Annotated in this window: 116 protein-coding genes, 3 pseudogenes and 3 other annotated features; of the genes and pseudogenes, 89 read left to right on the top strand and 30 right to left on the bottom strand. The window is 36.5% G+C overall.

Going from position 1 to position 110,833, the window contains the following annotated elements:
* The 7 genes from CQZ94_RS20780 to CQZ94_RS20745 all read left to right on the top strand — a co-directional run.
* Nucleotides 1–1,630: DNA translocase FtsK (locus tag CQZ94_RS20780; RefSeq protein WP_142395887.1), on the top strand; the 1,630-nt coding region annotated here is incomplete at its 5' end.
* A 61-nt stretch (nucleotides 1,631–1,691) separates the two neighbouring features.
* Nucleotides 1,692–2,810: a nicotinate phosphoribosyltransferase gene (locus tag CQZ94_RS20775; protein ID WP_105586877.1), complete on the top strand. Its 1,119-nt coding sequence runs from the start codon at nucleotides 1,692–1,694 to the stop codon at nucleotides 2,808–2,810.
* A 251-nt stretch (nucleotides 2,811–3,061) separates the two neighbouring features.
* A complete protein-coding gene (gene murC / locus CQZ94_RS20770; RefSeq protein ID WP_105586876.1) occupies nucleotides 3,062–4,372 on the top strand; it encodes a UDP-N-acetylmuramate--L-alanine ligase in 1,311 nt (436 codons plus the stop codon).
* A 169-nt stretch (nucleotides 4,373–4,541) separates the two neighbouring features.
* On the top strand, nucleotides 4,542–5,090 hold the full coding sequence (locus CQZ94_RS20765) for a GNAT family N-acetyltransferase (protein WP_105586875.1): 549 nt from the start codon (nucleotides 4,542–4,544) through the stop codon (nucleotides 5,088–5,090).
* On the top strand, nucleotides 5,087–5,578 hold the full coding sequence (locus CQZ94_RS20760) for a GNAT family N-acetyltransferase (protein WP_105586874.1): 492 nt from the start codon (nucleotides 5,087–5,089) through the stop codon (nucleotides 5,576–5,578). The genes CQZ94_RS20765 and CQZ94_RS20760 overlap by 4 nt, the downstream gene beginning before the upstream one ends.
* A 76-nt stretch (nucleotides 5,579–5,654) precedes the next feature.
* Nucleotides 5,655–6,056 carry a PH domain-containing protein gene (locus CQZ94_RS20755; RefSeq protein WP_105586873.1) on the top strand — a complete coding sequence of 134 codons (402 nt, stop codon included), beginning with the start codon at nucleotides 5,655–5,657 and terminating at the stop codon, nucleotides 6,054–6,056.
* A gap of 351 nt (nucleotides 6,057–6,407) precedes the next feature.
* Nucleotides 6,408–6,854 carry a hypothetical protein gene (locus tag CQZ94_RS20745; RefSeq protein WP_105586871.1) on the top strand — a complete coding sequence of 149 codons (447 nt, stop codon included), beginning with the start codon at nucleotides 6,408–6,410 and terminating at the stop codon, nucleotides 6,852–6,854.
* A gap of 39 nt (nucleotides 6,855–6,893) precedes the next feature.
* Here CQZ94_RS20745 and CQZ94_RS20740 read toward each other — a convergent pair whose 3' ends face one another.
* A complete protein-coding gene (locus CQZ94_RS20740) occupies nucleotides 6,894–8,009 on the bottom strand; it encodes an aminopeptidase (RefSeq protein ID WP_002034367.1) in 1,116 nt (371 codons plus the stop codon).
* 187 nt (nucleotides 8,010–8,196) lie between these two features.
* On the opposite strand from CQZ94_RS20740, the gene CQZ94_RS20735 reads away from it, so the two are divergent.
* From CQZ94_RS20735 to ccpA, 5 genes and pseudogenes are all read left to right on the top strand, one after another.
* The gene (locus CQZ94_RS20735; RefSeq protein WP_105586870.1) at nucleotides 8,197–8,706 is read left to right on the top strand and encodes a DUF948 domain-containing protein; all 510 of its coding nucleotides are present in this window, start codon (nucleotides 8,197–8,199) and stop codon (nucleotides 8,704–8,706) included.
* A gap of 2 nt (nucleotides 8,707–8,708) precedes the next feature.
* A complete protein-coding gene (gene ytxJ / locus CQZ94_RS20730; RefSeq protein WP_142395885.1) occupies nucleotides 8,709–9,035 on the top strand; it encodes a bacillithiol system redox-active protein YtxJ in 327 nt (108 codons plus the stop codon).
* A gap of 111 nt (nucleotides 9,036–9,146) precedes the next feature.
* Nucleotides 9,147–10,163 (top strand): CamS family sex pheromone protein, encoded by a 1,017-nt coding sequence (locus CQZ94_RS20725; RefSeq protein WP_105586868.1) that lies wholly within the window; start codon nucleotides 9,147–9,149, stop codon nucleotides 10,161–10,163.
* 234 nt (nucleotides 10,164–10,397) lie between these two features.
* A pseudogene (locus CQZ94_RS31255) lies at nucleotides 10,398–11,010 on the top strand (chorismate mutase).
* A gap of 269 nt (nucleotides 11,011–11,279) precedes the next feature.
* Nucleotides 11,280–12,278: a catabolite control protein A gene (ccpA, locus tag CQZ94_RS20710; RefSeq protein WP_105586867.1), complete on the top strand. Its 999-nt coding sequence runs from the start codon at nucleotides 11,280–11,282 to the stop codon at nucleotides 12,276–12,278.
* Between the two features lie 34 nt (nucleotides 12,279–12,312).
* On the opposite strand, the gene CQZ94_RS20705 is transcribed toward ccpA, so the two are convergent.
* Nucleotides 12,313–12,675, bottom strand: coding sequence for a DUF4288 domain-containing protein (locus tag CQZ94_RS20705; protein ID WP_105586866.1), 363 nt, complete (start codon nucleotides 12,673–12,675; stop codon nucleotides 12,313–12,315).
* A 15-nt stretch (nucleotides 12,676–12,690) separates the two neighbouring features.
* Nucleotides 12,691–12,798: pseudogene (locus CQZ94_RS20700) on the bottom strand (DUF3949 domain-containing protein); the annotation flags it as partial.
* Nucleotides 12,799–12,910: 112 nt separating this feature from the next.
* Between CQZ94_RS20700 and CQZ94_RS20695 the strand changes: the two are divergent.
* A complete protein-coding gene (locus CQZ94_RS20695; RefSeq protein WP_002112306.1) occupies nucleotides 12,911–13,183 on the top strand; it encodes a DUF3917 domain-containing protein in 273 nt (90 codons plus the stop codon).
* A 50-nt stretch (nucleotides 13,184–13,233) separates the two neighbouring features.
* On the opposite strand, the gene mscL is transcribed toward CQZ94_RS20695, so the two are convergent.
* Complete coding sequence (mscL, locus tag CQZ94_RS20690) at nucleotides 13,234–13,635, bottom strand: large-conductance mechanosensitive channel protein MscL (RefSeq protein WP_105586864.1); 402 nt, start codon at nucleotides 13,633–13,635, stop codon at nucleotides 13,234–13,236.
* A gap of 128 nt (nucleotides 13,636–13,763) precedes the next feature.
* Nucleotides 13,764–14,690, bottom strand: a complete 927-nt coding sequence (locus tag CQZ94_RS20685) for a Gfo/Idh/MocA family protein (protein WP_105586863.1) — start codon at nucleotides 14,688–14,690, stop codon at nucleotides 13,764–13,766.
* Between the two features lie 263 nt (nucleotides 14,691–14,953).
* Between CQZ94_RS20685 and CQZ94_RS20680 the strand changes: the two genes are divergently transcribed.
* Nucleotides 14,954–15,244 carry a hypothetical protein gene (locus tag CQZ94_RS20680; protein WP_105586862.1) on the top strand — a complete coding sequence of 97 codons (291 nt, stop codon included), beginning with the start codon at nucleotides 14,954–14,956 and terminating at the stop codon, nucleotides 15,242–15,244.
* Nucleotides 15,245–15,359: 115 nt separating this feature from the next.
* On the opposite strand, the gene CQZ94_RS20675 is transcribed toward CQZ94_RS20680, so the two are convergent.
* The 5 genes from CQZ94_RS20675 to acuA all read right to left on the bottom strand — a co-directional run bounded on the left by CQZ94_RS20675 (nucleotide 15,360) and on the right by acuA (nucleotide 19,280).
* A complete protein-coding gene (locus tag CQZ94_RS20675) occupies nucleotides 15,360–15,779 on the bottom strand; it encodes a VOC family protein (RefSeq protein WP_105586861.1) in 420 nt (139 codons plus the stop codon).
* 85 nt (nucleotides 15,780–15,864) lie between these two features.
* On the bottom strand, nucleotides 15,865–16,698 hold the full coding sequence (locus tag CQZ94_RS20670) for an alpha/beta fold hydrolase (RefSeq protein ID WP_105586860.1): 834 nt from the start codon (nucleotides 16,696–16,698) through the stop codon (nucleotides 15,865–15,867).
* 124 nt (nucleotides 16,699–16,822) lie between these two features.
* Nucleotides 16,823–17,989, bottom strand: a complete 1,167-nt coding sequence (gene acuC / locus CQZ94_RS20665) for an acetoin utilization protein AcuC (RefSeq protein WP_105586859.1) — start codon at nucleotides 17,987–17,989, stop codon at nucleotides 16,823–16,825.
* Nucleotides 17,986–18,630, bottom strand: coding sequence for an acetoin utilization AcuB family protein (locus tag CQZ94_RS20660; protein ID WP_002123078.1), 645 nt, complete (start codon nucleotides 18,628–18,630; stop codon nucleotides 17,986–17,988). Before CQZ94_RS20660 ends, acuC begins: the two co-directional genes overlap by 4 nt.
* A 17-nt stretch (nucleotides 18,631–18,647) precedes the next feature.
* Entirely contained in the window at nucleotides 18,648–19,280 is a 633-nt protein-coding gene (acuA, locus tag CQZ94_RS20655; protein WP_105586858.1) for an acetoin utilization protein acetyltransferase AcuA, read from the bottom strand.
* 176 nt (nucleotides 19,281–19,456) lie between these two features.
* Between acuA and acsA the strand changes: the two genes are divergently transcribed.
* From acsA to tyrS, 7 genes are all read left to right on the top strand, one after another.
* Nucleotides 19,457–21,175, top strand: coding sequence for an acetate--CoA ligase (gene acsA, locus CQZ94_RS20650; protein ID WP_105586857.1), 1,719 nt, complete (start codon nucleotides 19,457–19,459; stop codon nucleotides 21,173–21,175).
* 88 nt (nucleotides 21,176–21,263) lie between these two features.
* Nucleotides 21,264–21,821 carry a maltose acetyltransferase domain-containing protein gene (locus tag CQZ94_RS20645; protein WP_105586856.1) on the top strand — a complete coding sequence of 186 codons (558 nt, stop codon included), beginning with the start codon at nucleotides 21,264–21,266 and terminating at the stop codon, nucleotides 21,819–21,821.
* Between the two features lie 67 nt (nucleotides 21,822–21,888).
* Entirely contained in the window at nucleotides 21,889–22,344 is a 456-nt protein-coding gene (locus tag CQZ94_RS20640; protein WP_105586855.1) for a hypothetical protein, read from the top strand.
* Nucleotides 22,325–22,870 (top strand): RNA polymerase sigma factor, encoded by a 546-nt coding sequence (locus tag CQZ94_RS20635; protein WP_105586854.1) that lies wholly within the window; start codon nucleotides 22,325–22,327, stop codon nucleotides 22,868–22,870. The genes CQZ94_RS20640 and CQZ94_RS20635 overlap by 20 nt, the downstream gene beginning before the upstream one ends.
* Nucleotides 22,851–23,093, top strand: coding sequence for a hypothetical protein (locus CQZ94_RS20630; RefSeq protein ID WP_105586853.1), 243 nt, complete (start codon nucleotides 22,851–22,853; stop codon nucleotides 23,091–23,093). Before CQZ94_RS20635 ends, CQZ94_RS20630 begins: the two co-directional genes overlap by 20 nt.
* 110 nt (nucleotides 23,094–23,203) lie before the next feature.
* Complete coding sequence (locus CQZ94_RS20625; protein WP_181149525.1) at nucleotides 23,204–23,791, top strand: zinc ribbon domain-containing protein; 588 nt, start codon at nucleotides 23,204–23,206, stop codon at nucleotides 23,789–23,791.
* A gap of 64 nt (nucleotides 23,792–23,855) precedes the next feature.
* Nucleotides 23,856–24,083, top strand: a binding site (T-box leader).
* 69 nt (nucleotides 24,084–24,152) lie between these two features.
* On the top strand, nucleotides 24,153–25,409 hold the full coding sequence (gene tyrS / locus CQZ94_RS20620) for a tyrosine--tRNA ligase (RefSeq protein WP_016120897.1): 1,257 nt from the start codon (nucleotides 24,153–24,155) through the stop codon (nucleotides 25,407–25,409).
* A 232-nt stretch (nucleotides 25,410–25,641) separates the two neighbouring features.
* Here tyrS and CQZ94_RS20615 read toward each other — a convergent pair whose 3' ends face one another.
* Nucleotides 25,642–25,962, bottom strand: coding sequence for a YjdJ family protein (locus CQZ94_RS20615; protein ID WP_105586851.1), 321 nt, complete (start codon nucleotides 25,960–25,962; stop codon nucleotides 25,642–25,644).
* 170 nt (nucleotides 25,963–26,132) lie between these two features.
* Here CQZ94_RS20615 and CQZ94_RS20610 point away from each other — a divergent pair, with 170 nt between their 5' ends.
* The gene (locus CQZ94_RS20610) at nucleotides 26,133–26,261 is read left to right on the top strand and encodes a hypothetical protein (protein WP_044737572.1); all 129 of its coding nucleotides are present in this window, start codon (nucleotides 26,133–26,135) and stop codon (nucleotides 26,259–26,261) included.
* 379 nt (nucleotides 26,262–26,640) lie between these two features.
* Here CQZ94_RS20610 and rpsD read toward each other — a convergent pair whose 3' ends face one another.
* Nucleotides 26,641–27,243, bottom strand: coding sequence for a 30S ribosomal protein S4 (gene rpsD, locus CQZ94_RS20605; RefSeq protein WP_105586850.1), 603 nt, complete (start codon nucleotides 27,241–27,243; stop codon nucleotides 26,641–26,643).
* 398 nt (nucleotides 27,244–27,641) lie between these two features.
* Between rpsD and megL the strand changes: the two genes are divergently transcribed.
* Complete coding sequence (gene megL, locus CQZ94_RS20595) at nucleotides 27,642–28,820, top strand: methionine gamma-lyase (protein WP_105586849.1); 1,179 nt, start codon at nucleotides 27,642–27,644, stop codon at nucleotides 28,818–28,820.
* A gap of 63 nt (nucleotides 28,821–28,883) precedes the next feature.
* Here the strand turns inward: megL and CQZ94_RS20590 are convergent, their stop codons facing one another.
* Nucleotides 28,884–29,363: a GAF domain-containing protein gene (locus tag CQZ94_RS20590; protein WP_105586848.1), complete on the bottom strand. Its 480-nt coding sequence runs from the start codon at nucleotides 29,361–29,363 to the stop codon at nucleotides 28,884–28,886.
* A 147-nt stretch (nucleotides 29,364–29,510) separates the two neighbouring features.
* Here CQZ94_RS20590 and refZ point away from each other — a divergent pair, with 147 nt between their 5' ends.
* Nucleotides 29,511–30,149: a forespore capture DNA-binding protein RefZ gene (gene refZ / locus CQZ94_RS20585; RefSeq protein ID WP_105586847.1), complete on the top strand. Its 639-nt coding sequence runs from the start codon at nucleotides 29,511–29,513 to the stop codon at nucleotides 30,147–30,149.
* Nucleotides 30,150–30,160: 11 nt separating this feature from the next.
* Here the strand turns inward: refZ and CQZ94_RS20580 are convergent, their stop codons facing one another.
* The gene (locus tag CQZ94_RS20580) at nucleotides 30,161–31,105 is read right to left on the bottom strand and encodes a DMT family transporter (protein WP_105586846.1); all 945 of its coding nucleotides are present in this window, start codon (nucleotides 31,103–31,105) and stop codon (nucleotides 30,161–30,163) included.
* Between the two features lie 124 nt (nucleotides 31,106–31,229).
* On the opposite strand from CQZ94_RS20580, the gene CQZ94_RS20575 reads away from it, so the two are divergent.
* From CQZ94_RS20575 to CQZ94_RS20540, 8 genes are all read left to right on the top strand, one after another.
* The gene (locus CQZ94_RS20575) at nucleotides 31,230–32,072 is read left to right on the top strand and encodes a LysR family transcriptional regulator (RefSeq protein ID WP_105586845.1); all 843 of its coding nucleotides are present in this window, start codon (nucleotides 31,230–31,232) and stop codon (nucleotides 32,070–32,072) included.
* A gap of 206 nt (nucleotides 32,073–32,278) precedes the next feature.
* Entirely contained in the window at nucleotides 32,279–33,988 is a 1,710-nt protein-coding gene (gene ezrA / locus CQZ94_RS20570) for a septation ring formation regulator EzrA (RefSeq protein WP_105586844.1), read from the top strand.
* Nucleotides 33,989–34,262: 274 nt separating this feature from the next.
* Entirely contained in the window at nucleotides 34,263–35,405 is a 1,143-nt protein-coding gene (locus CQZ94_RS20565) for a cysteine desulfurase family protein (RefSeq protein ID WP_105586843.1), read from the top strand.
* 6 nt (nucleotides 35,406–35,411) lie between these two features.
* Nucleotides 35,412–36,626: a tRNA uracil 4-sulfurtransferase ThiI gene (gene thiI, locus CQZ94_RS20560; RefSeq protein ID WP_105586842.1), complete on the top strand. Its 1,215-nt coding sequence runs from the start codon at nucleotides 35,412–35,414 to the stop codon at nucleotides 36,624–36,626.
* A gap of 79 nt (nucleotides 36,627–36,705) precedes the next feature.
* On the top strand, nucleotides 36,706–36,900 hold the full coding sequence (locus CQZ94_RS20555; RefSeq protein ID WP_000168891.1) for an alpha/beta-type small acid-soluble spore protein: 195 nt from the start codon (nucleotides 36,706–36,708) through the stop codon (nucleotides 36,898–36,900).
* A gap of 176 nt (nucleotides 36,901–37,076) precedes the next feature.
* The gene (gene mbcS, locus CQZ94_RS20550) at nucleotides 37,077–38,663 is read left to right on the top strand and encodes an acyl-CoA synthetase MbcS (RefSeq protein ID WP_105586841.1); all 1,587 of its coding nucleotides are present in this window, start codon (nucleotides 37,077–37,079) and stop codon (nucleotides 38,661–38,663) included.
* A gap of 103 nt (nucleotides 38,664–38,766) precedes the next feature.
* Nucleotides 38,767–39,198: a VOC family protein gene (locus CQZ94_RS20545; protein WP_105586840.1), complete on the top strand. Its 432-nt coding sequence runs from the start codon at nucleotides 38,767–38,769 to the stop codon at nucleotides 39,196–39,198.
* An 87-nt stretch (nucleotides 39,199–39,285) separates the two neighbouring features.
* Nucleotides 39,286–40,854 (top strand): amidohydrolase, encoded by a 1,569-nt coding sequence (locus CQZ94_RS20540; RefSeq protein WP_105586839.1) that lies wholly within the window; start codon nucleotides 39,286–39,288, stop codon nucleotides 40,852–40,854.
* Nucleotides 40,855–41,129: 275 nt separating this feature from the next.
* Here the strand turns inward: CQZ94_RS20540 and CQZ94_RS20535 are convergent, their stop codons facing one another.
* Nucleotides 41,130–41,933, bottom strand: coding sequence for an NAD kinase (locus CQZ94_RS20535; protein ID WP_105586838.1), 804 nt, complete (start codon nucleotides 41,931–41,933; stop codon nucleotides 41,130–41,132).
* A gap of 204 nt (nucleotides 41,934–42,137) precedes the next feature.
* Between CQZ94_RS20535 and CQZ94_RS20530 the strand changes: the two genes are divergently transcribed.
* From CQZ94_RS20530 to ackA, 5 genes are all read left to right on the top strand, one after another.
* Entirely contained in the window at nucleotides 42,138–42,776 is a 639-nt protein-coding gene (locus tag CQZ94_RS20530; RefSeq protein ID WP_105586837.1) for a DUF2953 domain-containing protein, read from the top strand.
* A 12-nt stretch (nucleotides 42,777–42,788) separates the two neighbouring features.
* Nucleotides 42,789–43,184: a GerW family sporulation protein gene (gene ytfJ, locus CQZ94_RS20525; RefSeq protein WP_000350005.1), complete on the top strand. Its 396-nt coding sequence runs from the start codon at nucleotides 42,789–42,791 to the stop codon at nucleotides 43,182–43,184.
* 133 nt (nucleotides 43,185–43,317) lie between these two features.
* Complete coding sequence (gene tpx, locus CQZ94_RS20520; RefSeq protein ID WP_105586836.1) at nucleotides 43,318–43,818, top strand: thiol peroxidase; 501 nt, start codon at nucleotides 43,318–43,320, stop codon at nucleotides 43,816–43,818.
* 211 nt (nucleotides 43,819–44,029) lie between these two features.
* The gene (locus tag CQZ94_RS20515) at nucleotides 44,030–45,016 is read left to right on the top strand and encodes a class I SAM-dependent methyltransferase (protein WP_142395883.1); all 987 of its coding nucleotides are present in this window, start codon (nucleotides 44,030–44,032) and stop codon (nucleotides 45,014–45,016) included.
* Between the two features lie 299 nt (nucleotides 45,017–45,315).
* Nucleotides 45,316–46,509 carry an acetate kinase gene (gene ackA / locus CQZ94_RS20510; RefSeq protein ID WP_105586834.1) on the top strand — a complete coding sequence of 398 codons (1,194 nt, stop codon included), beginning with the start codon at nucleotides 45,316–45,318 and terminating at the stop codon, nucleotides 46,507–46,509.
* Nucleotides 46,510–46,557: 48 nt separating this feature from the next.
* On the opposite strand, the gene CQZ94_RS20505 is transcribed toward ackA, so the two are convergent.
* Nucleotides 46,558–46,968, bottom strand: coding sequence for an NUDIX hydrolase (locus CQZ94_RS20505; RefSeq protein ID WP_105586833.1), 411 nt, complete (start codon nucleotides 46,966–46,968; stop codon nucleotides 46,558–46,560).
* Between the two features lie 73 nt (nucleotides 46,969–47,041).
* Nucleotides 47,042–47,680, bottom strand: coding sequence for a DUF1796 family putative cysteine peptidase (locus tag CQZ94_RS20500; RefSeq protein WP_105586832.1), 639 nt, complete (start codon nucleotides 47,678–47,680; stop codon nucleotides 47,042–47,044).
* Nucleotides 47,681–47,817: 137 nt separating this feature from the next.
* Between CQZ94_RS20500 and CQZ94_RS20495 the strand changes: the two genes are divergently transcribed.
* Nucleotides 47,818–48,651, top strand: coding sequence for an EcsC family protein (locus tag CQZ94_RS20495; RefSeq protein ID WP_105586831.1), 834 nt, complete (start codon nucleotides 47,818–47,820; stop codon nucleotides 48,649–48,651).
* A gap of 31 nt (nucleotides 48,652–48,682) precedes the next feature.
* On the opposite strand, the gene CQZ94_RS20490 is transcribed toward CQZ94_RS20495, so the two are convergent.
* Nucleotides 48,683–49,345 (bottom strand): YitT family protein, encoded by a 663-nt coding sequence (locus CQZ94_RS20490; protein WP_002112250.1) that lies wholly within the window; start codon nucleotides 49,343–49,345, stop codon nucleotides 48,683–48,685.
* An 853-nt stretch (nucleotides 49,346–50,198) separates the two neighbouring features.
* Here CQZ94_RS20490 and CQZ94_RS20485 point away from each other — a divergent pair.
* Complete coding sequence (locus CQZ94_RS20485; RefSeq protein ID WP_105586830.1) at nucleotides 50,199–50,393, top strand: hypothetical protein; 195 nt, start codon at nucleotides 50,199–50,201, stop codon at nucleotides 50,391–50,393.
* 28 nt (nucleotides 50,394–50,421) lie between these two features.
* On the opposite strand, the gene CQZ94_RS20480 is transcribed toward CQZ94_RS20485, so the two are convergent.
* Nucleotides 50,422–50,739, bottom strand: coding sequence for a radical SAM protein (locus CQZ94_RS20480; protein ID WP_105586829.1), 318 nt, complete (start codon nucleotides 50,737–50,739; stop codon nucleotides 50,422–50,424).
* A 167-nt stretch (nucleotides 50,740–50,906) separates the two neighbouring features.
* Between CQZ94_RS20480 and CQZ94_RS20475 the strand changes: the two genes are divergently transcribed.
* Both CQZ94_RS20475 and argH read left to right on the top strand, forming a co-directional pair.
* A complete protein-coding gene (locus CQZ94_RS20475) occupies nucleotides 50,907–52,112 on the top strand; it encodes an argininosuccinate synthase (RefSeq protein WP_105586828.1) in 1,206 nt (401 codons plus the stop codon).
* A complete protein-coding gene (gene argH / locus CQZ94_RS20470; protein ID WP_105586827.1) occupies nucleotides 52,109–53,497 on the top strand; it encodes an argininosuccinate lyase in 1,389 nt (462 codons plus the stop codon). The genes CQZ94_RS20475 and argH overlap by 4 nt, the downstream gene beginning before the upstream one ends.
* Nucleotides 53,498–53,556: 59 nt before the next feature.
* Here argH and CQZ94_RS20465 read toward each other — a convergent pair whose 3' ends face one another.
* Nucleotides 53,557–54,108, bottom strand: a complete 552-nt coding sequence (locus CQZ94_RS20465) for a DinB family protein (RefSeq protein WP_242236197.1) — start codon at nucleotides 54,106–54,108, stop codon at nucleotides 53,557–53,559.
* Between the two features lie 112 nt (nucleotides 54,109–54,220).
* Nucleotides 54,221–54,400, bottom strand: coding sequence for a ProA domain protein (locus tag CQZ94_RS20460; protein WP_142395882.1), 180 nt, complete (start codon nucleotides 54,398–54,400; stop codon nucleotides 54,221–54,223).
* A 95-nt stretch (nucleotides 54,401–54,495) separates the two neighbouring features.
* Between CQZ94_RS20460 and CQZ94_RS20455 the strand changes: the two are divergent.
* A pseudogene (locus tag CQZ94_RS20455) lies at nucleotides 54,496–54,699 on the top strand (hypothetical protein); the annotation flags it as partial.
* Between the two features lie 41 nt (nucleotides 54,700–54,740).
* On the opposite strand, the gene CQZ94_RS20450 reads toward CQZ94_RS20455, so the two are convergent.
* Nucleotides 54,741–55,199, bottom strand: coding sequence for a universal stress protein (locus tag CQZ94_RS20450; protein ID WP_105586825.1), 459 nt, complete (start codon nucleotides 55,197–55,199; stop codon nucleotides 54,741–54,743).
* 147 nt (nucleotides 55,200–55,346) lie between these two features.
* On the opposite strand from CQZ94_RS20450, the gene CQZ94_RS20445 reads away from it, so the two are divergent.
* Together CQZ94_RS20445 and ald are read left to right on the top strand one after the other, a co-directional pair.
* Entirely contained in the window at nucleotides 55,347–56,138 is a 792-nt protein-coding gene (locus CQZ94_RS20445; RefSeq protein WP_105586880.1) for an SDR family oxidoreductase, read from the top strand.
* 213 nt (nucleotides 56,139–56,351) lie between these two features.
* Nucleotides 56,352–57,485, top strand: coding sequence for an alanine dehydrogenase (gene ald / locus CQZ94_RS20440; protein ID WP_105586824.1), 1,134 nt, complete (start codon nucleotides 56,352–56,354; stop codon nucleotides 57,483–57,485).
* A 51-nt stretch (nucleotides 57,486–57,536) separates the two neighbouring features.
* On the opposite strand, the gene CQZ94_RS20435 is transcribed toward ald, so the two are convergent.
* Together CQZ94_RS20435 and CQZ94_RS20430 are read right to left on the bottom strand one after the other, a co-directional pair.
* Nucleotides 57,537–57,962, bottom strand: a complete 426-nt coding sequence (locus CQZ94_RS20435) for a hypothetical protein (protein WP_105586823.1) — start codon at nucleotides 57,960–57,962, stop codon at nucleotides 57,537–57,539.
* The gene (locus tag CQZ94_RS20430; protein ID WP_033713772.1) at nucleotides 57,959–58,222 is read right to left on the bottom strand and encodes a helix-turn-helix transcriptional regulator; all 264 of its coding nucleotides are present in this window, start codon (nucleotides 58,220–58,222) and stop codon (nucleotides 57,959–57,961) included. Before CQZ94_RS20430 ends, CQZ94_RS20435 begins: the two co-directional genes overlap by 4 nt.
* Before the next feature lie 131 nt (nucleotides 58,223–58,353).
* On the opposite strand from CQZ94_RS20430, the gene CQZ94_RS20425 reads away from it, so the two are divergent.
* From CQZ94_RS20425 to CQZ94_RS20395, 7 genes are all read left to right on the top strand, one after another.
* Entirely contained in the window at nucleotides 58,354–58,782 is a 429-nt protein-coding gene (locus CQZ94_RS20425; RefSeq protein WP_105586821.1) for a hypothetical protein, read from the top strand.
* A 65-nt stretch (nucleotides 58,783–58,847) separates the two neighbouring features.
* Complete coding sequence (locus CQZ94_RS20420) at nucleotides 58,848–59,180, top strand: cupin domain-containing protein (protein WP_105586820.1); 333 nt, start codon at nucleotides 58,848–58,850, stop codon at nucleotides 59,178–59,180.
* Nucleotides 59,177–59,971 carry a GNAT family N-acetyltransferase gene (locus CQZ94_RS20415; RefSeq protein ID WP_105586819.1) on the top strand — a complete coding sequence of 265 codons (795 nt, stop codon included), beginning with the start codon at nucleotides 59,177–59,179 and terminating at the stop codon, nucleotides 59,969–59,971. Before CQZ94_RS20420 ends, CQZ94_RS20415 begins: the two co-directional genes overlap by 4 nt.
* Nucleotides 59,972–59,973: 2 nt before the next feature.
* Complete coding sequence (locus tag CQZ94_RS20410) at nucleotides 59,974–60,318, top strand: DUF6176 family protein (RefSeq protein ID WP_105586818.1); 345 nt, start codon at nucleotides 59,974–59,976, stop codon at nucleotides 60,316–60,318.
* A gap of 122 nt (nucleotides 60,319–60,440) precedes the next feature.
* Nucleotides 60,441–60,950, top strand: a complete 510-nt coding sequence (locus tag CQZ94_RS20405; RefSeq protein ID WP_105586817.1) for an RNA polymerase sigma factor — start codon at nucleotides 60,441–60,443, stop codon at nucleotides 60,948–60,950.
* Nucleotides 60,931–61,944 carry an anti sigma factor C-terminal domain-containing protein gene (locus tag CQZ94_RS20400; RefSeq protein WP_105586816.1) on the top strand — a complete coding sequence of 338 codons (1,014 nt, stop codon included), beginning with the start codon at nucleotides 60,931–60,933 and terminating at the stop codon, nucleotides 61,942–61,944. Before CQZ94_RS20405 ends, CQZ94_RS20400 begins: the two co-directional genes overlap by 20 nt.
* Nucleotides 61,945–62,006: 62 nt before the next feature.
* Complete coding sequence (locus tag CQZ94_RS20395) at nucleotides 62,007–62,213, top strand: hypothetical protein (RefSeq protein ID WP_002088956.1); 207 nt, start codon at nucleotides 62,007–62,009, stop codon at nucleotides 62,211–62,213.
* Nucleotides 62,214–62,258: 45 nt separating this feature from the next.
* On the opposite strand, the gene pepQ is transcribed toward CQZ94_RS20395, so the two are convergent.
* Nucleotides 62,259–63,356 carry a Xaa-Pro dipeptidase gene (pepQ, locus tag CQZ94_RS20390; protein WP_105586815.1) on the bottom strand — a complete coding sequence of 366 codons (1,098 nt, stop codon included), beginning with the start codon at nucleotides 63,354–63,356 and terminating at the stop codon, nucleotides 62,259–62,261.
* Between the two features lie 149 nt (nucleotides 63,357–63,505).
* On the opposite strand from pepQ, the gene CQZ94_RS20385 reads away from it, so the two are divergent.
* From CQZ94_RS20385 to CQZ94_RS20370, 3 genes are all read left to right on the top strand, one after another.
* A complete protein-coding gene (locus CQZ94_RS20385) occupies nucleotides 63,506–64,189 on the top strand; it encodes a metal-dependent hydrolase (protein ID WP_105586879.1) in 684 nt (227 codons plus the stop codon).
* 445 nt (nucleotides 64,190–64,634) lie between these two features.
* Nucleotides 64,635–65,948 carry a CBS domain-containing protein gene (locus CQZ94_RS20375; RefSeq protein WP_105586813.1) on the top strand — a complete coding sequence of 438 codons (1,314 nt, stop codon included), beginning with the start codon at nucleotides 64,635–64,637 and terminating at the stop codon, nucleotides 65,946–65,948.
* A 230-nt stretch (nucleotides 65,949–66,178) separates the two neighbouring features.
* A complete protein-coding gene (locus tag CQZ94_RS20370) occupies nucleotides 66,179–66,442 on the top strand; it encodes a DUF3949 domain-containing protein (protein ID WP_105586812.1) in 264 nt (87 codons plus the stop codon).
* A gap of 7 nt (nucleotides 66,443–66,449) precedes the next feature.
* On the opposite strand, the gene CQZ94_RS20365 is transcribed toward CQZ94_RS20370, so the two are convergent.
* Entirely contained in the window at nucleotides 66,450–66,755 is a 306-nt protein-coding gene (locus tag CQZ94_RS20365; protein ID WP_105586811.1) for a YtpI family protein, read from the bottom strand.
* Nucleotides 66,756–67,070: 315 nt separating this feature from the next.
* On the opposite strand from CQZ94_RS20365, the gene CQZ94_RS20355 reads away from it, so the two are divergent.
* Nucleotides 67,071–68,003: a DHH family phosphoesterase gene (locus tag CQZ94_RS20355; RefSeq protein ID WP_060752089.1), complete on the top strand. Its 933-nt coding sequence runs from the start codon at nucleotides 67,071–67,073 to the stop codon at nucleotides 68,001–68,003.
* Between the two features lie 52 nt (nucleotides 68,004–68,055).
* Here the strand turns inward: CQZ94_RS20355 and ytrI are convergent, their stop codons facing one another.
* Both ytrI and CQZ94_RS20345 read right to left on the bottom strand, forming a co-directional pair.
* Entirely contained in the window at nucleotides 68,056–68,559 is a 504-nt protein-coding gene (gene ytrI / locus CQZ94_RS20350; protein ID WP_105586809.1) for a sporulation membrane protein YtrI, read from the bottom strand.
* A complete protein-coding gene (locus CQZ94_RS20345) occupies nucleotides 68,556–68,969 on the bottom strand; it encodes a YtrH family sporulation protein (RefSeq protein ID WP_002034291.1) in 414 nt (137 codons plus the stop codon). The genes ytrI and CQZ94_RS20345 overlap by 4 nt, the downstream gene beginning before the upstream one ends.
* Nucleotides 68,970–69,011: 42 nt before the next feature.
* On the opposite strand from CQZ94_RS20345, the gene dnaE reads away from it, so the two are divergent.
* The 8 genes from dnaE to CQZ94_RS20305 all read left to right on the top strand — a co-directional run bounded on the left by dnaE (nucleotide 69,012) and on the right by CQZ94_RS20305 (nucleotide 79,886).
* Complete coding sequence (gene dnaE, locus CQZ94_RS20340; protein WP_105586808.1) at nucleotides 69,012–72,344, top strand: DNA polymerase III subunit alpha; 3,333 nt, start codon at nucleotides 69,012–69,014, stop codon at nucleotides 72,342–72,344.
* Between the two features lie 133 nt (nucleotides 72,345–72,477).
* Nucleotides 72,478–73,686: an NADP-dependent malic enzyme gene (gene ystJ, locus CQZ94_RS20335; protein WP_165763976.1), complete on the top strand. Its 1,209-nt coding sequence runs from the start codon at nucleotides 72,478–72,480 to the stop codon at nucleotides 73,684–73,686.
* Between the two features lie 14 nt (nucleotides 73,687–73,700).
* The gene (locus CQZ94_RS20330; protein WP_105586807.1) at nucleotides 73,701–74,345 is read left to right on the top strand and encodes a FadR/GntR family transcriptional regulator; all 645 of its coding nucleotides are present in this window, start codon (nucleotides 73,701–73,703) and stop codon (nucleotides 74,343–74,345) included.
* Between the two features lie 185 nt (nucleotides 74,346–74,530).
* Nucleotides 74,531–75,400, top strand: coding sequence for an acetyl-CoA carboxylase, carboxyltransferase subunit beta (accD, locus tag CQZ94_RS20325; protein ID WP_002173724.1), 870 nt, complete (start codon nucleotides 74,531–74,533; stop codon nucleotides 75,398–75,400).
* A complete protein-coding gene (accA, locus tag CQZ94_RS20320; RefSeq protein ID WP_000818787.1) occupies nucleotides 75,388–76,362 on the top strand; it encodes an acetyl-CoA carboxylase carboxyl transferase subunit alpha in 975 nt (324 codons plus the stop codon). The genes accD and accA overlap by 13 nt, the downstream gene beginning before the upstream one ends.
* A 128-nt stretch (nucleotides 76,363–76,490) precedes the next feature.
* The gene (gene pfkA / locus CQZ94_RS20315) at nucleotides 76,491–77,450 is read left to right on the top strand and encodes a 6-phosphofructokinase (protein ID WP_002034288.1); all 960 of its coding nucleotides are present in this window, start codon (nucleotides 76,491–76,493) and stop codon (nucleotides 77,448–77,450) included.
* Nucleotides 77,451–77,503: 53 nt separating this feature from the next.
* Nucleotides 77,504–79,261 carry a pyruvate kinase gene (gene pyk / locus CQZ94_RS20310; protein ID WP_105586806.1) on the top strand — a complete coding sequence of 586 codons (1,758 nt, stop codon included), beginning with the start codon at nucleotides 77,504–77,506 and terminating at the stop codon, nucleotides 79,259–79,261.
* Between the two features lie 235 nt (nucleotides 79,262–79,496).
* Entirely contained in the window at nucleotides 79,497–79,886 is a 390-nt protein-coding gene (locus tag CQZ94_RS20305) for an FxsA family protein (RefSeq protein WP_105586878.1), read from the top strand.
* Nucleotides 79,887–80,359: 473 nt separating this feature from the next.
* Here the strand turns inward: CQZ94_RS20305 and ytvI are convergent, their stop codons facing one another.
* Nucleotides 80,360–81,478, bottom strand: a complete 1,119-nt coding sequence (gene ytvI, locus CQZ94_RS20300) for a sporulation integral membrane protein YtvI (protein WP_002088938.1) — start codon at nucleotides 81,476–81,478, stop codon at nucleotides 80,360–80,362.
* A 431-nt stretch (nucleotides 81,479–81,909) separates the two neighbouring features.
* Here ytvI and CQZ94_RS20295 point away from each other — a divergent pair, with 431 nt between their 5' ends.
* The 24 genes from CQZ94_RS20295 (at nucleotide 81,910) to CQZ94_RS20170 (ending at nucleotide 107,369) form a co-directional block, all read left to right on the top strand.
* Nucleotides 81,910–82,371: a DUF441 domain-containing protein gene (locus CQZ94_RS20295; protein ID WP_002112200.1), complete on the top strand. Its 462-nt coding sequence runs from the start codon at nucleotides 81,910–81,912 to the stop codon at nucleotides 82,369–82,371.
* Nucleotides 82,372–82,756: 385 nt separating this feature from the next.
* Nucleotides 82,757–83,905, top strand: a complete 1,149-nt coding sequence (citZ, locus tag CQZ94_RS20285) for a citrate synthase (RefSeq protein ID WP_002112199.1) — start codon at nucleotides 82,757–82,759, stop codon at nucleotides 83,903–83,905.
* A 160-nt stretch (nucleotides 83,906–84,065) separates the two neighbouring features.
* Nucleotides 84,066–85,358 carry an NADP-dependent isocitrate dehydrogenase gene (icd, locus tag CQZ94_RS20280; RefSeq protein WP_142395881.1) on the top strand — a complete coding sequence of 431 codons (1,293 nt, stop codon included), beginning with the start codon at nucleotides 84,066–84,068 and terminating at the stop codon, nucleotides 85,356–85,358.
* Between the two features lie 19 nt (nucleotides 85,359–85,377).
* Nucleotides 85,378–86,316 carry a malate dehydrogenase gene (mdh, locus tag CQZ94_RS20275; RefSeq protein ID WP_105586804.1) on the top strand — a complete coding sequence of 313 codons (939 nt, stop codon included), beginning with the start codon at nucleotides 85,378–85,380 and terminating at the stop codon, nucleotides 86,314–86,316.
* Between the two features lie 216 nt (nucleotides 86,317–86,532).
* Nucleotides 86,533–87,006 (top strand): MaoC/PaaZ C-terminal domain-containing protein, encoded by a 474-nt coding sequence (locus CQZ94_RS20270; RefSeq protein ID WP_098778157.1) that lies wholly within the window; start codon nucleotides 86,533–86,535, stop codon nucleotides 87,004–87,006.
* 95 nt (nucleotides 87,007–87,101) lie between these two features.
* The gene (locus CQZ94_RS20265) at nucleotides 87,102–87,338 is read left to right on the top strand and encodes a hypothetical protein (RefSeq protein WP_105586803.1); all 237 of its coding nucleotides are present in this window, start codon (nucleotides 87,102–87,104) and stop codon (nucleotides 87,336–87,338) included.
* Between the two features lie 162 nt (nucleotides 87,339–87,500).
* Nucleotides 87,501–88,220: a two-component system response regulator PhoP gene (phoP, locus tag CQZ94_RS20260; RefSeq protein WP_105586802.1), complete on the top strand. Its 720-nt coding sequence runs from the start codon at nucleotides 87,501–87,503 to the stop codon at nucleotides 88,218–88,220.
* Nucleotides 88,213–89,976: a sensory box histidine kinase PhoR gene (gene phoR / locus CQZ94_RS20255; protein WP_105586801.1), complete on the top strand. Its 1,764-nt coding sequence runs from the start codon at nucleotides 88,213–88,215 to the stop codon at nucleotides 89,974–89,976. The genes phoP and phoR overlap by 8 nt, the downstream gene beginning before the upstream one ends.
* A gap of 283 nt (nucleotides 89,977–90,259) precedes the next feature.
* Complete coding sequence (polA, locus tag CQZ94_RS20250; RefSeq protein WP_105586800.1) at nucleotides 90,260–92,893, top strand: DNA polymerase I; 2,634 nt, start codon at nucleotides 90,260–90,262, stop codon at nucleotides 92,891–92,893.
* A gap of 12 nt (nucleotides 92,894–92,905) precedes the next feature.
* Nucleotides 92,906–93,736 (top strand): DNA-formamidopyrimidine glycosylase, encoded by an 831-nt coding sequence (gene mutM / locus CQZ94_RS20245; protein WP_105586799.1) that lies wholly within the window; start codon nucleotides 92,906–92,908, stop codon nucleotides 93,734–93,736.
* Between the two features lie 72 nt (nucleotides 93,737–93,808).
* Complete coding sequence (gene ytaF / locus CQZ94_RS20240) at nucleotides 93,809–94,441, top strand: sporulation membrane protein YtaF (protein WP_078172713.1); 633 nt, start codon at nucleotides 93,809–93,811, stop codon at nucleotides 94,439–94,441.
* Nucleotides 94,442–94,492: 51 nt separating this feature from the next.
* Nucleotides 94,493–95,095, top strand: coding sequence for a dephospho-CoA kinase (gene coaE, locus CQZ94_RS20235; RefSeq protein WP_105586798.1), 603 nt, complete (start codon nucleotides 94,493–94,495; stop codon nucleotides 95,093–95,095).
* Nucleotides 95,096–95,204: 109 nt separating this feature from the next.
* Entirely contained in the window at nucleotides 95,205–96,233 is a 1,029-nt protein-coding gene (locus CQZ94_RS20230) for a glyceraldehyde-3-phosphate dehydrogenase (protein ID WP_016096022.1), read from the top strand.
* 386 nt (nucleotides 96,234–96,619) lie between these two features.
* On the top strand, nucleotides 96,620–97,003 hold the full coding sequence (gene speD, locus CQZ94_RS20220) for an adenosylmethionine decarboxylase (RefSeq protein WP_002003660.1): 384 nt from the start codon (nucleotides 96,620–96,622) through the stop codon (nucleotides 97,001–97,003).
* 196 nt (nucleotides 97,004–97,199) lie between these two features.
* A complete protein-coding gene (gene nrdR / locus CQZ94_RS20215) occupies nucleotides 97,200–97,661 on the top strand; it encodes a transcriptional regulator NrdR (protein WP_001203686.1) in 462 nt (153 codons plus the stop codon).
* A gap of 293 nt (nucleotides 97,662–97,954) precedes the next feature.
* Nucleotides 97,955–99,361 (top strand): replication initiation and membrane attachment family protein, encoded by a 1,407-nt coding sequence (locus CQZ94_RS20210; RefSeq protein WP_105586797.1) that lies wholly within the window; start codon nucleotides 97,955–97,957, stop codon nucleotides 99,359–99,361.
* A 33-nt stretch (nucleotides 99,362–99,394) separates the two neighbouring features.
* Nucleotides 99,395–100,333 (top strand): primosomal protein DnaI, encoded by a 939-nt coding sequence (dnaI, locus tag CQZ94_RS20205; RefSeq protein ID WP_105586796.1) that lies wholly within the window; start codon nucleotides 99,395–99,397, stop codon nucleotides 100,331–100,333.
* A 225-nt stretch (nucleotides 100,334–100,558) separates the two neighbouring features.
* The gene (ytxC, locus tag CQZ94_RS20200; RefSeq protein WP_105586795.1) at nucleotides 100,559–101,440 is read left to right on the top strand and encodes a putative sporulation protein YtxC; all 882 of its coding nucleotides are present in this window, start codon (nucleotides 100,559–100,561) and stop codon (nucleotides 101,438–101,440) included.
* A 31-nt stretch (nucleotides 101,441–101,471) separates the two neighbouring features.
* Nucleotides 101,472–101,699, top strand: a binding site (T-box leader).
* A 48-nt stretch (nucleotides 101,700–101,747) separates the two neighbouring features.
* Nucleotides 101,748–103,679, top strand: a complete 1,932-nt coding sequence (gene thrS / locus CQZ94_RS20195; RefSeq protein WP_105586794.1) for a threonine--tRNA ligase — start codon at nucleotides 101,748–101,750, stop codon at nucleotides 103,677–103,679.
* Nucleotides 103,680–103,885: 206 nt separating this feature from the next.
* Nucleotides 103,886–104,006: a sequence feature (ribosomal protein L20 leader region), on the top strand.
* A gap of 63 nt (nucleotides 104,007–104,069) precedes the next feature.
* Entirely contained in the window at nucleotides 104,070–104,573 is a 504-nt protein-coding gene (gene infC, locus CQZ94_RS20190; protein WP_002015470.1) for a translation initiation factor IF-3, read from the top strand.
* Between the two features lie 21 nt (nucleotides 104,574–104,594).
* The gene (rpmI, locus tag CQZ94_RS20185) at nucleotides 104,595–104,795 is read left to right on the top strand and encodes a 50S ribosomal protein L35 (protein ID WP_001125945.1); all 201 of its coding nucleotides are present in this window, start codon (nucleotides 104,595–104,597) and stop codon (nucleotides 104,793–104,795) included.
* 38 nt (nucleotides 104,796–104,833) lie between these two features.
* The gene (gene rplT, locus CQZ94_RS20180; protein WP_001138364.1) at nucleotides 104,834–105,190 is read left to right on the top strand and encodes a 50S ribosomal protein L20; all 357 of its coding nucleotides are present in this window, start codon (nucleotides 104,834–104,836) and stop codon (nucleotides 105,188–105,190) included.
* 532 nt (nucleotides 105,191–105,722) lie between these two features.
* A complete protein-coding gene (locus CQZ94_RS20175; RefSeq protein ID WP_000365057.1) occupies nucleotides 105,723–106,214 on the top strand; it encodes a dUTP diphosphatase in 492 nt (163 codons plus the stop codon).
* Nucleotides 106,215–106,283: 69 nt separating this feature from the next.
* Nucleotides 106,284–107,369: a M42 family metallopeptidase gene (locus CQZ94_RS20170; RefSeq protein ID WP_105586793.1), complete on the top strand. Its 1,086-nt coding sequence runs from the start codon at nucleotides 106,284–106,286 to the stop codon at nucleotides 107,367–107,369.
* A gap of 41 nt (nucleotides 107,370–107,410) precedes the next feature.
* Here the strand turns inward: CQZ94_RS20170 and CQZ94_RS20165 are convergent, their stop codons facing one another.
* Nucleotides 107,411–108,028, bottom strand: coding sequence for a TetR/AcrR family transcriptional regulator (locus CQZ94_RS20165; protein WP_002067422.1), 618 nt, complete (start codon nucleotides 108,026–108,028; stop codon nucleotides 107,411–107,413).
* Between the two features lie 296 nt (nucleotides 108,029–108,324).
* Here CQZ94_RS20165 and CQZ94_RS20160 point away from each other — a divergent pair, with 296 nt between their 5' ends.
* Both CQZ94_RS20160 and CQZ94_RS20155 read left to right on the top strand, forming a co-directional pair.
* The gene (locus CQZ94_RS20160) at nucleotides 108,325–108,978 is read left to right on the top strand and encodes an HlyD family secretion protein (RefSeq protein ID WP_105586792.1); all 654 of its coding nucleotides are present in this window, start codon (nucleotides 108,325–108,327) and stop codon (nucleotides 108,976–108,978) included.
* A gap of 12 nt (nucleotides 108,979–108,990) precedes the next feature.
* Nucleotides 108,991–110,778: a DHA2 family efflux MFS transporter permease subunit gene (locus tag CQZ94_RS20155; RefSeq protein WP_105586791.1), complete on the top strand. Its 1,788-nt coding sequence runs from the start codon at nucleotides 108,991–108,993 to the stop codon at nucleotides 110,776–110,778.
* Nucleotides 110,779–110,833 lie beyond the last annotated feature (55 nt).

Below are 110,833 nucleotides of genomic sequence, written 5' to 3'. Positions count from 1 at the left end.
GGTAGAAACCCAAATGGAAGAAAAACCGATGCAGCAAGTAGCGGTAGAAACCCAAATGGAAGAAAAACTGATGCAGCAAGTAGTGTTAGAAACCCAAGCGGAAGAAAAACCAATGCAACAAGTAGTGGTGGCTGAACAAGTACAAGAGAGAGCATATGTTGTAAATCAAAAAGAGAACGATATGCGCAACGTACTACAAACGCCACCGAAGTATGAACTTCCGCCATTAACGTTGTTGTCGATTCCACAGCAGGCAGCATTAGATAATACGGAATGGCTAGAAGAACAGGAAGAATTATTAAATACGACATTTAATAATTTCCATGTTGGAGCACATGTTATTAATGTGTCACAAGGGCCGGCGGTAACTCGTTTTGAAGTACAACCAGACCCAGGTGTGAAAGTAAATAAAATTACAAATTTAAGTGATGATATTAAGTTAAGTTTAGCTGCGAAAGATATTCGAATTGAAGCGCCAATTCCAGGGAAGAGTGCAATTGGAATTGAAGTTCCAAACAAGGAAAGTAAGCCAGTATTCCTGCGTGAAATTTTAAGAAGTCCTGTATTTACAAAGAGTGAATCACCGCTTACAGTTGCGCTGGGGCTTGATATTTCAGGTGATCCAATTGTAACGGATATTCGAAAAATGCCACATGGACTTATTGCGGGTGCAACTGGTTCAGGGAAAAGTGTGTGCATTAACGCGATTTTAACGAGCATTTTATATAAAGCGAAGCCGCATGAAGTGAAGTTGATACTAATTGATCCGAAGATGGTTGAGCTGGCACCATACAATTCTGTTCCACATCTTGTAGCACCTGTTATTACTGACGTAAAAGCAGCTACAGCTGCGTTAAAGTGGGCGGTTGAAGAGATGGAACGCCGTTATGAATTGTTTGCTCATGCTGGTGCTCGTGATTTAACTCGTTACAATACGATTGTAAGTGGGAGAGAAATCCCAGGTGAGACATTACCTTATATTGTAATCGTCATTGATGAGTTAGCGGACTTAATGATGGTTGCTCCTGGTGATGTTGAGGAAGCGATTTGTCGTATTGCACAAAAAGCTCGTGCTTGTGGTATTCACTTATTAGTTGCGACGCAGCGTCCATCTGTAGACGTTATTACAGGTTTAATTAAATCAAACATTCCAACGCGTATTGCGTTTACGGTATCATCTCAAGTTGATTCGCGTACGATTATCGATATTGGGGGCGCGGAGAAATTACTTGGCCGTGGTGATATGCTATTTTTAGGAAACGGCACGTCTAAACCAGTTCGTGTACAAGGTGTATACGTATCAGATGATGAGATTGAAAGAACAGTTGATCATGTGAAAAAGCAAATGAAGCCAAATTACTTATTTAAGCAAGAGGATTTATTAGCAAAATCAGAGCAGAGTGAGTCTGAAGATGAACTATTTTTTGATGCATGTCAATTTGTTGTAGATCAAGGGGGAGCGTCCACATCTTCTGTACAGAGAAAATTCCGCATTGGTTATAATCGCGCGGCACGTCTAATTGAAGAGATGGAATCGCAAGGGATTATTTCTGAAGCAAGAGGAACGAAACCGAGAGATGTCCTTATTTCCGAGGGTGAATTTGCCGCTATGCAGGAAACGAATGTATAGGAAACGGTTTTGCTGTATACTAAGAGAAAATGTTGGATAGTAAAGTAGGGAGTAAAGCGACATGAAAGAAATTGAATTAAAATTAAAAGGTGAAATAAATCGACTAACAAATAAAACATTTAAATTTGATGAACGTGTTGGAGAAGGCTGGTTCTCTGCCGTTTACTTTTTAAAAACTAGAGAAATCATTGAAGAATTTCGCCCGAAAAGTGTTGTAACAATGCAGTTTTTCCAAAAAGAACATGCAGTTCTTTGCGGAGCAGATGAGGTAATCGCATTGCTACAAACATTCGCCAAAAATCCTGAGGAATTAGAAATTCATTCCTTAAAGGATGGCGATAATATTAGTCCGTTTGAAACAGTTTTAACAATTCATGGTCCTTATGAATACTTCGGCTTTTTAGAAGGTGTAATTGATGGGATTTTAGCTCGTCGTACATCAGTTGCGACAAACGTATATAACGTTGTCCAAGCTGCACGTAGTGTAGATAAAGAAAAACCGGTTATTTTCATGGGAGATCGTGACGATCATTATACTCAACAAGCTGGTGACGGTTATGCGGCATACATCGGAGGTATGAGCGCGCAAGCGACGCATGCAATGAATGAATGGTGGGGCAGAAGTGGTATGGGGACGATGCCTCATGCTTTAATTCAAATGTTTAATGGTGATGTTGTTGAAGCAGCAAAAGCATATCATAAAAAATTCCCAGAAGATGAATTAGTCGTACTAATTGATTATAACAATGATGTCATTACAGATGCACTTCGCGTAGCGCGTGAATTTGGATCAACATTAAAAGGTGTACGTGTCGATACGTCTCGTACAATGATTGATCAATACTTCATTCGTCACCCAGAAGTACTTGGAACATTCGATCCACGTGGTGTAAATCCATCACTTGTATTTGCACTTCGTAAGGCTCTTGATGAGGAAGGGTTCCAACATGTAGATATCGTTGTAACTGGTGGGTTTGATGAGAAGCGTATTCGTGAATTTGAAGCTCAAAATGTTCCTGTTGATATATACGGAGTAGGAAGTAGCTTATTAAAAATGAATATTGGTTTTACTGGTGATAACGTAGAATTAAATGGAAAACCAGAAGCGAAAGCTGGTCGTAAATACCGTCCAAATCCACGTCTAGAGCGTGTTCAATTAGAAGCAAAAGAAGATATGTAAAAGCGAGAAAAACTGATAGGTGATTGACCCTATCAGTTTTTCTGTTATCATAGTATAGCGGCTTGTTTTTTGCTATAATAAATGTGTTATGGACATAAAAGAAGTACGTACGAGTTTATCACTGATAAGTGAATATAAAAAGAAATTCACTGCATCAGAAATGTATGATGATTACCAAAATAAGAAAAGATTCATATACTGTCTTATAGATAGGCCGTTGTATTAGTTCGAAATGTTGGAGGTTCTTTAAGATGACAGTTTACCATTTTGTAGGAATTAAAGGAACAGGAATGAGTTCATTAGCACAAATTCTTCATGACATGAAGCATACTGTTCAAGGGTCTGATTATGAAAAGCGTTTCTTTACACAAACAGCATTGGAAAAGCGTGGTATTTCCATCCTTCCTTTTGATAAAAATAATATTAAAGAAGGACAAGTGATTATCGCGGGAAACGCATTTCCTGATACGCATGAAGAAATCGTAGCAGCAAAAGAATTAAATATCCCAGTACATCGTTATCATCACTTCTTAGGTGACCTTATGAATCAGTACACAAGTGTTGCAGTAACTGGTGCACATGGAAAAACATCAACTACAGGTTTGTTAGCCCATGTAATGCAAGGTGCACACCCAACATCTTACCTTATTGGAGATGGAACTGGGCATGGGGTAGAAAATAGTAAGTATTTTGTCTTTGAAGCTTGTGAGTATCGTCGTCATTTCTTGTCTTACTATCCAGACTATGCAATTATGACAAATATCGATTTCGATCATCCAGATTATTTTGCAGACATCAATGATGTATTTAATGCATTCCAAGAGATGGCATTGCAAGTGAAAAAAGGTATTATTGCATGTGGTGATGATGAAGAACTTCAAAAAATTCAAGCGAAAGTACCTGTTATTTTCTATGGATTTGGAGAAGATAATGATTTCCAAGCACGTAACATCCAAAAGAGAACTGATGGTACTATATTCGATGTATTCGTTCGTAATACGTATTATGACACGTTCAAAATTACAGGATACGGCGATCACAGCGTATTAAATGCATTAGCAGTTATTGCGCTTTGCCATTACGAAAACGTTGATGTAGAAGCGGTTAAACATCAACTAACGACATTTGAAGGTGTTAAACGTCGCTTTAATGAAAAGCCGATGGGAGAACAAGTTATCATTGATGACTATGCACACCATCCGACAGAAATTAATGCAACGATTGAAGCAGCTCGTCAAAAACATCCAGAGCGTGAAGTTGTCGCTGTATTCCAGCCGCATACATTCTCACGTACAGAGAAGTTCTTAGATGAGTTCGCAGAAAGCCTAAGTAAAGCTGACCAAGTATACTTATGTGATATTTTCGGATCAGCACGTGAAAACAAAGGTGAATTAACAATTGAGGATCTGCAAAAGCGTATTGACGGTGCAGAACTAATTACAGATACAACAACAGAGGTATTAAAGAAACATAAAAACGGCGTTCTTATTTTCATGGGCGCAGGTGACATCCAAAAATTCGAAGCAGCTTACGTAAAAGAAGTTCAAGTTGCAGAGAAGTAAGAAGAAAGACGCATAGCTATGGCTGTGCGTCTTTTTTTGCTGTGGCTGGCGTGTGAGATGGTGTCGAATTTAGTTGGTAATTCGATAAATTTTAAAGATCGTTGATATATTGTGGTGCATTTCTTCAGTTTAAAATGTTAGAATAATAAGAAAAAAGGGGCTAAAAAACATGTTCACACTCCGAGTAGATGATGAAATCGAATTACAACTATTAGAAAAACATCATAAAGAGGGACTATATGAATTAATAGATCAAAATCGTAATCATTTAAGAAGATGGCTTCCGTGGGTAGATGGGACGAAATCAGCTGCTGCTTATGATGATATTTTTCCGATGTGGTTAAAGAAATTTGCAGAGGGAGATGGATTTGAAGCTGGCATACGTTATAAAGGAAAGCTCGTTGGGATGGTGGGGATTCATCCGGTGAGCTGGGGGAAGAAAGCTACGAGTCTTGGATATTATCTTGCAGAAGATGCTGGTGGGAAAGGTATTATGACGCGAAGTGTGAAGACTGTGCTTCATTATGCATTTGATAATTTAAAGCTGAATAAAATTGAAATTCGTTGCGGTGTCGAAAATGCGAAAAGTCGTGCAATCCCAGAACGTTTAGGGTTTAAGTTAGATGGAATTTTACGAGATGAAGAATGGGTGTACGATCATTTTCAGGATATTGCTGTTTATAGTTTACTAGCTTCAGAATGGAAGGATATTCGATGAGCGAGAAGATTTGTATTATTCCATATGAAAGTAAGTTCCAAGATGAAGTAGTAAATCTCATTGTTCATATTCAGCGAAAAGAGTACAATGTCCCAATTACGAAAGAAGAGCAGCCTGACTTACTTGAAATAGAAACGTTCTATCAAAGGAATCACGGAAACTTTTGGGTAGCAACGTACGGTGGAAAAGTAGTTGGAACTGTAGCTTTATTAGATATAGGGAATCATCAAGTAGCGTTAAGGAAAATGTTTGTGAAGAAAGAGTTTCGGGGGAAAGAATGGGGAGTATCAAGTATGCTGCTTCAAAAAGCGATTTCGTGGGCGAAGGAAAAGAACTTGGAAGACATTTATTTAGGAACAACAGTTAAATTTCTAGCAGCACACCGTTTCTATGAAAAGAATGGTTTTCAAAGCGTGAGTATAGAAGAGTTGCCAAAAAGTTTTCCAGTGCTAGAGGTAGATAAGAAATTTTATAGATATATTATTTAAAAAGGTCATTTATAAATGATCTTTTTTTATAAACTAAAATGGAAATTATGGTATAATTTGGATTAGGGGGTGTGGTATGAACTTTCCAATTCAGAGAAGTAAGTTAGGAATAATTTTCGTTAGTATAACGTTAGCTTTTATGGTGGTATATCCAATAGTTATGTTCTTTACAAGAAAAGGGGATTGGGCTTCAGCTCTAATTGGGATGGGATTATGTTTTATTGTAAATGTCCCTCTCAATTGGGAAATATTCATTAAAAAACATAAAGTAGAAAATGGTATTTTAAAATACGGAATTTTAAATGACGACGTTGTATTAAAAGATATAAGAGTTGTTCGTCAAGTTGGAAAATCATTTGAGATTACAACGAATGCATATAAAGTACATATGATTACGATGCCGCAAGATAAGGATGGACTTTTGGCGCTTATCGAGAAAGAAAATCCATATGTAAAAATAGAGATGGTAGGTAAGTAATGAAATATGTAAGACCTTTGTCCCGCATTAACGGGCAGTAAGACTCCTACCTCAAAATTCGGCTGGAGCAAAGAAGTAAGGTGGGAGATCAACTGCCCGTAAACGCCCGATTGGTTCAACTAATAATCAGTGGGGGATGAACAAAACCAACCACTGATTAAAGTTTCACTTTATTTTGTTTGGAAATTTTGTTTGTGCTTGTTGGTTGCATTAGAGTATATATTAAATGGGATTTGCCCTTATATGTTCCGATATTAATAGGTACTATCGCAGTGGCACTTTTATTTTATTTTCATTTTCAGCAAACAAAAAGCGAGAAAAATAGCTCTATATAGTGCGGGGGGATTAGAAATGAAAAAAATCTGTATGTTATTTTTGTTTTTGCTAACCACATCTATTCTTTTAATAGGATGTAGTGCGAAGAAAGAGAAGTCTGATGTTAGTTTAGAAAAGGCACAAAAAATTGAAATTGAATCGCTTACTGATTCGAGTGATAAAAAAACAATTACCGATAAGAAAGAAATCACAAAGTTGTTTGAATCAATAAAAATGGATAAGTGGGAAATGGAATCGACTCCTGTGAATACTCCGCAAGGGAAAACGTTTAAAATGTATCAAGAGGATACACCGAAATTATTGGATTCGAGTAAAGATAAAAAAGAGTTACATGAAATTGGTACTATGACAGTATATAAAGATGTCCCTTATGTTGAGGTTGAATTGAAAATTAATAAAATAAAAAATAAAAATAGTTTTAAAGTACCAGAAGATGTGGCTAAAAAATTATTAGAGTATTAATGAAAAAGCGCTCGGATAGAATTCCGAGCGTTTTTCATATTATTTTAAGTTCTCTGGGTTTAAAGCTTCTAGTTCAGTTACAACGAATCGTCCGTCTTTACGGATTAATACGTCGTCGAAGTAAATTTCACCGCCGCCGTATTCAGGGCGCTGAATGCATACTAAATCCCAGTGGATGTTAGAGTTGTTGCCGTTCCATGCATCGTCATAAGCTTGTCCAGGTGTGAAGTGGAAGCTGCCATCGATTTTTTCATCGAATAGAATGTCTCCCATTGGATGTAAGATGTATGGATTTACGCCGATTGCGAACTCACCAACGTAGCGTGCGCCTTCGTCTGTATCGAAGATTTTGTTAATGCGCTCTGAATCGTTTGCAGTTGCGTCAACGATTTGGCCATTTTCAAATTTAAGTTGTACATTTTCAAACGTATAGCCGTTGTAAGGTGATGGCGTGTTATAAGAAACTGTACCGTTAACAGAATCGCGAACTGGTGCAGAGTATACTTCACCATCTGGAATGTTTAAATGACCTGAGCATTTAATAGCTGGAATGTCTTTAATAGAGAATGTTAAGTCAGTTCCAGGACCAGTTAAGCGAACCTTATCTGTTTTATTCATTAATGTAACAAGGCTATCCATTGCCTTATCCATTTTACCGTAATCTAAGTTACATACCTCGAAGTAGAAGTCTTCGAAAGCTTCTGTGCTCATTTTAGCAAGCTGTGCCATAGAAGCATTTGGGTAGCGAAGAACAACCCAGCGTGTTTTCGGAACACGGATGTCTCTATGAACCTTTTTACCAACTGTTTGGCCGTGAACTTTCATACGTTCACTTGGAACGTCGGCTTGTTCGTTAATGTTATCACCAGAGCGAAGGCCAATGTAAGCATCCATATCTTTCATTACACTAGCCTCATATGCAGCGATTTGTTCGAAATGTTCTTCAGTAGCACCCATTAATAAAGAGCGATCTACTTGATGATCTTTTAAAGAAACGAATGGGAAACCACCAGCTGCATATGCTTCTTTTACAAGTGCTGTTACAAGTTCTTTTTGTAAGCCAAAGTTTTCAATTAATACTTTCTCACCTTTTTGTAAGCGGATAGAGTAGTTAATTAAATTGTATGCTAACTTTTCAATACGTGGATCTTTCATATGTAAAGCCTCCCTACTAATTATGTATCCTCTCCTATTGTAACCTACTTAGTGGAATTTGTTGAATGATTTATGTTACAGTTAACGAATAAGTATGAAAATTCTAATGATAAGATAGGGATTAGAACGAAACGGAAAATGATTGTATAATAAGAGAAAGTATGAAAAAGATAAAGGAAGTGATGAAATGCAAGTTCTTTTATATGTAAGTGCGGCTATTATTGCGGTTGCTTTCGCTGTATTAGTAGTGTATGTATGCAGAACGTTGTTATCGGTTCAGAAGACGTTAGAAAATGTTGCAAGTACGTTAGAAGGTTTAGAAAAGCAAATGCAAGGAATAAGCGTAGAGACGGAGCAATTATTACATAAGACAAATGCGTTAGCTGATGATATTCAACAGAAGTCACAGTCGCTAAATAAAGTAGTAGAAGGTGTAGATGGAATCGGAACGACGATTCACTCTTTAAATACGAAGCTTCGCAATGTTTCAGAGTCTGTTACGGATGAAATTGAAAATAATGCAGATAAAGTAGCACAAGTTGTACAGTGGAGCAGCGCAGCAATTGAAGTATACAATCATTACCGTGCTACGAGACAAGAGAAAAAGATTGAAAAAGAAGAGCGTAAACTTGAGAAAGTTGAGCAGAAGGCTGAAAAGAGAGAGAAGCGCTCTAGACTTCGCATGAGAGGTGAGTAATGATGAGTATGATAAAAATTGAAACGATTGAAGAATTTACAGAGTTAGTAGAAAAGAACGAGCCTTATGTTCTTTTTAAACATAGTACGACATGCCCAATTAGTCACGGTGCATATACAGAGTTTCAAGCGTATTGCGGTGAAGAAAGAGAAGTGCCAGCATATTACTTATACGTACAAGATGCGAGAGATGTTTCGAACCATGTTGCAGAGCAGTACGGTATTAAGCATGAATCTCCGCAAGTGTTATACATAAAAGACGGAATGGTAGTATGGCATACATCTCATTGGAATATAAAAAAAGAAGCTTTGGAAGAGAATGTAAAGTAGAGAGGTGAGCGAGAGGCTTGCTTCTTTTTTATTTTGTTGCAATATATTTAGTGGTACACTATAGATACATTAAAACTAAGTAAATTGACTTTTGAAAGTGGGTTTTAAGCAATGAAGAAAATGGCGTTATTCATCGCAAGCTTAAGTTTATTACTGGGGGCTTGCAGTAATAATACTATTGAGAAGAAAGATGAAGTTGTACAGAAAGATACGAAAGAAAAAAGTATGATTCCAAGAACTGCTGTTTCTAAGGATTACTATAGAACTGTTATTCCTTTAAAAGAACAAAAGGTAATTAATACAGTTAATGTTAAAACTAATTCTAAACTAGATTTAGCAGAATATGAAAGTGGCTTAATGAATATTGCTTCAAAACAATTTGATACAGAAAATTACGTATTACAATTAAATCAGTATATTCCAGAGAAAACAATTGATGAATTAGTTACGAAACAAGAAGTACCAGTTTTGACTAATATTATAGAACAGGACTACTTCGGCAAACAGAATTCAAATGAACTAAGCTTATCTGGTGTTGTTATTGGTTTATCTATGTCTTCAAGTGTATCTAATGAGGAAGCTATTTCTAAAGGTACTGAAGTTGCTAAGCAACTTATAGAAGCTATTAATAAAAATGATAAATATAACAAATCTCCAATTACGTTTGCTATATTTAAGCAAGAAAGTACAAGTTCTTTAAAGAATGGTACTTATATTTCTAGCGCTTCTGTTCAAAAGAACGAGACAAACCTTGGAAATTGGGATGCTATTGATGAAAAATCGTATTCGTATCCTTCTCAAGAATTTGAGGGAGCACATGGAGAAGATAATAAAAAGTTAAATGATTTTGCTAAAGCAATAAAGGAATTTTCTCCAGGAGATTATATCCCTGTTAATGCTAAGATTTCTTATAAGCAAAATAAGATGGATAAATTAAATATGGATATTGTCGTTAAATATAATGGTAAGTCAGAATTAATGGCACTCTCTCAAATGGCTGCTCAAAGTATGTTAGAGAAATTCCCTAAAGATGCTAAAGTTCAATTACAGATAAAGTCCGAGAATAAAATCGAGGCTGTTATTATAAAAGAGAAAAACAGCGATAAACCGTTTGTTTCTTTCCTATAATAAAAAAAGACAGTTTTTAAGCTGTCTTTTTTATTATATAAATTTTCCGGAATATAGTGATTTAAATTTACACTACGGATTTTCTGCTTTCTTGTCATGGTATTTCCACGTCTTTTTTCTATCTGTTTAATACATTATTCTATGTTGTATATCGTGTGGTAACCTCGTATGTATGAGCTATAATAAGTTATCTTAAAAAAGTTAATGAAGAAATTTAAAAGAGGTGGCTTTCTTATGGCATCGCAAGAATTAGATCGGTTACGTTCTAATATCGATCAAATCAATCTACAAGTATTAGAGTTATTGAACGAAAGAGGCCGTCTCGTACAAGGGGTTGGGAACTTACAAGAAGTACAAGGTGTGAAACGTTTTGATCCTGTACGTGAAAGAGAAATGCTGAATTTAATTGCGGAGAATAATAATGGTCCATTTGAAACATCGACCTTACAACATATTATTAAAGCGTGGTTTATAAGCAACAATTGAAGAATTTATTAATGCAGCAGAATATATTATGGCAGAGGGGAATGGTAATATCATTTTATGTGAGTGCGGTATTCGCACATATGAAAGAGCAACGCGTAACACGCTTCATATTTCCGCTGTGCCGATTTTAAAGAAAGCAACCCATTTACCTGTCGTTGTCGATGTAACGCATTCTACAGGGAGACGTGACCTTCTATTGCCGGCTGCAAAAGTGGTGATGGCAATTGGTGCTGATGCTATTATGGCTGAAGTACACCCAGATCCTGCTGTTGCTTTATCAGATGCAGCGCAGCAAATGGATATCCCGGAATTCAATGAGTTTATGAAAGAAGTAAAAGTGTTTGGGGATAAATTACAATAGGTTTTTTAGTCTATATAGCCTTTGTTGCATAGATTTTTACAAAAATGTCCTTTTTTGCATAAAAAATACGAAAATACAAGAAAAGAAGCGAATTTTTTCGAAACTTTTGCGGGAAAATATTGTATGAGCCTGCGTTTTTATCGTATCATTAGTAAAAGGAAGAACTCGGGACGATTGTTGGCATCTGCAAATAGAGTTGATGTCTTTTTTTCATTCAAGTGAACCGATACATAAAATAGATAACATAAATAGAAGGAGTGTGCGAAGAGATGAACGTAACAATCTATGATGTAGCGCGTGAAGCAAACGTTTCAATGGCTACCGTATCACGTGTTGTGAACGGTAACCCAAACGTAAAGCCTACAACAAGAAAGAAAGTATTAGAAGCAATTGATCTTTTAGGATACCGCCCAAACGCGGTAGCACGTGGACTAGCAAGTAAGAAGACAACTACAGTGGGTGTTATTATCCCCGATATCTCAAATACGTTTTATGCAGAACTTGCTCGTGGAATTGAAGATATCGCAACAATGTACAAATATAACATCATTTTAAGTAACTCTGACCAGAACAAAGAGAAAGAGTTCCACTTATTAAATACGATGCTTGGGAAACAAGTGGACGGAATTGTTTTCATGGGTGAAGATATTACAGATATTCACGTTGAAGAATTTAAAAAATCTCCAGTACCAATTGTATTAGCAGCGTCATTTGATGAGCAAAATGAAACGTCATCAGTAAATATTGATTATACACAAGCCGCTTATGATGCAATGAAGCATTTTATTGAGCAAGGACATAAACGTATCGGTTTCGTCTCTGGTCCTTTCATTGATAAAGCAGGAAGCGCGAAGAAGTTACAAGGTTATAAAAAAGCTTTAGAAGAAGCAGGTATTTCATATGATGAAAATCTTATAATTGATGGAGATTACACATATGATTCAGGTATAGAAGCGTTTGAAAGACTTTGGAGCATTAATGAAAAACCAACAGCAATCTTCGTATCTTCTGATGAAATGGCACTAGGTGTAATCCACGCAGCACAAGACGCGGGATTAAACGTACCAACTGATATCGAAGTGCTTGGTTTTGACAACACACGTCTTGCATTAATGGTACGCCCACAGCTTTCGACAGTTGTACAACCAATGTATGATATCGGTGCAGTAGCAATGCGTCTACTAACGAAATATATGAACAAAGAAAAAGTAGAAGATCACTCAGTTATCTTACCTCACCGTATCCAATTTAGAGATTCAACGAAGTAAGAATAAGAGAGCTCGCAGCGATAGCTGTGAGCTCTTATTCATATTCAGGATAATAGTGTTTAACTACTGTATTTACACTTTCAGTTTTCTTAACATGTAAAAAGCGTGCATATAATTCTTTTCCTGTCTCAAATGGTGTGTCATCTAATTCGAAAACATGCAACACTTTTCGAAACGTCCATGTTGCTTGCTCACCGTACATATTATCGTATGTATCTTCAGACTGTATAGCTATCTTTTCACCTAGCTCGTGAGCTTCCTCTAAACTGTTCGCCTTAACGAGAATAATACTTTCTTCAAAAAGTGTATCGTGATTCTCTTCATAATGTTCATCAATTTTACTAGGATTAAGTTCACCTGAATGAACAGATTCCAATAATAATTTTACAGCGTACATATGAGATCGGTCTCCTTATGCTTGATGCTTTACTCTATAAACAATACTTGCTACAAGTGAAGCGGGTATTGTAAATACGTTGCTTTGATAATGATAATGTGATTGGGAGTCTTCATAAGACATTCGCTACGGTTGGGGTTATTCCTTGTTATATGTCACACAAGTGCAAATTTAACTATTATAGGGCAATGTCATGTATAATAGAAAGAAAAGGCTTGTGAGGGGGGGAGAAGAGATGATCGTTCTTTGGATAATTACGCTTTGCATGACCGCTATTTTTGCATATATGACGTTAAAACAAAATGGCTTAAAGCGATTTGTTCCAGGAAGTATTCTTGCAGGAATCGCCCTTATCACGTATGTAATTTCAATTTTTACTGAAAGTATTTCGATAGATTTAAGTACGAGTTTAATGTTTATCGGTATTACACTATTTGCAGGTAGCATTATGGTACTTATGGTTGCAGGTATTATTGCATTTATTCATATGAATTCGGAAACGTTATAGCATATAAAAAAGGCATGTCCCGAGAGGGGCATGCCTTTTTATCCGTTCAATTATGCTCTATCTTTAGAAGAGTTTTGTTGTTTTAGTAAGTCGCGAATTTCGCCAAGAATTTCTTCTTCTTTTGTTGGTTCTGGAAGTTCTTCTTTCTTTTCTTCTTCTTCTCTTTTAGATGTTAGTTTGTTGAAAACTTTAACAAACATAAAGATAGCAGCTGCAATAATTAAGAAATCAAAAATAGTTTGGATGAAGTTACCGTACATAATAGATGATTTACCGAATGTAAGTTTTAAATCTGTAAAGTCAACGCCGCCCAGTATCATACCAAGTAATGGTGTAATGATGTCTTTTACTAAAGAACTAACGATTTTACCGAATGCAGCACCGATTACAACACCGACAGCTAAATCAATTACATTCCCTTTGAACGCGAATTTTTTAAACTCGTTCCACATGTGTCAATCCCATCCTTTCCACGATTCATTATGAAATTTATAATTCCTATCAACATATTCTATAGAAATTTATGATAGAAATAAAGAGGAAATGGGAATGAAAGTAAATTCTGAAAAATGTATCCGTTTTAATTTTTGTTTACAGCTTGTAGTAGAGATTGGAGCATTTGTTGAGATTTTAATCCTTCTAATCCATCTACAATAGGCTTTGTATCACCTTGTACACATTCGATAAAATGATGAACAGCATCTTCAAATCCGCGCTGCTTTAACGTTGTCTCCCATGATGGTGAACCACTTTGTGAAACGGAGTTTTCCTCTTCAATTTCAAATGTGTTCATATTTTTTACGCGAATGATTTTACCTGTCGTTACAAGTTCAATTTGTTCTAAATTTGTACCTGCATGGCGGTGCATCGCCGTAGAAAGTAAAAGTCCATTTGCAGTTGTATATGTATGATGTCCGTAAAGAAGTTCATTCTTTTCATTTATTTGCATCATATTGTGAACGACGTTAAGGTCATCATTAGCTAGCCAACGAGCAGTATCTACAATATGTAAGTAATCATCTAGCATAGTAAAGTCGTACGTATATGGCCCCACTTTATTTGTGCGGTGCTTTTCAATTCGAATCCATGAAGTATCATTAGCCTGCTCTTTTGCAGCGACGTACATAGGAACGAAGCGACGATTAAATCCCACCATTAACTTTCGATTATACTTTTCACTCATTTCAACTAGCTTCTCTGCTTGTTCGGTAGTAGCAGCTAGCGGCTTATCAACATAAACATCGATTCCCTTTTTAAGAAGTTCAGAAACGATTTCATAATGTGTAGCAGTTGAACTATGAACGAAGATTGCATCACATTCCGAAGCTAATGTTTCAATAGAATGAAAATCTTGAATACGATATTGCTGGCAAATTTGTTTTCTCTTCTCCGAATTAGGTGTAAACGCTCCCACAAAAGTCCAATCGGTTTCCTTTGTCAGTGTTGGAAGGTAAGCCTTTTGTGCAATACTACCTAATCCAATCATCCCAATACGAGGTTTTCTCATGTTTTTTTCCCACCTTATTATGAATATATAAGTTGTCTAGCTGTATAGCTATGTGACGAAATAACTGTAGCATAGGCTGGGGAGAATGGCAAAAAATAGATTTGAAAATGATACGTTTTTTTATATGTAAAGGTTTATTTTGGTTGTCATTCGAGGTGTTAAAAACGTAATGGTAATATTAGGTGATTTTTATTAAAATATAAAGAGAAGCAAAACTAATATAGTTTTGCTAAAAAGCAGGATAGTTTAAGAGGGAGTGTTGAATTGGGGATTATACATTGAAAAATAATAAAGCAAATAGGGCTCTAAGGGTTGGAACTAATGTCGTACTTATTTTATTAATATTAGGTGCAATACAAATGTTTTATGATGAAGATTATACAAATGACCATTTAGGTTGGTTATTTTTGGTCGTATTTTGGATGGTTAAAAGTATTTCTGGTTTTACGATAAGTTTAAAAGAGGGAGATAAAAAGTCGATATTAATTGATTTAGGTTTAGTGCTCTGTTCCTTTTATCTTTTCTTTGTTTATAGTATGAAATATTTCTTCTGAGAATTAACTCACTAACGAGGCTTTAATGGAATAAGCCTCGTCTCTTTTTATCTATGTTATTCAATATTTTCGCCAATTGTAAAAGTTAACTCCATATTAGAACGATCGATATATTTTATTGTGATAGTAGGTATTTTTCTTTGAAAATAGGACTCAATTCACTCCAAACATCAAATTTATTACCATCTAAATCGTAAAAAATAAAATTTTTCCCAGCATGTCCTCTGTTTTCAATCTCTCCAATCATAATATCTTTTTTAATAAAATCTCTATGAATTGATTCTAGTGCATGTAAGCCATTAACTTCAAATGTTAAAGAAAAGCGTTCTTCACCGTGAAAATCGACAAAATTTAAGCTTTGATTATCTTGAGATTTAATCAGAAAAAAGCTTTGGTTTGCAAAGTTAATAATAGCCTTGTCTTCGTCTTTAAAGCTCAACTCTGCTCCCAATTTGTTTACATACCAGTTTGAAGAAAGTTCTACATCGGTAACTGGAATATAAGTCGTTCCAACTCTTAATAATTTCTCTCTCACTCTATTCTCCTCCTTTAGTAAAATAACATTAATAAACTTGTTCTCTCCTTCCGGGCTTATGCCTTTGTGAGTCCGTAATTTTCTTTTAAATCCACAAAAATTTTTGAGTAGTAGAAGTAAACTGAGCAGCTTCTTCTAAAAAAGGATAATGATTACTATACTCAAAGGGGACAAATATAGAATTGCGTATGCCCTCATGCATCTCAATGGAATATTGAATCGGGCACTGTACATCGTGTCTTCCACACATAATGAGTGTCTTTGTTTGGATAGAAGAAAGGGAATCTCTTAGATTGAAGTGTGGGTATTCTTTATTGAAAGCATTCATCCGATTGGCAGACAGTGATTTATGAATTGGTTTATGAAAGTAAGATTCATAGTTTTCTGGTATATATAAAGATAATTTCGCTCGCTTGGTAGATAGTTCTTTTCGTTCTTCATTTGTAAGGTGAGGGCTTTTTAAGTTCTCGATAAGTTCTTGCATATAATGGAACAGCGGATGTTCAGGATGATAAATACAGTTTGGTGTTTTCGTATAGTCACTGGCTGCAGCTCCAACAACGACTAATGATTGTAAGGAGTTTGGATATGTAATCGCGTATAAAAGACCAAGCATACCGCCTGTTGAATGGCCGGCGAAATGCCATGTAGAAAATTGCAAAGCCTCTTTAATTGCTTCTAAGTCGTGAATCGTTTCAATCATACTTAATTCGTTTTCTGACTGGGCTTTTACAGAGTTACCAGCATCTCGTAAATTAATGAGGAATACACGATGCGTAGAAGTGAAAACATCTGCAAAGTAATCGCCAGTTTCATTAAATTGCGAATAGTGATGTGTAATACAAAGCGGTTCACCATTGCCTTTTGCAAAAAGTTCGAATGTGCCACGATTTGTATTGATGATTTGTTGTTTCCACATAATATCACTCCTTTTCTTATTAGAGCCATGGATAGTCTGTTAGCAATTCAAAATATATCGATTTCCCGACAGAAGCCGAAACTAAAATAAAAGGAGACCGTTCAAAAACGAGCCTCCTTTCTGTTTAATACAAAGATTTTTTCATATTATTCCGAATAATTTCAAGGGATTTCGCTACAGTTAATGCATTTTTTTCTTCGATTTCTGGTTTTCTAGGGATAGGTTGATACATGTTGTCTGGATCTTCCCATGTGAGGGGAAGTTCTGTTTCTGCTTGTCCTTTCCAAGCATCAATCCATTCTGGAGGGAGATAACCTGAGATGTTTTGGATGTTGTTCATTTCGAGCCAAATGAGTGCCCAAGCTCTTGGTACGACGCGCCAGTGATCATAGCCACCACCGCCGACAGCAATCCAGCGACCGTCGCAATATTCATTAGCAATTTCACGAGCGAGCTTCGGTATTTCACGGTAAATATTCATCGTTGCGCAAAGGTGTGTAAGTGGATCGTAATAATGTGCATCAGCACCATTTTGCGTTAAAATAATATCCGGTTTAAAGTATGCTGCAACCTCTTTTACAACTGTTCGATATGAATCTAAAAACGATTCGTCTTCTGTAAAAGCGTCGAGTGGAACGTTAAAAGAATAACTATATCCATTACCTTGTCCACGTTCATTTACTGCGCCAGTTCCAGGAAATAAATAACGTCCAGTTTCGTGTAATGAAATGGTGCACACGTTAGGATCGTCGTAAAAAGACCATTGTACCCCGTCACCGTGATGAGCATCTGTATCAATATATAAAACGCGTAAACCGTATTTCTTCTGAATATATTTCATTGCGATAGAGCTATCGTTATAAATACAAAAGCCAGATGCTTTACCGCGAAAGCCATGATGTAAGCCGCCGCCTAAATTAAGTGCATGTTTCACTTTCCCGGAAAGAACAGCATCGACAGCTGTTAGCGTACCGCCAACGAGTAATGCACTTGCTTCGTGCATATTTGGAAACATCGGTGTATCTTCTGTTCCGAGTCCATATGTCATCGCAATTGATTTTTCTAACTTTCCTTCTCCAGCAAGTTTTACCGCATTTATGTACTCCTCTGTATGAATGAATGCAATTTCCTCATCTGTAGCCATTCTTGGCGAGATGACTTGAGAAGGGGAGATAAAACCACTCTTTTGTAATAAATCATACGTAAGTGTGACGCGTAGTTGGTTAAAAGGATGATCAGGGCTAAAAGAATAGCCCCGAAAGTCATCCGAATAAATGAAGGCGCTACTCATGCTTGCATCCCCATTATGTTTGGCCATAATACGCGGTAGCCCTCTGCTTCAAGTGCATCAATCACTTTTAGAGGATTCATCGTTTGAATGCGGAAAACGAGTACTTTATCATTCTCATCTTTTGCTGGATAGACGAGAACGCTCACAATATTTATTTGTAAATCACTAAAAATAGCAACGACTTTTCCAAGAATACCAGGTTCATTTTTTACTTGAATTTCAATTTGTGAACTTGGTTGATGCGCACCTGTTAATTTTACTAACGTGTGCAGTACTGTAGATTCGGAAATGATACCTACGAGTTTTCCAGCTTTCGTAACAGGAAGACAGCCTATTTTATTTTCGAAAAATAAAGTCGCAATTTCCTCAACGAAATCGAGAGGGTGACAAGTCATAACAGGGTGTTTCATTATGAGTTCGAGCGGTTGCTTCAGCATATCGAGTGAAACTTGTTCATCTAAAATAGACGGACTTGCATCTCTTACATCCCGATCAGAAATAATGCCTACAACGTGATTATTTTGATCGACAATTGGAATGTGCCGAATGCCTTTCGTACGTATCGTTCGGATTGCTGTTTCAATTGTATCGTTTGGATGTAGTGTTACTACATTTTGATTCATAATTTCTTCTACAATCATTCCAGTTGCCCCCTTTATTAATACATAAAACGATTGTGAAAACGTAGACGATCAAATGCTTGAATAGAATCCGTATCAACGCGTTTACCGATGCGGACCATTAAACAGTTGGCAGGATGTGAACAAATTTCAGGATCATCTGTAGCCATCCATTGTAAACCACCAGCATTCATCATTTTTTCCATTACTTTTCGGTATTCCCAAACATTTAAGCCTGTTTGTTTTAAATCCCAGTGCCAATAATATTCAGTCGTTAATATAATGTAATCTTCCATATGATCGTCCATCATTGAAACTTCTAATAAGTTTTTTCCGACAGAGCAACCGCGAAAGGCTGGGACAACTTCAATCGCCCCGAGTTCAATTAATTTTTCAATCTTTCCTTCTGACCATCGTTCGAGCGGATCAGGATACAAGTATGTAACATATCCAACGATCGTTTGGTCATGTCTAGCAATAATGAGACGAGCTTCTGGTAATTTAGAAATTTCGACAATTGCTTTATATTGCTGCTCGGCAGGACGAAACGCAATTAAGTCTGGATGAAATTCATACATTTCTAAGTTATGTGTAGAGACAGGACCTTCAATAATTAAAGTGCCTTTCGCTGTTTTTAAGTTTCTGGCATTATATATTTTTTTATGAATCAATGTATTGCTCACCACCTTGAGGGTTTGGGAATCTATTAATATCGTACTTTATAATATATGCGATGTGAATCGAATTTTGTCATTAAAAATTTGTCTAAAAATCAACAAATATACTGAAAATTTTAAATAATATCATTATAATAGATAATAGAATACATATGAGGGGGATGTAAAGTATGAAAGTGGAAACGCTTCCTGTCATTAAAGGAGAAAATAATTTGCCGAATTATGATGAGGCATACGCGAATTTTAACTGGGAAGAGGTTAATAAAAATTTTACTTGGAATGAGACAGGCCGAGTAAATATGGCGTATGAAGCAATTGATAAGCATGCGAAATCCGATCGTAAAAATAAAGTAGCCCTTTATTATCAAGATGGATCGCGAAAAGAGAAATATACATTTAAGGAAATGAAGGATTTTTCTAATAAAGCAGGAAATGTCCTGAAAAACTATGGCGATGTTGAGAAAGGCGATCGCGTTTTTATTTTTATGCCGCGTTCCCCAGAATTATATTTCGCACTTCTTGGTGCAGTGAAATTAGGGGCAATTGTTGGACCATTATTTGAAGCATTTATGGAAGGCGCAGTTCGCGATCGTTTAGAAGATAGCGAAGCAAAGGTGTTAATTACAACTCCTGAATTGTTAGAGCGCATACCATTAAATGATTTACCAGCTTTAAAAACAGTCTTTCTTGTTGGAGACAATGCAGAAGAAGGCGGTAAAACTGTAGCGTTCAATCCTTTATTTGAACAAGCTTCAAAAGAATTACATATCGAATGGTTAGGCCGTGAAGACGGTTTAATTCTTCATTACACATCTGGTTCTACTGGTAAGCCAAAAGGCGTCCTTCATGCGCAAAACGCAATGGTTCAGCACTATCAAACAGCGAAATGGGTATTAGATTTAAAAGAAGATGATGTATATTGGTGTACAGCTGATCCTGGCTGGGTAACTGGAACGGCTTACGGTATTTTCGCACCGTGGTTAGTGGGGGCATCAAATATTATTTTAGGTGGACGCTTTAGTCCGGAAGCGTGGTATGAAGCGTTACAAGATTACGGTGTAACAGTTTGGTATAGTGCACCAACAGCGTTCCGTATGTTAATGGGAGCTGGACAAGAAGCAATTAAAAAATATGATTTATCACAAGTTCGTCACGTATTAAGTGTTGGTGAGCCATTAAATCCAGAAGTAATTCGCTGGGGTATGAGCGCATTTGGACTTCGTATTCATGATACGTGGTGGATGACAGAAACAGGTGGACAAGTTATTTGTAACTATCCTTGTATGGAAATCCGCCCAGGTTCAATGGGGAAACCAATTCCAGGTGTAAAAGCAGCGATTGTTGATAATGAAGGAAATGAAGTGCCTCCATACACAATGGGGAACTTAGCAATTGCAAAAGGTTGGCCATCTATGATGCGTGCAGTTTGGAATAACCCGCAAAAATATGAGTCTTACTTCATGCCGGGAGATTGGTACGTATCAGGAGACTCTGCCTATATGGACGAAGATGGATACTTCTGGTTCCAAGGACGTATTGATGATGTAATTATGACGTCAGGAGAGCGCGTTGGTCCGTTTGAAGTAGAAAGTAAACTAATCGAGCACGCTGCTGTAGCAGAAGCTGGTGTAATTGGCATTCCTGATCCAGTACGCGGTGAAATCATTAAAGCATTTATCGCACTTCGTGCAGGATATGAAGCGTCTGATGAATTAAAAGAAGAGATTCGTCAATTTGTAAAGAAAGGCCTAGCAGCTCATGCGGCGCCAAGACAAATTGAATTTAGAGATAAATTACCGAAAACGAGAAGTGGTAAAATTATGCGCCGCGTATTAAAAGCGTGGGAATTAAACTTACCAACAGGTGATTTATCGACGATGGAAGATTAAGAGGAAAGGTCTGAACGATGATACGTTCAGACCTTTCTTTTTTGTGTTATTATAAACTTATATATACGTGTTGGAAGGGGAGAAGGAAATGAAAACAGAAAAAGAAAAGATGATACAAGGGGAAATGTACATACCAGCTGATCCTGTTTTAGTACAAGACAGAGAGCAAGCGCGCATTTTAACGAGAAAGTTAAATGACACTCCAGAAATAAAATTAAAAGAGCGTAGCGAAATTGTAAAAGAACTATTCGGAACGACAGGAGATAATATTCATCTTGAATCTTCTTTTAGATGTGATTACGGTTATAACATTCACGTTGGTGAAAACTTTTACGCAAACTTTGACTGCACCATTTTAGACGTATGCCGAGTAGAAATCGGAGTGAATTGTATGTTAGCTCCAGGAGTTCACATTTATACAGCGACGCACCCGCTTGATCCAGTAGAGCGCATAAGCGGATCAGAATACGGAAAACCAGTTACAATTGGCGATAACGTATGGATTGGCGGAAGAGCGATTATTAATCCAGGTGTAACAATTGGAGACAATGCGGTTATCGCATCTGGCGCCGTTGTAACGAAAGATGTGCCGGATAATGTAGTAGTTGGCGGGAATCCTGCAAAAATTATTAAAAAAATAAAATAATATTTGAACGAAGTGCCTTCCTCGTCTGTATACATTTATGAAAGAATAGATGAGGGAGGCGTTTTATATGTCTAATAAATTGATGCTTACTTTTGCTTTAATTGGAATTATAGTCGTATTTTCTTGTGGTTTGCTATTACCGATGCCAATTGGATTTAAAATTTCAATGATTACAGTTGGGATTATAATGATTGTTATTTTTTCAATCATTATTCCGTTTGATAAGAAGTATATTGTACGAAAAAATGGAAATAAAATTGATTTTACAAAAACAAAAATATATTTTTGCTGGAATGTATTTGATACAATTTCGGTCTGTCTTGCCGTGTATGCATGCATATGTGTGCTGGCGTTAAATATTTTAGTTTTAAGTGGATTTACGATTCAAAACCCATATGTTCAATTTTTTACGAATCAGTCACAAGCATGGATCATTGTCGCAAGTGCATATTTAATTTCCCGTATTTCATTAACGTTAAAAGGAATAAAGGAGATCAAAAAACATGGCGCAGATTGGGATTGAGGAAGAGCTCATGCTTGCGTATCAAAATGGAGATAAGCAAGCGGGAGAAAAACTATATGTTTTAATCAAGCCAGCGCTATATACATTTTTATATCGATTTAACCGTGATGAGCAATTGAGTATAGACCTCGTACAGGACGCGTTTTTAACGTTAGAACGTAAGAAACATATGTATGAAATTGAAAAGGGGAAAGTTAAAACATATTTATTTCAAATCGGTTATCGTCTTATGATTAATAAATTGAACCGAAGAAAAAAATGGCGCTCTCTTTTACCATTTTTAGTGCCGGTTCAAGAGATGGAATTTTCACAAGAGGATCGACTTACCGTAAGAGAGGCTGTTTTAAAAGTTCCTGAGGATCAGAGAGCGGTCCTTATTCTTTCTTATTATCATGATATGCCGCAAAAGGAAATTGCAGAGGTTTTAGGTATTCCTGTAGGAACGGTGAAATCGAGACTTCATAATGGTATAAAAAAATTGAAAAAATTGCTGGAGGTGGATGAAATTGAGCGGAAATCCCTTTAAGAAAGAGTATAAATTAAAGCAGCATTTAGATAGCGATCATGTAGAAATACCGGATTTTCCGAAAACGGTAAGTCGCTTTGATCGATTACTTGGATTCCTTGCCTCTCCGGCGAAAGATCCTGTGGAAGCGACTATTGGAAATGATTTATCGATTGTGTTTCATGTTTCGTTATTAGTTGGTGTTCCAGTTCTTTCTTTGCTGACAATACTATTATTCGTTTGAGTGAAAAACATACCGTATTTGAAAACGGTATGTTTTTTTGTTAGACCTAAAATTATGCTATTTGTTATGGTGTTTCATGTTAATATATTAATGTTTAATGTGGAATAGAGGTGGAAAAAGTGAGACATTGTTCTAATTGTGGAAGAAAAATTCAAGATTACGATAATTATTGTAACGGTTGTGGTCATTATTTAGAGAAAGTAAGAAAAGATGATTTCGTGACTGAAGTAGACAATAAAGAAAAATTACCTGTAAAGAGTAAGATGGCTATGTTATGGGAGCAAAAATTAGTGAAAAGAGCTTTGCTTGCTTTCTTAATTATCATTAGTAGTATCGTCCTTATTTATATGAATTCATCTCCGTTTAATACGATGAAAGGTTATTGGTATACGGAAAAATATCATAACTATATTCAAATTCGAGAAATAAATGATGAGTATATTGAAATGGTTTTCTATGATAAAAGGAGAAAAGAAAAAGTTATTCAAGGAAATGTCGTAAATCATAAAAGAGATACTGTGAATTTCTATGTGACTGATCGCGGGAAAAATGTAATGACAACATTAGAATTAAAAGATGGAATGTTGTATTATTTTAGTCCAGAAGATACTGCTTCAGGAAGAATGGAATTTACAAAAGGGACGAAAGAGGAATTTAATAATTTTTATAATGTAAAAGACTTTTATAATTCGAATTAAATTTCCTGTTTTCTTCAATTTGACACATACTAGTAAATAATGATATAAAGAAAAGTATATGAATAATTGAGCGTGGAAAGGGAGAAGTAGTGATCATTTCCCTGTTTTAGAGAGCTGATGGTCGGTGAAAATCAGCACATAGATGATCGCGAATTACGCCCCTAGAGCATCTTTTTTCGATTGAATTGTATTCAAAAGGGAAAAGACGGTGCTAAGCCGTTATGTAAATAAGGTGGTAGGCTTTTTTGCCTGCAACTAGGGTGGTAACGCGATGATTAAAATCGTCCCTTATTTGAAGGGGCGATTTTTTTATGTTTTCAACATTCACGCTAGACTTAACTTAAAGGAGAGTATGTAGGATATGGGTATTTTACAAGATCTTGAATTTCGCGGTCTAATTAATCAGCAAACAGATGCTGAGGGCCTTGAGCAATTATTAGAAAAAGAAAGCGTTAAATTATACTGTGGTTTCGATCCGACAGCAGATAGCTTACACATCGGTCATATGTTACCAGTATTAATGTTACGTCGTTTCCAATTAGCTGGTCACCAACCAATCGCACTTGTTGGCGGTGGTACGGGTATGATCGGTGACCCGAGTGGTAAAAAAGCAGAGCGTACATTAAATACGAAAGATACAGTTGCTTACTACACGGAAAGCATTAAAAACCAACTTTCAAACTTCTTAGAGTTTGAAAACGTGGACAACCCAGCAACGATGGCTAACAACTATGACTGGCTTGGTAACTTAGATGTAATTACATTCTTACGCGATATCGGTAAAAACTTCGGTTTAAACTATATGTTAGCAAAAGATACAGTAGCATCTCGTTTAGAAACTGGTATTTCATTCACTGAGTTCAGTTACATGATTTTACAATCATACGACTTCTTAAACTTATACCAACAGCACAATTGCCGTCTTCAAATCGGTGGTAGTGACCAATGGGGTAACATTACAGCTGGTCTTGAATTAATCCGTAAATCAGAAGAAGATGCGAAAGCATTCGGTTTAACAATTCCGCTTGTTACAAAATCTGACGGTACGAAGTTTGGTAAAACAGAGGGCGGCGCAATTTGGTTAGACCCAGAGAAAACAACTCCTTACGAGTTCTACCAATTCTGGATCAATACAGATGACCGTGATGTAGTTAAATACTTAAAATACTTCACATTCTTATCTCATGAAGAAATTCTTGAGCTTGAGAAGCAAGTAACTGAAGCGCCAGAAAAACGTGCAGCACAAAAAGCATTAGGATCTGAAATGACAAAACTTGTTCACGGCGCAGAAGCGTTAGAGCAAGCAATTAAAATTTCAGCTGCATTATTCAGTGGTTCTGTAGCTGAACTTACTGCAAGTGAAATCGAGCAAGGATTCAAAGACGTACCATCTGTAGAACGTACTGCAGAAGATACAGTATTAATCGACTTACTTGTAGAAAGCAAAATTTCACCATCTAAACGTCAAGCACGTGAAGATGTAACAAACGGTGCAATCTACGTAAACGGTGAGCGTACACAAGCGTTAGACTACGTTGTAACAGAAAACGACCGCATCGAAGGTAAATTTACAATCATTCGCCGCGGTAAGAAGAAATATTTCTTAATCCGTTACTAATCAGAAAAGAATTTAAAACAAATTGTACCCCGAATTGTAGGCTGAAAAGTCTATGATTCGGGGTTTTTATGTATGAATTTATCCCGCTATTTGCGGGCAGTAAGACTCCCACCTCAAAATTCAGCTGGAGCAAAGAAGTTAGGTGGGAGTCGGGCTGCCCGTAAACGCCCGATTGGTGAAGACTAATAATCAGTGGGGGATGAACAAAACCCCCACTGATTAAAGTTTCACTTTAGATTGCCTCAGGATTTCTTTTAAATAGAATATGAAGAATTAATACCAACATATAAAGTAAGCTAATTAGCATAACGACAAATGCTACGGGATAAAACTTTGCTGCATATATAAAGAAATCGATTTGATAAATATCTTCATAATTTAAAACTGTCCCTTTGAAATAATTCGTAAACTTTGCGCTATATTTCCATTCATCGGGATAGTCTATTAAATTACTCCCTTGATACCAACTAATCAAAGCTGAAGTAATAAACAGCATAAACGAACTGCCTAGTTGAACCATTTGGTTTATTGTCAAAATGAAGCGCCCTCCCATTTTCTGGTTATTATAACGTAATAATTTGCTTTAATAAATTATTTTTGGGATAGAATGCAGTTAGTAGTCCTGCAACTTTTTTGTTTTAATCTCCTTTTCGAGTTCATACGGAAATCACATGTAAGCGGTATGATAAACGTATAACAAATAGAAAGGAGTGATAAAACAAAATGTCACTAGAAGCGCTCATTATTTTTTCTTTGCTAAATGCGGGTCAGCTTGCAGAGAATACTAAGGTTGATGTACATAAAGAGCAGAAAGATGCTTATGTATATGTTCAAAAAGAGGAAAATAAATAACTTTAATATATAAATAAGGGCTATCAGAGGGAACGTTTTAGTTTCTTTGGTAGCTTTTTCTATTGAGATATGATTTGGAAGTAATGAAAAAAGGAGTAGTCTGAAAACGAAATGATTATATGTTTAAGGGAATAAGTATAACAGCATGTAATGAAGGTGGATTATAAAATTCTGCACAATAAACGGAGCTAGTATTAAAGAGAATCCAATCGTTGAAATGAATAAAAGAGAAGCAAGGACGATTATCCATAACTCATGAAAAAACTTCCTTGAAGTATCTTACTATACATACGACAGTTATATAAATAAAAAAAGCCCAGGCCCCTTGATAAACAAGGTTCCTAAGGCTTTTAATACAACTCTTTGCAGAGTACCGAGATTAACGAGAGTAGAACTCTACGATTAATGCTTCGTTGATTTCAGCTGCTAACTCAGGACGCTCAGCGTGACGAGTGTAAGTAGCTTCTAACTTATCAGCATCGAAAGTTAAGTATTCTGGTACGAAGTTGTTAACTTCGATCGCTTCTTTAACAACAACAAGGCTGTTAGATTTTTCGCGAACGCTGATAGTTTGACCAGGTTTAACGCGGTAAGATGGGATATCTACGCGAGCTCCATCAACCGTGATGTGACCGTGGTTTACTAATTGGCGAGCTGCACGACGAGTGCGAGCTAAGCCCATGCGGTAAACTAGGTTGTCAAGACGAGCTTCAAGAAGGATCATGAAGTTTTCGCCGTGCTTACCAGGCATTTTACCTGCTTGGTCAAATGTGCGACGGAATTGACGCTCAGTCATGCCGTACATGTGACGAAGTTTTTGTTTCTCTTGTAATTGTAAACCGTATTCTGAAAGTTTCTTACGTTGGTTAGGACCGTGAGGACCTGGTGCGTAAGGGCGTTTTTCTAATTCTTTTCCTGTGCCGCTTAGAGAGATTCCAAGACGACGAGACAGTTTCCATGCTGGACCTGTATAACGAGCCATAGTTGACTCCTCCTTTAAAAATGTTTTTATTTTCGTAAAATAAAAACAGACGTAATCGATATTTACGGGTATTTTGTTTTCATGTACCTTCGCTCCAGCAGCAGGGAGTTACGAGATACACCTCCGCAGAGGAACAAAATACAAACGATAAACTCACATTACAAGGCTGCCTTTTTATTTTACACAAACGCTATTATATCTTTTAGCTGTGATTTCGTCAAGCGACTCCCTTTTTGTTTTATGCAGATAAATTTTGGAAATTAGCAAGAAGGAATTTAAAATAATATAAAAGAAGAAATAGAAACAGAAGTGAAACGCTTACATAAAATGTGGTAAAAACGTTCATCAGATTTTTTCTGGTGGATATGTGGCAATAAAGACATAAGGGGGATGTTTTTATGAAAAAGAAACATATGGAGACAGCATTAATTCATCACGGATATGAATCAAATGAAAATAAAGGGAGTTTAACACCACCTTTATTTCAAACTTCTACATTTACGTTTGAGACAGCACAGCAAGGAGAAGCGAGTTTTGCGGGAGAAGATCCATCTTATATTTATTCAAGGCTTGGGAATCCAACTGTGAAATTATTTGAAGAACGTATGGCTGTTTTAGAAGGTGGAGAGGAAGCGCTGGCATTCGGTTCAGGTATGGCAGCCATTTCAGCAACGTTAATCGGTTTTCTAAAGGCTGGAGATCATATTATTTGTTCAAATGGATTATATGGATGTACTTACGGTTTTTTAGAAATATTAGAAGAAAAATTTATGATTACTCACTCGTTTTGTGATATGGAGACAGAGACTGATATTGAAAATAAAATTCGTCCAAATACAAAGCTCATTTTCGTTGAAACACCGATTAATCCAACGATGAAATTAATTGATTTAGAAAAGGTGATCGGGGTAGCGAAGCGAAATGACTTGCTTGTTATTGTCGATAATACGTTTTGTTCACCTTATTTACAAAGACCTCTTGAGCTCGGTTGTGACGCCGTCGTTCACAGTGCGACAAAATATATTGGTGGTCACGGGGATGTTGTAGCGGGTGTAACAATTTGTAAAACGAAAGCGTTAGCTGACAAAATCCGTCCGATGCGAAAAGATATAGGCGGTATTATGGCGCCGTTTGACGCGTGGTTATTGTTACGCGGATTAAAAACATTAGCAGTAAGAATGGATCGTCATTGTGATAATGCGGAAAAAATTGTATCGTTTTTGAAAAATCATGAAGCGGTAGAAGGTGTTTGGTATCCAGAAGGGGAATTAGCATCCCGGCAAATGAAACGAGGCGGGGGCGTTATTTCTTTTTCAATTAAAGGTGGAAAAGAGGAAACACAGTCGTTTATCAATGACCTCCATTTTATTACAATTGCTGTAAGTTTAGGTGATACAGAAACGTTAATTCAGCATCCAGCGACGATGACGCATGCAGCTATTCCAGCTGAACTAAGAAAAGAAATGGGTATTTTCGATAATTTAATACGCCTATCTGTCGGTTTAGAATCATGGGAAGATATCGTTTCTGATTTAGAACAGGCACTAAAGAGGATATCAACTGTTAGTAATCAATAAAAAAGAGTGAGCTATCGGTTTCGTACGTTACGTACTTAATCGATAGCTCACTCTTTTCTTTTTTTAAATATGTTTTAGGAGTGTTTCCACAAACTTTTCTAAATAGTGCTGATCTACTTCATCGAAACGATTTTTTTCAGGGCTATCAATATCGAGTACACCAATGATATTTCCTTCTTTCATAATAGGTACAACGATTTCAGAATTAGAGGCACTATCGCAAGCGATATGTCCTGGGAATTGGTGCACGTCCGCTACAAGTTGCGTTGTTTTTGTTTCAGCTGCAACGCCGCAAACACCGCGTCCGAACGGAATGCGCACGCAAGCTGGCATTCCTTGGAATGGTCCAAGAACAAGCTGATTTCCTTCTGTTACATAAAAGCCAACCCAATTAACGCGATCTAAAAATTGATTTAATAGTGCGGACGCATTTGATAAGTTTGCGACTACGTTCGGTTCGCCAGTTAATAATGCATCCAGTTGTTTAATTAGTGTCTCATATTGCTCTTCACGAGATCCTGCATAACTTTCTTTTGTAAACATGGAAACAACTCCCTTTTTATCGAGATATGTAAAATGATAGCAAAATACGATGTATTTCACATGACTTTGTCGATAGAAAATTAAAGGAATTTGTCTTAAAAGTCAAGAAATTTAAACTATAGCTGTTCATTGAGAGGAAGTGAGCGCATGAAGCAGACGAAACAAAAGGTAATTGATGCGGCAATATCGTTGTTTAATACGAAAGGTTATGACGGGACATCAGTGCGAGACATTGCAAAGCGAGCGGATGTGAATGTAGCGAATATTTCATATTATTTTGCTGGAAAGCAAGGGTTATTAGAACAGCTTATTACTGATTTTTTAGAAGGATATATTCACGTAATTGAAACGTCATTTGAACAGAGAGAATATTTATCGGCTAAAGATGTGATGGTGCAAATGGTGCGCCGGATTTTACGATATCAATTTGATAATAGAGAACTGACACGTTTTTTTTATAGAGAGCTTTCGCTTGATACGACATTAATTCGTGAAGTGATGACCGTTTATTTTTCTAGAGAAAGATATTATATAGAGCAAATCATTAAACAAGGACAAATGAAGCAAGAATTTAAAAAGGTATCTTTTACAATGTTTATGACGCAATTAAAAGGCATGATGAATATGCCATTTTTATATCCACAATATATATCAGAGGTGCTACACTCATTTCCGTCTGAGACGTTTTTCTTAGAAATGTATACGAAGGAAATTGAGCAATGGATGGAACGAACATTATATAAAGCGAGTATGTATTATGAACTGCCAAGAGCTGTTCATATGTGAAAAATCCCCACCTAACGAACTGAGGTGGGGATTTTTATATCTTGTTTTCTTTGCCATAAATTGTTGCATACTAGCGCAATAATTGTTAATGAGGCGCCGGCAATTTCTATATTATCGACAGTATAACCTTGAAACATAGAACCGATAAGTGCAAGTACAGGAACTAAATTCATAAATAATATGCCGTTAATAGATGAAATATATCGATTTCCCGTGTTCCAGCAAAATACAGCGATAACCCCCGCAACGATCGACATATAAAAGAGTTCAAAACGAACGCTCATAACTGTATGCAGTGACGGTACAGAAATTATATTTGTGATTGTTAATGCAGTAACGATTATAACGAGTGAAATAGAACCGAATAAACAAGTTAATGTTGTGTATCTAAGTGGTGACCAAGACTTGAAATTAGCACCGCCATTCGTGTAAATTACCCAGCAAGTAACGCCGCATAACATAAATATATTCGTTGATACGTGACTTGCAGCTCCAAATAATAAGTCAATATTTCCTTTTGAAATGACAAGCATAACACCGAGTAATGCAACGAACATACAGAGAAATGTGTAGTATTGTGGACGGCGATTTTTTGTTATCCATTGTAATAACAGAGCGATAAGTGGCATAAGAGACTGAATCATAGCCGCATGAATCGCTCCGGAAGGCCCAGCAAGTTGTTGTCCATAGAAAATGAGAAATCCATACCCAGCGAAACCGACTGTTCCGTAAAAGAATAAAGAAAGTGTTCTTTTTTCTAAGCGGAGAGAATTTTTCCCTTCGATAATTAAGAGCAGAATAAGGAAAATCATAGCTGCTGATCCGTATCGGATAGTTGTGAAGAAGAACGGATCGATAAATTGCAAGGCATTTGCCATTACAGGAAACATAAATCCCCAAGCCGTTACAGCAAGTAAGCATAGAATGGATCCGAGTAGCATTTGTTTTTTTGCCAAGAGTATCATTCCCCTTTCTATTTCGTTATAGTAAGTTGATAAAATAAGTATAAAGAGTAATTCTTTGTAGAAGGAAATATCGATTTTTTATGGCAGTTATAACTTTTTGTTAGAGGTGTGTAGGATGGATTTGGAGGCAGTACGATCGTTTATTGAAGTAAAGCATACGCGAAGTTTATCAAAAGCAAGTAAGCTTTTACATATTTCACAACCAGCGCTTAGTAAACAAATTCAAAGATTAGAAGCTGACTTAGAGGTTACTTTATTAAAACGTTCCGCTCAAGGGGTAGAATTAACAAAAGCTGGAGAGTTATTTATAAAAAGAATGTTACCGATTTTGGAGCAAATAAATGTAGTGAAAACGGAAATGAAGGAATATCAAGAGAAACGGAAAATTTCAATAGGGATATTACCGAGTTTAGCGGCTCATTACATATCAAAGTGTAAAGACTTATTAGAGGATACATATGAAATAGAATGGCAAATTGAGCATACGAAAGTATTGATGGAGTTATTTAAAGAGCGAAAAATTGAAGCGATGTTCATCGATTCAGTAGTAGAAGGCGCTACGTATATAAAAGAAATACGGGAAGAAAAAATCGTTTGTGCTGTTTCGAATGATCATCCGTATAGAGCGAAAAGGGTAATCAAAATGGAAGAGTTGCAAAATGAAAAGCTAATTGTATACCCAGAAATATGCGATGTAAGGAAAATGATTATGAATGTGTTTCAATGTATGGGCGCGAAGCCAATAATTGCAGTTGAAACATCTTATGCAGAACCGATGATTGCGATGGTAGGAGCTGGACTTGGTATAACGTTGCTTCCAGAAACAGCTGTACAGCAAGCCGTAATGCAAGGTAACGTGCGTGCGATTTCTGTAGAACCACCACTAATGCGAAAGATTTATTTCGTCTCTCATATGAAAGAGAGCTCTTTATTGCATTCATTTGAGGGCGGAGAATAGAATAAGCGGAATTTTAAGAAAGATTACATTTACATTTAAAGAAACATGAAATTTTAAAAAAAACTAGGTCAAAAACACGTCATTACATGGTATGATTAGAACATTGTTAGTTGTTAAATATAGGGGATTCCCTTTTTATACATAATGCCTTCCATTTCATAAACGGAACGGACAAAAAAAGAGATATAACTAGGAGGCTTTTTTGCATGGATTCTATCCTGACGATCGTTATCATTGTAGTAAGCTCTATTCTAGTGCTGCTCATGATAGAGCTTGTGATAAGAAATCGTTCATATAAAGATATTGAAGCACTGGAGCAGTGGAAACAAGAGATAAAAGATAAACCTGTGGCAGATGAACTAAAGCGGGTAAAAGATTTAAATATGACAGGTCAAACAGAAGAACTGTTTGGTAAATGGCGTGAAGAGTGGGATGAAATTGTATCAACAACTCTTCCGAAAGCTGAAAAAGATTTAGGGCAAGCGCGAAAATTCGCCTCGCAATTCTCCTTCCGCAAAGCAAAGCATGCGATGAAAGAATCCATAAGTGGTTTAGATGACGCTGATAATCGTATTACTAATATTTTAAATGAATTACAGCAACTGTTAGAAAGCCATGAGAAAAATAGCTCGGAAATTGAAGGGTTACGTGATACATATCGTAGTATGAAAAAGAGCGTTCTTGCTCATCGACACATGTATGGAGCAGCTGAGCAAAAAATTGAAGAGATGTTAGATGTTGAATCCGAGAAGTTCAAAACTTTTGAAGAGGCAACAGATAATGGTGATTATTTAAAAGCGAGAGAAATTGTTATTAGTTTAGAAGAAGGTTTAGCAAGTTTAGAAATCGTTATTCATCAAATTCCAGATTTATTGGTAGAGTGTCAAGCGACATTACCAGTTCAGCTGGAAGATTTATTACAAGGCCATGATGATATGATAAGACAAGGCTATGTATTAGAGTATTTGGAAATTCCTAAAGAAGTCCGCGATATGACGACACAACTACAAACATGTTTAATGGATATACAGGAGCTTCATATAACGGAAGCAGCAGAAAAAGTAGAGAACTTAAAAACTCGTTTAGACAGTTTTTATGATCAACTTGAACAAGAAGTGCATGCGAAACATTATGTGGAGCAAAAAACACTGTCTGTTTATGAAGATTTAGAAGAAATTCGTACAGAAACAATTGAAACGAAAATAGAAACACAACTTGTGAAACAAAGTTATCAATTACAAGACAAAGACATTGAGTCACAAAAAGTAATTGAAAAGCAAATGCATATTTTAATGAAACGTTTTGAAGTGTTGCAAATACGCGTTGCTGAACAAGATATTGCATTCTCTATTATTCGTGAGGAACTAGAAGAGGTTTATGAGCAATGTGAAACTTTAAAAGTACTTCATGCAGAATATAAAGAAATGCTGCAAACGATGCGCAAAGAAGAATTTGAAGCACGCGAGAAGTTACAAGAAATGCGAAATACAATTTTTGAGACGAAACGTTTTATGCAAAAGTCGAACTTACCAGGTCTTCCAGAGAGTATCATGGAAGATTTACAAAAAGGGCAAATGGCGATGCAAGCTGTATATGAGCAATTAGAAGTAAAGCCGTTAAATATGAATACTGTAAATAGCAGTTTAGAAGAAGCCTACACAGTTGTGAATGGTGTATCTGAAATGACGGAAGAATTAATTGGACAAGCGTATTTAGTTGAAAAACTAATTCAATACGGTAACCGATACCGCAGTCATGATGAGAATCTTGCAGAAAGCTTAAATTATGCGGAGAAATTATTCCGTGAATATCAATACGATGCAGCTTTAGAACAAGCGGCTTCTATATTAGAGCAACTTGAACCTGGTGTTGTTCAAAAAATAGCTGAATATGTAGACAATGAGCAAACCCTTTAATAAAGGGTTTGTTTTTTTGTGTAATTTTGAAGTCGATGTTGCTATAATGAATAGCGGAATACAGTAAGGTTGTTCGTTTCAAAATAAAGTGAAACCATAAGTGATGGGGTTTCATCCACCACTGATTATTAATCTTCACCACTCAGTATGCCTGCAAATGGCGGGGGGAAATGTACACTTTTATACAAAAACGGAACCTTTGAGTAGTCTTAGCGTAATTACACGTATTTGTGATATGATTATATGATGTGATAGCGCTGAAAGGGGAAGAACGATGATCTATTTTGATAATAGTGCGACGACGAAGCCATATCCAGAAGCTCTTCAATCGTACGTAACGGTTGCTGGGAAATATTTTGGTAATCCTTCTTCTATTCATTCGCTTGGAGGAGAGGCAGAGCGTCTATTAACACAATCGAGAACGATTGCAGCACAGCTTCTTCACGTTAAACCTTCTGAAATTATTTTCACATCAGGTGGAACGGAAGGGAATAACCTTGCGATTAAAGGGATAGCGATGAGGAATCGTTCGCGCGGCAAACATATCATTACAACAAATATTGAACACGCGTCTGTGTTTGAGGCATATAAACAATTAGAAGATCTCGGTTTTGATGTAACATATTTACCGGTTAATGAGCATGGTGTTGTATCGGTAGAAGATGTAAAACGAGCGCTTCGTGAAGATACGATTCTTGTGTCAATTATTCATGTGAACAACGAGACTGGAGCGATTCAGCCCGTTGCTGAAATTGGAACATTATTATCGAACCATCCGAAAGTAAGATTCCACGTGGACCATGTACAAGGGATAGGAAAAGTACCACTTGATTTATACGCTTCTCATATTGACCTTTGTTCAATATCTGGACATAAATTTCATAGCGTAAAGGGGACAGGTCTTCTTTACGTACGTGATGGTGTAAGATTAGATCCAATCTTATCAGGTGGTCAACAAGAGCTCAAGTATCGTTCAGGTACAGAAAATTTACCTGGTATTGTAGCGATGGTGAAAGCACTTCGTATGACGATGGAACAAGTGAAAGAAAAGGTAGTTCATTTGCAAAATTTACAAACAGAGCTGGTCCGTTTCTTTAAAGAGATGGAAGCTGTAACAATTAATACGTCACTTGAATATGCGGCACCGCACATTTTAAATGTATCATTTGTCGGTTTAAAACCAGAAGTAGTCGTTCATGCTTTAGAAGAGCATGGTGTATATGTATCGACGAAGTCTGCTTGTTCTTCAAAAGCAAATGAAGTGAGCCGAGTACTAGTGTCAATGGGAGTACCGCACGCCGCAGTTACAAGTGCGATTCGCATTAGTCTAGCACCGGACAACACGATGGAAGAAGTAAAACAATTTGAAGGTATTGTTAAAGAGACAATGCCAAAATTATATGAAGTGATGAGGTAAAGAAATATGATGACATATGAATATATTTTAGTTCGTTATGGAGAGATGACGACAAAAGGAAAGAACCGTTCTAAGTTTGTAAGTACGTTAAAAGATAATGTGAAATTCAAATTAAAAAAGTTCCCAAACATTAAAATTGATGCAACACATGATCGTATGTACATTCAGTTAAATGGTGAAGACCATGAAGCAATTTCTGAAAGATTGAAAGATGTATTTGGTATTCATAAGTTTAACTTAGCAATGAAAGTACCATCAGAATTAGAAGATATTAAAAAAGGTGCATTAGCAGCTTTCTTACAAGTAAAAGGTGATGTAAAAACATTTAAAATTACAGTGCACCGTTCTGATAAGCGCTTCCCAATGAAGACGATGGAGTTACTTCCAGAAATCGGTGGGCACATTTTAGAAAATACAGAGGATATCACAGTAGATGTTCATAATCCAGATGTGAATGTACGTATAGAAATTCGCAGTGGTTACAGCTATATTATGTGTGGTGAGTACATGGGAGCTGGCGGTTTACCAGTTGGCGTTGGCGGAAAAGTAATGGTACTTCTTTCTGGAGGTATCGATAGCCCGGTAGCAACTTACTTAACGATGAAACGCGGCGTATCTGTGGAAGCAGTTCACTTCCATAGTCCACCTTTCACAAGCGAGCGCGCGAAACAAAAAGTAATCGATTTAGCACAAGAGTTAACGAAATACTGTAAACGTGTAACACTTCACCTTGTTCCATTTACTGAAGTGCAAAAAACGATTAATAAAGAAATTCCATCTAGCTATTCTATGACAGTTATGCGTCGTATGATGATGCGTATTACAGAGCGTATTGCAGAGGAGCGTAATGCACTTGCAATTACGACTGGTGAAAGTCTTGGACAAGTAGCGAGCCAAACGTTAGATAGTATGCATACGATTAACGAAGTGACAAACTATCCTGTTATTCGTCCGCTTATTACGATGGATAAATTAGAAATTATTAAAATTGCAAAAGAAATTGGAACGTATGATATTTCAATTCGTCCATATGAAGACTGCTGTACAGTATTTACACCAGCAAGTCCATCGACGAAACCGAAGCGTGAGAAAGCAAATCGTTTTGAAGCGAAGTACGATTTCGCGCCGTTAATTGAAGAGGCTGTAGCGAACAAAGAAACAATGGTATTACAAACAGTAGAAGTAGTGGCTGAAGAAGAAAAATTCGAAGAACTTTTCTAAACCCATAAATTACCACATTCAGATGTGCATGAAGTCATGTTGTTTATCACACTCTATACTCACAAGGAGGTGATACAACATGGCAAGCACAAATAAATTAGCAGTATCTGGTGCTCAAGCAGCATTAGATCAAATGAAATACGAAATCGCTCAAGAGTTTGGTGTTCAACTTGGAGCTGATGCAACATCTCGCGCTAACGGATCTGTTGGTGGCGAAATTACTAAACGTCTAGTTTCACTAGCTGAGCAACAATTAGGCGGTTACCAAAAATAATCCCATATACGATGGCTTAGAAAGAGCGGGTTCTCCCGCTCTTTCTTTTTGTTGTTTGCGTCGTTATAAATTCATTTCGACATGGGCGTAAAAAATTTGTCAAAAGAAGAGGGTTCAAAATTTACTGAAAATTCTTTATTATATAAGAGAGGCATAGAAATAAAGGAGGATATTATATGAAGAGAGAGGAATTGTTGGCGCCACCGTCTTATAATTTAGTTTCGGAAATAGAGAAATATACGAAGGATAAAGAGAAGCTTTCTTTAATTTGGCAAGATGATAAAGGAAATAGACGAGAGGTTACATATTTTGAATTAATGCAAGGTGCGAATAGAATTGGAAACGCTTTTATAAAAAGTGGCTTACAAAAAGGGGACAAGCTTCTTATTATGATGCCGCGCTTAATTGAAGCTTACATGACGTATATTGCTGCGATTAAAGCAGGATTTGTCGTTATTCCAAGCTCAGAAATGTTGCGTAAAAAAGATATTGAGTATCGTATTGGGCACGGAGAAGTAAAGGCGATCGTAAGCTACGAACCGTATATTGGACAATTTGACGAGGTAGAGGCGATGGAATCGCTTCAAAAATTCGTCCTGAGCGAGCGATCAGTAGATGGATGGACGAATTTAAAAACAGCATTAGAAACGGAAAGTGATATGTTAGAAATGGCGAAGACAGATAAAGAAGATATGGTCTTTTTATCTTATACGTCAGGGACGACAGGAAATCCAAAAGGAGTTGTTCATACGCATGCATGGGCATACGCTCATTTACGTACAAGCGCTCCAAACTGGCTCGGAATTGAAGAAAATGATGTTGTATGGGCAACGGCTAGTCCAGGTTGGCAAAAGTGGATTTGGAGCCCGTTTTTAGCGACTCTCGGTTCAGGCGCAACAGGATTTGTATATCACGGTAAGTTTGAACCAAAAACATATTTAAATTTATTAGATGATAATAAGGTGAATGTGCTTTGTTGTACGCCGACTGAGTATAGATTAATGGCAAAGGTAGACAACTTAAGTGAGTACAATTTAGAAGCGTTACATAGCGCTGTATCAGCAGGTGAGCCGTTAAACAGGGAAGTCATTGGAACGTTCCAAAGGCATTTTGATATTACAGTAAGAGATGGCTATGGGCAAACGGAAAACACGTTACTTGTTGGTATAATGAAAGGGATGGACATTAGACCAGGATCAATGGGAAAACCGACGCCAGGAAACCATGTTGATATCGTAAATGAGGAAGGAGTTCCAGTACAGGTAGGAGAGGTTGGTGATATTGCGGTTCACATTGAAACACCAGCACTCTTTAAACAATATTATAAAGACGATGAGCGCACAGCTATGCAATTCCGCGGTGATTATTATATTACCGGTGATAAAGCGAAAAAAGATGAAGACGGCTATTTCTGGTTTGAAGGTCGCGGAGATGATATTATTATTAGCTCTGGTTATACAATCGGACCGTTTGAAGTAGAAGATGCACTTGTAAAACATCCATATGTAAGAGAATGTGCGGTTGTCGCAAGCCCTGATGAAATTCGCGGAAGTGTCGTGAAGGCATTTATCGTATTAAGAGAGAATATAGACAAGAACGAAGAAACATTAATTCCAGTGCTCCAACAACACGTCAAAGAATTGACTGCACCATATAAATACCCTCGCAAAATTGAATTTGTAGATGAACTACCAAAAACGATTTCCGGAAAAATTCGCCGTATTGAACTTAGAAAACAAGAGATGGAGCTTCCTTCAAAATAATTTTGAAAATAGTGAAGTAAATAGTTGAATGAAATGTAAAACGTATGATATTATAAAAACGAACACAAGTTCGATTTCATAAACTAAAAAAAGAGGTGTCCGTATGATTTTAGGTATTAATCCGTACTTAGTTTTAGATGGTAGTGGGCAAGAAGCTGTACAGCTTTATAAAGAGGCGTTAGATGCGAAAGTAGAAGTAATGCAAACTTTTGGTGATATGCCTGAAAATCCAGAATACCCTATTCCAGCTGAAGCGAAAGAGCGCGTTGCACATGCTCATTTAAAAATTGGTAATACAGAACTTATGATTTCTGATACATTCCCAGGTAAAGGGCATGCGATTGGATCTCAAGTAACGATTGCAATTCGAATTAGTAATGCAGAAAAAGCAAAAGAGGTATTTGATAAGTTACAAGAAGGTGGAGAAGTTATCATGCCACTTCAAGAAACGTTCTGGAGCCCAGCATACGGACAAGTAAAAGATAAATTTAATATTGAATGGCAAATTACAACGAATCCTACTGAACAAAATTAATTTTTAGAAAAGCACCATTTTTAATCGAAATGGTGCTTTTTTTATACGTTCTAATTTCGTAGACTAAAGGAAAAAGGGGATGAGTATATGGGAGAAATTTGGCATGGTGGAACCATTTATACAATGCGAGAAGAAAACGAAAAAGTGGAAGCTGTTTACGTTGAAAATGGCATAATTGTGGATATCGGGAATAAGGAAGAGTTAGAAAATCGATATTTTGTGGAGAAGTTGCATGACTTAGAAGGAAAAACAATGATTTCAGGTCTCGTTGATAGCCATATGCATCTTATTGGGTATGGAGAGAGGTTGCTTCGTCTAGATTTATCAAATTGTACATCTTATAGCGAAGTGCTTACCCTTGTTAAGAAGCGAGTAGAAGAAGCTCCACAAGGGACGTGGATTATCGGAGAAGGATGGAATGAAAATAATTTTACAGATACAAAACAAGTTCATGTACGGGATTTAGATGAAATCTCTAAAGAACATCCGATTTTATTAAAGCGCGTTTGTCGTCATGTGACATGGGTGAATTCATACATATTGCAAGAAGCGAACATAACGGAAGAGACGAAAGATCCAAAAGGCGGAAAAATTGGTCGTGATGCCTCTAATCACTTAACAGGACTCTTATATGAACAAGGGCAAGAATTGATTAAACATGTTCAGCCTGCCATTGATGAAGCGTATTTACAAAGAGCTCTGCAAACAGCGATTAAAGATTGCTGGCAATACGGACTCGTTGGCGGGCACACGGAAGATTTAAATTATTATGGCGGCTTTCAAAAAACGTACAATGCGTTTTCACACGTTATAAAAGAAATGCGATTTAAAGCACATTTGCTCGTTCATCATGAAGTAGCGAATGAGCGAAAAGAATATGAAAATGAGCACTATATTGAATTTGGAGCGATGAAGATTTTTTCTGACGGTTCTTTCGGCGGAAGAACAGCTTTATTAAGTGAGCCGTATGAAGATGCGCAGGAAACGAATGGAGTTGCGATTTTCTCACGTGAAGAGCTTGCAGGATTAGTGAAGAAAGCACGTGATTTACATATGTCAGTTGCCATTCATACAATCGGTGACTTATCGCTAGAATATGTCATTGATGCGCTTGAATTATATCCACCAGCAGAAGGATTACGTGACCGCATTATTCATTGCCAGCTTGCCCGTGAAGAATTAATTGAAAGAATGAAGAGTTTGCAAGCAATTATTGATATTCAGCCCGTCTTTGTTTCATCGGATTTTCCGTCAGTTATTGAAAAACTAGGGAAACATCGTCTTCGCTATGCATACGCCTGGAAGACATTACTCGATGCAGGATTACATTGTAACGGAGGATCTGATGCTCCAATTGAACAAGTGAATCCGTTTTTAGGCATATATAGTGCTGTTACACGTAGAAGTTTTATTGACGGCGTATGCTATATGCGAGAAGAAAGATTAACGGTATATGAGGCAGTTTCTTTATTTACAAAAGGAAGTGCGTATGCAATTGGAAAAGAAGCAAATCGAGGACAAATTACAAAAGGATATGAAGCAGACTTTACGATATTAGATCGTAATGTTTTTGAAATTGAGGCGGAAGAAATAAAAGAAGTACAGGCAGAAATGACCGTCATTGATGGGGAGATTGTTTATAGAAAAGACGTCTAAAAGTTTGAGGAAGCGGCTCCGAAAATACATTTTGGTGATGCTTCCTCTTTTTAGATAGGTTGATGATTTAGCCACTTTTTGTTGGTAAATCGATATTTTGGGTAAAATCGTTGATATATTTTGAGTTGTGATAGATATATTTGAAAAATCGTTAATATAATTTCATATACTGTTGCCTTGTTCCAAAATATTTTGTGAAACAGCGTGAAGTGGCATTTGATAAATAAATAACCCTCGAATTATGGAAATCCCATAATTCGAGGGTTATTTTATTACTATAAAAACGTTCTCTGTACTTTTTCCCAGAAGGAATTGTTTTTTAATTTAACAGTTTTAATTTGTTTATCACTTAAACGAACAACGGCTTTTTCCACTTGCTTAATGCTAAGTGCTTCGTTATCCATTCCGATAACAGGATAATCATTTCCATCTGGTTTAAGTGTTAAAGTTAACGTACGTTCGTGATTTAAAAGGAACGGTGATCCGAGTGTACGGTATGTGTTGTTATTTAAAGATGCTAGTTCGCTTACTTGGAAACATGGGATAAGTGGATCGACAACTGCACCATGTAATGATTTATTGTAAGCGGTACTTCCTGTAGGTGTGGAGATAACTAACCCATCACCTCTAAATGTTTCAAAATGTAAATTGTCGACGTGTACATCTACGACAAATGTTTTAATGATGCTAGAGCGTAATGAGAATTCATTTAAACAATGGAAAGATGTACCGTGATCTACATCTACTTTAATTGTTGGATATTTTCGCACTTCAATTTCGTTTTTTGTAATTTCTTGAAGGGCTGTATCAATGTGGTCGATATGGAAATCGCAGTAGAAAGAAATTTCATCTTTCGTAGAAATGCCTGCGTATAAGCAATCTTCTCTAAAACCAGTTTTACGAACGGCTTGTAAGAAAGTTCCATCATCTCCAACGCTGACGATAGCGTTTGCATTTTTTGGATGATCTAATATGGTAAATCCATTCTCCTCTAAAATACGATATATTGGTTTCATTTTTTCAACGAGCGTTACTTTGTCATCACCATAAAAGAAAAATAAATTGCGACGATCTGCCATTATGTATCCCTCCACTGCAGTTAAATTTTCTAGTTTTAGTGCTGCATACCATCAAAGTGTATTCTGAATGATATGCTCAAATAGTATATTTCGATATGAAATGTCAAAACCCTTTTTTATTTTTAGAAAAATTTTTATATTCAATTTTATCAGAGGTTGTTTAATGATGAATAAACTTGTCGATAATGGGTATGGAGTGAAAGGATGGTACGAATGAAATGGCTCGTAATTGGAATGATAATTCTTCTACTTTTTATTTTGCTAATACTATTATCGAAAATATCGCTTAAGGTGACGTTTTTATATTCAGAAATGGAAAAGCAATGTTTATTTCAAGTGAAAATATGGATGATTCGATATACGTTTGATGTATTGGAAAGAATTGAAAAACAGCAGAAAAAGACAGGTCAGAAAGTCGAAAAAGCTGAGGAAGACGGCGGAATAGATAATAAAATTATGGCACAACTTGATAGCATTGGAGAACTGATAAAAAAGCTTCAAGAAGTTCATACTATTGTTAAAGATTTTCTCAAACGAGTGAAAATCAATAGTTGGAAATGGCATTCACAAATTGGAGCAGGCGATGCGGCTAGTACTGGAATTGTCACTGGATATGCATGGGGGACAAAAGGAATGGCTGCTGGAGTTGTAGGACAATATATGCATATTGTCGACGTACCAGAATTTGAAATTACACCTGTTTTTCAAGGGAAGGGATTTGCATCAAGATGTGAACTAACCGCTTCCTTTCATATATTTCGTACTGTGAAAACAGCGGTAAAACTACTCATGTTTATGAGAAAACAAAAGTCTGGTATGGAAGATAAATCTGTTCAAGCATAGGGGGGATATAGAATGGACCATCCAATTCAAGGTTTAATGACAACAGCAATGCAGCATTTAAAACAAATGACTGATGTAAATACAATTGTTGGTGACCCGATTAAAGCAGCAGATGGAAGTGTAATTCTTACCGTTTCGAAAGTAAGTTTTGGATTTGCTGCTGGTGGAAGTGAATTTGGAAAAGTAGAACATTCTGGTCGTCATCCATTTGGAGGAGGTAGTGGTGGTGGAGTTTCCATTAACCCGGTTGCCTTTCTCGTTATAAATGGAGAAGGTGTGAAAGTTTTACATTTAGATAAACAAACACATGTCATTGACAAAATAATTGAATTAGCGCCACAAGCTGTTGATAAAGTGAAAGAAATGATGGATAAACGAAAAGAAGATGATCCGGAATTTCAAATTTAACGAGTAAAGAAGCTAATCAATGGATTAGCTTCTTTATTTTTTTGTAAATAAAGCGATTTTATTTGCATTATCGATAGGGACAAACTATCATTTACATTGTACATATTTTGTTTAAATAAGGGAGGATTTTTAAGTGGCAAATGTAACTTTTAAAGGTAACCCAATGACTTTAGTTGGAACAGAAGTTAAAGTTGGCGATCAAGCGCCTAACTTCCAAGTATTAGCAAATGACTTATCTCCAGTAAGTTTAGAAACATACAAAGGTGAAGTGAAATTAATTAGTGTTGTACCTTCAATCGACACAGGTGTATGTGATGCACAAACTCGTCGTTTTAACGAAGATGCAGCAGGTATTGAAAATACGAAAGTATTAACAATTAGCGCTGACTTACCATTCGCTCAAAAACGCTGGTGTGCAGCTAATGGTTTAGAAAATGTTGCGACACTTTCTGATCACCGTGACCTTTCATTCGGTGAAGCTTATGGCTTAGTAATGAAAGAACTTCGTTTACTTGCTCGTGCAGTATTCGTAGTAGATAGCAATGACAAAGTAGTTTACGTAGAATACGTAAGCGAAGGTACAAGCCATCCAAACTATGAAGCAGCATTAGAAGCAGCAAAATTGGCGAAGTAATGTAAAAGAAGACGACCTCTCATTAAAGTTTCACTTTAGAAGAGGTCGTCTTTTCTCATTTATTGTTAACTGAACCAATATATGAGAAAAGACGTTACATCATAAACAACTTGAAGGGGAGCTCTTTGCAAGAGGTCGCTTTTTCTTTTGGGAAAAATTTAGATTATGGTATGATATAAGTTATGTGTAAAAGAGAGAAGGAGGAATGTACGTGAGTCAGGCAGTAGAAACATTATTTTCTATTTTTGATTCTTCTACGGTAGTTTTACGTAAAGAATTAGATGTAACATATTTAGAGGCGCTTGTAGAAACAGGTGATAACTTGTTTGAGGGAGCGATTTTACAAGAGGAATTATCCGAATCAACAATTGAAAGGTTGAATCGTGAATATAGTACGTTTAATGAAGAAACATATAAAGGGGAAGAAATTCGTAAAGCATTTCAGCTAGCCATTTTAAAAGGAATGAAAGAAGGCGTACAAGCGAATCATGAAATGACGCCAGATGCAGTTGGGATGTTCATGAGCTACTTATTCCATAAATTTATGCAAGGGCAAAAAGAAATTACTGTTTTAGACCCTGCAATTGGAACGGGTAACTTAATGACTACAGTGTTTAATAGCGCCAAAGAAGAACTAGCAATGAGTGGATTTGGTGTAGAAGTGGATGAAGTGCTAATTAAACTTGCTTTAGTAAATGCGAATTTACAAAAGCATGCAATCGAATTCTTCCATCAAGATGGACTAGCACCACTTTATATCGATCCAGTAGATGCAGTTGTTTCAGATTTGCCAATTGGTTACTATCCAAATGAAATCGGTGCAAGTGAATATACATTAAAAGCAGATGAAGGAATGTCATATGCGCATCACTTATTTATTGAACAAAGTGTGAAACATACGAAAGAAGGCGGGTATTTATTCTTCTTAGTACCAAACTTCATTTTTGAAAGTGATCAAGCGCCAAAGCTACATGCATTCATTAAAGAAACATGCTTTATTCAAGGATTGTTACAGCTACCTGTTTCCATGTTTAAAAACGAGAAAAATGCAAAAAGTATATTTGTTCTCCAAAAGAAAGGCCAAGATGTAATAATGCCGAAACAGGCACTACTAGTGGAATTACCTAAATTCTCCAACATGAAGGCTATGGAGAACATTATGGATCAACTAAATACGTGGTTTGCAACACATAAGTAATGCAAGGTATATGTAACAGGGTTAGTAATTAATGTAGTACAGTTGTATATGATATGTAATATTTTTTAATATATACACGATTTAACTGAATTTTTTTGAAATCTGTAATATATTTTTTTTCTTGGTGTTACAATTTTTTCACTTGAAATATATGTCGGACGATGTTTAAATTAAAATCGTGAGTATAAAATTTACTAATGATGAAACGTTTTCATAATGAGTGAATTTAATTAGATAAAATCGAGCGGTTTGTGGAATGATCCACACAACTACCAAGAGAAAAAGGGGCGAAAGACTAGATGTCAAAAATCATCGCGATTAACGCAGGAAGCTCTTCCTTAAAGTTCCAATTATTTGAAATGCCAAGTGAAACAGTATTAACAAAAGGTTTAGTAGAACGTATCGGTTTAGAAGATAGTATCTTCACTATTACTGTAAATGGCGAAAAACAAAAAGAAATTACAAACATCCCAGATCACGCAGTAGCAGTTAACATGCTTCTTAAGAAATTAACTGAAAACGGAATCGTAAAATCTCTTGATGAGATTGGCGGTATCGGTCATCGTGTTGTACACGGCGGCGAAAAATTTGCTGATTCTGTTTTAATTGATGGTGAAGTATTAGCTGATATCGAAGAATTAAGCGATTTAGCACCACTTCACAACCCAGCAAACCTTGTTGGTATTAAAGCATTCCAAGAAGTACTACCAAACGTACCAGCAGTAGCAGTATTCGATACAGCATTCCACCAAACAATGCCGGAATCTGCATTCCTATACAGCTTACCATATGAGTACTATGAGAAATTTGGCATCCGTAAATACGGTTTCCACGGAACTTCTCATAAATATGTAACTGAGCGTGCGGCTGAATTATTAGGTCGTCCAATTGAAAGCTTAAGCCTACTTTCTTGTCACTTAGGTAACGGTGCAAGTATCGCAGCAGTAGAAGGCGGTAAGTCTATCGATACTTCTATGGGCTTCACTCCACTTGCTGGTGTAACAATGGGTACACGTTCTGGTAACATTGACCCTGCGTTAATTCCATACATCATGGAAAAAACAGGTCAAACTGTAGAAGAAGTTCTGAACGTATTAAACAAGAAAAGTGGTATGCTAGGTCTTTCTGGATTCTCTAGTGACTTACGTGACATCGAACAAGCGGAAGAAGAAGGAAACCACCGTGCAGAAGTAGCGCTAGATGTATTCGTAGGACGTATTCATAAATATATTGGTTCTTATGCAGCTCGTATGAAAGGTGTAGACGCAATCATCTTTACAGCTGGTATTGGAGAAAACAGTGCTCTAATTCGTGAGCGTGTATTAGAAGGCCTTGAGTTTATGGGCGTATACTTCGATCCAAAACGTAACAACGTTCATGGCGAAGAAGCATTTATCAGCTTCCCACACTCTCCAGTAAAAATTATCGTAATTCCAACTGACGAAGAAGTTATGATTGCTCGTGACGTATTACGTCTTGGAGATATTGGTTAATATATGCATGAAAAAGACGAGATCCTAAAGGATTTCGTCTTTTTTCTTTTATATATATTTTAAAATTCGATCTGGATATAGTATTTTTTCCTTTTGAATGAATGCAGTGAGGGGAATCCATTTTGCGTATGACGCTGTTTGTTCATCTTTTATATTCAGTATTTCCATTTCATATAGTGATGTGTCTAATAGGAGCAAAGAATATAGTTGAATGATCTCATGACTAATTTCCTCATCCGAATAAAAAATGTTTTCTAAGCATCCTAAATAACCGGTAACTTCTATTTCTGTATGAAGTTCTTCTTTAAATTCTCGAATAACGGTATCTGTTGATTTCTCACCAAGTTCAATTGAACCGCCAAGAGGCCGATAAAAGATTTCGTCTTCCATATTATATTCTTGTACGAGAAGTTGATCGTGATGTATAGAAATGCCAAAAGCTTTTGCGCGTGGGTACATATGTATAATCGCTCCTTATTTGTTTTGTATAAGGACGATTATAATGTAGTGCTAGATAAAAATCATCGTGTATTTAAGCATCCGAACCAATTGTAACCCCTTCTAAGAGCTCCTCCTTCCAAAACTTCTCGTTATATTGGTATACGTCCATAATTGGGCAGTTCATAACGCAAATATTTTGTAGCCCCCAGTCCTCCTCAATAATAGTAGGTACATCGGCAGGGATAAGTAAAAGGACAGAGAAGTTATACTTTACTAGTTGAGATAAAATAAGTTGAAGTGTATGTGCCTCTTCATATGTTCCTCCAGTGCGAATAAACAATATAGATTGTTCTGTTTCAATTGTAGTTAGAAAACGATTAATTCGGTGCTCATAGTTTAACTTAATATCTGTATAAGAAGGCCAGGAAGTTGGTGTATTTACATCGGTTTTAAAATCATGGCAGGAGTCGATTTCATAAAGGTTGTCCCTTAATCTTAATTTAGTATCAGCATCCCAATATGAGATAAAGGATAAGTTTTCGAAATTTAAAAAACGGTGAAAACGATTTTGTAATAATACGTTCACCTTTTCTAATGATGGGCTTAGCATAAAATTAACCACACCGAAAAATTGTGATAACTCTAACTGATATAAAGCCCAAGCAGGCCAGCAGTTTTGTCCTAAGCTGAATACTGCATTATAATTTTTTTTAATGCTAGATAACTGCACGTAATTCACCTCTTTCTTCTCACCGATATTTTATGTTTTGAATAAATGGTATGTGATAGGAGATATACAAGCATATTTGCAAAGAACAAGCGGAAATATGTTACAATAGAAAAAAATCGAACGAGGTGGTTGTTGCGATGCGATCGAAGCGAGAACAAGCCATTTTAGAAAATATAAAAGAGTGGGAAGGGCAATTAGTAGAGCAGGAAGCGACCGATTTTCAAAAGATGTTTGATAAGTGGTTGCATACTACAGTTGCAAAACTACCTGAGAAAAAACGAAAAGACTTTTTTATGAAAGCAGATGGATGGCTCTTTCATTTGCATGCACTTATTCAAAGTTCACAATCACAGTTAGATGCACGTAATCGTATTTTAGGAACGTCGAGATTATTTGATGAATCAATTGAGCAACTTGAAGATTTGAAGGCGTTATCTATTGATCAATTAACATACATAGCAGAGCAGCAAACAGCACGTCATCGTCTATATTCATTCGTACAAGGCGGAGCAACGGGTGCTGGCGGTCTATTATTATTAACGGCTGATTTTCCGGTTATGATTGCATTAAATGTGAAGGCTGTACAACTTATTGCAACATCATTTGGTCATGATGTGAACAAGCCGTATGAAATGATGCTTGCGTTAAAGGTATTCCACGCAGCATTATTGCCGGCGAGACTTCAGCAATATGCATGGTACAATTTACTGAGAGAACTTGAGCAAGAAGATTCATTCTTTTATGAAGGAGACGAAGAGGTGTTAAAGCCAGCTTCTACTGAGGTTGTGTTAAAACAAATTTTGAAGACATTTTCGATTTATGCTCTTCGTCGCAAATTATTCCAAGGTATTCCTGTACTTGGAATGGCAATTGGATCTACAGTGAACTATCGCTTAACGAGGAATGTTACTGAATTTGCAAATAAGTTTTATCAAGTACGCTACATATTAGAAAAAGAAAAGAGAGCATGAAAAAAAGCGAGAGGCCGAAGCCTTTCGCTTTTTAGTTTGTCGCATGTTTTTTGGACATTGGAATAGAAACGGGTTGCTTTGCTGCTTTCTTTTCTGTTTTTGGATAGTAAATTAAATCCAATGTTTTTGCCTGTACGGCAATCGAAAGAATAGTAAAAGCAATTTCTGTCCAATTTAAATAATATAATGAAAGCGCAAGAACAATCGCGTCAAAGACGAAGAAAATTTGCCCAATTGTAAACCGAGTTCGTTTACTTAATATAATTGTTAAAATATCGTCTCCACCGGTTGCACCGCCAAATCGCAATATAAAACCGAGTCCAATACCAGCTAACGCACCGCCAACTACTGCAGCTACAAATAAATTATTTGATAAATCTACCGTAAAAGGAGAATAATTTTCCATAAGGGAATAAAATACTCCGAATGAAAGTGAACCTAAGAATGAATAGCCAACCATTTTTCTACCTAAAAATGAAGCGCATAGTAAAATAATAGGGATATCCATTACTACAGTTGAAATAGATGGTGAAATATCATAAAAATTTTGGATAAATAGTGCAATACCTACAAAGCCACCTTCTGTTAAGTGGTTTTGGAAGTGAATGTGATATAGCGCTGCTGCTAAAATAAATGAACCGATTAAAACCATAAAAACTTCTTTAATAATTTGTCGACTTTGGATGTTCCTCATCGTTATTCCTTCTTTCCGTAGTTAGTAGTCCTTTTGGTGTTGTAAACTAACTACGAGCTCACATGTAGCTTTCAGTTAGTTTACGAAAAAACTAACTACGCTATATGTCGCTGAAGAAATAACGAATAATCCTCTCGTCCATCAATTCTCCCTACCTTCGTTTTAGTTTAAGTCTTAAAGCGACTAAACAAAACGTGGAGTAGGATTCTTCATTTAGCAATCCTGCTCTTCTTTGTTTTGTTTAGCTAGTAACAATTAAGTCCTAAACAAAACGCTATGTGTAAGAAGAGTCTTTTTTTTGCCAAATTATCCTTCGGGCAGTCATAATTTCCCCACTCTCGTATTTTTTTCGCTAGACTAAAGTATCTGAGCTGAAAAATACGCTACGTGTATGATTCGTCAATACGATGCCACATGCTCCTTCGAGCGATCATGATATCAAAATCCCTTCCTTCAAGATTTATATTATTATATCATACTTTCAAAAAATGTATGCGGATGGAAACCGACAATAACCGGAGGGAATCTACAAAAATTGTTATGTTTAAATATTTTTGTAGAAAAGCCTAAGTTATTTCGTAGAACTGGACAGTTTTTAGAAGTTTGTCCAATAAGTAAGAAAAGAAGAGTTTTTATTCAATTGTATTGTTCTCGTCACTTTTATCTTTAAAAAATGCATCCCAACTAATAACACTTAAAAAAGTTAAAGCGATAATAATGAAAGCTCGCATAAGTTTGAGGCCTCCTTTTGTACATAGTATATGAATGGCTTATTTTGTAATGTGTCATTTTTTTACAAGATTTAATTATTATGAGAGTGTATTAGTATAAATAGATGAAAGGTGAGGAGCGTATGTTTAAGGATATGTTTAGAAGAAAAGAATTAACATGTGTTGTATGTCAGAAAAAAATTGAATATGAAGAAGCGCTTGTTGCTTTTGTGAAGTTACCGAAAGAAAGAAATTTGTTAGTCGGCCCATTTGATGTATGTTTGGCAAAAACGGCGCAAGAAATATATTGCAAAGCTTGTTACGGCAAAAAAGCATGACCCAAATTAATTGAGGGGCATGCTTTTTTCATTGGTGTGCTTTTCCCTCAGATACGTTTTGGGTTAGACGATACCAAAGCCAAAGATCGTTAATAATTGAAGCAAGATCGGCAATTTCTGAATTTAGCTTGCAAGAAATTTCGAAGTCTTCTTCGTTATTTAAGTGGTGTTGTTTTGCGTTAATATGGTGCTCAAGTTCCTTGATACGATCAGGTATTTTTCCGCGAACTTGCTCCCATTTTAATAAAATAGAATGCTGCGCGTGTTCAGAGATGTCTTCCCATTTTTCTTGTATGTTCGGCACTTCAATTCCTAGATGTTCATTGTATATAAAATACTTTTTCATAGACACCCCTCCATTTTCCTGCCTCTATTTTACATAAAAAAAGAAAGAAGTTCGACGGAATTGTTTGAAAAATTTTTATGAATTTCCCTTGATTCATTTTATGAAAGGTGATAAAGTTTGGATTATTATAAGAAAAAACGAATATTTATTCTTTAGGAGGATGCAAAATGGAGAAGAAAAAAGTTGTATTAGCATATTCCGGAGGTCTTGATACTTCCGTTGCAATTAAATGGTTACAAGAGAAAAATTATGATATTATCGCGCTTTGCTTAGATCTAGGGGAAGGTAAAGACTTAGCGTTTGTAAAAGAAAAAGCACTTTCAGTAGGAGCAATTAAATCATATATGATTGATGTTCAAGAAGAATTTGCGAATGAATATGCATTGATAGCGATGCAAGCTCACACGTTATACGAAGGGAAATATCCTCTTGTCTCTGCATTATCTCGTCCGCTTATTGCGAAAAAATTAGTAGAAATTGCAGAGCAGGAAGGTGCAAGTGCAGTTGCACATGGATGTACAGGGAAAGGGAATGACCAAGTTCGTTTTGAAGTTTCTATTCAAGCGTTGAATCCATATTTAGAAGTTATTGCGCCTGTACGTGAATGGAAATGGTCACGTGAAGAAGAAATCGCATATGCAAAAGAAAATGATATACCGATTCCAATTAATTTAGATAGCCCATTTTCAATCGATCAAAACTTATGGGGACGCAGCAACGAATGTGGAATTTTAGAAGATCCATGGGCAGCGCCGCCAGAAGATGCATACGAGATGACATTGGCATTAGAAGATACACCGAATAAACCAGAGTTTGTAGAGATCGGATTTGAAGCAGGAGTACCGACAACTTTAAACGGCACTGCATATTCACTTTCAGAATTAATTAAAACGTTAAATGCACTTGCTGGAAAACATGGCGTTGGACGTATCGATCATGTAGAAAATCGCCTTGTCGGTATTAAATCTCGTGAAGTGTACGAATGCCCAGCGGCAATGACATTAATAACAGCGCATAAAGAACTTGAAGATTTAACACTTGTGAAAGAGGTCGCTCATTTCAAACCGATGATTGAGCAAAAACTAACAGAATTAATTTATAACGGTTTATGGTTCTCACCTTTAAAACAAGCACTCAATGCTTTCTTACAAGAAACGCAAAAAAATGTAACAGGTACAGTGCGTGTGAAATTATTTAAAGGTCATGCGATTGTAGAAGGACGTAAATCTGAGTACTCTTTATACGATGAAAAACTTGCAACGTATACTGCCCAGGATGAATTTAATCATGATGCAGCAGTTGGTTTCATTTCATTATTCGGTTTACCTACAAAAGTATACAGCCAAGTGAATCAAAAGAAGGTGGAAGCGTGAGCAAACTTTGGGGCGGACGTTTTACAGAAGAAGCGGAAGCATGGGTAGAAGAATTCGGTGCTTCTATTTCCTTTGATAAGCAATTGGTTAGCCAAGATATAAAAGGGAGTATTGCACACGTTACGATGTTAGCAAAGCAAGGCATCGTTACGAAAGAAGAAGCAGAGAAAATAAAGATAGGGCTTCAATATTTATTAGAGGAAGCGAAAGAAAATAAATTGAATTTCTCGGTAGAAGCTGAGGATATTCATTTAAATATTGAAAAGATGTTAATTGAAAGAATCGGTGAAGTAGGAGGGAAACTTCATACAGGCCGAAGCCGTAACGATCAAGTAGCGACAGATATGCACTTGTATTTAAAAGAAAAAGTAGAAGATATTATAAAAGCTACAAAACAATTGCAAACTGTTCTTGTTCATCAAGCGGAAAATAACATTGAAACAATTATGCCCGGCTATACGCACTTGCAACGTGCACAGCCTATATCATTTGCACATCATATTCTTGCTTACTTTTGGATGTTAGAGCGCGATGTGAATCGTTATGAAGATTCGTTAAAGCGTATTAACATCTCCCCATTAGGAGCAGGAGCACTAGCTGGTACAACATTCCCGATTGACCGAGAATATAGTGCGGAGCTTCTCGGATTTAATGGAATCTATGAAAATAGTTTAGATGCGGTAAGCGATCGTGATTTCATATTAGAGTTTTTAAGTAACTCATCTATGCTCATGATGCACCTATCACGCTTTTGTGAAGAACTTATTTTATGGAGTAGTCAAGAGTTTCAATTTATTGAAATGAGCGACCAATACGCGACAGGTAGCAGCATTATGCCGCAAAAGAAAAATCCAGATATGGCTGAGCTCATTCGCGGAAAAACAGGCAGAGTATATGGCAATTTATTTAGCTTACTTACAGTAATGAAAGGATTGCCGCTTGCTTACAATAAAGACTTACAAGAAGATAAAGAAGGCATGTTTGATACAGTGAAAACAGTAGAAGGATGCCTTCATATTATGGCAGGCATGATTGAAACGATGTCCGTAAACAAAGAAAAAATGGGGCAAGCTGTGACGCAAGACTTCTCTAACGCAACAGAAATTGCCGACTATTTAGCAATCAAGGGACTGCCGTTCCGTCAAGCTCATGAAATTGTCGGGAAACTAGTTCTTCATTGTACGCAAAAAGGAATCTATTTATTAGATGTACCACTTGAAACGTATAAAGAAATGAGTCCGTTATTTGAAGAAGATTTATATGAAGTTCTTTCGCCATATGCAGCTGTAAAGCGTCGTAACAGTGCTGGTGGAACAGGGTTTGAACAAATCCGAAAAGCTTTGGAGAAGGCGAAGGGGTTAGCTGGAGAGTTTGTTGGAAGTTAAATGATGTATGATATAGAAGGTAAGGTGCTTTTTTTAGAAAGTACCTTACCTTTTTGTATTTAGATTTTTAGGTATGTATCTAGCATTTCATAATTATTTTTCATAATCATAAAATGATGTTTCTCATGAATCGCTAATAGTTGGATAGATTGAATAAGGTTAGGGTAGTGAGCAATTGGATCTAAAAATACGATATGTCCTGCGATATTTTCTTCTATATTTTGAACTAGTTTTTTTATTTCATCTGTTTCACGTGAAAGTAATTCTTCTAATTCTTTTGCACTCATAGAATAATAGATTTTTTTTGAAGGGATTAAAATCCAAGGGGCTTTCATGCCTCTGCCGTGTTTTTCTTTATATTCAGCATAAATGTCATGTATTTCAGTTGCAAATGGGGTGTTTTTTCTTAGCTTGGCATAAGGGATAAGAGTGAAAGAGAATTTAATCGCTACTTTTAGCATCCTTGCAATTAAATATAAGTGATAAAAGTGTTCACCAATAGACCATTTTCCGTCCTCTTTCCTATACCATAGTTGTTCTTGTGAAAGTGAATGAAGCTTAGGGAGGAACTGGTTTCGTTGTACATGTAATGTATGAAAATGTTTTGAGATATTTTCAGATTACATATTTTGGTATCCCTATACTTTTTTCCTAATTATAACATTTTTCGTATGGATTTAGTTAAGCCTAGAACAATATGGTCTAGGCTTAAAGTTTCATCGATTAATCATACTTGTGTCGATCTTCCGTAATTCGAATGTATTCAATATCCATTAAATCTCGAAGCAATGCACCATTACTTAGTTCCACACCATGTTTCTCTTTAAAATGTGTGCGAATCGTATCTAACATTTCGATTTCTGTACCGTTCACATCTAAAATAATACGTTCATAATCATCCATGTAGCATCCTCCTTTTCTAAACACATATATTTTGTCCGTCTATTTCTAAAAAATGTATGTTAATGTAATGTTAGGAAATGAGAAAGGAATGGAAGATTACGCCGCCAATCGGTTATTTGTATGTTTTCTTAGTTTGTAAAAAAATGACAGAAGATGCAAAGCAAACATACTTAACTGTTGCGACGATAATGATGGCGCTATGGCCCTTGAAATTCCTTCCGCCCTATGTGTTGGCAATTACCGTTGTTGTTGTTGTTGTTGTGGCTTGTCTTGTATTTATAGTGAAGTTTGTGAAATGAAAAACACCAAGCCCATGTGGACTTGGTGTTTGATTTATAAATTAAAGATCACCTTGCTCCTCATCACCACGAACAACAAGGACATCGCATTTCGCATAGCGAATAATATGTTCAGAGACGCTACCAATTAGGAAACGTTCTACAGCATTTAAACCAGTCGCACCGCACATAATTAAATCCACTTTATGTGTTGGGGCAATTTCTTTTGAGATTTTAGATTTTGGATTACCAAATTCTAATACAGTTTCTACTTTCTCAAGACCAGCTTCAATCGCAGTCTTTTTGTAGTCTTCTAATAAGTCTTCTGCAAATAAATTTGCACGTTCAGCAATTGCGCGGCTATAAGCCTCTACTGCGGAATATGCTTTCACATCAACGATATGAGCAATTGTTAATGTTGCATTGTTTCGTTTTGCGACTTGAATTGCTTTTCTAAAGGCTTTTTCTGCTTCTTTGGAACCGTCCACTGCAATTAAAATATTTGTATATGTATTATTCATAGTAGATTCCTCCCAATTCATTTTTATAACCGTTTACAACTTAATTATAAAACAAATTATGGTAATGTGCCTGCTAAAACGTTACAGAATTTTGAAAACTTTGTTTCAATTCATTTTAGTTGTAATTGGAGCGAGAACTTGTTACATATGAAGTATAGCAATTTAAAAGGAGGCAGTTTTGTGAGACATGCGCTCATTACAGCCGGTACGAAAGGTTTAGGAAAGAAAGTAACAGAAAAGTTATTGGCTAAAGGATATTCAGTAACAGTAACGTATCATAGCGATATATATGCTATGGAAACAATGAAAGAAACATATAAAAATATGGAAGAACGTCTACAGTTCGTGCAAGCTGATGTCACGAAAAAGGAAGATTTACATAAAATAGTAGAAGAAGCGATGAGTCGTTTTGGCAAAATTGACTTTTTAATTAATAATGCTGGTCCTTACGTATTTGAAAGGAAAAAATTAGTCGATTACGAAGAAGACGAATGGAATGAAATGATCCAGGGTAATTTAACAGCGGTGTTTCATTTATTAAAACTTGTCGTACCGATTATGAGAAACCAGCAATTTGGCCGTATTATTAACTATGGATTTCAAGGGGCAGATAGCGCACCTGGATGGATTTATCGTTCAGCCTTTGCAGCTGCGAAAGTAGGGCTTGTTTCATTAACGAAAACAGTAGCTTACGAAGAGGCGGAATATGGTATTACTGCGAATATGGTTTGCCCTGGTGATATAATTGGTGAAATGAAAGAAGCGACGATTGAAGAAGCGCGAAATTTGAAAGGTAGTAACACACCAATTGGTAGATCTGGAACAGGCGAAGATATCGCAAGAACCATTTCGTTTTTATGTGAGGACGATTCTGATATGATTACTGGTACGATTATTGAAGTAACAGGCGCTGTTGATGTTATTCATAGACATCGATAGAATTAAATAAAGTGAAGTTTCGAATAATTGGACAGTTTATCCTTTATACTGAGAGGTACGGATAATACTGTCCTTTAATGTAAGGTTAAATCTATCGGAAAACTTGTATTATTTTTTGTCAAATATTGAGATATTATGTTAGAATATAAGAGTGTAGAAAGCGCTTTAAAAAATGATTCAGGGGTCATTTCATAACTCAAGGGGGAACTAATAATGCGTATCGGTATTCCAACAGAAATTAAAAACAATGAAAACCGTGTGGCAATGACGCCAGCGGGAGCTGTACATTTAGTACACAATGGTCATGAAGTTTTTGTTCAAAAAGGATCGGGTGTAGGATCAGGCTTTACAGATGAAGAATACGTACAAGCTGGTGCGAAACTTGTTGAAACTGCTGAAGAAGCATGGAATCAGGATATGGTTATGAAGGTAAAAGAGCCAGTTGAAAGTGAATACGGTTATTTCCGCGAAGGTTTAATTTTATTCACATATTTACACTTAGCTCCAGAGCCAGAATTAACAAAAGCATTAATTGATAACAAAGTGGTATCAATTGCATACGAAACAGTACAGTTAGACAATCGTTCTTTACCATTACTTGCACCAATGAGTGAAGTTGCAGGTCGTATGGCTGCACAAATCGGTGCACAATTCCTTGAGAAAAACAAAGGTGGAAAAGGTATTTTACTTGCAGGTGTTCCAGGGGTTAAACGCGGCAAAGTAACAATTATCGGCGGTGGTCAAGCTGGTACAAACGCAGCGAAAATTGCAGTAGGTTTAGGTGCAGATGTAACAATCATCGACTTAAGTGCAGAACGTCTTCGTCAATTAGATGACATTTTTGGTAACCAAGTAAAAACATTAATGTCTAATCCATACAACATTGCAGAAGCTGTAAGAGAATCTGATCTTGTAATCGGTGCAGTATTAATCCCAGGTGCAAAAGCGCCAAAACTTGTAACAGAAGAAATGATTCAATCAATGGAACAAGGTTCTGTCGTTGTAGATATCGCGATTGATCAAGGTGGTATTTTCGAAACAACTGACCGTATTACAACTCATGACAACCCAACTTATGAAAAGCACGGCGTTGTACATTATGCAGTTGCAAATATGCCAGGTGCGGTTCCACGTACATCAACTCTTGCATTAACAAACGTAACAGTACCATATGCAGTACAAATTGCTAACAAAGGCTACAAAGAAGCTTGCCTAGGCAACACTGCATTATTAAAAGGTATTAACACATTAGATGGCTATGTAACATTCGAAGCAGTTGCAGAAGCTCACGGCTTACAATACGCTGATGCAAAAGAGCTTCTTGAAAAAGCTCCTGCTTTATCATAATAAAGATATATGTAAGACCCTCCTTTTGTAAGGAGGGTCTTTTTATTTTGATTAATTGTCTAGTTTCTTTACAATTTTCAAACCGAACATCATTGTAAAGAAAAGAATGCCGAACAAGTAATAAAGGGCATACTCAACTCGTATCGTCGAATTTTCATTAGTGATATATAAAACAAATAGTATCGCAGAGCCAATTAAATGAGAGAGACCGAAAATTTGTGCCATAAGCTTTAAACTCATTTTCTCAATTCTTTCATCTATCTCAGGTAATGGGTATTGCTCGGATTCTTTCTTTTTTTTCTTAAAGAATATTCGTTTCACTACTAATAGTACCAAGGCTAAGAGTATGTATACGCTAGCGAATAGAAGGACAGAACGAATCTTTTCTTCATCACTACTATTGAAATAAAGAAAAGTCGATCCTAACACTAAAATGGTAAGATGAGAAATGAATTCTTGATTAAAAGTATTTTTCATTCTTTTTCCTCCCCAGTTTTATCTAATTGAAATAAATCCTCCACTTTACAGCCGAAAAACTCACATAATTTCAATGCTAATTCTAAACTTGGGTTGTATTTATTCTTCTCGATAGCGATGAGGGATTGTCTAGTGATTTGAACAGAGGAAGCTAATTGCTCTTGGGTGATGTCTCTAACAACGCGGAATTGTTTCACCTTATTTTTAATCAAATATACAAAGTCTCCTTTTTGTAAATTTGTTACATTTATTATATCCATTTTTAGGTAAAAGGTAAATAAAACTTTACAAAAAGTAAACAAAAATTTACGAGAAATATAGCTTGTTATGATGTGTTTTTTTGTGATAATTTGGAATTAAACGGAAAATAAAAGCCGGAAGAGGGAATTCGATGGGGAGCAAAAGTAGGAAGAAAAAGCAAGCTAGAAAACAAAAATATATAAAGAAAAAACAGGAACAGAATATACCAATTTCAAAAAAAGTAGTCTTGATTATAGGGAGAATATTTAGGTATATTTGTATGTTCCTGTATGTGATTTTTTGTGTGTATTCATGTGGGGTGTTTAAAAATTTTGGGATAATACCCAATATTATTGAGGGTATTTTAGGCTTTATACTTGTCACAATAGAAGGAGTCTTATTCTTTATATTATTTGATAAAGTGTGGCCTAGTCATGAAAGCAATAAAGATAGAAAAAGAAAAAGGAGCAAAAAACCTTCATACGCTTCGAGCTCATCAAGTGGATTTGGTGACTATAGTAGCAATGATTGTAGCAGTTCAAGTGATGGAGGAGGCGATTGTGGAGGTGGTGGAGACTAAAAGTGGATGAATATCGCGCTATTAGTTTTTGGAGAATAACGACTGAATAGAGGATGGGAAGAAATATGGAAACAGTGAATCTATTAGAATTAACAAAAGATATAAAAGATCAACATAAGAACTTCGTCGTTTCAAATGTGAATAGTCATTGTTTACGAATTGCTGTATTTACTGGTGAATATGATTGGCACTATCATTCTAATTCGGATGAATTATTCATTGTGTTGGAGGGAGAATTACTTATTGATTTTCAAGATGGAGAGACAGCAATTTTAAAGCCGAATGATTCAATTTTAATTCCAGCATGTACTATTCATAGAACGAGAGCATTAAAGAGAACGGTAAATCTTTGTTTTGAAAATATAGAAGCTGATACGATTGTAGTGGAGCAATTATGAAAGAATTATCTTTAGCCGAGTATAGAAAAGTTATTTCGGTTTTAGAAGGTAATACAAGAACGACGACTTTTGCTTATGCGGTATGTGATCAAATGATAGATGGTGAGGTTTGTGTAAACGAGCAATTAACAGCAGGACTAATCGTCACCACTAATGGTATTTATTATTTGTTTGGTGACACTCGAGACCAAAGTTATAACGAAGATTTATTTTCGTATATAAAAACAGCCATTGAAAAAACAGAGAAACGATTTACACTGTTCACTTCGAGTGAAGAGTGGGAAATGATGATTGAAGAGTGCTTTAGTAATGCATTTCGGAAAATCCCAAGAATGACATTTCAATTTCAAAGAGAAGTTTTTGAAGATAGAAAAATAGAATTAAACAAAAATACATATGAAATTAAACGTATTGATAAAAGTGATATAGAAAGAAGTAATGAATTTACGGTGGATTATTACAAAGAATATTGGGGGGCAAACGAAGCATTTTTGAATAATGGCTTTGGTTTTTGTATAGAACAAGATGGGATGATTGTAGCTGAATGCGTCTCAATATTTAACGGGAATAGATTTGCTGAAATTGATATTGCAACACATGAAGCACATCAAGGAAAAGGATTAGCTCAAGCTGTTGCAACAAGTTTCATTGAACATTGTATACAAAATGATATTACACCGTGCTGGGATTGTAATGCAGATAATATACCTTCGAAAAAGTTAGCTAGTAAATTAAGTTTTCATAATCCAGTAGAATATGATTTATTTGTCCGCAAGAAAATGGGGGAATAAAAATGAATGTAGAATTAACAAGATTCAAAGTCAGGCCAGGTAAAAGTCATCGCGTAGATGAATGGATGAAGCTTCTTAATGACTATATGAAAGAAGTACTTTTGACATTAAACGACGAGAAAATGTATGTAGAGACAATTTTCCGGGAAATAAGAGATGGAGAAGAGTATCTATATTGGTATTCTGTGCAAGGAGAAGGCGGGGCTCTTGTCGAAAATTCTCATCATGAAATTGATAAAAAGCATTTAGCGTTTTGGTATGAGTGTATTGATGAAGAAGCACCGTCTGTTGATATGAAAACAGAAGTTGTTATGATTCAAGATGTTGTGAAAGAAGCGATGAAATAATAGAATAGTATTTTTGAGAGAAGCACATCAAAACAGATGTGCTTTTTATTATGAAAAGTTTTTTAGAAAAGCTGTATACATTTTATGCTCTCAAACGTTGAGTATATAGAAAGGAGAGCAGAATGAGCCATGATACGTTTGAATCATTATTAATAGAGAAGTCAAAAGCTGTGTTTGGATACTTAATTAAGATTGGAGCAGATAGAAAAGAAGCGGAAGATATTGTGCAAGATACGCTATACAAAGCTTTATTGCTTATGGAGGAAATACCGTTAGAGCATTTAACGCCGTGGTTATTTAGAGTTGCGATCAATCAGCACCGAGATTTATACCGAAAAGAAAAAAGGTTAAATCCAATTGCGATTGAATCGGTCGTTCTTATTGGACAAAAGTCATTAGATGAAGTGCTTTTAACAAGTGAACTGCAAGGAGAAGTGCAGGAAATATTGGAGACGATGACAGAAGATTATCTTCATATTTTACTATTGAAATACGATTATGAACTATCTTATAAAGAAATTGCCATTTTATTAAGTATGAAAGAAGAAACAGTGAAAACAAGTTTGTACAGAGCAAGAAATCAATTTAAAAAATTGTATAGGAGGAGAAATGATGAGTCGGAAGGACTTTGATTTGAATATGGATGATAAGCAGATGAAGACTTTGATGAAGAGGGCGAAGAGGAAGCAGTTTTGGAGAAATTGGCTTATTTCTATTTGTGCGTCCATTATTGTTATAGTAAGTTTGTTTTTGGGGGCAGCGTATTTTTCTCAGCAAACGTTTAGAAAAATGGAAAGAGAATTGAATGCACTACATAGGGTTCAAGGCCCTAATATTCGTTTCAGTGGAAGTATGTATTTAAGTCTCGGTGTTACAGGGAGTACGGTAATATATAACTCGTATAAAAATATAGCTGGTCAACCAGTAAAATGGATAAATGATATATACGAATCAGGTATATGGAATTATAGTATGAAGCACTATAATGGTGAACTTGTTAGTTTAGATGAAGAGAAAAGGGGGAAAGAGGCTGTTGCGATACCAGATTATAATGTACAAACAATGCAAAGAGAAATGAGGTTTTATTTACCTTTCGTTACTTATAAAAATTATGTGGATGATATGGAAAATATTGGAGATTTGCAAAATAAAGTTGCAGAAGTAGCCTTATCTTTTGATAAATCGTATACAGCTGAACAAATTACTGAGATGCTTCCCAAAAGTGTACAGCCAGTTTGGTTTTGGGTAGATACATATAATGAAAAGAAAAGTGATTTTTATGTAGGGTTAAAAGATCCTAAAAATGGTACGATATTAAATGCAGAAATGGCAAATAATGTTTTTGGATTTGAAGGAAGTTATTCAAAAGTGAAAGAAGATGTGAAAAACGATGTAACAATAAACTCAAAAGAGTTTCTATACCAAATGAAGTATTTAGCAAAAAATAGTGAAGGTATACCAAGTGATTATTTTGAACAATATTATAAAGAAATAAAAAACACAAAACCAAAAGACTTACCAATATACGGAGTAGTCGTAACAGGGAAAACAGCGGATTTACAAAGTTTACAAGGAGCACCGTATATTAAGGCGGCTGTAAGAGGCGTAACAGTTGAGAAATATTGATCACAATTCATTAATGTGAATAATCTGAAAATTATGTTATAATATGGGAAAAGGAGGTTTATATGAGGCAAATACATGGAGCAATTTATATTTACATAACAATGTTTTTCGTGGCGATATCCTATGGTTTAGGGCACGTGTATTCGCATCCTATACTAACTTTTTTAAGCGGAGCATGTATGGCGTTTGCACTTCTTGTCCACCTTTTCTCAGTTTGGATCGTGAAATTTCAAATAAATATTAGTGAAATAGAAGAAGGCACTTTTTAAGGAGCCTTCTTTAATAAAAAGGTAGCGATCACGCTACCTTTTTTCTTATTTCACAAATTGTAATTCTTTCGGGAACTTCGTTAAGATCTCTGATCCATCTTTTGTGATGTAAATATCATCTTCAATACGAACGCCACCTACGTTTGGTACGTAAATGCCTGGTTCGATTGTGAAGACCATACCTTCTCTTAATAGAGACTCGTTGCCTTCTTTTACATCTGGATATTCGTGTACGCTAATTCCAAGTCCGTGACCAAGTCGGTGTGGGAAGAGGTCTCCGTAACCTGCATCTGCGATAACAGAACGGGCAGCGTTGTCGATTGCACCAAATGTAACGCCTGGTTTACATGCTTCGACTGCTTGTAGTTGTCCAGCTAGTACAGTGTTGTAAATGCGAGTTTGCTCTTCAGAAATATCACCAAATGCTACTGTACGTGTAATGTCAGAGCAATAACCTTCAATGATTACACCTAAATCAAATAGTACGAAATCGCCGCGTTTCATTTTGTTTGCACCTGGAATGCCGTGTGGAAGAGCAGAGTTTGCACCTGCTAATACCATCGTATCGAATGACATTTTATGGATGCCTTTTGTTTTTAATTCATGCTCAATAATTGCTAATACTTCTAGCTCACTACGATTTTCTTTAATTGCATTTACACCAACTTCAACAGCATAATCTGCCATTTTAGCTGCTTCACGTAAAATAGAAAGTTCTTTTTCATCTTTAATTAAGCGAAGCTCGCGAACTTTCTCTTCAGCTGATTTGAAGGCTGCATTTGGGAATAATTTTGTTAATTCTTCGTAACGCTCTACGTTTAAATGCTCTTTTTCAATTGCAACTGCATTTGCATCAATACCACGATCTTTAATTGCTTTTGCAATCATATCCCATGGTTTGTCAGTATCAGTAAATCCGATAATTTCATGTGCCCAGCCAGCGTTACGTGCTTGGCCTTCTTCCATTTTAGGACAAATTAAAATAGGTTCTTTTTCTTGGAATACAAACATACCAAGTAGTCTTTCATGTGGTTCACAATGGAAGTTCGTCATGTAGAAAACGTTTGGTGTAGAAGTTAAGAACGCAGCTTCTACGTTTTTTTCTTTTAGCCATTGCATTAAATTTTCTAATCTAGCATTCATCGATTGGCACCCCCGAGATATTTAATTACAAATATAACTTTACATCGGATGAAAGCGTTATGACAAGTAAATAGATGTTAGAAAAGACAGGTAATTGAGAAATCATGTAGAATAAAAAGTGAGAATGTGAATAGGGGAGGAATGTAATGATGAAAGTATCTTATCACGGGCATTCAGTTGTAAAGATTGAAACGAATGGAAAAGTTATTTTAATTGACCCATTTTTAACGGGAAATCCGAAAACAGATTTAAAGGCTGAAGATGTAAAAGTTGATGCGATTATTTTATCGCACGGACACGGTGATCATGTCGGGGATACAGTAGCGTTAGCAAAGAAAAATAATGCGGTCGTTGTGGCACCGTTTGAATTAGCTACATTTTTAGGCTGGCAAGGTGTAAATACACATCCGATGCATATTGGAGGTTCGCATGAATTTGACTTCGGAAAAGTGAAATTTACCCAAGCATTCCACGGCTCCAGTTATATTGATGAAGAAAATAAGACGATTACATATACAGGTATGCCAGCTGGTATTTTGTTTACAGCAGAAGAGAAAACGGTATATCATGCAGGAGATACTGCTTTATTCTCTGATATGAAGTTAATTGGAGAACTTAATAATATTGATGTAGCATTTTTACCAATTGGTGATAATTTCACAATGGGGCCAGAAGATGCTGTGTTAGCAGCAAAATGGATAGGTGCGAAAACAGTTGTACCGATGCATTACAATACGTTCCCAGTTATTGAACAAGATCCATATCAATTTGTAGAAAAGCTACAAAATTGTACAGGGAAAGTATTAGAAGCTGGAGAAAGTATTACACTATAAAAAAGAAACCCTTCATTTGAAATGACAAGTGAAGGGTTTTTTACGTGTGTAGTACAGCTTTTAAAGTTTGCGCTTGTTTTGGTGATTCTTTTCTTTTTGGAAGTGGCTGTTCGGGTGTTTCATTCAACTCCATTGCAACTTTTTTTCCATCTACGAAAGCTACAAATACAGCACCTACAACCTCTAAAATTTTTTCATCATGTATTCGCTCCTTTGTTTCATTTCTTGTCTTAATTGTATATGGAATCGAGTGGACAAACTATCGAACGAGATGACAACAGCATTACATTGTTGTAATAGAGTGACTGGTGGAATGTAAGGGTCATTTTGTTATAAAAAAAATAGTACAGATATATAAAGAGAGAGTGTAACAGTTTTGAAAATATAGTATACTGAAAATACAACACATGAAGAATTTAGGGAAAAGAAAGTATGGTGAAACCATTTGGCTACCAAACATAATCAAATTTTAGAACATATTAATAGCCTACCGGTAGGGCATAAAATTTCTGTAAGGCAAATTGCGAAAGATTTAAGTGTAAGTGAAGGGACAGCTTACCGTGCAATTAAAGATGCAGAAAATAAAGGATATGTTAGTACAATTGAACGTGTCGGAACAATTCGAATTGAGCAAAAGAAGAAAGAGAATATCGAAAAACTGACATATGCAGAAGTCGTTAACATTGTCGATGGCCAAGTACTTGGGGGCAGAGAAGGACTACATAAAACGTTAAATAAATTCGTTATTGGGGCTATGAAATTAGAAGCAATGATGCGCTATACAGAAGCGGGGAACTTGCTTATCATCGGGAACCGTACGAATGCACATCAATTAGCATTAGAAACAGGGGCTGCCGTACTAATAACAGGTGGATTTGATACAGAAGAGCATGTGAAAAAGTTAGCAGACGAATTAAAGCTTCCAATTATTTCGAGTAGTTATGATACATTTACGGTCGCAACGTTAATTAACCGTGCAATTTATGATCAACTTATTAAGAAAGAAATTGTACTCGTTGAAGATATTTTAACACCGATTGAAGAAACGTTATATTTAAAGCCAAGTGATACAGTGCAGAAATGGCATGAGTACAATGAAGAAACGATGCATGGACGTTATCCAATTGTGGATGAAAATAAAAAGGTGTTAGGTATTGTAACTTCGAAAGATATGATTGGTGTTGCGAAAGATACACCGATTGATAAAGTGATGACGAAGCATCCGATTACAGTAAATGGAAAAATGTCTGTCGCAGCTGCAGCGCGTATGATGGTGTGGGAAGGTATTGAATTACTTCCTGTTGTGGAGGATGGAAATAAATTGCAAGGTATCATTAGTCGTCAAGATGTACTTCAGGCGCTGCAAATGATTCAACGTCAACCACAAGTTGGTGAAACAATTGATGACATTGTAACGAATCAATTTATGACGCCGAAAGAAGCGAAAAATGAGCATTTGTATCAATTTTCAGTGACACCACAAATGACCAATTCAATCGGGACGTTATCTTACGGTGTATTCACAACAATTGTGACAGAAGCAACAAACCGCGTCATTCGTGCGCAGAAGAAGAGCGATTCAATTGTTGAGAACTTAACAATTTATTTCGTAAAGCCAGTTCAAATTGATAATGTTGTATCAGTTCATCCGAAAGTATTAGAAATTGGGCGTAAATTTGGTAAGGTTGATGTAGAAGTGCATCATGAAGGTAATGTTGTCGGGAAAGCATTGCTTATGGTGCAATTGATCGATAAATAAAAAGATGGAACAAATCGCTTTGATTTGTTCCATCTTTTTTGTTTTATTGGGTTTGGAAGCTGTTGCTAAAGATGTGGAAGAGTTTTAGCGGGAAAGCAAAGGAGTAGCAGGATATATATATAAGGAGAGATAATTGTATAATCGGAAAAGACAGAATATTAATTCATTTAGATTGTATACTATGATATAATTAGATTGTAAGATAATGGATGTCGGAAGGGGGATGTAATATGTCATCAGAATTACTCTTTTTTGGTGGTATCGCACTCTTTTATTTCCTTGTGATGATACCAATTCAATACTTATACTTACAAGGATTAAATGAAAAAAAGAAACGAACAGGATTATCTCAACAAGAACTATACAAACAGATGTCTTTTGAAGAAGAGCAATTACATTTTCACGTGCAAGGCAATCTATTTAATATACCGTCTGCGTTTGTTGCAAGTATGATTTTGAAGATTAAGGGACGTAAAAAAGCATCACAATGTTGATGCTTTTTTACGTTGTTTTATAAGATTCGGCTTCTTTGACTGCTAATGGTAGAAAATGTTTATATTGGCGGAATCCATTAAAGGTGCTCGCGCTGCCAAATAAAACAAACAAAACACCAACGATAATGCGGGCAGTTGAAAGTTCTAAAAAGAATTGGTTTATCCCAAAGAATAGGACGAATAAGCCGAGTGCCATAGCAGATTTTCCAGAGAGCCAACCCTTCTCCATTGGACGGTTTGTACGAAAGAATTTTGTTTTGTAGAAGAGGTACAACACAAATGAGATGATAATACAAAAGACGAATACTGGCATAATACACGCTCCCATCGATTGGTATAAAAATAACAATTTAGAAAAAAGAAAAATCTAAACTTTCTAATTTTTATTATAAAGCAATTGTTCGCATGTATGAAATGTTTTCCGTTATAATGGGGGATAAAGTGAAACTTTAATTAGTGTGGGGAGATCCCACGCACTAATTATTAGCCCTCACCAATCGGGCTTTTACGTGCATCCGGGCTCCCAATTAATTTTGCACCATTGTTTTTAATACTTTTGAGGTGGGAGTCTTACTACACGTTAATGCGGGATAAAGTGAAGAAGTTGAATAAAAAGGAGATTATACATATGCATGAGCAAATTTTAGGAGCAATTAAAGAGTTTGATACAATTATTATTCATCGTCATGTACGTCCGGATCCAGATGCATTAGGTTCTCAGTGCGGACTTGGTACAATTCTGCAAGAATCGTTTCCAGAGAAAAATATTTATATGGTTGGGTACAACGAGCCTTCTTTATCATTTTTACGAGTAATGGATGATATTGAAGATAGTGTATATGAAGATGCACTTGTTATCGTTTGTGATACAGCAAATCAAGAGCGTGTTTGTGATCAGCGTTATGCAAAAGGAAAGATGTTAATTAAAATTGATCATCATCCGAATGAAGACCCGTACGGAGATATTACGTGGGTGGATACGACAGCTAGTTCTACAAGTGAAATGATTTATGAATTTTACAGTTATGGAAAAGATAAAGGATTAACGATTTCAAAGGAAGCAGCTCGCCTTATTTTAGCGGGTATTGTTGGAGATACAGGTCGTTTCTTATTCCCAAATACAACAGCGAAAACACTTCGTTACGTAAGTGAGCTTGTTGAAATGGATGTTAAATTTACGGATTTATACAATGAAATGTATAAGACAAAAGAAAAGATCGCTCGTTTAAACGGTTATATTTTACAAAACTTTACGATGGTAGAAGAAGGCGCAGCGTACATTAAATTAACGAAAGAGGTACTAGAAGAGTTTGATGTACTTTCTACCGAAGCATCTGGTGTTGTCGGAGCGCTTGGTAATATTGATGGATTAAAGGCATGGGTTCTATTTTTAGAGGAAGATGATGTTATTCGTGTTCGTCTTCGTTCAAAAGGACCAGTTATTAATAAATTAGCAATGCAATATAATGGCGGAGGACATCCGATGGCTTCTGGTGCAAAAGCATCTTCTTGGGAAGAAGCGGATCGCCTGTTTGCTGATTTACGTGAGCTGTGTAAATAAGAAGTTATATGTTGAATGAAAGAGAAGGAGAGGCACTGAAGCCCTCCTTTTTTTATTTTTCTTTCTCTATATCAATATTAATTTCAAGTACGGTATCAAAAGAGACTGTGTCTACTTTAAAGCGGTATATACGATCGTAATGTTTGTACGTTTTATTTTCGATGACTTTTTTGAGCAGGTCTTTATTTTTTGCGATGCTTTGAATGTTTTTCGTTAAAAGATGCTGGAGATCATTATGGATAGAAGTGGTCATGTTTTCAAGTGTAAGATTGTCTAAATCATATTTTTTTCGATTTATAATTTTTATTTTGATTTCTTGAATTGTTAAGAGCCGTTTATTTTCTGTGTTCAATTTCTCTTGGTCTTCGAGAAGGACGTGGAGTTTTGCTTCTTGTTTTTCGATAATTTCTTTTTGTTCTGCTATTTTACTAGCTTGTTCTTCTTGAAAAACACCGTATATGTACAAAAAAACAAACCAGCTCAACACTCCTCCAACAGCAGCGCCAGCTAAAACTAAATACCACCTTTTGGCTGTATTGGCACTGGGTACTCTCATACATGTTCCTGTGTAAGCCATTTAATAATAATAAGACCAGTTTGCATACCGCCAGTTGCAAAAAAAATAAGGAGAATTTGTTTTACGATATCTTTCATATCTCCGCCAAAGAAGCTTCTTTCAAAGCTATAAAAGGTATCGAACGTTCCGCCAATTGCTGCAACGAGTGCCCAAATTCTTAAATTTTGGGCGAATTGATTAATATAAGTTAGAGCTGGTTTTCCGATGAGAAATGCACCAAATCCGCCAATTAATGAACCACCAAGTATAACTCCAAAGGCAATAAAATAACTAATAATAAGCAGAGAGAAAAAAGTATGTTCTCTTACATCCATCGTCATTCCCCTTTCTTCTTCATATATATGGACAAAGTATGAGAAGTATGTTTTGATTTCCGCTTTCCTCATCACCTATAATAAAAGTAGTCACATAGGTAAAGAGAGGGTACAACAGTGAAGTTTGTGCATTTACAATGTCAAACCGTTTTTAGTTTATTAAAAAGTGCTTGTAAAATCGATGAGCTTGTCATTCGGGCGAAAGAGCTTGGATTTTCATCGCTGGCCATTACAGATGAAAATGTTATGTATGGAGTTATTCCGTTTTATAAAGCATGCAAGAAAAATGGTATACAGCCTATTATCGGCTTAACAGCTTCTATTTTTAGTGAAGAAGAAGAAAGGTCTTATCCACTCGTCTTACTTGCTGAGAATGAAATAGGCTATCAAAATTTATTAAAGATTTCTAGCAGCATTATGACGAAGTCAAAAGAAGGTATCCCGAAGAAGTGGCTTGCTCATTATGCGAAAGGATTAATTGCAATTTCACCAGGGAAAGATGGAGAGATTGAACAGCTATTATTAGAAGACAAAGAGAGTCAGGCTGAAGAAGTAGCTCATACGTATCAAAATATGTTCAGCAATTTTTATATAAGTTTGCAGCATCATGCGATTCAAGATGAACTGCTTTTACAAGAAAAACTGCCTGAATTTATTAATAAGGTAAACGTTCCAGTCGTTGCAACAAATGATGTTCGCTATATTAATCAAAGTGACGCACTTGTTCATGAATGTTTATTATCTGTTGAAGGCGGAACGAAAATGACTGATCCAGATAGACCGAGAATGAAAACGGATCAGTATTATTTAAAGTCATCGGATGAAATGGAAGCACTATTTTCTCATGCTGAGGAAGCAGTTCAAAATACAATAACAATCGCGGAACGTTGCCAAGTAGAAATTCCTTTCCATGTAAATCAATTACCGAAATTTCCTGTTCCATCTAACGAGACGAATGATACGTATTTGCGCCGTGTTTGTGAAGAAGGCTTGCAGAAACGTTATGGTACGCCGAAAGAAGCGCATATAAGACGTTTGGATCATGAATTAAATGTTATTTCTCGTATGGGATTTAGCGATTATTTCCTCATCGTATGGGACTTTATGAAATATGCACATGAAAATCATATTTTAACTGGGCCAGGCCGTGGATCGGCAGCTGGTTCACTCGTTTCTTACGTATTGGAAATTACAGATATTGATCCGATTGAATATGAATTATTATTTGAAAGGTTTTTAAACCCTGAACGTGTGACACTTCCAGATATTGATATTGATTTTCCAGATATAAGACGTGATGAGATGATTCGATATGTGAAAGATAAATATGGTCAGCTTCGTGTTGCTCAAATTGTAACGTTCGGAACTCTTGCAGCGAAAGCCGCAATTAGAGACATTGCTCGTGTAATGGGGCTCCTGCCAAGAGATATTGACATATTTTCAAAACTTATCCCATCAAAGCTTGGTATAACGTTAAAAGATGCATATGAGGAATCGCAATCGCTTCGTGAGTTTATACAAGGGAATCTTTTGCATGAGCGTGTGTTTGAAATTGCAAAACGTGTAGAGGGATTACCGCGTCATACGTCTATTCATGCAGCTGGCGTTATTATGAGCCAAGAACCGTTAACGGGAAGTGTAGCGATTCAAGAAGGGCATAACGATGTTTATGTTACGCAATATCCAGCTGATGCATTAGAAGAACTTGGGTTGCTCAAGATGGACTTTTTAGGCTTACGTAATTTAACGTTACTTGAAAATATTATAAAGTTTATTGTTGAAAAAACTGGGAAACAAATTGATATAAGAAATTTACCTCTGCAAGATGAAAAGACGTTTCAATTGTTAGGAAGAGGGGATACAACAGGTGTATTCCAGCTTGAATCAGGTGGTATGCGAAATGTACTTCGTGGGTTAAAACCGAATGAATTTGAAGACATAGTCGCTGTTAACTCGTTATACAGACCAGGACCGATGGAACAAATTCCAACCTTTATTGAATCGAAGCATGGGAAAAGACGCATTGAATATTTACATCCGGATTTAAAGCCGATTTTAGAAAGAACATACGGCGTAATTGTATACCAAGAACAAATTATGCAAATCGCATCGAAGTTAGCTGGATTTTCGCTTGGAGAAGCGGATTTGCTGCGCCGTGCAGTGAGTAAAAAAAATCGTGATATTTTAGATCAAGAACGTAAGCATTTTGTTCAAGGTTGTTTGGAAAACGGATACGACGAGACATCTTCAGAACAAATTTACGATTTAATTGTAAGATTTGCGAATTACGGTTTTAACCGAAGTCACGCTGTAGCTTACAGTATGATCGGATATCAGCTTGCATATTTAAAAGCAAATTATACGCTGGAATTTATGACGGCGTTATTATCAAGTGCAATTGGAAATGAAGATAAGATTGTGCAGTATGTACGAGAAACGAAGCGGAAAGGTTTTCACGTTTTACCGCCGTCTCTTCAGAGAAGTGGTTACAACTTCCAAATAGAAGGGAATGCGATTCGATATAGTTTACTTTCGATTCGGAATATCGGAATGGCTACCGTGACGGCATTATTGGAAGAACGAGAGAAAAAAATGTTCGAAGATTTATTTGAGTTTTGTCTTCGTATGCCATCAAAATTTGTAACAGAGCGAAATTTAGAAGCGTTTGTCTGGTCTGGGTGTTTTGACGATTTTTGTGTTTCGAGGACGACGTTATGGAAAAGTCTTAAAGGAGCGTTGGAGTATGCAAATCTTGCACGTGATTTTGATTTAGGGGATGCTGTTCCGAAATCAAAATACGTACAAGGAGAAGAGCTATCCTTTATTGAACAGTTAAATAAAGAGAAGGAAGCACTCGGTTTTTATTTATCTAGCTATCCGACAGCGCAGTATGCGGAGTTAGGAAAAGAATTAGAAATTCCATCTCTTGCTCAGGCGATGCGACATAAGAAAAAAGTACAAAGAGCGATCGTATATATAACAAGTGTGAAAGTTATTCGTACGAAAAAGTTGCAAAAGATGGCGTTTATTACATTCTGTGATCAAAATGATGAAATGGAAGCCGTTATTTTTCCAGAAACGTATATACATTTTTCGGACAGGTTACAAGAAGGTGCAATTGTTTTAGTTGATGGTACGATCGAGCAAAGAAATCATAAGTTGCAATGGATCGTGAATGGACTATATCCGCTAGAAGAAATGGATGTTTATGAAGAAATGAAAGAAGCATCTGTTTACGTGAAATTGCCGTCTCAATATGAAAAAAAGTTTGTAAATCAAGTTACGAAAATATTGTTTGATTATTCAGGTTTTACGAAAGTACTAATTTATTATGAAAAGGAACATAAAATGGTACAATTATCTCGAAGTTTATCGATTCATCCAAGTGAAGAATGTCTAGGAGCACTTCGTGAAATTGTCGGTGACGAAAATGTCGTTGTGAAAATATAATGGACAATTTCCCTACACTTCGATTATTATAGTAGTAGTGTTCGTGGTCAGACCACTTGGAGAAATTGATATCAGCAAGCATAATTTGAGGAGAGTGGATAGTTTGTCAACACTTCGTGAAGAAGCACTTCACATGCATAAAGTGCATCAAGGAAAATTAGAAACTGTATCAAAAGTAAAAGTAGAAAATGCAAAAGATTTAAGTCTTGCATATTCTCCAGGGGTTGCAGAGCCTTGTAAAGAAATTTATGACGATAAAAGTAAGGTATATGAATATACAATGAAGGGAAATATGGTAGCAGTTGTGACAGATGGAACGGCTGTACTTGGTCTTGGTAACATTGGACCTGAAGCATCTCTTCCAGTAATGGAAGGTAAAGCTGTATTATTCAAGAGCTTTGCTGGTGTAGATGCATTCCCGATTGCCTTAAATACAAACGATGTAGATAAAATTGTTGAAACTGTAAAATTAATGGAGCCAACTTTTGGCGGTGTAAACTTAGAAGACATCGCAGCACCAAACTGCTTCGTTATTGAAGAACGTTTGAAAAAAGAGACAAACATTCCAATATTCCATGATGATCAACACGGAACAGCTATCGTAACAGTAGCAGGCCTTGTGAACGCGCTGAAGTTAGTTGGAAAGAAAATGTCTGACATTAAAGTTGTCGCAAATGGTGCAGGTGCAGCAGGTATTGCAATCATTAAACTTTTATATCGCTATGGTGTACGTGACGTTATTATGTGTGACCGTAAAGGTGCAATCTATGAAGGTCGTCCTGTCGGTATGAATCCGGTGAAAGATGAAGTTGCAAAATATACAAATAAGAATCGTATAGAAGGTTCTTTAGCTGACGTTTTACAAGGTGCGGACGTATTCATTGGTGTATCTGCAGCAGGTGCATTAACTGAAGAGATGGTTCGTACAATGAATGACGATGCAATTATTTTTGCAATGGCGAATCCGGTTCCAGAAATTATGCCAGAATTGGCAAAAGCAGCGGGCGCAGCTGTTGTTGGAACAGGTCGTTCTGACTTCCCGAACCAAGTAAATAATGTACTAGCTTTCCCAGGTATTTTCCGCGGTGCACTTGATGTACATGCGACACAAATTAATGAAGAAATGAAGATGGCAGCTGTACAAGCCATTGCAGAGCTTGTATCAGAGGATGAGTTGAATGCAGATCATATCATTCCAGCACCATTTGACGCGCGTGTAGCGCCTCAAGTAGCGGCTTACGTTGCGAAAGCAGCAATGGAGACAGGAGTAGCTCGCCGTCAAGTAGATCCAAATGAAGTCGCTGAGAAAACAAAACAATTAGCGCTGATTGGTAAAGAATAAGCGAGGAATTTCCATTGACATCATCAAATACAAAAGTATATCTCGAAATTGTAAAAAAAATCCGTTCCATTATGGAAGAGGATTGTTTAGTAGCAGGGGATCGTTTGCCATCTGAGCGTGAGTTAAGTTCACGCTTAAATGCTGGACGTTCCTCTGTAAGAGAAGCATTACGTGCGTTAGAACTGGTAGGATTAATTGAAACGAGACGTGGTGAGGGGACGTTTATTCGAAACTTTTACGATAACGGTCTTGTACAATTAATTGCTCCGTTTCTACTGCAAGATGAGAAAACAATTCGTGATTTATTACAAACAAAACGATTGCTTGAGAAAGATATGATTCGAATTGTATGTAATTTACCGAAAGAAACGTTTTCTAAAGTACTAAGTAAATTACACCAAGTGCTTGAAGAAAATGAAAGTTCAATTCCAATGCTTCATCAAACGTTCTTTAAAACACTTATTGAACAATTCGATAATTATTTACTATATCGCATTTGGATGATCGTAAATGATTACGTTGCAACTCTTTCTTGTGAAGCTTCAGGAGATTCTATCACAATGTATAGAAGGCTTTATGCTACTTTGGAAGTGAAACAAGAAAATGATGCGTTAAAAATTTACGATGAATTAGTAGAGAATATACAGTTTCACTCGTAATGTATAAAATTTGTCGAAATGACCATGACACGTTATGACAAACATTCTACCGCATAGCGGTTAAAGTTAAACGTAAAGAGAGAGGTTATTAGACAGATTGAGAAGATAAGGCTAACATCAAACATTGGTGTTAGCCCCATTTTCTTCTTACGCTAACCTTAGCTCTCAACGAAGGGGGTCAAATTGTGCTAAGAGATTTATTCGTGAAAAAGAAAAAGTACGCTGCAATACCTTCAGAACAAGTACGAAAAGATGTACCAGATGGCGTTATGACAAAATGTCCGAAATGTAAAAAAATCATGTATACGAAAGAGCTTCTTAAAAATTTAAAAGTATGCGTGAATTGTGGATATCATCATCCGATGAATGCATGGGAACGCCTTGATAGTATATTGGACGAAGGTTCATTTCGTGAGTATGACAAAGAGATGGTTTCACTAAATCCACTTGAGTTTCCGGGATATGAAGAGAAACTAGAAAACGATCGTAAGAAGACTGAATTGAATGAAGCGGTTGTAACTGGTGAAGGAACAATTGATGACATGCTTGTTGTTGTTGCAGTAATGGATTCTCGTTTTCGAATGGGCAGTATGGGCTCTGTTGTAGGAGAGAAAATTGCCCGTGCGGTTGAAAAGGCATACGACTTACAAGTTCCATTTATTATCTTTACTGCGTCGGGTGGTGCTCGTATGCAAGAAGGGATATTAAGTTTAATGCAAATGGCAAAAACAAGCGTAGCTTTGAAAAAGCATAGTAATGCAGGAGGGTTATTTATTTCTGTTATGACTCACCCAACGACGGGCGGGGTTTCAGCGAGTTTCGCTTCACTTGGTGATTACAATCTTGCAGAGCCAGGTGCACTTATCGGATTTGCTGGTAGACGCGTAATTGAACAAACAGTGCGTGAGAAACTGCCGGAAGATTTCCAAACGGCAGAATTTTTACTAGAGCACGGTCAATTAGATGCGGTGGTGCATCGTGATGATATGAGAGAATCACTCCGTAAGATTTTAGAAGTTCATCAAGGAGGGGAAATGGCTGTATGGCAGAGCTAGAATTTGAGAAACCAGTTGTTGAGCTAAGAAATAAGATTCGTGAACTGAAAGACTATACGAAAAACAGCCAGATGGACTTCAGTGAGGAGATTCGTATTTTGGAGGACAAGCTAGAAAAACTAGAGGAAGATATATACGGCAATATGAAAGTATGGGACCGTGTTCAAATTGCTCGTCATGCAGAACGACCGACAACGCTCGATTATATTGAGCACTTATTTACTAATTTTTTTGAATGTCATGGAGATCGCCTATTTGGCGACGATGCAGCGATTGTCGGCGGCATTGCGAAATATAAGGGGATGCCTGTAACTGTAATTGGGCACCAACGCGGAAAAGATACGAAAGAAAATATTCGTCGTAATTTTGGGATGCCTCATCCAGAAGGATATCGAAAAGCACTGCGTCTAATGAAACAAGCGGAAAAGTTTAATCGTCCCATTATTTGTTTCATCGATACGAAGGGAGCTTATCCTGGTAAAGCAGCTGAAGAACGTGGACAAAGTGAGGCAATTGCCCGTAATTTATTTGAAATGGCGGGTTTAACTGTACCTGTTATTTGTATCGTTATCGGTGAAGGTGGTAGCGGTGGTGCGTTAGGTCTTGGAGTAGGAGATTACATTCATATGCTGGAAAATTCCACTTATTCTGTCATTACACCAGAAGGTGCGGCGGCGATTCTTTGGAAAGATGCTGGTAAAGCAAAAGAAGCTGCAGAAGCGATGAAAATTACAGCATTAGATTTGAAAGAATTAGGTGTAATTGACGAAATTATTCCAGAGGCAAAAGGCGGAGCGCATCGTAATGTTTTGAAACAATCAGAAAATATAGATTTAATGCTTAAGAAAACTTTTGAACAATTAAGCGGAATTTCGAAAGATGAATTAATCGAAAAACGTTATGAAAAATATATGAAAATTGGGCAAGTTTCGTTTTCAAACGCTTCCATTGGGATAAAATAAGAAAAGCGTGCGTTCCTCTTCGCGAATGCACGTTTTTATTATGAAAAGACACATCTTCTCCATTGTGTTTTTATATTTTTTCGTGTTATTTTATTATAAGGCAAATAATCTTTATGAGGTGAGTACAAATGAAACGTATTGGTGTATTAACAAGTGGTGGAGATTCACCTGGTATGAATGCTGCCATTCGTGCAGTTGTTCGTAAAGCGATTTTCCATGATATTGAAGTATATGGTATTTACCATGGATACGCTGGTTTAATTTCTGGTCATATTGAAAAATTAGAACTTGGTTCTGTTGGCGATATTATCCACCGTGGTGGTACAAAATTATATACAGCAAGATGTCCTGAGTTTAAAGACCCGGAAGTACGACTAAAAGGAATCGAGCAATTAAAGAAACATGGTATTGAAGGACTTGTTGTTATTGGTGGAGATGGTTCTTACCAAGGCGCAAAAAAATTAACTGAGCAAGGATTCCCATGTGTAGGTGTACCAGGTACAATTGACAATGATATCCCTGGAACAGACTTCACAATTGGTTTCGATACAGCTTTAAATACTGTTATTGATGCAATTGATAAAATCCGTGATACAGCTACATCTCATGAACGTACATATGTTATCGAAGTAATGGGACGTCACGCTGGAGATATCGCATTATGGGCTGGTTTAGCTGATGGTGCAGAAACTATCTTAATTCCAGAAGAAAAGTATGACATGGAAGATGTTATCGCTCGTCTGAAACGCGGTAGTGAACGTGGTAAAAAGCACAGTATTATCGTTGTAGCTGAAGGTGTTGGAAGTGCAATTGACATCGGTAAGCACATTGAAGAAGCAACAAGCTTTGATACTCGTGTAACTGTATTAGGTCACGTACAACGTGGTGGATCACCAAGTGCACAAGACCGTGTATTAGCTAGTCGTCTTGGCGCAAGAGCAGTTGAATTGTTAATTGCTGGTAATGGTGGACGTTGTGTTGGTATTCAAAATAATAAACTGGTTGATCATGACATTATCGAAGCGTTAGCTCAAAAGCATACAATCGATAAAGATATGTATCAATTATCTAAAGAATTATCTATCTAATCGGCTTAATGCCTTGTATTTGGGAACGGTTTCATAATTTTCGGAGGTGCAATATGCGTAAAACTAAAATTGTATGTACTATAGGTCCTGCTAGTGAAAGTATTGAGAAATTAGAGCAATTAATGGAAGCGGGTATGAACGTTGCTCGTTTAAATTTCTCTCATGGTAGCCATGAAGAGCATGGAGCTCGTATTAAAAATATTCGTGAAGCTTCAAAGAAAACTGGTAAAACAGTTGGTATTTTACTTGATACAAAAGGTCCAGAAATCCGTACACATGACTTCGTAGACGGACAAGCTGAGCTTGTAACAGGTGCAGAAGTAATTCTTTCTACTGAACAAGTATTAGGAACTGCAGAGAAGTTCTCTGTATCTTATGCTGGTCTTTATGATGATGTTGATCCGGGTTCTCGTATTCTAATCGATGACGGTCTTATCGAACTAGAAGTAATCGAGAAAGCTGACGGAAACATCCGTACAAAAGTATTAAACAGCGGAACTGTAAAAAATAAAAAAGGTGTTAACGTACCAAACGTAAGCATTAAGCTTCCTGGTATCACTGAAAAAGACGTACAAGATATCGTTTTCGGTATCGAGCAAAAAGTTGATTTCATCGCAGCATCTTTCGTACGTAAAGCATCTGACGTATTAGAAATTCGTGAATTATTAGAAGGGCATAACGCTCAATACATCCAAATCGTACCAAAAATCGAAAACCAAGAAGGTATCGACAACATCGATTCAATCTTAGAAGTTTCTGACGGTTTAATGGTTGCTCGTGGTGATATGGGTGTGGAAATTCCACCAGAAGAAGTACCGTTAGTACAAAAACGTCTAATCAAAAAATGTAACGTATTAGGCAAACCAGTTATTACTGCAACACAAATGTTAGATTCTATGCAACGTAACCCACGTCCAACTCGTGCGGAAGCAAGTGACGTAGCAAACGCAATCTTCGATGGAACAGATGCAATCATGCTTTCGGGTGAAACTGCTGCGGGTCAATACCCTGTAGAAGCTGTAACAATGATGGCTAACATTGCGGTACGTGTTGAAAAATCATTACAATATGAAGATATGTTCAAAAAACGTATTAAAGAGTTCACTCCAACAATTACAGATGCAATTAGCCAATCTGTTGCGCACACAGCACTTGCTCTTGATGTAGCTGCAATCGTAGCTCCAACAGAAAGTGGACATACTGCGAAAATGATCTCTAAATACCGTCCGAAATCTCCAATCGTAGCTGTAACATCTGACGAGCAAGTAGGACGTCGTCTTGCACTTGTTTGGGGTGTTCAAGCGTTTATGTCTGAGAAACGTGCAGCTTCTACTGACGAAATGTTAGATACAGCAATTCAAACAGGTATGGATGCGGGTCTAATCGGACTTGGAGATACTGTAGTAATCACTGCTGGTGTTCCAGTTGCTGAAACTGGTACAACAAACTTAATGAAAATCCACGTTGTTGGTGAAGAAGTTGCTAAAGGGCAAGGAATCGGTCGTAAAGCTGCAAAAGGTAAAGTAGTTGTAGCGAAAACAGCTGCTGAAGCTGTAGCGAACGTAAACAAAGGAGATATCCTTGTTACAACAAGCACTGATAAAGATATGATTCCTGCGATTGAAAAAGCTGCAGCTCTAGTTGTAGAAGAAGGCGGTCTAACAAGCCATGCAGCTGTTGTGGGTGTATCAATCGGTATTCCTGTTATCGTTGGTGTAAACGGCGTAACAACAACTTTAAAAAGTGGCCAAGAAGTAACAGTTGATGCAGCACGCGGAATTGTTTATAATGGACATGCGGAAGTGCTATAAGAAGTAATACGGAGAGAAGGATCGGAGTCCTTCTCTTTTTTTTACACAAAAAAGGATAGAAATAGCTTTAAATACCTGAAATAGCTTTGAAAAACGTTTATTATAATGTTTAGTGGAAGAAGGGTTATTCGTCCTTTGTAAAGCTTGTATGAGCGTTATGAGGGGCTTATAAGGGGTTTTGTAAGGGGATTTGGGTATTTAACCTTTTGAATGAAATATGAAGGAGTGTGGAGCTGTGAAGTGGTTGTTATTCTTACTTATTGTAATACCGGCGATTGAGATTACGGTATTAATAGGATCGAGTCATGTAATAGGTTTATGGTCTACGTTCGCTATGATTGTATTTACGGGTATTGTGGGTGTATATTTGGCGAAACGACAAGGGTTTAAAGTACTTAGAGAGATCCAATTTAGGTTAAATAGAGGAGAAATGCCGGGTGATACGGTTCTAGATGGTATTTTTATATTCGTAGGAGGTATTCTTTTAGTACTGCCTGGATATGTGACGGATATAATAGGTTTTATCTTTGTTGTTCCTGTAACGAGGGCTTTATTGAAGCCGGTTGTTATGAAGTGGATTGATTGGAAATTTAGAAAGAGAACTACTATTATTGTTCAGAAATAACGCGTAGATTATAGGATCTACGCGTTATTTTTTTTGTTTGCTATTTATAGTCAATTGTTAGCTTCTTGTTGGGGCTGGATTGTTGTTAGTTATTAAACGATAGGATACAGAGGGTTCTTGTGAATTAAAAGTGTTACATTAGGGTGATGTTCTTGCTTATAGTAAGATTCGAGTAGTGAGCAGAAGTTAGACAGGAGAAGAAAAATTACTGATTAAAGGGTTCATCTGCCTCGCTTTGTATATTTATTCATTTACATAAAAAGTAATAAATGTAAGCAATAATTATAGAGAAAATAGAATAAAAATGTATTTACGTCCTAAAATATGCGTTTTCATGCAAAAAAATAAGAGAATTATCCTTTTTTAGGAAATTCTCTTTTGAATGTAGGTAGTACAAAAAAGTACAGTGAATAATCAGTGGGGAATTCCCACTGATTACAGTTGATTTTTTGTTGTGTATGAATTAGAAAATATTATTTTGATGGTGAGCCCTTAATGAATTTCCATAAGTCGTGGAATACATGAGCTTTGTGTAATGTATTAAGTAGTACTAATATGACTGGACCGATGATTAATCCTAAAAAACCAAAGAGCTTAAAGCCGACAAATAGAGCGATGAGTGTCGCTAATGGATCGAGTCCAATATTAGATGAAAGTACTTTTGGCTCCATGATTTGTCTTTGGACAATCACGACGATGTATAGGATGAGAAGACCGATGGCGAATGCAGTATCGCCTGTGAAAAATACGTATATAACCCAAGGAACGAAGACGGCTCCAGTTCCTAAATACGGGAGTAAATCTACAACCCCTGTAATAATCGCGATAGTAATTGCGTATGGCACGCGTAATATTAAAAGGCCGATTAGTACAATAATAGTTGTCATAGATACGAGTGTAAGTTGCGCTTTAACAAAACCGAATAAAGCTTTTCTTAAATCGACAAAAATAGTTTTTCCGTATCCATGTACACGATTAGGTAGAAGTTTTCTTACTTTATGAGCAAGACGGTGCCAATCGTAACTAATGAAGAAGGTGGCTAATAAGACGAATACAAGAACAGTTAAAGTTGTAGGTAATGCACTAATGAAATTTGTTAATCCACTTATAATGGCGGTTAAAAGTTCTTTCATTTGTGTCGTTGCTTCGGTGCCTAAGTTTTGAATGTTTTGTGTAATAGTGTATCGCTGTGGTTCTCCGAGATGATTAAATTTAGAGATTAAATCATCATAGAGAGGCATAATATGATTAAGTGCAAATTGTTGGGCGAATGCAACGATATCTGGAAACTTCACTGTAACAATTTGTAGTAAGTATGTTGTGGCAGATATTGCTTCAGTTACAAGGTATGTAACGAGTCCGACGATAGCTCCGAATACGAGAATTAAGCTAACGAGTACCGCTAATGCGCGAGGGAATTGTAGTTTTTGATTAAGGAAATTGACGACAGGATTAATCAAATAAGCGAATGCAAAAGCGATAATAAAAGGATAGATAAGGCCTGACATGTACAGCAATGCATAGAACCCAACTACCGTTGCTACAATGACAAATATGAGTCGTAATATCATATATAGTAAGTTTCGGTTCAAAGATGTATACCTCCCATTCCAATTTGGATTATCCTAATTCGTTCAACTTATAACTAGTGAGATTCACTGATCAAAGTTTCACTTTATGTTATAGTGGAATGATGGATTTAGCCTGCTTTTACAGCGGATTAATGACTACAGAAGCTTGTTGGTGATGCTTCTACTATATGGTAAAAACTTCATTTTCTCTCCTTTTTATTTTACCTGTTTCTTATTATAAAAGAAAGGAGAGACATCCGCTTTTAAATGTATATGCATGCTTTATTTTTTTCTGGTTAAAGTCTTGTTTGTAATTTTGAAATGTATATAAAAATCAATTTGTTTCTTTATTATAATTGACAAATATGAATCGATATAGCATGTATAACGATAGGTTTAAAGGTATTTTTATTTGGAAACAACTTCATTATTTTCAGAAAGGAAGTGTAATCATGATTAGTCAGTCAACGTTATTTTTATTCATACTACTAATTATAGGACTAATTGCTAAAAACCAATCGCTTACTGTAGCTGTTGGAGTGTTATTTTTATTGAAGTTTACGTTTTTAGGCGATAAAGTCTTTCCTTATTTACAAACGAAAGGAATTAACCTCGGTGTGACGGTTATTACAATTGCGGTGCTCGTCCCAATTGCGACGGGAGAAATAGGGTTTAAACAACTCGGAGAAGCGGCGAAATCATACTATGCATGGATTGCTTTAGCTTCAGGAGTAGCGGTTGCTTTATTGGCGAAAGGTGGGGTTCAATTATTAACGACTGATCCTCATATTACAACTGCGCTTGTTTTTGGGACAATTATAGCTGTAGCTTTATTTAATGGAGTCGCTGTAGGTCCATTAATTGGGGCTGGAATTGCCTATGCAGTTATGAGTATTATACAAATGTTTAAATAAGGAATTTTATAGTAATATAAAATTTTTGAATTCTTTCTGTTCACAAAAGTCAGATAATTGTTTATAATAGGATTAGAAACTTTGAAAAGTTACATAACAGCAGAGACTTTACACCAGATAAAATAAAAACAACATAAAACAATTTTATAATGATATTGTTTTATGTTGTTTTTATCATAAACTCTTCGGAATTCATTTTCCTCACTAACTTGTTGTTTTGAGCGTGAGGATTCGGGGAGACATTCACGCTCATGCTTTCCATGTAAGTAATGGACAACAGAGGGGAACATCGCAACAAATTTGCATGAACGTGCATTTTGCTTGCCTAAAGAGTGAACGAGCGTTCATAATTTATAAGGGGAGCAAATAGATATAAGGAGCAAGATTGGGAGAATTTTCAGGAAAAGGAGAGAATGTCATGACTGTTATTCGAGGTTTAGAAGGGGTAGTAGCAACAACATCATCTGTGAGCTCTATTATTGATGATACATTAACTTATGTTGGGTATAATATTGATGATTTAGCTGAGAATGCTACGTTCGAAGAAGTAGTGTACTTATTATGGCATCGCAAGCTGCCTAACGAAAAAGAACTAGCGGAATTTAGTGAAACTGTATCTGAATACTATAAAGTACCGGGTGAGATTTTAACATATTTGAAACAAGTAGATTTAAAAATCGCGCACCCGATGTCGGTTTTACGAACTGCGATTTCCATGCTATCATTATATGATGAGAGCGCTGAAATAATGGATGGAAAGTCTAATTATTTGAAAGCGGTTAAATTACAGGCTCAAGTCGGAACTTTAATTGCGGCTTATGCAAGAATTCGCAAAGGTTTAGATGTTGTTGAGCCAAGAAAAGATCTATCATTAGCTGCAAACTTCTTGTACATGTTAAATGATCGTGAGCCAAATGAAGTTGAAATTGAGGCTTTTGATAAGGCACTTGTACTTCATGCAGATCATGAGTTAAACGCTTCTACATTTACTGCACGTGTTTGCGTAGCTACACTTTCAGATGTGTATTCTGGTATTACAGCAGCAATCGGTGCATTAAAAGGTCCTCTTCACGGCGGGGCAAATGAAAATGTAATGAAGATGTTAACTGAAATTGGCGAAGAAGAAAATGTAGAATCATATATTCATAATGCTCTTCAAAATAAAGTGAAAATTATGGGATTTGGTCATCGCGTATATGAGCATGGTGATCCACGCGCGAAACACTTACGCGAAATGTCTAAGAGATTATGCGTGCTTTTAGGAGAAGACAAATGGTATAATATGTCTATCAAAATTGAAGACATTGTAACAAAAGAAAAAGGTCTTCCACCAAATGTTGATTTCTATTCAGCTTCTGTATACCATTGTTTAGGAGTTGACCATGACTTATTTACACCTATCTTTGCGATTAGCCGTATGTCAGGCTGGTTAGCTCATATTCTAGAACAATATGAAAACAACCGTTTAATCCGTCCGCGTGCTGATTATGATGGACCTACGCATCAAGTGTATGTTCCGATTGCGCAACGATAAGTGAAAAACACTATTTTGATAGTGAAAATACGCTTTCAAAAGTCTGATTTTTTCGGAAAGATATAATGATTAGAATATTTTAATTTGACTAACGGTTTGAACTGAGGGATTACTCCCTCAGTTTCATACATATGAAATTTCAAACATGGGGGTTATCACATTGACGACAGGTGAAAAAATTACTGTAACTAATGGTGTTATGAATGTACCAAGCAATCCGATTATTCCATTTATCGAAGGAGATGGAATTGGTCCTGATATTTGGGCTGCAGCATCTCGCGTAATAGAAGCAGCAGTTGAGAAAGCTTATGATGGTGAGAAGAAAATTGTTTGGAAAGAAGTGCTTGCAGGGGAAAAAGCATTCAACCAAACAGGCGAGTGGTTACCAGAAGAGACATTAAATGAAATTCGTGAGTATTTAATCGCGATTAAAGGTCCACTTACGACTCCAGTTGGCGGTGGTATTCGTTCTCTAAACGTAGCACTTCGTCAAGAATTAGATTTATATGTATGTCTACGTCCAGTTCGTTACTTTGAAGGTGTTCCGTCACCTGTAAAACGTCCGGAAGATACTGATATGGTTATTTTCCGTGAAAATACAGAAGACATTTATGCTGGGATTGAATATGCACAAGGATCTCCAGAAGCAGAAAAAGTTCTTGCTTTCTTAAAAGAAGCAATGGGTGTTAATAAAATTCGCTTCCCAGAAACATCAGGAATTGGTATTAAGCCGATTTCAGAAGAAGGGACAAAGCGTCTTGTTCGTGCTGCAATTCAATATGCAATTAACGAAAAACGCTCTTCTGTTACACTAGTTCATAAAGGAAACATTATGAAGTTTACAGAAGGTGCTTTCAAAAACTGGGGTTACGAAGTAGCGGAACAAGAATTTGGCGACAAAGTATTTACTTGGGCTGAATATGACCGTATTGTTGAGAAAGATGGTAAAGATGCAGCGAACAAAGCGATGGCAGAAGCAGAAGTTGCTGGAAAAATCATCGTAAAAGATTCTATTGCAGACATCTTCTTACAACAAATTTTAACTCGTCCACGTGAGTTCGATGTTGTTGCAACAATGAACTTAAATGGAGACTACATCTCGGATGCACTTGCTGCACAAGTAGGTGGAATTGGTATTGCACCTGGTGCAAATATTAACTATGTGACTGGACATGCTATCTTTGAAGCTACACACGGTACAGCTCCAAAATATGCAGGTTTAGATAAAGTAAATCCATCTTCTGTTCTTCTTTCTGGAGTATTATTATTAGAGCACTTAGGATGGAACGAAGCTGCGAATTTAGTAACTGCTTCAGTTGAGAAAACAATTGAATCAAAAGTAGTAACTTATGATTTCGCACGCTTAATGGAAGGTGCAACAGAAGTGAAATGTTCTGAGTTTGCTAATGAACTTATTAAAAACATGGATGTAGCGATAATCAAAAACGCATAATTAAAGCGGGGGGTAAATTATGACAATCAAACGCAAGAAAGTTTCAGTCATCGGTGCAGGATTTACAGGAGCAACAACAGCATTCTTATTGGCACAAAAAGAACTTGCAGATGTTGTATTAGTGGACATTCCACAGCTGGAAAATCCAACAAAAGGGAAAGCGTTAGATATGTTAGAAGCGAGCCCAGTACAAGGTTTTGATGCTAACATTATTGGTACATCTGATTACGCAGATACTGCTGATTCTGACGTTGTCGTTATTACAGCAGGTATTGCGCGTAAGCCTGGTATGAGCCGTGATGACTTAGTAGCAACAAACTCTAAAATTATGAAAAGTATTACGCGCGACATTGCAAAACATTCACCAAATGCGATTATTGTTGTATTAACAAATCCAGTTGATGCAATGACGTATTCTGTATTTAAAGAAGCAGGATTCCCGAAAGAGCGTGTTATCGGTCAATCGGGCGTATTAGATACAGCTCGTTTCCGTACATTCATTTCACAAGAATTAAAGCTTTCTGTGAAAGACATTACAGGATTTGTTCTTGGTGGACATGGTGACGATATGGTACCTCTTGTACGCTATTCCTATGCAGGTGGCATTCCGCTAGAAACATTAATTCCAAAAGAGCGTTTAGAAGCAATCGTAGAACGTACACGTAAAGGTGGCGGTGAGATTGTAGGCTTATTAGGAAACGGTAGTGCATATTATGCGCCAGCAGCTTCTTTAGTTGAAATGACAGAAGCAATCTTGAAAGATCAACGTCGTGTATTACCTGCTATTGCATACCTTGAAGGTGAGTATGGTTATAGTGACCTTTACTTAGGGGTACCAGTAATTCTAGGTGGTAACGGAATTGAAAAAATTATTGAATTAGAACTTCTTGAAGATGAAAAAGAAGCGTTAGATCGCTCTGTAGAATCTGTACGTAACGTTATGAAAGTTCTTGTTTAATAATTAAATATAAGCGGAAAAAGATTCGGGGCCCCGAATCTTTTTCTACTATTTACTAAATTATTTTTTTGGAATAATATGGAAACGCTATCATTCGGTGTATCCTATAATGAAACTATAGACTTATACTATACATTGCCCTCGTCATAGTAATTTTCGGATAAGGTATCGCTTTTAGTAGGATAATAAGGTGAAAAAATCGGAGGGGGTTGTAACATGTTAAAGAAAAAAGTTCAAATTGGTCGTAGAATGGATGAAATTACAGTAGGAGAGAAATTATCTATCACTGAAAAAATTGAGGATAAAGATTTGTTATTGTATTTAGGGTTAACGAATGATGCCAATCCATTATATATTCAGCATGATTACGCATCCCAAACTCCGTATGAAAAGCCGATTGTCCCAAGCATTATGCTAACGGGGCTGATTACAACGGCGGTTACGAAATATTTACCAGGTCCAGGTAGTCATATTACTAGGAAGGACCTTACGTTCGTGAAACATGTTCACCATTATGAAACGTTACAAATCCACTTTGAAGTTGTGACTGTTTCAGAGGAGGAACATACAATTGATATGCTTGTATTTGCTCATGATGAAAAAGGAGAAACTGTTGTAAAAGGTTCATTAACAGTAACACCACCTTTTAAATCTGTTTCTATTATGGAAAAAGCATTAGATAATTTTTAAAAAATGAAAGTTAGAATGATATAAAAGTAGCGCTAGTCATATTCTTATTAAGGGTATGCTAGCGCTACTTTTTGTTTGGAAAGGGTGATATAACTGTGAAATGGGAAAGGGAAGACATTATTTTTGAAACGATAAGAGAAGCTGAAGTATGGGCCGATTCAATCGCGAATGAAATGTACGGGAAAGTATTTGATGGATATGAAACACCAGATTATAAAATAGCGTATGCTCTTTCGTTTTTCCTAGCGCAAAATCGAGATTTTATAGTTCATACGGAAGTGAGCTTTAAAAAAGAGAGAGCAATCTATAAAGTTTGGAAAAATCCTGTGTAGCAGAAGGTGAGTCATAATTGCTTCTATTTTCTCAATGTTACATAAACGAGCTCCATGAATAGACAATTATATTGAGGGTGAACCTGTTTTCTAGTATGATGAGAATAACGGGGAAAATGCTAGGATGAAGAAGGTTTCAAGTCTATAACTTGGAGGAAAAGAATGAACAATCGTATTTTAGTAGTTGATGATGAGGAATTTATCTTAACTTTAATTGAATTTAATTTACAACAAGCTGGGTTTGAAGTTATTACAGCAATGGATGGAGAAATGGCGCTTCAAAAAGCGACTACAGAACGCCCAGATTTAATTATATTAGATTTAATGCTTCCAAAAATGGATGGTATGGAAGTTTGTAAAGAATTACGATTGCAGCGTGTTATGACGCCGATTTTAATGCTAACAGCAAAAGATGATGAATTTGATAAGGTGCTAGGTCTTGAGCTTGGGGCTGACGATTATATGACGAAGCCGTTTAGCCCAAGGGAAGTTGTTGCTCGTGTGAAGGCGATTTTGCGCCGTACGAAATTACAGCAGGAAGAACAAGTTTCGGAAGCACCAGATGAAGAGAGCATCAAAATTGCAGAGCTTAAAATTTTACCGGAGTTTTATGAAGCGTACTTCCAAGGAAGGAAACTGGAATTAACACCGAAAGAATTTGAGTTACTTGTTTATCTTGCGAAAAATAAAAGTCGTGTATTAACTCGTGACCAATTATTAAGTGCTGTATGGAATTATGATTTTGCCGGTGATACAAGAATTGTTGATGTCCATATTAGCCATTTGCGCGATAAAATTGAACAAAATACGAAAAAACCGACGTACATTAAAACGATACGTGGTTTAGGTTATAAATTAGAGGAGCCAAAAGGGGATGAATAAATTTCGTTCCAGGCTTCTTTTTACATTTGTTTCTCTTATCGTTTTTATTTTAGTTGGACTAGGTGTATTATTAGAAACTGTATTTGAAAAATACTATATAGATCATGCTAAAGAGAGAATGGTAAAAGAGACACAGTATGTTGCGGTATTAGCAGAAGAGCAAGGGTTTGATGCTGTTTTAAAAAAGCCTTATGTATTTGAAAAGTTAGAAGAAAAAATACCAGCTTCTATTATATTTGTTGATGAAAAAAAGAAAGTTCAATATAGCGGAGGACAACCATCTGCATTTAGTCAAGAGATGATTAAAGAACTTTCTTCCGAAACAGAAAAGAAAGAAAATAAAGTCATTACGAAAGAAACAGATCAAAAGAATGAATTTTATCATGCTGTGTTCGTCCAGGATGTAGAAGGGAAACAAGGATACATTTTGGTGAAAAGTACAATTGATACTTTGAGGGACGTTCACCAAAAAACGTGGGGATTATTAATTATCGGATTTGTCATTGCTTGTCTTGTAGTTGTATTCCTAGGTGTCAAAATTACAGGACAATATATTAGGCCGATTGAATCAGTTACGAAAGTTGCGATTGAATTAGCGAAGGGTAATTATAAAGCGCGTGCATATGAAAGTCATTCGGATGAAACAGGAATGCTGAGTAAAGCAATTAATATTTTAGCTCGTAATTTACAAGAGATGACACTCGAACAAGAAATGCAACAAGATCGTTTGCACACATTAATTGAAAATATGGGAAGCGGAATGATTTTAATTGATAGCCGTGGTTATATAAACCTTGTAAACCGTTCTTATAAGGAGACTTTCCACGTAACGGATGAAGAATATTTAGACCGTTTATATTATGAATCATTTCACCATACGGAAATTATTGAGCTTGTGGAAGAAATTTTTATGACAGAAGTGAAAGTGCGTAAACAAATGTTATTGCCACTTAGTATTGAGCGAAAGCATTTCGAAGTATATGGAGCGCCAATTATTGGGACGAACCATGAGTGGAAAGGGATTGTTCTCGTATTCCATGACATTACTGAGCTGAAGAAATTAGAACAAATAAGAAAAGACTTTTTAGCGAATGTTTCTCATGAATTGAAGACACCGATTACTTCTATTAAAGGTTTTTCAGAAACACTCTTGGACGGAGCGATGGATAATAAAAAATTCTGCGAACATTTCTTGCATATCATTTTAAAAGAAAGTGAGCGTATGCAAGGATTAATTGAAGATTTATTAGATTTGTCAAAAATCGAGCAGCAAGGGTTTAGATTAAATATGGGTACGGTTGATATGAAGGGGATTCTTGAAGACATTCACATGGTGCTTGATAATAAAGCGGGTGAAAAAGAAATCTCTTTACAAGTGAATGTATTGAAACGAGTTTCCGTTATTGGAGATCCGAGCCGCTTAAAACAAATCTTTATTAATTTAATTAATAATGCAATCGTATATACGCCGGCTGGAGGCGTTGTTTCAGTTGAATTATTAGAGGATAAATATAATGCGTATATAAAGGTGTCGGACACTGGAATTGGTATTAGTAAAGAAGAAATCCCTCGTATATTTGAACGTTTTTATCGAGTTGATAAAGCGAGAAGTAGAAATACGGGTGGAACGGGTCTTGGTTTATCAATTGTAAAGCATTTAGTTGAGGCACATCAAGGTACGATTACGGTGGATAGTGAGGTTGGAGAAGGAACAACATTTACAGTTGTTTTACCAAAATCAGCTACTGAAAAATAGGATGAAGGATATTTACAATATATTAACATTGGCTTAATTAAATATTAATAAAGCTCTGTTAATATAATACATGAAAACCCCTTCATCCAAGGAGTAATTTTGGACGAGAGTAGTTATGCTATTCTCGTCACTTCCCTTTATGCCAATGTAAGTCTGTTTATATATGATAGAAAAAAACCGTTATTTTTCTTCTCTCTATTAGTCATGTTAATATAGAGAGAGGATAGGAACGGTTTTTTTTCTGTGGAAAAATCGTTTCAAATTTGTATGGGAGGTTTGTAGTTTGGAAAAAAAAGTCGTATTAGTAGATGGTAATAATATCGCGTATCGTGCTTTCTTTGCACTACCGCTTTTAAATAACGACAAAGGTATACATACGAACGCAATTTATGGTTTTACGATGATGTTAATGAGAATATTAGAGGAAGAAAAACCGACGCATATGCTTGTGGCGTTTGATGCGGGGAAAACAACATTCCGTCATAAAACGTATAGTGATTATAAGGGAGGGCGTCAAAAGACTCCACCTGAGTTATCAGAGCAATTCCCGTTTATTCGTGAGATGCTTGATGCATTCAATGTACCGCGTTATGAGCTGGAAAATTATGAAGCGGATGACATTATGGGGACGTTAGCGAAAGAAGCGAGTGAGCAAGGGTTTCATGTTAAAGTTATTTCAGGAGATAAAGATTTACTGCAACTTGTTTCAGATAATACACTCGTATGTATTCCTCGCAAAGGGATTACGGAAGTAGATGAATATACGAAAGAAGCTTTATTTGAGAAATATAGCTTATCACCAAAGCAAATTATCGATATGAAAGGTTTAATGGGAGACCAATCGGATAACATTCCAGGTGTACCAGGTGTTGGTGAGAAGACAGCCATTAAATTATTAACGCAATTTGAAACGGTAGAAGCAGTATATGAAAACTTAGATCAAGTGAGTGGAAAGAAATTAAAAGAAAAGTTAGAAGCGAATAAAGAACAAGCTCTTATGAGTAAAGAACTTGCGACTATTATTACAGACGCACCGATTACTGTGCATGTAGATGATATGGCATATAAAGGGTATGAACCAAGCGATTTGATTCCAATGTTCGAGAATTTAGGATTTACATCCCTTTTAAATAAATTAGGTGTTACGCCGGAGGAAACGGATCCAGCTGAATTAGATGATATTACATTTGATATTGTAGAAGAAGTTATAGAAGAAATGCTTCAGCAAGATAGTGCGCTTATTGTTGAAGTGCAAGAAGATAACTATCATAAAGCCGATATTCAAGGTTTTGGTATTCAAAATGAAAATGGTTGTTACTTCATTCCGGCCGATGTTGCTCTTAAATCAGATGCTTTTAAAGAGTGGCTTGCAAATGAAGAAATGAGAAAACATACATTTGATGCGAAGCGTGCTATCGTTGCTCTCAAGTGGAAAGGTGTAGATATTCAAGGGATTGACTTTGATTTATTAATTGCTGCTTATTTACTTGATCCAGCCGATACAGATAAAGATTTCCGTACTGTAGCAAAGATGAAAGAAACACATGCGGTAAAATCTGACGAAGAAGTTTACGGGAAAGGTGCGAAGCGTGCTGTTCCTGAGCAAGAGGTAGTAGCGGAGCATGTCGCTCGTAAAGTACATGTATTATTCGATGTGAAGCAAACATTCGTAGAAGAGTTAGAAAAGAATGAGCAATATGAACTGTTTACGGATTTAGAATTACCTCTTGCTCGTGTATTAGCTGACATGGAAGTGAAAGGTGTTACAGTTGATACGGAGCGTCTTCGTAATATGGGAGAAGAGCTTGCGGGTAGATTAAAGGAAATGGAACAAGAGATTTATGAACTTGCAGGAACGGAATTTAATATTAATTCACCGAAGCAGCTTGGGGTTATTCTGTTTGAAAACTTAAATTTACCTGTTATTAAAAAGACGAAAACAGGTTATTCTACGTCTGCTGATGTACTAGATAAGCTTATGGATCATCATGCAATCATTCCGAAGATTTTACACTACCGTCAATTAGGGAAACTAAACTCTACATATATTGAAGGGTTATTAAAAGTTGTACATGACGATTCGTCTAAAATTCACACTCGCTTTAACCAAGTGTTAACACAAACGGGACGACTAAGTTCAACGGAACCAAACTTGCAAAATATCCCGATTCGCTTAGAAGAGGGAAGGAAGATTCGTCAGGCGTTTATTCCTTCAGAAGAAGGATGGATTATGTACGCAGCCGATTATTCACAAATTGAACTTCGTGTGCTTGCTCACATTGCAAAAGATAAAGGTTTAGTTGAAGCGTTCCAACATGACATGGATATTCATACGAAAACAGCTATGGATGTATTCGGTGTTGGAAAAGATGAAGTGACATCTAATATGAGACGACAAGCAAAAGCTGTAAACTTCGGCATTGTATACGGTATTAGTGATTACGGCCTTTCACAAAACTTAGGAATCACGAGAAAAGCGGCAGGGGAATTTATTGAAAGGTATTTAGAAAGCTTCCCTGGAGTACAAGAATATATGGCTGACATTGTAAAAGATGCGAAGCAAAAAGGATATGTTTCAACGTTATTAAATCGCCGTCGTTACATTCCAGAAATTACGAGCCGTAACTTTAATTTACGTAGCTTTGCAGAGCGTACAGCAATGAATACACCAATTCAAGGTAGTGCGGCGGATATTATTAAAAAGGCTATGATTATTATGGCGGATCGCTTAGAAGAAGAAGGTCTACAAGCTCGCTTACTTCTGCAAGTACACGATGAATTGATCTTTGAAGCGCCAAAAGAAGAAGTGGAAAAACTAGAAAAGCTTGTACCTGAAGTAATGGAGCATGCAATTGAACTAGCAGTTCCGTTAAAAGTTGATTATTCTTACGGTCCAACTTGGTACGACGCGAAATAAGGAAGTGATAAAATGCCGGAATTACCAGAGGTTGAAAATGTTAGACGGACACTTGAAAATCTTGTAACGGGAAAAGTGATTGAAGATGTAATTGTCACCTATCTAAAAATAGTGAAACGACCGGACGATGCAGAAATCTTTAAAGACATGCTAAGAGGCGAGATGATCGAGAATATAAAGCGAAGAGGTAAGTTTTTGCTTTTGTATGTAACGAACTATGTAATTGTTTCACATTTGCGTATGGAAGGTAAGTTTTTACTTCATCAAGAGGATGAGCCAATTGATAAACATACACACGTACGCTTCTTATTTACAGATGGAACTGAATTACATTATAAAGATGTGAGAAAGTTTGGTACGATGCATCTCTTTAAGAAAGGTGAAGAGTTTGCTCAAATGCCTCTTGCTGATTTAGGACCAGAGCCATTTGATGTTGAATTGACACCGCAGTATTTACAAGAAAGATTGCAAAAGACAAATCGCAAAATAAAAGTCGTATTATTAGATCAGCGTCTTTTAGTAGGCCTTGGAAATATATATGTAGATGAAGTATTATTCCGTTCGCAAATTCATCCAGAACGAGAAGCTGCATCTTTAACAGAAGAAGAAGTAGAAAGAATTTATGAGGCGATTGTTACAACGCTGGGCGAAGCTGTTAAGCGAGGCGGAAGTACAATTAGAACGTATATTAATTCGCAAGGACAAATTGGTTCGTACCAGGAACTTCTAAATGTATATGGGAAAAAAGGAGAACCATGTGTGACTTGCGGTACGCTATTAGAAAAAACAGTTGTTGGCGGAAGGGGAACACATTACTGCCCAATTTGCCAACCTAGAATATAGAAAAGGGATAACATCGGATAGGCATTTGTCATATACATAGAGCAGAGCTATGTATAAGGGAGGAGCTTACCGATGTACCTTTATTTATCTCTTATTTTATTAGCTTTTACATTAAGCTTAGATAGCTGTAGTGTAGGGCTAACATATGGGTTAAGGAGCGTAAGAATTCCACTAAGATCAATTATAATTATCGGGATTTGTTCAGCAGCTGTCATGCTCGTTTCCATGGGAATTGGACATATGATCGCGAAAATATTTTCGCCTGTTATCGCAACGCGTATCGGTGGGCTTGTTCTTATTGGGATAGGTATTTGGGTATTATATCAATTTTTTCGAAGTGATAAAAAAGAAGAACCAAAGCAAGAGGAGAAGGTTTGGAAACTAGAAATTGCTTCGCTAGGGTTAGTGATTCAAATTTTGCGGAAGCCGACTGTTGCGGATTTTGATAAATCAGGAACTATCTCTGCAGGAGAAGCACTACTTCTCGGTATCGCTCTTTCTGTAGATTCGTTTGGTGCTGGAATTGGTGCATCTTTATTAGGTTATGCACCTGCGATGATGGCGATATTAGTCGCGGTTATGAGTTCTTTATTTTTATTTATTGGAATGAAGCTCGGTACGATTTTATCAAATATGAAATGGTTACAAAAATTTACATTCCTGCCTGGGGTATTACTCATTATTATTGGAATTTGGAAAATGTAAGTATGGGCGTGGAACATTAGTTTCGCGCCTTTTATTATGAGGAGGATTATTATGACAGTAGTAATTGGATTAACAGGAGGCATTGCAAGCGGAAAAAGTACGGTATCAGAAATGTTTCGTGAAATGAGTATACCGGTTATTGATGCAGATATTATTGCGCGAGAAGTTGTAGAACGAGGAAAACCAGCATATAACAAAATTATAGAGGTGTTCGGAACGGAAGTGTTACAAAAAGATGGAGAGCTTGATCGACCAAAGCTTGGGAGTGTCGTTTTTTATAATGAAGAAAAACGATTGCAGTTAAACAAAATCGTTCACCCTGCAGTGCGTGAAGAAATGAATGCACAAAAGGAGATGTACATAAAAGAAGGTATGCAAGCGGTTGTGTTAGATATCCCTCTTTTGTTTGAAAGTAAATTAACAAATCTCGTTGATCGTGTTTTAGTTGTAGCGGTCACACCGAATACGCAATTGGAACGTTTAATGAAACGAAATAACTTTTCAGAAGAAGAAGCAACGGCGCGTATTCAATCTCAAATGTCACTAGAAGAAAAAGTAACGAGGGCGGATGAAGTAATTTATAATGATGGCACAATTGCTGAAACGAAAACACAATTAGCGGCTATTTTGAAAGAATGGAACATTATTGATTAAAAAATTGTGAAATTAATGAAAATGCTTAGTGACATATCTCCTTTTTGTGTTATACTATTATTGGGATTGGAGATAAATAGTATAACGCATTCAAGGGGGATAACATATTATGACTCGTGTGGCAATTAATGGATTTGGACGTATTGGGAGAATGGTGTTTCGTCAAGCAATAAAAGAAAGCGCATTCGAAATTGTAGCAATCAACGCAAGCTATCCATCCGAAACGTTAGCACATTTAATTAAATATGATACAGTACATGGTAAGTTTGACGGAACAGTGGAAGCATTTGAAGATCATTTATTAGTAGATGGGAAAATGATTCGCCTTTTAAACAACCGCGATCCAAAGGAATTGCCTTGGAAAGAATTAGGTGTTGAAGTTGTAATTGAAGCAACTGGTAAATTTAACTCGAAAGAAAAAGCAATTCTTCATGTTGAAGCTGGAGCGAAAAAAGTTATTTTAACAGCACCTGGTAAAAATGAAGATGTAACAATTGTAGTTGGTGTGAACGAAGACCAATTAGATATTACAAAACATACCGTTATTTCAAATGCATCTTGTACAACAAACTGTTTAGCGCCTGTTGTAAAGGTGTTAGATGAGCAGTTCGGAATTGAAAACGGTTTAATGACAACTGTTCACGCTTATACAAATGACCAAAAAAATATTGATAACCCACATAAAGATTTAAGAAGAGCGCGTGCTTGCGGACAGTCTATCATTCCGACAACGACGGGTGCCGCGAAAGCGCTTGCAAAAGTTCTTCCACACTTAAACGGAAAACTCCATGGTATGGCACTTCGTGTACCAACACCAAACGTGTCTCTTGTTGATTTAGTAGTAGACGTAAAACGTGATGTAACAGTTGAAGATATTAATGAAGCATTCAAAACTGTTGCAAACGGTGCGTTAAAAGGAATTGTAGAATTCAGCGAAGAGCCTTTAGTGTCTATCGACTTTAATACAAATACACACTCAGCTATTATTGATGGTTTATCTACAATGGTAATGGGTGAGCGTAAAGTGAAAGTACTTGCTTGGTATGATAACGAGTGGGGCTACTCTCGTCGTGTTGTAGATCTTGTAACGTTAGTTGTAGATGAATTAGCAAAACAAGAAAATGTACAACATATTTAAGTGAAATAGAGGGAGGGCAAGTGAATATTTGCCCTCTTTTTTTATTTTTTTCTGAAAAGAAAAAATTATAGGAGTATATTTTCAAATATTGGACAGACCAAAAAACGTTGTGATTACTGTATTTGTGAATCATTTATTTTTTTTAGGGAAAAGTAAAGAGGAAATTATGACAGAAAATCGAAAAAACTGTTGTTGCAAAATGAAAATAAACAAAGTATACTAACACTCGTAAACTTAAGAGCTGAGGTACGTAGTCACTACTTAAAGGGTTAGGACCTCTCTGGACTAACTTTCCCCCGTGGTAGTGGAGCAAGCCAAATTGCAAATTAGTTTTCAATTCGAACAGTTAGAATAAATTTACAAGGGGGAACTGTAGAATGGATACTATGGATACGATGGGTCGTCACGTGATCGCTGAACTTTGGGATTGCGATTTCGACAAGCTTAATGACATGCCGTATATTGAACAATTATTTGTGGATGCAGCACTAAGAGCTGGTGCTGAAGTACGTGAGGTTGCTTTTCATAAATTTGCACCACAGGGTGTAAGTGGAGTAGTAATTATCTCGGAATCACATTTAACAATTCATAGCTTTCCGGAGCACGGTTACGCAAGTATTGATGTTTATACTTGTGGGGATCGTATTGATCCAAATGTTGCTGCAGAATATATTGCAGAAGGTTTAAACGCGAAAACGCGTGAGAGCATCGAGCTTCCTCGAGGCACTGGTAGCTTCGAAATTAAGCAGAGAGAAACAAAAGCTCTTTAAAAAAGAACATAATTGATTTAAAATGTAAAGAGGTGTATAATGCACCTCTTTTTTAGTTTATATAAAATAGGATCACGATATGTAATAACTTAGAGTGGTCATTATAGAAGAATGAGTTATATAATATTGTATATATATTTTCACATGTAGGTGAGTAGCGAAAGAATAAAGATTATAGTGTAAAGGAGTGAATGAATTGCGTTGTCCATCCTGTTTTCATAATGGAACAAGAGTGTTAGATTCGCGTCCGGTAGACGAGGGGCGCTCTATTCGAAGGAGAAGAGAGTGTGAAAGTTGTTTAAGTCGCTTTACGACATTTGAAAGAGTAGAAGAATCACCTCTTATCGTTGTTAAAAAAGAAGGAACACGAGAAGAGTTTAATAAAGAGAAAATTTTACGCGGTTTAATTAAAGCGTGTGAAAAAAGACCTGTATCTTTAAGGCAGTTAGAGGAAGTAACGCAAAGTGTGGAGCGTGAACTTCGTAACTTAGGTATATCAGAAGTGAAAAGTGATATGATTGGTGAGATTGTTATGGAAGAACTTCGTGATATTGATGATGTTGCTTACGTACGTTTTGCTTCTGTGTATCGTCAATTTAAAGATTTAAATGTATTTATTGAAGAATTAAAAGATATACTGCAAAAAGAGAGAGAGTAGAAGGAATCTCTTTATATACTGTAAGTAAACGAGATAAGAGAGCTAGAAGCGGAAGCTAATAGCTCTTTTTCGCTAATAAAGTGAAACTTTAATCATTGGGGGGTGTTCATCCCCAATGATTATTAGTTGAACCAATCGGGCATTTACGGGAAGTTATCTCCCACCTAACTTCCTCGCATTCGCCGAATTTTGAGGTGGGAGTCTTACTGCCCGTTAATGCGGGATAAATTATATAATAAAGATAGAACGAGTGAAATATAGGTTAGATTGGATGAGAGAAAGGAAAAGCAAGAATGGAAAAACAGTCATGGATGGAGCTATTGCCGATTGATCGTTATAAAGTAAGTGCGAAAGGGTTGTTACATAATTACGACCGGAAAGTATTAACGATGTTGTATCAGCCGTTAATAGGTAGTAGAGCTTTTAGCTTATACATGACGCTATGGGGAGAGTTAGAGCAAGATCGTGTGTTTGGAAAAGAGAATACACATCACTCCCTTATGGTGACTATGCAAATGCAACTTCCTGAAATATATGGGGAACGAGTAAAGTTAGAAGCGATTGGTCTTTTAAATGTATATATTAAGAAAGAAAAAGATATTCGAATGTTTATATATGAATTGCAACCACCTTTATCTCCGAAGCAGTTTTTTGATGATATTGTTTTAAGTATCTTTTTATATAATCGCTTGAGTCGGACAAAATACAACCAAGTAAAGCAATATTTCTTAGAAGAAGAATTCGATTTTGCTTCTTATGAAAATGTTACGCGCTCCTTCAACGATGTATTTGATTCTTTTAACCCAGGTCAGTTTGAACATGCGCAAGAAGAACTGCGTATCCCGAAAACGACAACTATGCCAAATAACGAGAATGGGGATGCCCCGAAAGTTTGGAATGATTTCTTTGATTTCTCTTTATTTGTAGACGGACTATCAGCGCTTGTTCCTAAAAAGGCGATTACAGATCAAGTGCGAGAATGTGTCATTACACTCGCTTATGTGTACGGTGTGGATGCGTTATCGATGCAAAATATCGTTCTTGGCGCAGTGACAGAGATACAAACTATTGATATCGAAAGGCTTCGGAAGGGAGCACGCGATTGGTATCAATTTGAAAATGGTCAAGCACTACCTGTATTAAGTGAAAGGGTGCAACCTCATGCAGCTCGTACAATGAAAGAGGAAGAGCCATCTACGCAAGAAGAGATGCTAATGAAGCAGTTAGAGGAAATCTCGCCAAAACAACTATTGAAAGAGATTTCAGGCGGTGCAGAGGCGACGAAAGCGGACTTGCAAATCGTTGAGGATGTAATGATAAACCAAAAATTAACGCCAGGGGTTGTGAATGTACTTATTTATTACGTTATGCTACGCTCAGATATGAAGCTTGCTAAAACGTATGTCGAGAAGATTGCTGGACATTGGGCGCGAAAAAAGGTCGGTACAGTAGGCGAAGCGATGGCGCTAGCGAAAGAAGAGAATCGTCAATATCAAGAGTGGGCTGAGACGAAGAAGAAAGGCCGAACAGCTAAGAGAATGGTGCGTAAAGAAATGGTGCCTGATTGGCTTAAAGAAGAACCGAAAGAACAAGAGAAAGAAACTGTGAAGAATGACGTAAGTGTGGAAAAAAAGGCAAGTACGTTAGAGGATGAACGAAAACGATTAGAAGAAGTATTGAAAAAATATAAGCGTGATTAATAGAAGAGAATGAACGCTCTTTGAGGTGAGGAAATGGAGCATATTCAAAATTCGTTTGCGAAGTTAATGGAAAATAAAAACTTTAAAAATAGATATGAAGTGTTAAAAGCAGAAGTAATGACGCACCCACGTGTGAAAGAATTTATAGACGAACATAAAGGTGAAGTAACGACTTCGATGATTGAACGAAGTCTTGTGAAGTTATATGAATACATTGGACAAAGTGTAGGGTGCACTGATTGTCCAAATTTAGGGTCATGTAAAAATATGCTGCAAGGATATGAGCCGAAGCTTGTCATTCAAGGTAAGATGATTGATATTCAATACGATCGCTGCGTAAGAAAAGTAGCGTATGATGAGAGAAAGAAACATGAAAAACTCGTTCAAAGTGTGTATATGCCAAATGATATTTTACAGGCGTCTATGGAAAACTTAGACCCTTCAGGTTTAGATGCACGTATTGAGGCGATTGGTGCAGCGAATGAATTTTTACGTGCATATGAACCGGGGAAGAAAGTGCAGGGCTTATATCTTTACGGTAAATTTGGTGTAGGGAAAACATATCTTTTAGGGGCGATTGCAAATGAGCTTGCTCTAAAGAAAATAAGTTCGATGATTGTATACTTCCCGGAATTTTTACGTGAAATTAAAAGTTCGATTCAAGATAATACGATTGGGGAAAAGATTGATGCGGTAAAACGCGTACAAGTATTAATGTTAGATGATATCGGAGCGGAAGCAATGTCAAGTTTTGTACGTGACGATGTTCTCGGTGCAATCTTGCAATTCCGTATGTTAGAAAACTTACCGACGTTCTTTACGTCTAACTTTGATTTCAAACAGTTAGAACATCATTTAACGTATACACAGCGCGGTGAAGCAGAAGAGATGAAAGCAGCCCGTATTATGGAACGAATTCAATATTTAGCAAAGCCGATTTCTATTGGTGGAAAGAACCGTCGTCATAAGTAAAGAGCAAGCTAAGAAGCTTGCTCTTTTTTATTTTAAACATTTTTTCAGAGTAGCTTGTATCATTTTTTTCTCCCTCCCTTAATATATATAAAATTAGCAAGCCATATCGAGTGGATGTTCTAACAATGGGAGATAGGTTTCTACTAAGAGTGAACTTCCATAGATCGGACTCTTATAGGATTTTAGATGCAATCCTTTAGAGCGGGGATAAAAGGGGGGACAAAAGTGATTGAAATTTGCTTCGAAGAAAAAAATGATGCTGTGCACGTATACAGACAACTAACGAAAAGAACGGAATCCTTATATAAGGAAACAAGTGTATATTTAAACGAACAAAAGGTTGTTATTCATATACCATTATGTGAATCGAATTATATTGAAAAGATTTTATTGCCAGTATTACTATATTTCATTATGAATGTGAAACAAAATGAATGGATTCATACCATTTTAAAGGAAAAGTTTTTTTATGAAGAACAAGAAGAGTGTCATCAAATATTGCATATGGCACATGAGATTTTAAAGGAAAGAAGAAAAGGAGCAGCTCGTGATTTAACACGTCAAAAATTTGAATCTTATATTGCGTCGTCTTTGAATGATTGGCTTTGTGATCCGCTCTCATTCTCGTTTTCATCATACGTTCGTTTTCGTCTTCGTACATATAGGGAAATGGTAGCTAAGCTTGCTGAAGTTGCAATTGATGAGTATAAGATGGAGCAGGAATATCAAATGTTCATTGAGACACTTCGCCAACAAGTAAGTAGCCGAAAATCACGTTTGTCCTGTGTACATCTTATTTTTGATGAAAGTTTTATTTTCTATGATGATAAAGGTAGACGTTTAAAACAGGAGAAATTAGTTCAATATATAGATGAAGAATTATTAAAGAACCAGGATGTATATATCGATACGAAAGTAATTGCACCACTTCTTTCTATTTCGCCGAAAAAGATTTATTTATATACGAAAGAACAAGATCATAATATGATTATTACTTTGCGAAATGTATTTCAGGAACGAGTGCAACTACATGGATTACATGAATTTGAGCGCAACGTGAAAAATTTAAAAAATAAAGGTAACGCCCTTGATTTTCTAAGTTTTTGAGCATATAATTACCTACATAAATGAAATATATCGAAATGTTATGATGAGGACATGGGTAGTTTTCTACGATTTTCAGAGAGGGAAGCCTTAGGGTGTGAGCTTCCTAGTACGGGATAATTACTTACCACCTCTAAACTTTAGCAGTGAACGTTTTTCTAGTAATTGCTAACGGACAACACCGTTATGTTGAACTTGAGCAATTAACAATAAGGTTAATTGGAACAAGGGTGGAACCACGAATTCAACACTCGTCCCTTTTTATGGGATGAGTGTTTTTTATTTTGAAAAAAAAGAGGAGTGACCAGTGATGGCAGATGTAGTTAAAATTACTTTCCCTGATGGAGCTGTGAAGGAGTTTCCAAAAGGAGTAACAACTGAAGAAATCGCAGCTTCTATTAGCCCAGGCTTAAAGAAAAAAGCTGTGGCTGGAAAATTAAACGATGAGATGATCGATCTTTCTACACCAATTGAAGAAGATGGTGCAGTTTCTATCATTACATTAGATTCTGAAGATGGCTTATATATTTTACGCCACTCAACAGCCCACCTTTTAGCGCAAGCGTTAAAACGTTTATATAAAGATGTTAAGCTTGGCATTGGTCCAGTAATCGAAAATGGCTTCTACTACGATATCGATATGGAAGAAGCAATTACAGTTGAAGACTTCAAGAAAATCGAAAAAGAAATGCAAAAAATCGTGAACGAGAACTTAGAAATCGTTCGTCATGAAGTACCACGTGCAGAAGCACTTCGTCGTTACGAAGAAGTTGGCGATGAGTTAAAATTAGATTTAATTAACGATCTTCCAGAAGATGCAGTTATTTCAATTTACGAGCAAGGCGAATTCTTCGACCTTTGCCGTGGCGTTCACCTTCCATCTACAGGGAAGATTAAAGTGTTTAAATTATTAAGCGTTGCAGGTGCTTACTGGCGCGGTGATAGCAATAATAAAATGTTACAACGTATTTACGGTACTGGATTCGTTAAGAAAGCAGAATTAGATGAGCACTTACGTATGCTTGAAGAAGCAAAAGAGCGCGATCACCGTAAATTAGGTAAAGAGTTAAAACTATTTACTAATAGCCAAAAAGTAGGACAAGGTTTACCACTTTGGTTACCAAAAGGTGCAACAATTCGCCGTATTATCGAGCGTTACATCGTTGATAAAGAAGCAAGCTTAGGCTATGATCACGTATACACTCCAGTATTAGGAAGTAGAGAGCTTTATGAAACTTCTGGTCACTGGAACCATTACCGTGATGGCATGTTCCCATCAATGGAAATGGATAATGAAGAGTTAGTTCTTCGTCCAATGAACTGCCCTCACCATATGATGGTTTATAAAAATGATATTCACAGCTACCGTGAATTACCAATCCGTATTGCGGAACTTGGAACAATGCACCGCTATGAAATGTCTGGAGCATTATCTGGATTACAACGTGTACGCGGAATGACTTTAAACGATGCGCACATTTTCGTTCGTCCAGATCAAATTAAAGAAGAGTTAAAACGTGTTGTAAACTTAACTTTAGAAGTGTACAAAGATTTCGGTTTAGAAAACTATTCATTCCGTCTATCTTATCGTGACCCAGCAGATACTAAAAAGTATTATGCTGATGATGAGATGTGGGAAAAAGCACAAGGTATGTTAAAAGAAGCTATGGATGAAATGGGTCTTGATTACTATGAAGCTGAAGGTGAAGCGGCATTCTATGGTCCAAAACTTGACGTTCAAGTTCGTACTGCTCTTGGAAAAGACGAAACACTTTCAACTGTACAATTAGACTTCTTACTTCCAGAACGCTTTGAATTAACTTACGTTGGTGAAGACGGTAAACAACATCGTCCAGTTGTAATTCACCGTGGTGTTGTATCAACTATGGAACGTTTCGTAGCCTTCTTAATTGAAGAATACAAAGGCGCATTCCCAACTTGGTTAGCTCCAGTTCAGGCGCAAGTAATTCCAGTTTCTCCGCAAGTACATTTAGACTATGCGAAGAAAGTACAAGATGAATTACGACGTGCTGGTATCCGTGTTGAATTAGACACTCGTGAAGAGAAAATTGGTTACAAAATCCGTGAAGCACAAATGCAAAAGATTCCGTACATGCTTGTAGTAGGTGACAATGAAGTTACTGAAAATGGCGTTAACGTACGTAAATATGGTGAACAAAAATCAGAAACAATCGCATTAGATGCGTTTGTTGACATGATTAAAGTAGAAGGAAAACGATAAGAAAAAGCCGCGGTATACCGCGGCTTTTTTATGTATTATAAAAAAGAAAATCTAGAAAAAATAACCAAACAATACTTATCATAAAAAAGTATTGCAAGTATGCTGGTTGTTTGTTACAATATTTCTTGTTGTTAGTAAAACACATCGCGTCTTCTTGACAGACGTCATGTCCTATGATAAACTCATCAAGGATAATAGAATATGGTTTTGACAAGTAGAAGCACCCGCTTCTCACCTGATGGACGCATTCGCAGTTAGCAGGTAAATGTATTTCTTACTAAAGATATTACAAGTGTGGGTGCCGTGTGCCCGCACTTTTTTTGTTCGGGTTCTACAATTGCAAAACGTATTCTAAGAAAACCTTGGAGGTGGCTTACTATTAGCAAGGATATGATGATTAACGAGCAAATTCGTGCACGTGAAGTACGCTTAGTTGGCGCAAACGGCGATCAACTTGGAATCAAGTCTCGTAATGACGCTTTAGACTTAGCTGCAGGTCTTAATCTTGATTTAGTATTGGTTGCTCCAAATGCGAAACCGCCAGTATGCCGCATTATGGACTACGGTAAATTCCGCTTTGAGCAACAGAAGAAAGAAAAAGAACAGCGCAAAAATCAAAAAGTAATTAGCATGAAAGAAGTTCGTTTAAGTCCAACAATTGATGAACATGACTTTAACACAAAACTTCGTAATGCTGTCAAGTTTTTAGAGAAAGGCGACAAGGTTAAAGCGTCAATTCGCTTTAAAGGACGTGCCATTACTCATAAAGAAATCGGTCAACGTGTTTTAGATCGCTTCTCAGAAGCTTGTGCTGAAGTTAGTACAATTGAATCTAAGCCTAAAATGGAAGGACGCAGTATGTTCTTAGTTTTAGCACCGAAAAACGATAAGTAATAGATAGAGGAGGAAATACCTATGCCTAAACAAAAAACTCATCGCGGCGCTGCAAAGCGTTTCAAAAAGACTGGATCTGGTAAACTGAAGCGTTCTCACGCTTACACAAGCCATTTATTCGCTAACAAATCTACAAAAGCTAAACGTAAACTACGTAAAGCTGGTGTAGTTAGCGCTGGTGACTTCAAACGCATTCGTCAAATGCTTGACAACTTAAAATAAGTTCGGCTGATATATAGAACAAACTAGGAGGTAATATTATGCCAAGAGTAAAAGGTGGTACAGTTACTCGTCAACGTCGTAAAAAAGTTATAAAATTAGCAAAAGGTTACTACGGTTCTAAGAGTACATTATTTAAGGTTGCTAACCAACAGGTTATGAAATCTCTAATGTATGCATTCCGTGACCGTCGTCAAAAGAAACGTGACTTCCGTAAATTATGGATTACACGTATCAACGCAGCAGCTCGTATGAATGGTCTTTCTTACAGCCGCTTAATGCACGGTTTAAAAAATGCTGGCATCGAAGTTAACCGCAAGATGCTTGCTGACTTAGCTGTTCATGACGAAAAAGCTTTCGCTGAATTAGCAACAGTTGCAAAAAACAACATTAACTAATTGTTTAAAACCTTAGAAGATCTTTCTTCTAAGGTTTTTTTATTTGTATTCATTATAACGATTCAATAACTTGTGAAATTTCCCGCTTAGTGTCGTCACAATTAAATGAGTTATTTCTATCTAGTATATTAAGATGTGCTTGTAAGAGCTTTTGTAACGATAACGAGGAGACTTTTACATGAAAGTAGGAAAGATTAACGGACGTGTCGTTATCGATATGACAAAATCAATATAAAAGAATATATAAAAAAAGTCAGGAGAATCCTCCTGACTTTTTTTTATTTGAACTCATTCGTAAAGAAGTGTATCTTTCCTAGCAGAAACGACACTGCTATAATGGAAAGATGATATGGAACTTTCATCAAGTGAACAATCTATGAGTGATGATTGAAACGTATTTGCAAATTAAGGACAAGCTATCTTTATAAAGATGTAGGTAGCTGACTTTTTAATAAGAAACGAAAAATAATAATGAACTTTGAGATGAAACAACATTGTTGCGGAAAATGCGATGTTGGAGGAGGACAATAGAATGGACTTACTACAACTATTTAAATTACAAAAAGAATTAGATGACCGTATTGTGAAAGAACATGACTTACAACCGAAGAAATTGTTAAAAGAAAAAATGTTAGCTCTTCTTGTAGAAATTGGAGAACTTGCAAATGAAACACGTTGTTTTAAATATTGGAGCAATAAACCAGCGTCAGAACGTGAAGTAATATTAGAAGAATACGTAGATGGTTTACATTTTATTTTATCAATCGGAATCGATTTAGGAATTGATAAAAACTTCTTATTCTATAAATGTGCGCAAACGAATAAAACACAAGTGGAAATTTTCTTAGACACATATGCGAAAGTAATTCGCTTTACAGATCAACCTTCTATTACGAACTATATTGAACTATTTACAAGCTATCTTCGTCTTGGACAAGCGCTTGAATTTGAACAAGAAGAAATTGAAAAAGCATATTTAGATAAAAATGAAGTAAATCATCAGCGTCAAACACAAGGATACTAATTTAATTTTTGAATATTTCAATTTCCTTTTGTATAATAAAGTGACTGAAGAAAAAGGAGGGTGTTGGCAATGACAAAATTAGACGAGACATTGACAATGCTAAAAGAATTAACAGACGCACGCGGTATTGCGGGTAACGAGCGCGAACCACGTGAAGTAATGAAGAAATATATTGAGCCGTTTGCAGATGAACTTTCTACTGATAATTTAGGAAGTTTAGTTGCGAAAAAAGTTGGGAAAGAAAACGGCCCGAAAATTATGGTTGCAGGTCATTTAGATGAAGTTGGCTTTATGATTACGCAAATTGATGACAAAGGCTTCCTTCGTTTCCAAACGGTTGGTGGCTGGTGGTCGCAAGTTATGCTTGCACAGCGCGTAACGATTGTAACGCGTAAAGGAGATGTAACAGGTGTAATTGGTTCAAAACCACCGCACATTTTACCTCCAGAAGCTCGTAAAAAGCCAGTTGAAATTAAAGACATGTTCATCGATATTGGTGCTTCTAGCCAAGAAGAAGCGATGGAGTGGGGCATACGACCAGGAGATCAAGTTGTACCGTACTTCGAATTCCAAGTGATGAAGAATGAAAAGATGTTACTTGCAAAAGCATGGGATAACCGAATTGGTTGTGCAATTGCAATTGACGTATTAAAACAATTAAAAGATGAAAAGCATCCAAACGTTGTATACGGCGTTGGGACTGTACAAGAAGAAGTCGGTCTTCGTGGTGCGAAAACATCTGCAAACTATATTAAGCCCGATATCGCATTCGCTGTAGATGTTGGTATTGCTGGGGATACACCGGGTGTAACGGCAAAAGAAGCGCAAAGTAAAATGGGTGATGGTCCGCAGATCATTCTATATGATGCTTCTGTTATTGGTCATACAGGTTTACGTGATTTCGTAGTTGATGTTGCTGATGAATTACAAATTCCATACCAATATGACTCTGTAGCAGGCGGGGGAACGGATGCAGGAGCAATTCACATTTCTGTAAATGGTATTCCGTCTATGGCAATTACGATTGCGACACGCTACATTCATTCTCATGCAGCGATGTTACATCGTGATGATTATGAAAACGCAGTGAAGTTAATTGTAGAAGTTATTAAACGTCTTGATAAAGAGGCTGTACATAACATTACATTTAATTAATAGAAAAAAGCGAAGGGTAATTTCCTTCGCTTTTTCCATTTTTAAAACGGTCGTTCTAATCCTGCTGCAGTATGGGCTCCTAAAATAATTAAGCGAGTTAATTGCATTGCCATGAAATGCGGGGTATAAATCATGCCTCTTTTTAACCATGACATAATCATACCGATATGAGCCCCTGTAACATAACTAATAAGAATGTCACGAGGAACCATGAGTTCTTCATCATCAGGTTGTGAAATAGATAAGCTTAATGTTAAATGTGTTTGGACTGTTTTCATCATTTTATAAGAGTAGTTTCCAGCGGCTTTATCACCAAGCATAACGTTATAGAAGTTCACATTTTCTGCTATATGTTCAAATAAAGCTAAAAATGTTGGATGTGGTGAGTCAAATGTGAGCTGAAAATCTTCTTTATTTCGTTTTTGTGGTTTAATTACTTCAGCTAGTTTTTCTAACATTTCTTCTATGCTTTTTTCTAATAAATCATATTTATCATGGTAATGGCTATAAAATGTAGCACGATTTACAGGAGCACGTTCCGCGATATGTTGCACAGTTACATTTTCAAAGCCCTTTTCGCCTACTAAAGCGACAAAAGCATCCTGTATGAGTTGTCTCGTTCGTTTTACACGTGGATCATTTGTATTTTTAATAGACATTTTTACTTCACCTCGTTTAATTTTTTTAACTTAAACAACACATGTATAGTGTAATGTTGTTTAAACGACATATGGGTTTAAATTGTTGGTTGTAGATTCGGGATAATTATTTATAATTATAAACGATAGTCCTTTAGAAATCAGCACCGCTAGGATGCAGACAAAACATAGTTTGCGTCGTAAAAGGTGTGCTTTTTTTGTTTAAAGGTTAATATAATTAACAATTAAACAATGTAAACACTAAGGATGTAAATAGTTTAGAAAAAAATTATATGCGATATAAGGAGAGGAATGCAATGAATCAGTTTCGAAGAATGGTAATTATCAACATTATCACATTAATTGTATTAGTTGGCGGCGGTATTGGCGGTTATTACTATTACAATCAAGCGGAAAACTATTTAAAAACAGAAAATGCGAAGATTGACGGGAAAGTAATCCCAATTGCATCACCAGTAGCAGGTAAGTTAACGGACTGGAAAGCTGAAGTCGGAAAAAACTACAATGAGAACGATAAAGTAGGTGCGGTTACTGTAGCAGGAGCAAATGGTGAGCAAACAGTAGATGTAACAATTCCGCAAAATGCAACAGTTGTACAATCAAATGCAACAACTAATGCATTCGTTGGAGCAGGTAGCCCGATTGCTTATGCATTTGATATGAACAATTTATGGGTAACGGCAAATATTGAAGAAACAAATATTGATGATGTTCAAAAAGGTCAAACAGTAGATGTGTATGTAGACGCATACCCAGATACAACGTTAACAGGGAAAGTAGAACAAGTTGGATTAACAACAGCGAATACATTCTCGATGTTACCATCAAGTAACGCAACAGCGAGCTATACGAAAGTAAAGCAAGTTGTGCCAGTGAAAATTTCTTTAGATCATAGTAAATCAGTAAATATTGTTCCTGGAATGAATGTGTCAGTTCGTATTCATAAGTAAGGGGGAGATGAGATGTCCTCAATTGCAATTGTAGGATATGCACTATTTTGTATAATCGTCTTCTTCCTTATAAATCGTCTTTTACGAAAGAAAAAAACGAATGTGGGAGAAGAACAAGTCCCAGCCGTAAGTAAGATAGAAGTAAGTCAAGCAGAAACAGTAGAGAAAGAACTTGAACAAGAAACAGAAGCTTCTAACGTAGTGGAATTAGAAACAGGGAAGCAAGAGCAAGTAAAACAGGAAAAAGAAATGCTGAAGAGACAATTACCGGTAGAGAATGTGAATGTAAAGGCAGTTGTAGCTGTATTAATTCTCGGTATGTTCGTTTCTATTTTAAACCAAACGATCATTAATGTTGCATTGCCTCCATTAATGAACGAATTTAACGTATCAACTTCAACAGCACAATGGTTAATTACAGGCTTCATGCTTGTAAACGGAATTTTAGTACCGATTAGTGCATTTTTAGTTTCACGGTTTACGTATCGTAAATTATTCATAGCAGCAATGTTATTCTTCACTGTAGGATCTATCATTTGTGCTACATCAGGTAACTTTACAATGATGATGACGGGCCGCGTTATTCAAGCGGTTGGTGCAGGTATTTTAATGCCAGTTGGTATGAATATTTTCATGACATTATTCCCGCCTCATAAGCGCGGAGCAGCTATGGGGTTACTTGGGGTAGCGATGATTTTAGCACCAGCTATCGGACCAACTGTAACAGGTTGGGTAATTGAAAACTATAGCTGGAACTTAATGTTCTATGGGATGTTTGTTATCGGTTTAATTATTACGTTCTTATCTTTTAAATTCTTTACACTAGCTCAGCCAGTGTCTAAAACAAAGTTAGATGTATTCGGTGTTATTAGTTCAAGTATTGGACTAGGTAGCTTACTGTACGGATTTAGTGAAGCTGGAAATAATGGCTGGACTAGTGCAGAAGTTGTTATAACACTTATTATCGGTGTCATTGGTTTAGCTGTATTTATTTGGAGAGAGTTAACAACGGAAAATAAAATGCTTGATTTGCAAGTGTTTAAATATCCAACGTTCACTTTCACATTATTAATTAACGCAATCGTAACGATGGCATTATTCGGAGGTATGTTATTACTTCCAGTATACTTGCAAAACATTCGCGGTTTTACACCGATGGAATCAGGTTTATTATTACTTCCAGGATCATTAATTATGGGGATTATGGGACCAGTTGCAGGTAAACTATTTGATAAGTATGGTATTCGTCCGTTAGCAATTGTCGGATTAGCCATTACAACATTTGCGACATATAAATTTACAACGTTATCGATGGATACACCGTATAGCGTTATTATGACGGATTATATTATACGTTCAATTGGTATGTCATTCATTATGATGCCAATTATGACAGCTGGTATGAACGCGTTACCGATGAAATTAATTTCTCACGGTACAGCAACGCAAAATACGTCAAGACAAGTAGCTGGTTCAATTGGAACAGCGATATTAATCACGCTTATGACGCAACAAACTACTGCTCACGTAGCGGATTACGGCAATATGTTAACAACGTCAAACCCGATTTTAGTTGATAAAGTACACGGTATGGGCCAAAGCTTAGCGGCATTAGCCGGATCAGCTCAAGCAGGAGATGCGATGAGCACGCAACTATTATTCGGACAAATTTCAAAGTTATCTGCAATTAACGGTATTAACGATGCCTTCTTAATTGCAACAATATTAGCCGGTATTGCTTGGGTGTTATCGTTCTTCTTACCATCAGGCAATAAACCAAATAGAAAAGCAGGGAATTAATAAAATGTACCCTATAGAATAGACACTTAAAAAAAGTCTATTCTATAGGGTATTT

It is taken from the genome of Bacillus sp. MYb209 (assembly GCF_002975175.1).
Taxonomy (GTDB): Bacteria; Bacillota; Bacilli; order Bacillales; family Bacillaceae_G; genus Bacillus_A.
The sequence above is the reverse complement of the archived record's forward strand: the minus strand, read 5'-3'. Positions and strand labels throughout refer to the sequence as shown.

What these genes read in the sequence shown, in the direction of transcription:
- CQZ94_RS20775 (WP_105586877.1), top strand. Translation starts at nt 1,692, where the DNA reads ATGAAAGAAATTGAATTAAAATTAAAAGGTGAAATAAATCGACTAACA.
- murC (WP_105586876.1), top strand. Translation starts at nt 3,062, where the DNA reads ATGACAGTTTACCATTTTGTAGGAATTAAAGGAACAGGAATGAGTTCA.
- CQZ94_RS20765 (WP_105586875.1), top strand. Translation starts at nt 4,542, where the DNA reads ATGTTCACACTCCGAGTAGATGATGAAATCGAATTACAACTATTAGAA.
- CQZ94_RS20760 (WP_105586874.1), top strand. Translation starts at nt 5,087, where the DNA reads ATGAGCGAGAAGATTTGTATTATTCCATATGAAAGTAAGTTCCAAGAT.
- CQZ94_RS20755 (WP_105586873.1), top strand. Translation starts at nt 5,655, where the DNA reads ATGAACTTTCCAATTCAGAGAAGTAAGTTAGGAATAATTTTCGTTAGT.
- CQZ94_RS20745 (WP_105586871.1), top strand. Translation starts at nt 6,408, where the DNA reads ATGAAAAAAATCTGTATGTTATTTTTGTTTTTGCTAACCACATCTATT.
- CQZ94_RS20740 (WP_002034367.1), bottom strand. Translation starts at nt 8,009, where the DNA reads ATGAAAGATCCACGTATTGAAAAGTTAGCATACAATTTAATTAACTAC.
- CQZ94_RS20735 (WP_105586870.1), top strand. Translation starts at nt 8,197, where the DNA reads ATGCAAGTTCTTTTATATGTAAGTGCGGCTATTATTGCGGTTGCTTTC.
- ytxJ (WP_142395885.1), top strand. Translation starts at nt 8,709, where the DNA reads ATGAGTATGATAAAAATTGAAACGATTGAAGAATTTACAGAGTTAGTA.
- CQZ94_RS20725 (WP_105586868.1), top strand. Translation starts at nt 9,147, where the DNA reads ATGAAGAAAATGGCGTTATTCATCGCAAGCTTAAGTTTATTACTGGGG.
- ccpA (WP_105586867.1), top strand. Translation starts at nt 11,280, where the DNA reads ATGAACGTAACAATCTATGATGTAGCGCGTGAAGCAAACGTTTCAATG.
- CQZ94_RS20705 (WP_105586866.1), bottom strand. Translation starts at nt 12,675, where the DNA reads ATGTACGCTGTAAAATTATTATTGGAATCTGTTCATTCAGGTGAACTT.
- CQZ94_RS20695 (WP_002112306.1), top strand. Translation starts at nt 12,911, where the DNA reads ATGATCGTTCTTTGGATAATTACGCTTTGCATGACCGCTATTTTTGCA.
- mscL (WP_105586864.1), bottom strand. Translation starts at nt 13,635, where the DNA reads ATGTGGAACGAGTTTAAAAAATTCGCGTTCAAAGGGAATGTAATTGAT.
- CQZ94_RS20685 (WP_105586863.1), bottom strand. Translation starts at nt 14,690, where the DNA reads ATGAGAAAACCTCGTATTGGGATGATTGGATTAGGTAGTATTGCACAA.
- CQZ94_RS20670 (WP_105586860.1), bottom strand. Translation starts at nt 16,698, where the DNA reads ATGTGGAAACAACAAATCATCAATACAAATCGTGGCACATTCGAACTT.
- acuC (WP_105586859.1), bottom strand. Translation starts at nt 17,989, where the DNA reads ATGAGTAGCGCCTTCATTTATTCGGATGACTTTCGGGGCTATTCTTTT.
- CQZ94_RS20660 (WP_002123078.1), bottom strand. Translation starts at nt 18,630, where the DNA reads ATGATTGTAGAAGAAATTATGAATCAAAATGTAGTAACACTACATCCA.
- acsA (WP_105586857.1), top strand. Translation starts at nt 19,457, where the DNA reads ATGAAAGTGGAAACGCTTCCTGTCATTAAAGGAGAAAATAATTTGCCG.
- CQZ94_RS20645 (WP_105586856.1), top strand. Translation starts at nt 21,264, where the DNA reads ATGAAAACAGAAAAAGAAAAGATGATACAAGGGGAAATGTACATACCA.
- CQZ94_RS20640 (WP_105586855.1), top strand. Translation starts at nt 21,889, where the DNA reads ATGTCTAATAAATTGATGCTTACTTTTGCTTTAATTGGAATTATAGTC.
- CQZ94_RS20635 (WP_105586854.1), top strand. Translation starts at nt 22,325, where the DNA reads ATGGCGCAGATTGGGATTGAGGAAGAGCTCATGCTTGCGTATCAAAAT.
- tyrS (WP_016120897.1), top strand. Translation starts at nt 24,153, where the DNA reads ATGGGTATTTTACAAGATCTTGAATTTCGCGGTCTAATTAATCAGCAA.
- CQZ94_RS20615 (WP_105586851.1), bottom strand. Translation starts at nt 25,962, where the DNA reads ATGGGAGGGCGCTTCATTTTGACAATAAACCAAATGGTTCAACTAGGC.
- CQZ94_RS20610 (WP_044737572.1), top strand. Translation starts at nt 26,133, where the DNA reads ATGTCACTAGAAGCGCTCATTATTTTTTCTTTGCTAAATGCGGGTCAG.
- rpsD (WP_105586850.1), bottom strand. Translation starts at nt 27,243, where the DNA reads ATGGCTCGTTATACAGGTCCAGCATGGAAACTGTCTCGTCGTCTTGGA.
- megL (WP_105586849.1), top strand. Translation starts at nt 27,642, where the DNA reads ATGAAAAAGAAACATATGGAGACAGCATTAATTCATCACGGATATGAA.
- CQZ94_RS20590 (WP_105586848.1), bottom strand. Translation starts at nt 29,363, where the DNA reads ATGTTTACAAAAGAAAGTTATGCAGGATCTCGTGAAGAGCAATATGAG.
- refZ (WP_105586847.1), top strand. Translation starts at nt 29,511, where the DNA reads ATGAAGCAGACGAAACAAAAGGTAATTGATGCGGCAATATCGTTGTTT.
- CQZ94_RS20575 (WP_105586845.1), top strand. Translation starts at nt 31,230, where the DNA reads ATGGATTTGGAGGCAGTACGATCGTTTATTGAAGTAAAGCATACGCGA.
- ezrA (WP_105586844.1), top strand. Translation starts at nt 32,279, where the DNA reads ATGGATTCTATCCTGACGATCGTTATCATTGTAGTAAGCTCTATTCTA.
- CQZ94_RS20565 (WP_105586843.1), top strand. Translation starts at nt 34,263, where the DNA reads ATGATCTATTTTGATAATAGTGCGACGACGAAGCCATATCCAGAAGCT.
- thiI (WP_105586842.1), top strand. Translation starts at nt 35,412, where the DNA reads ATGATGACATATGAATATATTTTAGTTCGTTATGGAGAGATGACGACA.
- CQZ94_RS20555 (WP_000168891.1), top strand. Translation starts at nt 36,706, where the DNA reads ATGGCAAGCACAAATAAATTAGCAGTATCTGGTGCTCAAGCAGCATTA.
- mbcS (WP_105586841.1), top strand. Translation starts at nt 37,077, where the DNA reads ATGAAGAGAGAGGAATTGTTGGCGCCACCGTCTTATAATTTAGTTTCG.
- CQZ94_RS20545 (WP_105586840.1), top strand. Translation starts at nt 38,767, where the DNA reads ATGATTTTAGGTATTAATCCGTACTTAGTTTTAGATGGTAGTGGGCAA.
- CQZ94_RS20540 (WP_105586839.1), top strand. Translation starts at nt 39,286, where the DNA reads ATGGGAGAAATTTGGCATGGTGGAACCATTTATACAATGCGAGAAGAA.
- CQZ94_RS20535 (WP_105586838.1), bottom strand. Translation starts at nt 41,933, where the DNA reads ATGGCAGATCGTCGCAATTTATTTTTCTTTTATGGTGATGACAAAGTA.
- CQZ94_RS20530 (WP_105586837.1), top strand. Translation starts at nt 42,138, where the DNA reads ATGGTACGAATGAAATGGCTCGTAATTGGAATGATAATTCTTCTACTT.
- ytfJ (WP_000350005.1), top strand. Translation starts at nt 42,789, where the DNA reads ATGGACCATCCAATTCAAGGTTTAATGACAACAGCAATGCAGCATTTA.
- ackA (WP_105586834.1), top strand. Translation starts at nt 45,316, where the DNA reads ATGTCAAAAATCATCGCGATTAACGCAGGAAGCTCTTCCTTAAAGTTC.
- CQZ94_RS20505 (WP_105586833.1), bottom strand. Translation starts at nt 46,968, where the DNA reads ATGTACCCACGCGCAAAAGCTTTTGGCATTTCTATACATCACGATCAA.
- CQZ94_RS20495 (WP_105586831.1), top strand. Translation starts at nt 47,818, where the DNA reads ATGCGATCGAAGCGAGAACAAGCCATTTTAGAAAATATAAAAGAGTGG.
- CQZ94_RS20490 (WP_002112250.1), bottom strand. Translation starts at nt 49,345, where the DNA reads ATGAGGAACATCCAAAGTCGACAAATTATTAAAGAAGTTTTTATGGTT.
- CQZ94_RS20485 (WP_105586830.1), top strand. Translation starts at nt 50,199, where the DNA reads ATGTTTAAGGATATGTTTAGAAGAAAAGAATTAACATGTGTTGTATGT.
- CQZ94_RS20480 (WP_105586829.1), bottom strand. Translation starts at nt 50,739, where the DNA reads ATGAAAAAGTATTTTATATACAATGAACATCTAGGAATTGAAGTGCCG.
- CQZ94_RS20475 (WP_105586828.1), top strand. Translation starts at nt 50,907, where the DNA reads ATGGAGAAGAAAAAAGTTGTATTAGCATATTCCGGAGGTCTTGATACT.
- CQZ94_RS20460 (WP_142395882.1), bottom strand. Translation starts at nt 54,400, where the DNA reads ATGGATGATTATGAACGTATTATTTTAGATGTGAACGGTACAGAAATC.
- CQZ94_RS20450 (WP_105586825.1), bottom strand. Translation starts at nt 55,199, where the DNA reads ATGAATAATACATATACAAATATTTTAATTGCAGTGGACGGTTCCAAA.
- CQZ94_RS20445 (WP_105586880.1), top strand. Translation starts at nt 55,347, where the DNA reads ATGAAGTATAGCAATTTAAAAGGAGGCAGTTTTGTGAGACATGCGCTC.
- ald (WP_105586824.1), top strand. Translation starts at nt 56,352, where the DNA reads ATGCGTATCGGTATTCCAACAGAAATTAAAAACAATGAAAACCGTGTG.
- CQZ94_RS20435 (WP_105586823.1), bottom strand. Translation starts at nt 57,962, where the DNA reads ATGAAAAATACTTTTAATCAAGAATTCATTTCTCATCTTACCATTTTA.
- CQZ94_RS20430 (WP_033713772.1), bottom strand. Translation starts at nt 58,222, where the DNA reads ATGGATATAATAAATGTAACAAATTTACAAAAAGGAGACTTTGTATAT.
- CQZ94_RS20425 (WP_105586821.1), top strand. Translation starts at nt 58,354, where the DNA reads ATGGGGAGCAAAAGTAGGAAGAAAAAGCAAGCTAGAAAACAAAAATAT.
- CQZ94_RS20420 (WP_105586820.1), top strand. Translation starts at nt 58,848, where the DNA reads ATGGAAACAGTGAATCTATTAGAATTAACAAAAGATATAAAAGATCAA.
- CQZ94_RS20415 (WP_105586819.1), top strand. Translation starts at nt 59,177, where the DNA reads ATGAAAGAATTATCTTTAGCCGAGTATAGAAAAGTTATTTCGGTTTTA.
- CQZ94_RS20410 (WP_105586818.1), top strand. Translation starts at nt 59,974, where the DNA reads ATGAATGTAGAATTAACAAGATTCAAAGTCAGGCCAGGTAAAAGTCAT.
- CQZ94_RS20405 (WP_105586817.1), top strand. Translation starts at nt 60,441, where the DNA reads ATGAGCCATGATACGTTTGAATCATTATTAATAGAGAAGTCAAAAGCT.
- CQZ94_RS20400 (WP_105586816.1), top strand. Translation starts at nt 60,931, where the DNA reads ATGAGTCGGAAGGACTTTGATTTGAATATGGATGATAAGCAGATGAAG.
- CQZ94_RS20395 (WP_002088956.1), top strand. Translation starts at nt 62,007, where the DNA reads ATGAGGCAAATACATGGAGCAATTTATATTTACATAACAATGTTTTTC.
- pepQ (WP_105586815.1), bottom strand. Translation starts at nt 63,356, where the DNA reads ATGAATGCTAGATTAGAAAATTTAATGCAATGGCTAAAAGAAAAAAAC.
- CQZ94_RS20385 (WP_105586879.1), top strand. Translation starts at nt 63,506, where the DNA reads ATGAAAGTATCTTATCACGGGCATTCAGTTGTAAAGATTGAAACGAAT.
- CQZ94_RS20370 (WP_105586812.1), top strand. Translation starts at nt 66,179, where the DNA reads ATGTCATCAGAATTACTCTTTTTTGGTGGTATCGCACTCTTTTATTTC.
- CQZ94_RS20365 (WP_105586811.1), bottom strand. Translation starts at nt 66,755, where the DNA reads ATGCCAGTATTCGTCTTTTGTATTATCATCTCATTTGTGTTGTACCTC.
- CQZ94_RS20355 (WP_060752089.1), top strand. Translation starts at nt 67,071, where the DNA reads ATGCATGAGCAAATTTTAGGAGCAATTAAAGAGTTTGATACAATTATT.
- ytrI (WP_105586809.1), bottom strand. Translation starts at nt 68,559, where the DNA reads ATGAGAGTACCCAGTGCCAATACAGCCAAAAGGTGGTATTTAGTTTTA.
- ystJ (WP_165763976.1), top strand. Translation starts at nt 72,478, where the DNA reads ATGCATAAAGTGCATCAAGGAAAATTAGAAACTGTATCAAAAGTAAAA.
- accA (WP_000818787.1), top strand. Translation starts at nt 75,388, where the DNA reads ATGGCAGAGCTAGAATTTGAGAAACCAGTTGTTGAGCTAAGAAATAAG.
- pfkA (WP_002034288.1), top strand. Translation starts at nt 76,491, where the DNA reads ATGAAACGTATTGGTGTATTAACAAGTGGTGGAGATTCACCTGGTATG.
- pyk (WP_105586806.1), top strand. Translation starts at nt 77,504, where the DNA reads ATGCGTAAAACTAAAATTGTATGTACTATAGGTCCTGCTAGTGAAAGT.
- CQZ94_RS20295 (WP_002112200.1), top strand. Translation starts at nt 81,910, where the DNA reads ATGATTAGTCAGTCAACGTTATTTTTATTCATACTACTAATTATAGGA.
- mdh (WP_105586804.1), top strand. Translation starts at nt 85,378, where the DNA reads ATGACAATCAAACGCAAGAAAGTTTCAGTCATCGGTGCAGGATTTACA.
- CQZ94_RS20270 (WP_098778157.1), top strand. Translation starts at nt 86,533, where the DNA reads ATGTTAAAGAAAAAAGTTCAAATTGGTCGTAGAATGGATGAAATTACA.
- phoP (WP_105586802.1), top strand. Translation starts at nt 87,501, where the DNA reads ATGAACAATCGTATTTTAGTAGTTGATGATGAGGAATTTATCTTAACT.
- phoR (WP_105586801.1), top strand. Translation starts at nt 88,213, where the DNA reads ATGAATAAATTTCGTTCCAGGCTTCTTTTTACATTTGTTTCTCTTATC.
- mutM (WP_105586799.1), top strand. Translation starts at nt 92,906, where the DNA reads ATGCCGGAATTACCAGAGGTTGAAAATGTTAGACGGACACTTGAAAAT.
- ytaF (WP_078172713.1), top strand. Translation starts at nt 93,809, where the DNA reads ATGTACCTTTATTTATCTCTTATTTTATTAGCTTTTACATTAAGCTTA.
- coaE (WP_105586798.1), top strand. Translation starts at nt 94,493, where the DNA reads ATGACAGTAGTAATTGGATTAACAGGAGGCATTGCAAGCGGAAAAAGT.
- CQZ94_RS20230 (WP_016096022.1), top strand. Translation starts at nt 95,205, where the DNA reads ATGACTCGTGTGGCAATTAATGGATTTGGACGTATTGGGAGAATGGTG.
- speD (WP_002003660.1), top strand. Translation starts at nt 96,620, where the DNA reads ATGGATACGATGGGTCGTCACGTGATCGCTGAACTTTGGGATTGCGAT.
- CQZ94_RS20210 (WP_105586797.1), top strand. Translation starts at nt 97,955, where the DNA reads ATGGAAAAACAGTCATGGATGGAGCTATTGCCGATTGATCGTTATAAA.
- dnaI (WP_105586796.1), top strand. Translation starts at nt 99,395, where the DNA reads ATGGAGCATATTCAAAATTCGTTTGCGAAGTTAATGGAAAATAAAAAC.
- thrS (WP_105586794.1), top strand. Translation starts at nt 101,748, where the DNA reads ATGGCAGATGTAGTTAAAATTACTTTCCCTGATGGAGCTGTGAAGGAG.
- infC (WP_002015470.1), top strand. Translation starts at nt 104,070, where the DNA reads ATGATGATTAACGAGCAAATTCGTGCACGTGAAGTACGCTTAGTTGGC.
- rpmI (WP_001125945.1), top strand. Translation starts at nt 104,595, where the DNA reads ATGCCTAAACAAAAAACTCATCGCGGCGCTGCAAAGCGTTTCAAAAAG.
- rplT (WP_001138364.1), top strand. Translation starts at nt 104,834, where the DNA reads ATGCCAAGAGTAAAAGGTGGTACAGTTACTCGTCAACGTCGTAAAAAA.
- CQZ94_RS20175 (WP_000365057.1), top strand. Translation starts at nt 105,723, where the DNA reads ATGGACTTACTACAACTATTTAAATTACAAAAAGAATTAGATGACCGT.
- CQZ94_RS20170 (WP_105586793.1), top strand. Translation starts at nt 106,284, where the DNA reads ATGACAAAATTAGACGAGACATTGACAATGCTAAAAGAATTAACAGAC.
- CQZ94_RS20165 (WP_002067422.1), bottom strand. Translation starts at nt 108,028, where the DNA reads ATGTCTATTAAAAATACAAATGATCCACGTGTAAAACGAACGAGACAA.
- CQZ94_RS20160 (WP_105586792.1), top strand. Translation starts at nt 108,325, where the DNA reads ATGAATCAGTTTCGAAGAATGGTAATTATCAACATTATCACATTAATT.
- CQZ94_RS20155 (WP_105586791.1), top strand. Translation starts at nt 108,991, where the DNA reads ATGTCCTCAATTGCAATTGTAGGATATGCACTATTTTGTATAATCGTC.